The sequence below is a fragment of the Halomonas denitrificans genome, from assembly GCF_003056305.1.
GTDB classification, from domain to species: Bacteria; Pseudomonadota; Gammaproteobacteria; order Pseudomonadales; family Halomonadaceae; genus Halomonas; species Halomonas denitrificans.
Map to the genome: position 1 here is coordinate 1 of NZ_PYVX01000007.1, position 111,612 is coordinate 111,612.

The following is a 111,612-nucleotide window of genomic DNA, read 5'->3' on the forward strand; positions in this document are numbered from 1 at the left end:
GGGCGAGGCGCGACCAGGCGCCGCCGTCGACGGCGGCCCGGGCGGCCGCCACGGCGACCTCGGCATCGGCGGCGTCGCAGCTCGCCACCTCGGCCAGTGTCTCGCCGGTGGCCGGGTTGACGGTGGCAAGGGTCGCACCGCTCTGGGCATCGACGAAGGCGTCGTCGATATAGGCGCGGGTCTCGAGGCCTCGCTCGACGGTCAGCTCGGCGGCCAGCGCCTGCCACTCCTCGCGGGTCGTCGGATGACGATCATGGCTCATGCGCGAATCTCCTCTTCTTGGTCGGCCGCGGTCGGTGCCGCGGCGTCTTGGTCGGTCAGGCGGCGAACGGTCTCGTCCAGGGCCCGGCGCGCCAGGCGCACCAGTTCGTCGATCTCGTCGCGGGTGATCACCAGTGGCGGGGCGATGATCATGGTATCGCCCACCGAGCGCATCACCAGCCCCGTGGCGAAGCAGATGTCGCGGCACAGATTGCCGGCCGACAGGGCCTTGTCGAAGCGCTCGCCGGTGGCCGGGTCGACCAGCTCCAGCGCGCCCATCAGGCCCAGCGAGCGCGCCTCGCCGACCAGGGGATGGTCGTCGAGCTCGGCCCAGCGCTCGGCCAGGTAGGGGCCCAGGTCGTCGCGGACCCGCTCGACGACGCCCTCGGCCTCCAGCAGCTCCAGGTTCCGAAGCGCCACGGCCGCGCAGGTCGGGTGCCCGGAGTAGGTGAAGCCGTGGAAGAACTCGCCCCCCTCCTCGATCAGGGTCTTTGCCACGCGATCGCCCACCAGCACGCCGCCGATCGGCAGGTAACCCGAGGAGAGCCCCTTGGCGATCGGCATCAGGTCCGGCTCGAGGCCGAAGTGCTGGCTGCCGAACCACTCGCCGAGGCGCCCGAAGCCGCAGATCACCTCGTCGGCGACCAGCAGGATGTCGTACTTGGCGAGCACCGCCTTGACCGCCGGCCAGTAGCTCGCCGGCGGCATGATGGCGCCGCCGGCGCCCTGCACGGGCTCGGCGATGAAGGCCGCGACGTTCTCCTCGCCGAGCTCGAGGATCCGCTCCTCCAGCGCCGCGGCGCAGGCGCGCCCGAAGGCCTCCGGCGACTGATCCTGCCCTTCACCGAACCAGTAGGGCTGGCGGATATGCGTGATGCCTGGCACGCAGGGGCCTCCCTGGTCGTGCATCGGCGCCATGCCGCCCAGGCTCATGCCCGCCACGGTGGAGCCGTGATAGCCGTTCTCGCGACCGATGATCCACTGCTTCTCGGGCTTGCCCTTCAGCGCCCAGTAGCGACGCACCATGCGCAGCACGGTGTCGTTGGCCTCGGACCCGGAGCCGGTGAAGAAGACGTGGTTGATATGGTCCGGCGCCAGCGCACAGAGCTTCTCGGCGAGGCGGGCGACCGGCGGGTGGGTCGTCTTGAAGAAGGTGTTGTAGTAGGGCAGCTCGGCCATCTGCTGCGTCGCCGCCTCGACCAGCTCGCGGCGGCCATAGCCGAGGTTCACGCACCACAGGCCGGCCATGCCGTCGAGGATGCGATGGCCCTCGCTGTCATGGATATAGACGCCGTCGGCCCGGGTGATGACGCGACACCCCTCCTCGCCCAGCGCCTGGAAGTCGGTGAAGGGGTGCAGGTGGTGGGCCCGATCCAGGGCCTGACACGCTTGAGTCTGCATGATGCGTCTCCGTTGTCGCGGCCCCTCAGGCCGGCGAGTGCTCGGGGCGGGCCTGGCGCTGCGCACAGGCCCCGGCGAAGGCGGTGAACAGGGCGTCGTAGAGCGGATGCTCACGGGGACGCCACTCGGGGTGCCACTGCACCGCCAGGGTGAAGGCCGGCGCGTCGGTGACCGAGATGGCCTCGATCAGGCCGTCCGGCGCCACGGCCTCGGCGGTGAGGCCCTCGCCGAGTCGCGCGATGCCCTGCTGGTGCAGGGAGTTCACCCGGGCGTGCCGCTCGGGATAGAGCGCCGCGAGGCGCCCGCCCGGGAGGATCTCCAGGTCGTGGCAGGGGGCGTACTGGGTCTCGCGGTCGCCGTCCGGCTCGCGGTGGTCGAGCCTGCCCGGCACCTTCTGCACCGCCTGGTGGAGGCTGCCGCCGAAGGCCACGTTGAGCTCCTGGAAGCCGCGGCAGATGCCCAGCAGCGGCAGCCTCAGGTCCAGTGCCACCGGCACCCAGGCCAGGGCCGCGGCATCGCGGCTCCGATCGTCGCGGGTGTTCTCCGGCTCGCGCTCGGCGCCGTAGCGCTGCGGGACCACGTTGGTGTAGCTGCCGGTCAGCACCAGGCCATCCAGGCGCGCCAGCAGGGGCTTGATGTCCGCCCCCTCGACGGTCTCCCAGACCGGCAGCACTACCGGTTCGAGACCATACTCCCGCAGGGCGGTGAGATACTTGTCGGTCACCATGTGCGCGGGGTGGCCCTCCACCTCGCGGCGACAGGCGATCACCCCCACCAGGGGTCGAGTCGGCATGGCAGCCTCCTTGAAAGCGTCAGCGTCAGGGTTGTTATGCTTTGCTCAACATAGCGCGGTTGATTAATCTTGCCAACCCGCGCGACGCCATTCGCGAGAGAGACAAACGCAATAGCTTGATTATACTGAACAACTTACAGAAAAGCCGATCATGGTGTTATCGGAAATACCGCATCAGACGTAAATTATTTGACAACACCGGACGGTTCGGCCAAAGATGACCACAACGCCAACATCCAAGAAAACAGGTGTCATCATGCCGCCCCTTCCCGTCGACGAAGCCCGTGACTTCCTGGATCGTCACCCCGACATTGCCAGCATCGACCTGCTGATCAGCGACCTCAACGGCGTGCAGCGCGGCAAGCGCATCCCGCGCGAGAACCTGGAGAAGGCCTATCGCGACGGCATCAACCTGCCCGCCTCGGTGTTCGCCCTGGACATCCTCGGCAACACCATCGAGGAGACCGGACTGGGGCTCGTAAGCGGCGACGCCGACAGGGTCTGCCGCCCGGTGCCGGGCACCCTGATGCCGAGCCCCTGGCTGCGCGACGGCCGCCAGGCCCAGCTGCTGATGACCATGACCGAGGCCGACGGCGGCCCCTACTTCGCCGACCCCCGCCAGGTGCTGACCCGGGTGCTCGAGCGCTTCGGCCGGGCGGGTCTGACGCCGGTGGTCGCGGTGGAGATGGAGTTCTACCTGGTCGACCGAGCGCGCAACGCCCTGGGCATGATCCAGCCGCCCTGCTCGCCGGCCAGCGGCGAGCGCGCCACCCACAGCCAACTCTACTCGATCAGCGAGCTCGACGAATACGCCGACTTCCTCGAGGAGATCCAGGAAGCGGCGCGCCTTCAGGCCCTGCCGCTGGATACCGCCCTCAAGGAGTGCGCCCCGGGGCAGTTCGAGATCAACCTGATTCACTGCGACGACGCCCTGGCGGCCTGCGACAGCGCCGTGCTGCTCAAGCGGCTGATCAAGGGCGTGGCGATCAAGCACGGCTTCGAGGCCACCTTCATGGCCAAGCCCTACGGCGGGGAAGCCGGCAGCGGCACCCACGTGCACATCAGCCTGCTCGACGAGGCGGGCCGCAACGTCTTCGCGGCCGAGGACCAGGACCCGCTGGGCACGCCCCGCCTCCGTGAGGCCGTGGCCGGACTGCTGGACCTGATGCCGGCCTCCATGGCGCTGTTCGCCCCCAACCTCAATGCCTTCCGCCGCTTCCAGCCGGGCCTCTACGTGCCCATGGCCCCGACCTGGGGCTACGACAACCGCTCGGTGGCGGTGCGCATCCCGTCGGGCCCCAACGCGGCGCGACGCCTCGAGCACCGGGTGGCCGGTGCCGACGCCAACCCCTACCTGCTGATGGCGACGCTGCTGGCGGCCATCGACCATGGCCTGCAGCACCGGCTCACGCCGCCGCCGGCGATCGAGGGCAATGCCTACGACCAGGTGGCGCCCAGCCTGACCAACAGCTGGAGCCAGGCGCTGGACCTGCTGGAAGGCAGCGAGGTGCTGGCCGAGGCCCTCGGACGCGACTTCCTCCACGTCTTCCTGGCCAACCGCCGAGCCGAACGCGACCAGGCCATGCAGGCGGTCAGCAAGCTGGAGTACGACTGGTACCTGCGCCACGTCTGATCCCGGCGCGGCCTATCGGCCCCGACACTTTCCCCGAGCACTCCCATGACCGATGACCCCGGCGCCCCCGCCGGCGGTCGTCCGGGCCGCCCCGTGTCGGTCCGGTGACACCCCTCACCCTCAAAGCCACCAACCCAACGCCAACAAGGGAGCCCTGCAATGACAATCACAACCCCCCTTGCCCCGGCCCATGCCGACCCAACCACTCTCCCCGATACGCCCGGCGCCGCACCGCTGCGCGAAGGGGGTCGGCCATGAGCCAGTCCACCCACCCCTTCGCCCCCTCGCTGCCCGCGCGACGCGGCACGGGCCGCACCCTGACGCTGATGCTCGCCGTGCTCGCCACGGTGGTCGGCCTGACGCTGACCCACCGGTCCGGCACGGACTTCGGCTGGATCAGCCTGGTGCCCTCGCTGATCGTGCTGGTGGTGGCCATCGCCACCCACCGCACCCTCGAGGCCCTGGCGATCGGCGCGATCTCCGGGCTGATCCTGCTCCAGCCGGAGGACTTCGTCGGCGAACTGGCCGATATCTCGCTCTCGGTGATGATGGACGAGACCATCGCCTGGCTGATCCTGGTCTGCGGCCTGATGGGCGGCTTCATCGCCATGCTCGAGAAGTCGGGCTGCACCCTGAGCTTCAGCCACTTCATGACCCGGCTGGTGAAGACCCGCCGCCAGTCGCTGCTGAGCACCGCGGCGCTGGGCGTGCTGATCTTCATCGACGACTACCTCAACGCCCTGGCCACCTCGGCGGCGATGAAACGCCTCACCGACCGCTTCGGCGTCTCCCGCGAGAAGCTCGCCTACATCGTCGACTCCACCGCGGCGCCGATCTGCATCCTGGTGCCGCTCTCCACCTGGGCGGTCTACTTCGCCGAGCTGCTCGAGACCAATGGCGCGACCGAGAGCGCGGGCATGTGGCTCTACATCCAGTCGATCCCCTTCATGCTCTACGGCTGGGTGGCCATGGGCCTGGTGCTGCTGGTGGCGATCGGCATCATGCCCGACATCGGACCGATGAAGGCCGCCGAGGCGCGCGCCAAGGGCGGCCAGCCGATCCCCGACGACGCGCCCGATGTCGCCCTCGGCGAGGACGACGTGCCCCGTACCCGTCCGTGGGTCGGCGTGATCAACTTCCTGGCGCCGATGGCGGTGCTGATCGGCGCCAGCGCCTGGTTCGAGATCGACCTGCTCAAGGGGGTGATCGTGGCGATCATGTTCACCATCCTGCTCTACCTGATCCAGCGCCTGGCCACCTTCGCCACGCTGATGGACGCCATCATGGACGGCTTTCGCACCATGATGCTGCCGCTGGCCATCGTCGCGGTGGGCTTCGTGCTGCGCGAGATCAACGACCAGCTGGGCATGACCGCCTTCATGATCGACGCCCTGACGCCCCACCTGACGGTCGCCCTGCTGCCGGCCATCGTGTTCCTCTCCATGGCCGTGGTGGTCTTCGCCACCGGCTCCTCCTGGGGGGTGTTCGTGATCTCGATCCCCATCGTGGTGCCTATCGCCCAGAGCATGGGCGCCCCGATGCCGCTGGTGGTCGGCGCGCTGCTCTCCGCCTCGAGCTTCGGCAGCCACGCCTGCTTCTTCTCCGACTCCTCGGTGCTCTCCTCCCAGGGCAGCGGCTGCCAGCCGATGCAGCACGCCCTCACCCAGTTCCCCTACGCGCTGATCGGGGCCGGCGTCACCGCGCTGGGCTTCCTGGCGCTGGGCTTCCTGTTGACCTGAAACGGCTCGGGCGTATCGCGCCCCCTGAACGACCGCGCCCCGGCCAGAGATGGCCGGGGCGCGGTCGTTGGCCACTCCTGTCGTGGGTGATGCGCGTGAAGCGTTCGGGCTTGCTGCACCACGTCTAGACTGGAAAGCCCTCATTACCATGACCGCAGAAGGAGCTTCCAGATGCCCTCACAAAACCACGTGCTAGGCGGCAGAGCTATTCGAGGAGGCGCATTCCCTGCTCGATATCGGCGGCAATGGCGTTGCAGAAACCCTCCCGGTCTCCTCGGAACAGCGCCTGGGTCACGTCACGATGATGGTCATCGGCGATGCTTGATGCGCCCCAGCGAGAACCGATCTGTCGCATGCTGGGCCCGTACTGCAGCCAGAGGAGTTCGACCAGAGGCAGCAACACCCGCGAGTGGCTGCGTCGATAGATCAGGAAGTGGAAACGATGGTTACCCCGCATGTAAGCCTGCATGTCCCCCTCTGCGATGGCCATATTGATCCGCGCATCGATATCCTCGAGGGCCGACAGATCATCGCCGGTCAGCCGGGGGAAGGCCTGACGGGAGACTTCGGTCTCTAGACTCTTGCGCGCAAACAGCACCTCGTGAAAGCGTTCACGACTCAGCTCGGGGACACGGATCTTGCGGCTGTCGGAGAACACCAGCGCCCCCTCCGTCACCAGCCAGCGCACGGCCTCACGGGCGGGCATTGCACTGGTACCGTACTCGGTGGCGATACGGCGGATCGAGATCAGGTCTCCCGGCGCAAAATCTCCTTCGCAGAGCCTCGTCCTTAGCGCTCGATGCAGTCGGGTGGCGGCGGTATCCGGCGAGAATCCTTCGCCCTGTTTCGGTTGCTCCATCGGTTTGCCATGTCGTCGTCATACACCCCACCAGCATACCCCAAACAGACGCCGCCGCGGTTCCATCGGTCACCGGCTTGCCTCCACCGCAAGGCCTTGCTAGTGTGATCACAGACATGTGATCACACTTTACAGCGAGCACTATCATGGCCTCATCGCGCCCTCCTTCCTACTACGCCGCATCCATCATCGAGGAATCCGACTACCCCGTCCTGGAGGGCGACCACCGCGTCGACGTCGCCATCGTGGGAGGTGGCTTCACGGGCGTGGCCACGGCCGTCGAGTTGAGCGAGCGGGGCTATCGGGTGGCGTTGATCGAGGCGAACAAGATCGGTTGGGGAGCCAGTGGACGCAACGGCGGACAGGTCACCGGCAGCCTCTCCGGCGAGGATGCCATGCGCCGCCAGATGCGTCGCACCCTGGGCGATGACGCCGCCGACTTTGTCTGGGACCTCCGCTGGCGAGGCCAGCGCATCATCCGCGAACGCGTCGAGAAATACGCCATTCCTTGTGACCTCAAGCACGGCCATCTCCAGGCGGCCTACAAGCCAAGCCATCTGACAGCGCTTAGACAGGACTATGCGGCCTCCCAGGACCACTGGATCGGGGAACATGTCCACTGGCTGGACAAGGCAGCGGTCGAAGACGTGCTCGGCACGCGGCTCTACCATGGCGCGATTCGCAACGACTACAACATGCACCTCCATCCGCTGAACCTTTGCCTGGGCGAGGCCCGAGCAGCGGCAAGCCTGGGGGCCAAGATTTTCGAAGCGTCACCGGTAAGGGAGATCGTGCATGGCGAATCCCCGGCCGTCATCGGCGAACACGGCCGCGTTCAGGCCGATAGCGTGATCCTGGCCGGCAACGCCTACCACCGCCTCGAGCACCAGCGGCTTGGCGGCAAGCTCTTCCCCGCCTCACTCGGCATCGTCACTACCGCCCCGCTGGATGAGGCCACCGCCAACGCCATCAACCCCCAGGACCTGGCCGTCTACGATACCCGCTTCGTGCTGGACTATTACCGCCTCACCGCCGACCGGCGGCTGCTCTTCGGTGGCGGTGCCAACTACTCGGGACAAACGTCAGACGACATCGCCGCCGAACTGCGCCCGCGGCTGGAGCACACTTTCCCGCAGCTCGAGGGCGTGGCGCTCGACTTCCAGTGGCAGGGACTCGCCGGGATCGTGATCAACCGCGTACCGATGCTCGGCAAGCTCTCTCCCCACGTCTACTACGCCCAAGGCTACTCCGGACATGGCATCGCCACCTCGCACCTCGTCGGCGAGATCCTCGCCGAGGCGGTCGACGGCAGCATGCGGGCATTTGATGCCTTCGCCAATGTCCGTCACTGGCGAGTGCCTCTCAGCGACCGTCTCGGCAATACCCTGCTGGCGGCCGGCATGTGGTACTACCAACTGCTGGAGCGCCTGCGCTGACCGCCACCACCACCCTCAACACAATGACAACATCGAGGAGGTCTCCATGGAAGTGAACGACGAGGTGATCAAGCAGGGCGCTCGCCCCTGGCACCGCGGGATGGTCATGATATTGCTGGCTGGCGCCTTGGCGGCGATCGTCAGCGCCAGCGGTGTCGAATCCATCGACGGGCCACTGATCCTGATCCCGACAGGACTCGTTCTGCTGCTCGCACTATGGTCCAGGCGCGCGCTGGAACCGCTGGTGTTCGGTGCCTTCGCCGGCACCCTGATGATGGATCCCACGAATGCGCTGAGCAGCCTCTCCGGGAGCCTGATGGACGTGATGACCGACGAGGATGTCGCCTGGGTCATCATGGTGTGCGGCCTGATGGGCAGCATCATCGCCCTGCTGCTGAAATCGGGCTCGTCCCAGGCCTTCGCCCGAGCCATGATGCGCTATACCACCGACAAGCCCCGCGCCCTGATGGGCTGCTGGTGCATGGGGATCGTGCTGTTCGTCGACGACTACCTCAACTCGCTGGCCGTGGGCACCTCGATGCGCAGGATCACGGACCACTTCAAGACATCCCGCGAGATGCTGGCCTACGTCATCGACTCCACGGCGGCACCGATCAGCGTCCTGATCCCCATTTCCACCTGGGCCGTCTTCTTTGGCGCTCTCATCGAGAAGAACGGCGTCGCCGCGGATGGTCAGGGCGTGATGACCTACATCCAGGCCATTCCCTTCATGTTCTACCCATGGATTGCCGTGGCCATGGTGCCGCTGGTCATCTACGGGAAGCTCCCGCTGATCGGGCCGATGAAAAACGCGGAACGTCGCGCCGAACAACAGGGTCAATGCGTGCCCCCGGGGGCCGAGCATATCGACGAGGACATTGCCCACCTCGAGGCGGATGCCAAGCACAAGGGCAGCGTCTGGTCCTTCCTGCTTCCCATGGCCTCGCTGGCCTTCTTCACCTGGTGGTTCGACCTGGATTTCCTGATGGGCATCTTCGTCACGCTGGCCGGGATGATCGTTTCCTTCATCGCCCTGAAGAAGCTGTCCGCCAACGAGACGTTCGACAATATCCTCGAGGGCTTCAAGTCGATGATCGATGCCCTGGCCGTCCTGGTAGCGGCCTTCCTGTTCAATGAGGTCAACACGGCGCTGGGCCTCAACGAATACATCATCACCACGGTAGAACCGCTGATCTCCGCCGAGCTGTTGCCCTTCATCATCTTCAGCATCATGGGCTTCGTGTCCTTCGCTACCGGCTCGAACTGGGGCGTGTTCGTGATCATCCTGCCCATCGTCGCCACCCTGGGACACAACCTGGGGGCCGACATGACGCTGGTGATCGGCGCCACCCTGTCGGCCAGCACCTTCGGCAGCCATGCCTGCTTCTATTCGGATGCCACGGTACTGACTTCCCAGGCCAGCGGCTGCACCCCCTTCCAGCACGCCTTCACACAGCTGCCCTATGCGGCACTGGCGGGCATCCTGGCCGCCGGCGCCTACCTGGCCCTGGGGTATCTGTGAACGAGGAGACCTCGCCTTGAACGACGTTCCCCTAAGCAACTTCTGGTCCGACAGCGCTCCCGACGACTCCGACCCACGCCCCGCCCTGACCGGGCACCACGAGGCCGATGTGGCGATCATCGGCGCAGGCTTCACCGGGCTGTGGACCGCCTACTACCTGAAGAGCCTGTCGCCCGGCCTGACCATCCGGGTGCTCGAGGGTGAGCGCGTCGGTCACGGCGCATCCGGCCGCAACGGCGGCTGGGTGATCGGCAGCCTCGCCGGCTTGTCGCGGCTCGTCGAGGGCCTTTCTCGCGATGAGCGAAGGGCCTGCTGTCGGATACTGGCCGACAACGTGGATGCCATCGGCGCCACACTGGCCAAGGAGAACATCGAGGCACAGTTCCACAAGGGAGGCGCCATCTATGCAGCGGCCCGATACCCGGGCCAGGAAGCGATCCAGCGAGCCTATCTCGAGCATCTCCATGCACTCGGCCACCCCGAGGAGGCATGCTACTGGCTGGACGCCGCCGAACTCGCGGAGAAGGCACGCTTCCGCAATGCGCGCGGCGGCGTATTCCAGCGAGACTGCGCGACGGTGCACCCCCTCAGGCTGCTACGAGGATTGGCCCGCACGCTCGAGACCATGGGGGTGACCATTCATGAGCGGAGTCGCGTTCGGTCCCGCCACCCCCGAGGGGTAACGACGGACTCGGGCCACCTTCGCACCGAGCTCACGGTCAGCGCCACCGAGGGCTATTGCGCGGGGCTCCCGGAGATGCGGCGCTACGTGCTCCCCGTCCAGAGCCTGGTGGTCGCCACCGAGCCACTGTCGGCATCCTGCTGGGCCGACATCGGCATGGCCGGCCGACCGGCCTTCGCCGATGCCAGCCGCCTGGTCAACTACGGACACCGCACTGCCGACGATCGCCTGCTGTTCGGCGCCAGAGGCAGCTACCGGCTTGGCGGCCGCCCCATGATGAACCAGGCGATTCCGGCGAGTGCCGTGACATGGCGTCGTGACCTCCTCACGGACCTGTTTCCGGCCCTCGGGGAGGTCAGGATCACCCATGGCTGGGGAGGATCGCTGGGCCTGTCACGCCGCTTTCGTCCCCATGCGCTCCTGGACCGCGCCAGCGGCCTGGCCACTGCCGGTGGCTATGCCGGCGAAGGGGTCGCCGCCTCCCACCTCTTCGCGCGCACGCTCGCCGACATGATCCTGGAACGCGATACCGACCTGACGCGAATGCCTTGGGCGATGGATGAGACCCACCCTTCGCGTGGCTTGAGGCGCTGGGAACCCGAGCCCTGCCGCTGGCTGGCCGCACAGCTGATCGGCCTGAGCTATGCGGGCGAGGAGGCGCTGATGCAGCGTGACCGCTCGCTGGGCATCGTCCGGCCCACCCTGACGAGGCTGAACGATACCTTCGCGTCGGTCATCGAGTGAGCGCATTGTAGCGTCGTGCAAGTGACCTCAACTGTCCGCGGCCACGGTCTGCTGCCACTGGGGCCGCCCCTCCTCGAGCAGCACCCGGTCGCCCTGGGGCCGATGGTCCAGGCGCGTGGTCTGGACCACCTCGCCGTGACGCCAGGTCACCTCGTAGCCCGTGGTCTCCTGACTGGTATCGACCACCGTCTCGCACTGGCGCTGGGTGGTGGTGGTCGTCTGGCCGGCCTCGACGCGACGCTGCACCTCGCGGCCCGCCAGACCGCCGCCGATGGCGCCCGCCACGGTGGCGATCTTCTTGCCGCTGCCGCCGCCCACCTGGTTGCCCAGCAGGCCGCCGACGATGGCGCCGGCCGCCGTGCCGACGACGCTGTGCGGGTCGCGGGTCGGCGCCTGCTGCTGCACCACCACGTCGCGACACACCTCCCGCGGGGTCTCCACGGTGCGGGTCAGGGTCTCGACGTTGGTGATCTGGGCGTACTCGGGCCCGCGCTGCGCGTCCTGGACCTGCCAGGCCCCGAGGGCGATGCCGCCCAGCCCCAGCACGGCCAGGGTGGAACCCACCACGATCGACTTGCTCATCTTTCACCTCCTGGAGGACGCGGCTGCGCCTCATGACGGTCACGGTCACCGGGAGATGCGTGACGAAAAAAAGGGTGCGATGGCGAGGGACGCCTCCTGCGCCCCTCGCGGATCGCCCCCAGTATAGGGTGCCGGCTCGCCGGACATCAGCACCGCCCCGCAGGTTTCACAATCCCTGACTCGCTGTCGGCAGACGACGACAGCCGGGCGCCACCACCCGGCCGGCGTCGCGCGGCACGATCGGATCAGCCCTTGGGGATGTCCTTGCGCGGATCGTGGAACGGCTTGGGCACCACCACCGCCTCCTGCATGCCGGTATTGGCCTCGATGCGCAGCGGCGTGCCGAGCTCGGCATGGGAGATCGGCACCATGGCATAGCCGATGTTGCGCTCCTGGCGCGGCGAGCGGGTGGCCGAGGTCACCTTGCCGATCAGCGCCCCGCTGCTGTCGTGGACGGGGAAGACGTCGATCATCGAGCCGTCGGTGAAGTAGCCGATGCTCGGGCCGTCGATCTCCACGCCCACCAGCTTGCGCGAGACGCCCTCGGCCTTGATGCGCTCCAGGGCGGCGCGCCCGACGAAGTCGTCGTCGCCGCGCAGGTCGACCATCCAGTCGTAGCCCATGCCCACCTCGAAGGGATTGGTGTCGTACCAGATGTCGCAACCGAAGGCGAGGATGCCGCCCTCGATGCGGCGGATGTGGCAGGGGCCGATCACCTGCATGCCGTGGGGCCGCCCCGCCTCGAAGACCCGCTGCCAGAGGGCCTCGCCGTAGCGGGTCGCCTCGCGCAGGTAGATCTCGTAGCCGATCTCGCCGGAGTAGCCGGTCCGCGAGATCACCACCGACATGCCGTCGAGCTCCGCCTCCATGAGGTGGTAGTAGGGGATCTCCAGCACCCGCTCGCCGAACAGGTCCACCATCACCGGCTTGGCGTTGGGTCCCTGGACCTGCACCGGCGCCACGTCGATCTCGCGGATGGTGACGTCCAGGCCGGCGTGGTAGGCGAGGCCCTGGCACCACAGCAGCACGTCGCTGTCGGCCAGCGACAGCCAGAAGCGGTTCTCCTCGATGCGCAGCAGCACCGGGTCGTTGATGATGCCGCCGTCGTCCGCGGTGACGAAGACGTACTTGCACTGGCCGACCTGGCAGTGGCGCATGTCCCGCGGCACCAGTCGCTGGGTGAAGGTGAAGGCGTCGGGGCCTGAGATCTCGATCTGGCGCTCCACGCCCACGTCCCAGAGGGTGACGCCCTGCACCAGCGCCCAGTACTCGTCGACGGGGTCGGTGTAGAGGCGCGGATGGTAGTGGTGGTTGTAGACGCTGTACTTGCGCACCCCGTGGCGCCGCGAGGCGTAGAAGAACGGCGACTTGCGGATCCGCGGATAGAGCAGGATCTCCGGTGCCGTCTGGGTGTGGTCGATGCGTTCGATGACCTGGGACATGATCGTCTCTCCTGTGCTGATGCGAGGCCCTGCCAAGCGGCCTCGAGGCGGATGCCGAAAGGCCGTTCATGCCCTCGAAGCTAGTCCCCCGCGCCTGCGCCCACGGCACCAGCGGCGACCGCCACTTTGGTCCCAGCGACACCGCACGCCGCTTTCCCGGCGCCGGCCGCCGCGGGACGCCGACGACGGCCGCCGCGGGACGCCGACGACGGTCGCCGCGGGACAAGAACCGGTCGGCCAGAGCAAACGGGCGCCGGCGGCCTGGCTTATGGTGAAGCCAGAAGCGTCGAGCCCATCGGCATCGGAGAGCGGCCATGACAACACTACCCAAGCACGCAGACGCGGTGATCATCGGCCAGGGCGGCATCGTCGGCGCCTCGGTGGCCCACCACCTGATCGAACTGGGCTGGACGAACCTGGTGGGGCTCGAGAAATCCGCCATCCCCTCGGACATCGGCTCGACCTCCCACGCATCCGACTTCTGCTACATGACCGCCCACGACAAGATGTCGTGCTACACCACTACCTACAGTCGGGAGTTCTACGAGCGCCGGGGGCACTACCAGCGGATCGGGGGGCTCGAGATCGCCCGGGTCGGCGACGAGGCGCGCCTGGCGGAGCTCAAGCGCAAGGTCACCTCGGGCAAGGCTTTCGGCACCAACGCGCGGCTCATCGGCCCGGACGAGGCCGTCGAGCGCTTCCCGCTGCTCGAGCGCTCGCTGGTGCTGGGCGGCCTCTGGGACCCGGACGCCGGGCTGGTGGTGCCCCGCTCGCAGCGGGTCGCCGGCGAGCTGATCGAGGAGGCGGTGGCCTCGGGCCACCTCCGGGCCTTCGCCGACACCCCGGCCATCGACATCGACGTCGAGGACGGCCGGGTGCGCGGCGTGATGACCGCCCGCGGCTACATCGCCACCCCGGTGGTGATCGTCACCTCGGGGATCTGGGGACCGATCCCCGCGGCCATGGCCGGCGTCAGCCTGCCGCTGATGCCGGTGGAACACCCGCTGATGTTCTTCGGCCCCTTCGATGCCTTCGCCGGCACCGGGCTCGAGATCGGCTATCCGCTGCTGCGCGATCAGGGCAACTCGGCCTACCTGCGCGACACGGGCGATCCCCGGAGCACCGAGGGCGGCCAGATCGAGTGGGGCTACTACGAGGCCCACTCGCCGCGCCTGGTCGCCCCCACCGACATCCTCGAGCGCGAGCAGGCCAGGCTCTCCCCCTCCATGCGCGACCTGGAGATCGACCAGGTGATGGCGGCCTTCGAGCGGGCCGTCGAGCTGACCCCGGTGCTCGGCGAGCTGGGCTGGGACGAGAAGCACTCCTTCAACGGCCTGCTCTCGGTGACCACGGACGGCGGCTCGCTGGTCGGCGAGGCGCCGGAGACCCGCGGCCTGTGGCTGTGCGAGGCGGTCTGGGTCAAGGACGGCCCCGGCATGGGCAAGGTGCTGGCCGACTGGCTGACCCATGGCCGACCGACCCTCGACCCCCACGGCATCGACATCGCGCGCTTCTACCCGGTGCAGAAGACCCCGCACCACGTCGTCGGGCGCTGCCGGGAGATCGCCATGAAGATCTACGACCCGCCGGTGCATCCCCGGGAGCCCTTCGCGAGCGGCCGCAACCTGCGCCGCAGCCCCTTCTGGCCCCGGGAGGAGGCCCTCGGCGGCCACTTCATGGAGGTGGTGGGCTGGGAGCGGGCCCACGGCTATGCCGCCAACGAGGCGCTGCTGGAGCGCTACGGCGACCGCGTGCCGGAGCGGCCCGACGAGTGGGACGCCCGCCACTTCTGGCGCGTCTCAAACGCCGAGCATCTCGCCCTGAGCGAGGGCGTGGGCATGATCAACCTCTCCCACTTCGCCATCTTCGATATCGACGGCCCCGATGCCGAGGCGCTGCTGGAGTACCTCTCGGTGGCGCGGGTGGGCGGCGAGACGCCGCTCGGCAAGGGGATCTACACCCACTTCCTCGACGCGGCCGGCGGCGTGCACTCGGACCTGACCATCGTGCGCCTCGCGCCGGACCGCTTCCGGGTGATGTGCGGCGGCGACACCGGCCATCGCGACCTCATGTGGATGACCCGGATGGCCGATGAGCGCCGGCTGACGCGCCTGCACGTCGAGGATCGCACCGACAGTCTGGCCACCCTGGGGCTCTGGGGCCCCGAGGCGCGGCGCACCCTGCAGGCACTGGCCGACGAGCCGGCGGCGCTGGAGGACGAGGCCTTCCCCTTCGCCACGGCCCGGGAGATCCGGGTGCGGGGGATACCGATCTGGGCCTTTCGCATCTCCTACGTCGGCGAGCTGGGCTGGGAGCTCTACCTGCCGTTCAGCTACGGGCTGACCCTCTGGGACCTGCTCTTCGAGCAGGGCGTGACGCCGGTGGGCATCGAGACCTACGCCAACAGCCGGCGCCTGGAAAAGAGCCTGAGGCTGCAGAACGTCGACCTGCTGACCGAGTACAACCTCCTCGAGGCGGGCCTGGCGCGCCCCAGGGTCAAGCCGCTGGAGTTCCACGGCAAGGCCGCCTACCTGGCCCAGCGCGAGCGCCATCAGCAGCCGGCCTACCTCTGCACCCTGACCATGTCGGCGCACCACGACGCCCGGGGCGTGGCCCGCTACCCGGTGGGCCACTCGCCGATCCTCGACCCACAGAGCGGCGAGGTGCTGGTGGACGCCCTGGGGCGGCGCTCCTACGTGACGAGCATCGCCTACGGCCCGTCGGTTCAGAAGATCATCGCCCTGGGCTACCTGCCGGTCTCCCACGCCCGAGTGGGCCAGGCGCTGACCATGGAGTACTTCGGCGAGCACTATCCACTGACTGTCGAGGCGGTGGGCTATCGCGCCCTCTACGACCCTGACAACCTGCGCCCCCGAGGCTGACGCGACCCGGCCGGGGGAGCGACGCTCCCCCGGCCATGCCCCGCCCTTTCGAGACGCTTAGACCCGACGGGCCATCACAGCTCCTCGACCCGCGGCGCGTCCGGACGCTCCTCGCCCGGTACCAGGCCACCCTCGCGATCGCTGCGCCGCAAGCGCTCCCGGCTCGGGGAGTGGCCGAAGCGGTCGTGATAGCACTTGGTGAAGTGCGGCGGCGAGATGAAGCCGCAGGCCAGGGCCACGTCGGTGATCGGCATGTGGGTCTGGCGCAGCAGCAGCCGCGCGCGCACGAGACGCAGCTCCATGTAGTACTTCAGCGGCGGACAGCCCACGTAGCGCTGGAAGAGCCGCTCCACCTGGCGACGCGAGAGGTTGGCATAGCGGGCCAGCTCGTCCAGGGAGAGCGGCTCCTGAAGGTTGGCCTCCATCAGCGTCGCCAGCTCCTCGAGCTTGGGATGGGTACGACCGAGGCGCACCCGCAGCGGCGTCCGCTGGCGATCGCCCACCTCGCGGATCCGCTCGTGGATGAATTCCTCGGCGATCGCCTCGGCCAGCGCCAGGCCCTGCTGCCGGCCGATCAGGGTCAGCATCATGTCCAGGGGCGCGATGCCCCCGGAGCAGGTGTAGCGGTCGCGGTCGATGACGAAGAGCTGCGGGGTGAAGGTCACCGCGGGAAACAGCAGCGCCTCGTGGATGCTCGAGATATGCTCCCAGTGCAGGGTGCAGCTGTAGCCGTCGAGGACTCCGGCCTGGGCGAGCACGTAGCCGCCGGTGCAGACCCCGCCCAGCGGGATGCGCCGCCGGGCCAGCCGGCGCAGCCAGGCGAGGGTGTCGCGGTCGCAGCAGTCCTGGACGTCGACGCCGGCGCACACCAGCACCAGGTCCAGCGACAGCCCGTCCTCCATGGCGCAGTCCACCGCCATGTCGAGGCCGCTGCTGCTGCGCACGGGACGACCATCGGGACTCACCAGATGCCAGGTATAGAGCCGCCGGTCGGCGAGGTGGTTGGCCATGCGCAGCGGCTCCAGCGCCGAGGAGAAGGCCAGCAGGGAGAACCCCGGCAGCAGGACGAAGCCGAAGTCGTGGTGCTCCTCGTTCGGGGCATGCCGGTTCGGGGAATGCAGGGATTCCATCGCGCGCCCTCCTCACCGTGGTCGCCTACCTCGACTCTAGTCAGAGACTCGTCCGCGCAACAGCGTCGCGACCGTCGCCTCGACGACTCGCCCTTTGCTCGCGGCGGCGCGCCCCACCCGACGAGGCCCGCCGTTCGGCCTCGACATGTCGCTGCGACCAAGCCCGCCGGCGCCGACGGGCAAGTCCCTGGCCAGGCGGACACGAATACTGAGATTATGGACGTTGGACGCCCTCGACGTCCCGGCGGATGATCCAGGAGACGTGGCGATGACGAGCCAACCGCACGACCTCGACCGGGCGCAGGCCCGGATGCCCGACAACCTCACGATCGCCCGCGAGGCGCGGCTCTGGCCCATCGAGGAGATCGCCCACCGCCTCGGCGTGCCCGGCGAGGCGGTGGAGCCCTACGGGCGGGGCATCGCCAAGCTGGACCTCGCCGCCGCCGACGCCCTGGCCCAGCGCCCCCGGGCGCGCTACGTGGTGGTCTCGGCGATCACCCCCACGCCGCTGGGCGAGGGCAAGACCACCACCGCCATCGGCCTCGTCCAGGGCCTCCAGCAGCTCGGCCACGCCGCCACCGTCACCCTGCGCCAGCCCTCCCTGGGGCCGACGCTCGGGATCAAGGGCGGCGCCGCCGGCGGGGGCTACAGCCAGGTGTTGCCCATGGAGCGCATCAACCTGCACCTGACCGGCGACATCCATGCGGTCTCCGCCGCCCACAACCTGCTGGCGGCGATGATCGACAACCACCTCTTCCATCGCCTGGGCCGCGACCTGGACCCGCAGACGATCACCTGGCCGCGGGTGATGGACATCAACGACCGCGCGCTGCGCCATGTCGTCACGGGACTCGGCCCGCCCGCCGACGGCCTCCCCCGCCAGGGCGGCTTCGAGATCACCGCGGCCTCCGAGGTGATGGCGATCCTCGCCCTCGCGACCTCGCTTGCCGACCTGCGCCGCCGCCTGGGGCGCATCCGGATCGGCACCACCCACGACGGCGAGCCGGTCACCGCCGAGGAGATCGGCGCGGCGGGGGCCATGGCCGTGCTGCTCAAGGAGGCGATCAAGCCCAACCTGCTGCAGACCCTCGAGCACGCGCCGGCGCTGATCCATGCGGGCCCGTTCGGCAACATCGCCCACGGCAACTCCTCGATCGTCGCCGACCGCATCGGCCTGCACGGCGGCGACTACCTGGTCACCGAGGCGGGCTTCGGGGCCGACATGGGGGCGGAGCGCTTCTTCAACATCAAGTGCCGCGCCTCGGGGATGACGCCGGACGCGGCGGTGCTGGTGGTGACGGTGCGCGCCCTGAAGTTCCACTCCGGGCGCTACGCCGTGGCGCCCGGCCGGCCGCTGCCCGCGGCGATGCTGGCGGAGAGCCCCGAGGACGTGCGCGCGGGCGGCGCCAACCTGGTCAAGCAGATCGACAACCTGCGCGCCCACGGCGTCACCCCGGTGGTGGCGATCAACGCCTTCCCCGCCGACCATGCCAGCGAGCACGCCGCGATCCGCGACATCGCCGAGGCCGCCGGGGTGCGGGCCGCGGTCTCGACCCACGTGCGCGACGGCGGCCTCGGCGCGCTGGAGCTGGCCCAGGCCGTGGCCGAGGCCGCCGAACAGGGCAGCGACTTCCACCTGCTCTACCCCGACGAGCTGCCCCTGGACGCCAAGATCGAGCGCATCGCCACCCGCCTCTACGGCGCCGCCGACGTCGCCTTCAGTCCCGAGGCCCGGCGTCAGCTCGAGCGCTACCAGCAGCAGGGCCAGGGCCACCTGCCGGTGTGCATCGCCAAGACCCACCTCTCGCTGTCGTCGGACCCGACCCTGCGCGGCGCCCCCAGCGGCTGGACCCTGCCGGTGCGCGAGGTGCGCCTCTCCGCCGGGGCGGGCTTCGTCTACGCGCTGTGCGGCGACATCCGCACCATGCCGGGGCTCGGCCGCGACCCGGCCGCCGCGCACCTCGACATCGACGACCACGGCGAGATCACCGGGCTGTTCTGAGCGGGCATTCCGGGGCCTGCGTGGACATCACGGGGCCTGATCTGAGCGGGCGTTACAAGGCGAGCAGCGGGAGGCGGACGCCCGCCTCCCGTGGATCACAGGCAGCGCTGGAACAGCGTCCGCAGGTCCTCGACGGTCAGCGGCACCGGGTTGCCGCCGCAGCTCGGGTCCCGGATGGCCATCTCGGCCAGCTCGTCGATGCGCTCGGGGGTAGCGCCGAGCTCGGAGAGGGTGCGCGGGATGCCCATGCGGTCGTTGAGCTCCTGCACGAAGGCCCGGAAACCGTCGAAACCGCCCTCGATGCCGAGGTAGGCGGCCGCGCTGTCGAAGCGCTCGCGGATCGCCTCGGCGTTGAAGTCGAGCACCGCGGGCATGCAGATCGCGTTGGTGGTGCCGTGATGGGCGTTGAAGACTGCGCCGATGGGGTGGCTCATCGCATGGATGGCGCCGAGCCCCTTCTGGAAGGCGGTGGAGCCCATCATCGCCGCGCTCATCATGTGCGCCCGGGCCTCGAGGTCGGTGCCGTCGGCGTAGGCGCGGGGCAGGTACTCCTTGACCAGCCGCATGCCCTCCAGGGCGATGCCCTGGCTCATCGGATGGTAGTGCGGGCTCGAGAAGGCCTCCACGCAGTGGGCGAAGGCGTCGAGCCCGGTGCCGGCGGTGATCGCCCGGGGCATGCCCACCGTCAGCTCGGGGTCGCAGAGCACCACCCGGGGCAGCACCCTGGGGTGGAAGATGATCTTCTTCTCGTGGGTCTCGGCGTTGGTGATGACGCTGGCCCGCCCCACCTCCGAGCCGGTCCCTGCGGTGGTGGGCACCGCGACGATGGGAGCGATCGCCTCGGCATCGGCCCGGGTCCACCAGTCGCCGATGTCCTCGAAGTCCCATACCGGGCGCGTCTGGCCCGACATGAAGGCCACCATCTTGCCGAGATCCAGCCCCGAGCCGCCGCCGAAGGCGATGACTCCGTCGTGGCCGCCCGCCCGGAAGGCCGCAACGCCCGCCGCCAGGTTGCGCTCGTTGGGGTTGGGATCGACCTCGGCGAAGAGCGCGCGGCCCAGGCCCGCGGCCTCGAGGACGTCCAGCGCGGCGGCGGTGATCGGCAGGTCGGCAAGCCCGCGGTCGGTCACCAGCAGCGGCCGCGCCATGCCCGCCTCGGCGCAGGCGTCGGGCAGCTCCCTGAGGCGCCCCGCGCCGAAGCGGATGGCGGTGGGATAGGTCCAGTTGCCGGTCAGCGTCATGTCGTCACCCTCTTCAGCTGGTTGTTGTCTTCAATCTGTTGTCGTTTTCTTCAGGTAGTAGGACTTGGGCCGCGTGAGGTTGTGGTAGCCGATCACCGAGAGGCTGCCGCCGCGCCCCGTCTGCTTGCAGCCGGTCCAGCACAGGCCCGGGTCGAGGTAGTCGGCGCGGTTCATGAAGACGGTGCCGGTCTCGACCCGGTCGCCGACGCGCTGGGCGCGATCGAGATCGGCGGTCCAGAGGCTCGCCGTCAGGCCGAAGGGGCTGTCGTTCATCAGCCGGATCGCCTCCTCGTCGCCGCTCACCCGCATGATGCCGACCACCGGACCGAAGCTCTCGTCGCGCATCACGCGCATGTCGTGGGTCACCTCGGTGAGGATCTGCGGGGTCAGGTAGGCGCCCCCGTCGTCGGCGGGCTTGCGGGCGATATGGGCCCTCGCCCCGTCGGCCAGGGCCTCGTCGATCTGGGCGCGCACCTCCCGGGCGAAGCGGACGTTGGCCATCGGCCCGATGTCCGTGCCGGGGTCCAGCGGGTCGCCCAGGGTGTAGGCCTCGACCACCGCCACGGCCCACTCGACGAAGGCGTCGTAGAGGGACTCGTGGACGTAGATGCGCTCGATCCCGCAGCAGCACTGCCCGGAGTTGAACATCGCGGCGTCGACCAGGGTCGCGACGGCGGCCTCGAGGTCGGCATCCTCCATGACGTAGCCCGGGTCCTTGCCGCCGAGCTCCAGGCCGAGGCCGGTGAAGGTGCCGGCCGCCGCCCGTTCCATGGCGCGCCCGCCGCCCACCGAGCCGGTGAAGTTGACGAAGTCGAAGGCGCGCTCGGCGATCAGGGCGGAGGTGGTGTCGTGGTCGAGGAAGACGTTCTGGAACACCGCCTCGGGCACGCCGACGGAGTGGAAGGCCCGCGCCATGCGCTCGCCGACCAGCAGGGTCTGGGTGGCGTGCTTGAGCAGCACGCTGTTGCCGGCGATCAGCGCCGGGGCCACGCAGTTGATGGCCGTCATGTAGGGGTAGTTCCAGGGCGCCACCACCAGCACCACGCCGTGGGGCACGCGCTTGATGTAGCGCTTGACGGTGGCGTCCTCGCCCACCGCGATATCGGCCAGCGCCTCCTCGGCGATGGCCGCCATGTGGCCGCCGCGCTCCTCGACACCGCCGAACTCGCCGCCGTAGCGCACCGGGCGGCCCATCATCCGCGCCAGCTCCGGCACCACCTCGTCGTTCATCGCCCCGAGCGCGGCGATGCCGGCGCGCACCAGCTCGATGCGCTCCGCGAGGGGCCGGTCGGCCCAGTCATGCTGCGCCGCGCGGGCCCGGTCGGCGGCCTCTCGGGCGGCCTCGGTCGAGAGCGCGTCGCGCTCGGCAAACACCGACCCGTCGATCGGCGAGATACATCTCAGCGTATGACCCATGGTCCTCTCCTGTTGGTGCCCGCTCGCCGCCGGCGTCATGAGCGCTCGAAGCCGCGCGCCACCTCGTAGTCGGTGACCACGCGGGCGAAGTCCTCGAGCTCCACCTCGGCGGCCCGGGCGTAGTGGTCGATCACCGCGTCGCCCATGGCCTCGCGCAGCATGGTCGACCCGGCGAGGGCCTCCCGGGCATCGCGCAGGCTCTGCGGGATCAGCCCCGACTCCCCCTCGTAGGTATCGCCCTCGGCGGGCGGCGGCAGCACCAGCCGCTCCTCGATGCCCTTGATGCCGGCGGCCAGCTGCCCGGCGATGGCCAGGTAGGGGTTCAGGTCCGAGCCGCCGATGCGGCACTCGATGCGCACCGCCTGGGTACCCTCGGCGCAGAGGCGAAAGCCCGCGGTGCGGTTGTCCACCGACCAGACCGTTCGCGTGGGCGCGAAGGAGCCCTTCTGGAAGCGCTTGTAGCTGTTGACGTAGGGGGCGAGGAAGTAGGTGAAGTCGGGCGCGTACTTCAGAAGCCCGGCCAGGTAGTGCTGCATCAGCGGCGACATGCCCCGCGCCTCGCTGTCGTCGAAGAAGGCGGGGACGCCCTGCTGCCACAGCGACTGATGGATGTGGGTGGAGCTGCCGGAGTGGTCGTGGTGCCACTTCGGCATGAAGGTCACCGCCCGCCCCTGCTGCCAGGCGATCTCCTTGGTCGCGTGCTTGGCGATGGTGTGGTAGTCCGCGGTGTCCAGCGCCCCGGCGTAGCGGATGTTGAGCTCCTCCTGCCCCGACCCCGCCTCCCCCTTGGTGCCCTCCACGGGGATCCCCGCCGCATGCAGGTGATTGCGCAGCGGGCGCAGCACGTGCTCCTCCTTGGTGGTCTGGAAGAGGTGGTAGTCCTCGTTGTAGCCGCTGATCGGCTGCAGGTCGCGAAACCCCTCCTTGCGGAGCTCGTCGAGGGGCTTCTCGAACAGGAAGAACTCCAGCTCGGTGGCCATGATCGCCTCGAAGCCCAGTCGCTCGAGGCGCACCAGCTGGCGCTTCAAGATGGCCCGCGGCGCATGGGCCACCGGCTCATGGGTGTGATGGTCCAACACGTCGCAGAGCGTCATGACCGTGCCCTCGAGCCAGGGCACGGGCCGCAGCGTGGCCAGGTCCGGCTTCATGATGTAGTCGCCGTAGCCCGCCCGCCAGGAGGTGCTGGCGTAGCCGTCGGGCGTTTCCATCTCGAGGTCGGTGGCCAGCAGGTAGTTGCAGCAGTGCGTCTCCTCCCAGCCATGCTCCACGAAGTGACGGGCGTGGAGCCGCTTGCCCATCAGCCGTCCCTGCATGTCGACGATGCACACCAGCACCGTGTCCACTTCACCGCTGTCCACCTGAGCCCTCAGGGCCTCGAGAGCCGCGAGGGCCTCCCTCGTCAGCGCGTTGGTCATATCTCGGCTTCCTCACTCGGTCGCAATGACGGGGCATGGGGCCCCTACTCCGGCGCCGTGCCCCGGCGGGTGCCGGGGCACGGGGCGACTCAGGCCTCGCCGTAGCGGTAGGGGCGGCCGGCCTTGCGCATGTCGGCGTTGTACTGCTTGAAGATCTCGACCACCCGCGCCTTGGTCTCGGACTGGGCGGCGATCTCGTCCCAGAACACCTGGGCGGCCTCCTCCACCCGGTCCCACTCGGCATCGGGGATGGTGGTCAGCTCGAGCTTCTCGCCGTGCACGCGCAGCCGCGCCTCGCCGCCCCAGTACCAGTGCTGGCGGTAGTAGTGGGACTGCTCGCAGCACACCTCGAAGAGCAGTTTGAGATCCTCCGGGAGCTCGTTCCAGCGCTCCATGTTGACGAAGAAGTGGCCGATCCAGGCGCCCGAGATGTTGTTGGTGAGGAAGTAGTTGGTGACGTCGGCCCAGCCCACCGTGTAGTCCTCGGTGATGCCCGACCAGGCGATGCCGTCGAGCTCGCCGGTCTGCACGGCCACCTCGATGTCCTCCCAGGGCAGGGTCACCGGCACCACGCCGAACTGCGACAGGAAGCGCCCCGCGGTGGGGAAGGTGAAGATGCGCTTGCCCTCCAGGTCCTGGAGGCTTCGGATCGGCTCCTTGGTGACGAAGTGGCAGGGATCCCAGGCCCCGGCGCTGACGTGCTTGACCCCGACCCTGGCGTACTCCTCCTCCCAGATCTCCTTGAGCCCGTACTGGTGAAAGAGCACCGGCACGTCGAGGCTGTAGCGCGAGCCGAAGGGGAAGTAGCCGCCGAAGACGGTGACCTCGGTGGGCGAGGCCATGGAGTCGTCGTCGGACTGAACGGCATCGATGGTGCCGCGCTGCATCGCCCGGAAGAGCTCGCCGGTGGGCACCAGCTGATCGGCATAGTAGAGCTCGATCTGCATGCGGTCCCCGGCGATGCGGTTGAACAGGTCGATGGCCGGCTTGGCGACGTGTTCGGCCAGGGCCGCGCCGGCGTAGGTCTGCATGCGCCACTTGATGGTGGGCTCGGACGACGACTGGGCCATGACCCGGGAGGCCAGCGGCGCGATGGCGGCACCGGCCGCGGCGTTGATCAGAAACTTGCGTCTTGTTGTCATTGTGTCGCTCTCCTGGTGGTGATACCGGATGGTGCGTGGTGGCGGCCCCTGGCGAGGCTCTCGTTGTTGTGGCTGGCGTCGGTGTCGGCGGCCGTCGACGGCCCGGCCCCCTTCCCCATATCAGTGCCCATAAATGTAGCCCGGAAGCCAGAGCGCGATCTGCGGAAAGAGCATCACCAGGCTCAGGGCGAGGGTCATCACCAGCACGAAGGGCAGGATCGACCGGTAGATGTCGCGCAGCCCAATCTGGGGCGGCGCCATGGCGCGCATCAGGAAGAGGTTGTAACCGAACGGCGGCGTCATGTAGGCGATCTGGGTGGTGATGGTGTAGAGCACGCCGTACCAGATCAGGTCGAAGCCCAGCGCCTCGACCAGCGGCACGTAGAGCGGCGCCACGATCACCAGCATGGCGGTGTCGTCGAGGAAGGTGCCCATGACGATGAAGCTGAGCTGCATCAGGATCAGGATCATCCAGGGCGAGAGCCCCAGGCGCTCGGTGAACAGGTCCTCGATCGCCTTGACCGCGCCCAGGCCGTCGAAGATGGCGCCGAAGGCGAGCGCCGCCAGGATGATCCACATGAACATGCAGGAGATGGCCAGGGTCTGGCGCACCGAGACCTCGAACACCCGGCGCGTCATGCGCCCCTTGAGGGTGGCGGCCAGCAGCGCGGTGGTCGCGCCGACGGCCGAGCTCTCGACCAGCGAGGTCCAGCCCTTGACGAAGGGGACCATCATCACCGCGAAGATCATCAGCGGCAGCAGCCCCGCCCGCAGCAGGCGCAGCTTCTCGGCCCAGGAGACGTCGCGCTCCTCGACGGGCAGCACGGGCCCCAGGGAGGGCTGCAGGCGACAGCGCACGTAGATGTAGATGATGAAGAGCGTCGCCATCATCAGCCCCGGCAGCACGCCGGCCAGCCACAGCTGCCCCACCGGCTGGCGGGCGATCATGGCGTAGAGCACCAGCACCACCGAGGGCGGCACCAGGATCCCGAGGCTCGACCCCGCCTGGATGACGCCGGTGACCATGATCTTGTCGTAGCCGCGACGCAGCAGCTCGGGCAGGGCGATGGTGGCGCCGATCGCCATGCCGGCCACCGACAGCCCGTTCATCGCCGAGATCAGCACCATCAGCCCGATCGTGCCGATGGCCAAGCCCCCTCGCACCGGCCCCATCCAGACGTGGAACATCCGGTAGAGGTCGTCAGCGATGCGGCTCTCCGAGAGCACGTAGCCCATGAAGATGAACATCGGCAGGGTCAGCAGCGGGTACCACTTCATCAGCTTCATCGCCGAGGAGAAGGGGATGTCGACCCCGCCGGTGCCCCACAGCAGCACCCCCGCCAGGGCGCCGACGAAGCCGATCGCGCCGAACACGCGCTGACCGGTGAACAGCATCAGCATCATCGAGCCGAACATCACGATGGCGATCATCTCGTAAGGCATCAGTCGATCACCCCGCGCAGGCGGCCGATATCCCGGAAGAACTCGGCGAGGGCTTGAAGGATCATCAGGAAGACCCCGAGGCAGAGGATGGTCTTGATCGGCCACAGCCAGGGCCGCCAGGCCGTCGGGCTGCGCTCCAGGAAGCCCAGCGCCTCCCCCGCCGCCGACGGCCCCTGGGTGAAGAAGGTGCCGACGAGGTCGAGGAAGAATCGGAAGGGTTCATCCCCGAAGTAGCCGAGGGAATAGGCCGTGGACACCAGCCCGCCGTAGAGCAGCACGCCGAGGTAGAAGATCAAGAAGCAGACCGTGATGGCGTCGACCCAGGCCTTGGTCCGCGGGCTCCAGTCGCCGTAGAAGAGGTCCATGCGCACGTTGGAGCCCAGCTGGATCGAGTAGGGCCCGCCCAGCACGAAGTAGGCCACCATGACGAACTGCGCGGTCTCCAGGGTCCACATCGAGGGGGTCAGGAACGCCTTGGAGGCCGAGGACCAGAGCAGCACGCCGATCAGCACGAAGATCAGGTACATCGCCATGCGGCCGATGGCGCGGTTCATGGCGTCGATGGCAGTGATGTAGCCGAGGATGAGCTTAGGCATCGGACACATCCTCCCCGAGGCGGAACTCGGTGCCGAGGCTCGCCAGCGCCGGCGCGATCAGCCGATAGAGCTCCCCGGCGAGAGCCCGCTGCGCCTCGGCGGTGGCCAGCAGGTCGTTGCGCACCTCGATCATCACGTTGGCCAGGCCCTGGCCGATGCCGTGCAGCTTGAGGGAGTGGGTGACGCCGTCCTCGGGCCCGTAGGGATCGTTGCGACGAATGCACCGCCGGGGCAGACGGTGGGCCTCGGCCAGCATCGCATCGGCCAGGCGCCGATCGGCATCGTGGAGGATGCCGATCTCGACCTCGCGGCGCTCTCCGTGAAAGCTCGGCGTGAAGCTGTGGATGGTGATCAGCACGCTTGGGAGGGCGCGCGCCCGGCGCTCGGCCAGCACCTCCGTCACGGCCGCGCAGAACGGGCGGTAGACCGCCTCGACCCGGGCTTCGCGCTGCGCCGCGTCGAGGCCGCGATTGCCCGGCACGTCGATCACCTCGACCCGCGCCGGCATGGCGCTTTCCGCTTCGGGGGGCCGGTTGCAGTCGTAGACCAGCCGCGAGATGCGACTCGCGATCAGGGGGGCATCGAGCCGCTCGGAAAGCGACAGGGCCACCCCCCGGGCACCGGGGTCCCAGGCGGCGTGGCTGCGCCGGTGCGCCGGGTCGAGGCCGAGCCCCCGATAGCGGGCGGGAATGTGGTGCGAGGCGTGCTCGCACAGGATGACCACGGGGCCGTGACCGTGCCGGTGACGGATCTCGACGCTTGGGGACGACGCATCGCTTGCGCTTGACATCTGGGCTCCTCCACGCTCCTGTAAAGATATAGACGCGTGAAAGTCAGTGTGTCAATATTTCTTCAGAGCCCGTGTCAACGCTGCTTCGCCACGCGCCGCGGCGCCTGGGAACGGCGACCACGCGGGGCATACCGGGAAGGAAAACGCCGTGACGACCCTCGACTCCGGCGCCACCGTGCGCGCCCTGATCCGCCAGCACTACCCGGACCTGACGCCGTCGGAGCGCAAGTTCGCCGACGCCCTGCTCGACAACTATCCCGCGGCGGGGCTGGCCTCGATCACCATCGTGGCGAGCAACGCCGGGGTCTCCTCCCCCACCGTGGCCCGCATGGTCAAGAAGCTGGGGTTCAAGGGCTATCCGGAGTTTCACAAGGCGCTGCTGGGCGAGCTGGAAGCGAAGGGTGTCGGGCCCACCCAGCGGCGCGACAACTGGTCCGCCGAGGCGCCGGAGACCCACCTGCTGAACCGCTTCACCCAGGCGGTCACCACCAACCTGCAGCTGACCTTCTCGCACATCGAGACGGCGCGCTTCGATGGGGCGGCCCGCCAGCTGGCCGAGGCCGAGCGGCGCCTCTACATCGTCGGCGGACGCATCACCCAGGCGCTGGGCGACTATGCCTTCACACACTTTCAGGCGGTGCGCCCCGGGGTCACCCAGCTGACCTCCTCCTCGGGCACCTGGCCGCACTACGTGCTCGACATGCAGCCGGGGGACACCCTGCTGATCTTCGACATACGGCGCTACGAGACCAACCTGCTGCGCCTGGCGGAGATGGTGAAGCAGCGCGGCGTGGCCATCGTGCTGTTCACCGACCAGTGGGGCTCGCCGATCTCGTCGCTGGCCGACTTCACCTTCCACTGCTGGGTCGAGATTCCCTCGGGCTGGGACTCCAACGTCTCGATCATGATGCTGCTGGAGACCATGATCGCCGCCGTTCAGGAGCAGCGCTGGCCCGAGGCGCGGGAGCGCTACGAGCGCCTGGATGAACTGTTCGACATGACCCACTTCTTCCGCAAGTTCAGCTGAGCGCCTCACGTCGAGCGAGGCGCTCGGGCGGGCCCCGCCTCAGACCCCCAGGCGGTCGCGCACCTGGTAGTACCAGGCGCCGACGGCAGAGAGCGGCACCCGCAGCATCCGCCCGCCGGGGAACGGCAGGTGCGGCAGGCCGGCGAAGGCGTCGAAGCGCGCCTCGCGACCGGTCATCGCCTCGGCGATCAGGCGCCCGGCCAGGTGGGTGCAGGTCACGCCGTGGCCGGAGTAGCCCTGGGCGTAGTAGACGTTGTCGTTGAGCACCCCGAACTGCGGCAGCCGGTTGAGCGTCATCAGGAAGGTGCCGCTCCAGGCGTAGTCGACCCGCACGTCCGCGAGGCCCGGGAAGGTCTTCTCCATCTTGGGCCGGATCACCGCCTCGATGTCGGCCGGGTCCTGGCCGCCGTAGTTGACGCCGCCGCCGTAGATCAGGCGGTTATCGGCGGTCAGCCGGAAGTAGTCGAGCAGGTAGTTGCAGTCCTCCACCGCCAGGTTGTTGGGCAGCAGTGCCCGGGCCCGGTCCTCGCCCAGCGGCTCGGTGGTGATGATCTGGGTGCCGCAGGGCATCGACTTGCCCTCCAGCGCCGGCATGATGCCCTGGTGGTAGGCGTTGCCGGCCATCACCACCCGCTCGGCCCGCACGCATCCTTGAGGCGTGGAGAGACGCACCGGCTGGCCGTGCTCGACGGCCGTCACCGGGGTGTGCTCGTAGATCACGCCGCCCAGGGACTCCACCGCGGCGGCCTGGCCCAGCACCAGGTTGAGCGGATGCAGGTGGCCGCCGGAGTGGTCGACCAGCGCGCCCACGTAGCGATCGGAGGTCACCTCGCGCTTGACCGCCTCCCCCTCCAGCAGCTCGAGCTCACGGTGGCCGTAGCGCTCCCAGAGCGCCTTGTGATCGCGAAGCCCCTTGAACTGCTTCTGGTTGCAGGCGGCGAAGAGGTTGCCGTCGCGCAGGTCGCAGTCGATGCCGTAGCGGGCGATGCGCTCGCGAATGATGCGATTGCCCTCGAAGGCCATGTCGCCCAGCGCCCGGGCGGTCTCGTCGCCGTACTTCGCCTCGATCACGTCCATGTCGCGGCTGTAGCTGTTGACGATCTGGCCGCCGTTGCGCCCGGAGGCGCCGAAGCCGACTCTCGCCGCCTCCAGCACCACCACCCGGTGGCCCTGCTCGGCGAGGTGCAGGGCCGCGGAGATGCCGGTGAAGCCGGCGCCCACCACGCACACGTCGCACGCGATCTCGCCCTCGAGGGACGGGCGCGCCGGGGCGGGGTTGGCCGAGGCGGCGTACCAGGATGCCACGTGCTCGGTAGCGGGTGAGTCGCTCATGAAAGCCTCCAGAGTGGATATTTTATTCAACCATTTTCCCCATGATACGAGGGCTTTCACCGGAAAGGCAACTACCATGGTATCAAATAATCAACACACAAAAACGCCGGGGGAAGCCCCCGGCGTGCTCGGCAACGGCCCCGCGGGCCTCAGCGACTGCGCGCCTCGCTCCACAGCTCCTGGAGCAGCTGCAGCTCCTCGCCGCTCACCGAGGGCGTGAAGCGCAGGCGCGCCCGGTCGGCCTCGTCGGGCATCACCGGCGGCTGGCGCAACGCCGCGTCCACCATCGGCAGCGCGGCCGCGTTGGGCGTGGTGTAGAAGTTGTAGTTGGCGAGCTGCGCGGCCACCTCGGGGCGCAGCAGGTACTCGATGAAGGCCCGGGCGGCCTCGGGGTTGGGCGCACGGGCGGGGATCGCCAGCACGTCGACCCAGCGCTGGGAGCCCTCCTCGGGGATGAAGAAGCCCAGCGAGCCGTAGGTCGCGGGGTCCTCGGCGCGCTTGGCGGCAAGGTCGCCGTTGTAGGCGATGCCGGCCCGGATCACGCCGCTGGCGACCTGCTCGATGGCCGCCGTGGCGCCGACGAAGCCCACGAAGTTGTCACGCTCGCGGGTCTCGATGACCAGCCTCGCCGCCTCCACCCAGGGCGCCTGGCCCACGCAGTCGAACCCGGCGCCCTGGAAGGCGCAGGCGGTGCCGAAGGTGAACTGGGCATCGCCTTGGAGCAGCGCGAAGGGGTAGTCGGCGTTGACCGTCGGGTCATAGAGCAGGCCCCAGCTGGGGTCGGGGTCCGGCCAGGTCTCGGTGTCGTAGACGATGCCGGTCGCGCCCCACAGGTAGGGCACGGTGTAGTCGCCGCCGGGATCGAAGCTCGGCGCGCGAAACTCCTCGAGGATATGGTCGTGGCCGGCCAGGGTCTCGCCGGGTGGGGTCAGCGGCTGGATCAGGCCGGCCTCGATCAGGCGCGGGACGAAGTAGTCGGAGGGCACGATCAGGTCGTACTGGGCGTCGCCTCCCGCGGTCAGCTTGGCGAAGAGCTCGGCGTTGGCATTGTAGTAGTTCTGCACCACCTCGAGCCCCGTCTCCGCCTCGAAGGCCTCGATGATCGCGGGGTCCATGTAGCTGGACCAGTTGAACAGCCTGAGCTTGCCCTCGTCGGCCGCCGCGGCGGCACTCACTGTCAGCAGGCCCAGGCCGGCAAGCGCCACGGCGTATCTGGGTATCGGCATCGTCACTCTCCCTGATGATCTTCCCGGCGCGCCGGGCGGCGCGCCCTCTCGGCCCCGGCCGGGCCGCCCTTGCCTAGACGCGCAGCAGCAGGTGCTCGCGCTCCCAGGAGCTGATGACCTGGAAGTAGGCGCGGTGCTCGGCGCGCTTGACCGCCAGGTAGCTGTTGACGAAGCGCTCGCCGAGGATGTCGGCCAGCGGCTTGCAGTCGTGGAGCAGGTCCAGCGCCGGGCCGATGTCGTCGGGCAGCTTGTTGCCGCCGGACCAGGCGGAGCCGACCATCGGCGGGCGCGGCTCGAGCCGGCCCAGCATGCCGAGGTAACCGCAGGCCAGCGAGGCCGCCATCACCAGGTAGGGATTGGCGTCGGCCCCGGCCAGGCGGTTCTCCACCCGGGTCGCCTCGGGGGAGGAGACCGGCACGCGCAGCCCCACGGTGCGGTTGTCCATGCCCCACTCGACGTTGATCGGCGCCGAGCCACTGGTCTCGGTGCGCATCAGCCGGCGGTAGGAGTTGACGTTGGGCGCCAGCAGCGGCATCACCGAGGGCAGGTAGCGCTGCTGCCCGCCGATGAAGGCGTGGAAGAGGCGGCTGGGCTGGCCCTCCTCGTCGGCGAAGACGTTGTGCCCCTCCTTGCTGTCGAGCAGGCTCTGGTGGATATGCATGGAGCTTCCGGGCTCTCCCGCCATGGGCTTGGCCATGAAGGTAGCGTACATGCCGTGACGCAGCGCCGTCTCGCGCAGGGTGCGCTTGAACATCACCACCTGGTCGGCCAGGGCGAGCGGATCGCCGTGCTGGAAGTTGACCTCCATCTGGCCGGCGCCCTCCTCGTGGATCAGGGTATCCAGGTCCAGGTTCATGGCGTCGCAGTAGTCGTACATCTCCTCGAAGAGCGGATCGAACTCGTTGACCGCGTCGATGGAGAACGACTGGCGGCTGCTCTCCTGGCGTCCGGTGCGGCCGATCGGCGGCTCCAGGGGATAGTCGGAGTCGGTGTTGGTCTTGACCAGGTAGAACTCGACCTCCGGGGCCACCACCGGCGTCCAGCCGCGGGCGGCGTAGAGGTCCAGCACGCGCTTGAGCACGTAGCGCGGCGCCAGCTCCACCGGCTCGCCGGTCAGGTAGAAGCAGTCGTGGATGATCTGCGCGGTGGGGTCCTCGGCCCAGGGCACCGGGTAGATGGCACTCGGGTCGGGCACCAGCTCCATATCGCGCTCGGCGGGGTTCCAGAAGCGGATGTCCTCGTCGTCGGGATAGCCGCCGGTGACCGTCTGGATGAAGATCGAGTCGGGCAGCCGTGGGCGGCCGCCCTTGAGGTACTTGGCGGCGGGCATGATCTTGCCCTTCAGGATGCCCGTCAGGTCGGAGACCAGGCACTCGACCTCGGTGATGCCGTGGTTCTGGAACCAGTCGTTGAGGAGCGGCTGCTCCTGTCGGTTACTCATGGGATCTTCCTTGCTCGGGATGGCGAGCCCCCGGCCCGTTGCCGGGGGCCCTTCGCTCAGCGCGACTGGACCTCGGACCACAGCTGCTGGAAGGTCTGCAGGGCCTCACCCTCGAGGCTCGGGGTGAAGCGCAGTCGCTCCATGTCGGCCTCGCTCGGCTGGACGGGGGGCTTGGTCAGCACCTCGTCGAGGTAGGGCGTGGCGGCGGCATTGGGGCTGGCGTAGTAGTTGTAGTTGGAGAGCTGGGCGCCGATCTCGGCCTCGAGGATGAAGTCGATGAACTTGTGCGCCATGTCCGGATTGGGCGCCTCAGAGGGGATCAGCATCGAGTCGACCCACATCTCGGCGCCCTCGTCGGGAATCATGAAGTCGAGGGTGGCGAAGGAGTCGGGGTCCTCCTCCTTGAAGAACAGGTAGTCGCCGTTGTAGGAGAGCCCCACGTGGGTCACGCCGCGGGCCAGCTGCTGCAGCGCGGGGGTGCCGTCGGTGAAGCCGCTGAAGGTCTCGCGGCCCTTGGTCTCGATGAGCAGCCGGGCGGCCTCCTTCCAGGCGTTCATGTCGGTGCAGTCGTAGCCATGGCCCAGGTAGGCGCAGGCGCCGCCCATGCTGACCTGGCCGTCGCCCATCAGCGCGAAGGGGTGGTCGGGATTCACCTCGGGGTCGAACATCAGCGACCAGCTCTTGGGCGCCTCGGGGAAGGTCTCGGTGTTGTAGACGATCCCGGTGGTGCCCCACTGGTAGGGGGCCGTGTACTCGGCGCCGGGGTCGAAGGCCGGGTCCTGGAACTGCTCCATGACGTTGTCGAGATTCTCAAGCTTCGACTTGTCGAGCTTCTGCACCAGGCCGGTCTGGATCAACCGCGGCACGTAGTAGTTGGAGGGCACGATGATGTCGTACTGGGAGACCCCGCCGGCGTTGAGCTTGGCGAACATCTCGGGCAGCGAGTTGAAGTAGTTCTGCACCACCTCGACATCGTAGCGCGCCTCGAAGGCCTCGATGATCTCGGGGTCCATGTACTCGGTCCAGTTGAACAGGTAGAGCTTGTTCTCCTGGGCCTGGGCGCTGCCGGCGAGCAGCAGGCCGCCCAGGGTCAGCGCCAGGATCTTCTTGTTGTTGGTCATGTCGACTCTCCTCGTTTCCCGCGGGAAGGTGTGCCGGCTCAGGCGGGCCGGCGACGGCTGAACAGTAGGCTCATGATGGCAGCGATGGCCACCGCACCGATCATCAGCGTGGCGATGGCGTTGATCTCGGGGGATACCCCCTTCTTGATGGCGCCCCAGATGTAGATCGGCAGGGTCGCGCTCTCGGGGCCGGCGGTGAAGAAGCTGATCACGAAGTCATCCACCGACAGCGTAAAGGAGAGGAAGAACGCCGAGATCAACGCAGGCTTGATGGTCGGCAGCATGAAGTGGACGACCCGCTTCACCGGCGAGGCATAGAGGTCCTTGGCGGCCTCGAAGAGCGTCGGGTCGAGCCCCACGAAGCGCGAATATACGATCAGCGCGACGAACGGGATCTGGAAGGTCACGTGCGCGATGATCATGGTGCCCAGTCCCGGCTGCAGCAGCCCGGTCAGGCGATGGATCTGCACGAAGAAGGCCATCTCCGAGATGCCGAAGACGATGTCCGGCAGCACGATGGGCAGGTAGATCAGCACGATCAGCCAGCCGAGCTTGCGGTGGCGATGGCGGTACATGCCGTAGCCGATCAGACAGCCGATCCCGAGCGCGATCACCGAGGAGCTGATCGCCAGCACCAGGCTGTTGGCGAAGGCCGAGAGGATCTCCTCGTTGCCCATCAGCTGGTGGTACCAGCGCAGCGAGACGCCGGTGAAGCTGGCCGCACTGTTGGCGGCGTTGAAGGAGAACAGCACCACCACCGCCAGCGGCAGGTAGAGAAACGCCAGGGTGGCCCACCAGAAGGCGGTCAGGCCGCGATGCAGGGTCCGCTTTCTCATATCACTACCTCCTCGCCGCCACCCAGGCGCTTGCCGATGCGACGCATGGCGAACAGCCCGATGAAGGTGGCGATCAGCATCAGGATCGCGCCGGCCGCGCCGAGCGGCCAGTTGGCGCCGCCGGCGAACTGCGTGGCCACCAGGTTACCGAGCATCATGCCCTTGCCCCCGCCCAGCAGCTCGGGGATCACGTACATGCCGAAGGCGGGGATCGCCACCAGCACGATGCCGGCCAGAAGTCCCGGCAGGGTCTGGGGGAAGACCGCATGCCAGAAGGCGCGCACCGGCGAGGCGAAGAGGTCCTGGGCGGCCTCCACCTGGGCGGTATCGAGCTTCTCGAAGGCGGCGTAGAGCGGCAGCACCATGAAGGGCAGGAAGTTGTAGACCAGGCCCAGGGTGACCGCGAAGCTCGAGGGGTAGAGCCCCATGTTGGGGGCGATCAGGCCCAGGCTCTCGGCGAGGCCGGAGAGCGGCGTGCCGGGGGCCAGCAGGTTCATCCAGCCGAAGGTGCGGATCACCTGGTTGGTCCAGCTCGGCACCACCACCAGCAGCAGCATGATCGGCCGCCACTTCTCGCGGCAGGTGGTGATGTAGTAGGCGATCGGATAGGCCACCAGCACCACCAGGCCCGTGGAGACGGCGGTCTGCCACAGCGAGCGCAGCAGGGTATAGAGGTTGCCCGGGCTCCAGCCCAAAAAGCCGAAGCCCGCCAGGCGCTCGAACGACTCCAGCGACAGCGGCATCTGCGGCAGGCCGTAGGGGCCGTTGGTCATGAAGGCCACGCCCATCAGGTAGGCGCCGGGCAGCACCAGGAAGATCACGATCCAGACCGCCCCGGGGGCCACGGTAAACAGCAGGTGGCGCGCCTCGCGCACCATGGCGCGGCTGCGGGCGGACGGCATTACACCGGTATAGGCCATGCTCGTCTCCTCATTCGCTCAGGGTGACCAGGTCGTCCGGCGCCACCGTGACGGTGACCCGGTCGCCCACCTCGGGCAGATGCCGGCCGCGGTTGTTGAGGGTCGCCTGCAGGGTGGTGTCGCCGATCTCCAGCCGATACTCGGCGTGGCTGCCGCGGTAGAGCCGCTCGGCGACCACGGCGGGCAGGTGGTTGTCGCCCGCCACCTCGCCGGGCAGCAGGTCGAGGGTCTCGGGGCGGATCAGCAGGAGATCGCCCTCCCCCGCCTCCTCGGCGGCGAGTTCGCCGAGCGCGGTGGTGAGCCGGCCGCCCTGCCGGGCGGTGACCGGGTAGAGGTTGTCGTGGCCCATGAAGCGCGCCACGAAGGCGTTGACCGGGCGCTCGTAGACCTCCCGGGGCGGCCCGACCTGCTGGATCACGCCGCCGTTGAGCACGGCGATGCGATCCGACATCACCATCGCCTCCTGCTGGTCGTGGGTGACGAAGACGAAGGTCATGCCGAGGCGCTTCTGGACGCGCAACAGCTCCACCTGCAGCTGGCTCCTGAGCCCCGCGTCGAGCGCCGAGAGCGGCTCGTCGAGCAGCAGCACGTCGGGCTCGCAGACCAGGGCGCGGGCCAGGGCGATGCGCTGGCGCTGACCGCCGGAGAGCTGGTCCACCCGCCGGTCGACGAGATCGCCGAGCTTGATGAAGTCGGCGATCTCGTCGACCTTGGCATTGCGCGCCGCGGCGGCCATGCCGCGCATCTTCAGCCCGAAGGCCAGGTTCTCGCGCACCGAGAGGTGCGGGAAGAGCGCGTAGGACTGGAAGACGGTATTGACGCTGCGCCGGTGAGGCGGCACCTCAGTGATGTCCCGGCCGCCGATCGCCAGGCGGCCGTCGTCGGCCTCCTCGAGGCCGGCAAGGATGCGCAGCAGGGTGGTCTTGCCGCAGCCCGAGGGGCCGAGCAGGGTGAAGAACTCGCCGGCCTCGATGGTCAGGTCGACGCCGTCCAGCGCCACGGTGGTGCGCCCGAAGCGCTTGTGCAGGCCCTGCATCTCGATGGCCGACGCCTGGCGCGCCGCCTCGCCCTCGGCCGTCGCCCCTGACGGGCGGGGATGGGAGGCGGCGACGGCGTCCGCCGTGATGGTCTCGTTCATGGGGTGCCCTCTCGGTTCTCGTTGGCCCGGTTACAGCCGGTCCCGCAGTTGATAGTAGTGGGTGGCCAGCACCAGCAGCGGCTTGCGCAGCAGGCGGCCACCGGGAAAGCGGCGATGGGGCATGGCCGCGAAGACGTCGAAGCGCTCGCGCTGCCCGGCGATGGCATCGGCCAGCAGCTGGCCGGCGAGCCCCGCCAGCGCCATGCCGTGGCCGGAGTAGCCCTGGGCGTAGTAGACGTTGCGGCCCAGCCGGCCGAAGTCCGGCGCCCGGTCCAGGGTGATCGCCACGTCGCCGCCCCAGCGATACTCGATGGGCACGCCCTCGAGCACCGGGAAGATACGCGCGATCTTGTCGTCCATGCGCGCCTCGAGGTTGCGTGGCTCGCGGCCGTCGTAGCTGACCTCGCCACCGAAGATCAGGCGGCGATCGGCGGAGAGCCGGTAGTAGTCGAGCACGAAGTTGGCGTCCGACAGGGCGTCGTTCTTCGGCAGCACCTGGGCCGCCTGGGCCTCGCTGAGCGGCGCGGTGGCGATCATGTAGTTGGCGGCGCGCATGATGCGCCCGGAGAGCTCCGGCACCAGGCCCGCCTGGTAGGCGTTGGTGCCGAGCACCACGCTGTCGGCGACCACCCGCCCCTGGGCGGTGATCACCGTGGCCGGCTCGCCGCGGCGAAGCTCGACGACGGCGCTGTGCTCGTGGATGGACACGCCGGCACGGCGCGCCGCCCGGGCCAGGCCCAGGGTGTAGTTGAGGGGATGGAGGTGGCCGCCCTCGGCATCGAAGAGCGCCGCCGGGTAGGCGTCGCTCACCACGTGCTGCCGCAGGGCGTTGCCCTCGAGCAGGGTGAGGGCCGAGTAGTCGTAGTCGCGGGCCATGCGCTCGCCGAAGGCCTCGAGCTCGCGCACGTGACGTGGCTTCACCGCGGCGTGCAGGTAGCCCCAGGCGAGCTCGCAGGGAATGTCGTGTCGCTCGATCAGGGAGGCCGTGAGGCGCACCGCCTCGCGGCTCATCTCCCAGATCTCCCGGGCACGGGCCCGGCCCAGCGCCTTCTCGACGGTAGCGATGTCGGTGCCGAGGCCCGGCAGGATCTGGCCGCCGCTGCGCCCCGAGGCGCCGTGACCGATCTCGCCGGCCTCGAGCAGCACCACCGAGTAGCCCCGCTCGGCCAGGTGCAGGGCCGCCGAGCAGCCGGTGATGCCGCCGCCGATCACGCAGACATCCGCGCGTTGCTCGCCCTCGAGCGGCGGGCAGTCGCCGAGTTCGACGGCGATGGAGGCGCGATACCAGGACGCCGGATGCTCCGGCCGAGGCGGGATCGTCATACGAGAACCTGTCTGTTGTGCGCGGTGCGCTGATTATTGTTGGTGGGGACGAGCAGGTGAGCTCGACCCGGCAGGCTCAGTGTGGCACCAGCACCACGATGGCTGTCAAGTATTTGGCACCTTGAAAGCGAGGATATTTAACGCAAGACCAACGGGTCGACTCGCAATAAAAATGCAAGAAGCTGTTTTTAAAGGGTATATAGGCAGGATTAGGCGCGGGAGTCGCGGAGGGAAGGCGCGAGGCAGCGCGCGCGTGACGTCAAGTAATCACCATCACTCGGACCCTATCGCCCGCGGCGAGGACCACGGGCGGCGGCGCTCAGCGCCCGGCGCAGACCGGGCAGGCGGGATCGCGCGGCACCCCGAAGTGGCGCCACTGGCCGGTGAGGCCGTCGAAGGTGGAGAGGCCGCGATGGGGGGTGCCGGCACCGCTGACGAGCTTGATCGCCTCCAGCGCCTGGAAGCTGCCGATCAGCCCCACCAGCGGGGCGATCACGCCGTTCTCGGCGCAGCGCAGCTCCTCGTCGCCCTCCTCCCCCGGCGGGTAGAGGCAGGCGTAGCAGGGGCCGTCCGGGTCGCGCGGGTCGAAGACGGCGAGCTGGCCGGAGAAGCGGATCGCCGCCCCCGACACCAGCGGCACGCCGGCCGCCCGGCAGGCGGCGTTGATGGCGTAGCGGCTGGAAAAGCGGTCGGTGCAGTCGAGCACCACGTCCGCCTCGCCGGCCTCCCGGGCGAGGGCCTCGCCCTCCAGGTGGTCGTCGATCGCCCGGACCGTGCAGCCGGGATTGAGCGCGAGCGCCGCCTCGCGGGCCGACTCGGCCTTGTTGCGCCCGATGTCCGCGGTGGCGTGGGCGATCTGGCGCTGCAGGTTGGAGAGCTCCACGTCGTCGGCGTCGGCCAGGGTCAGCCGGCCGAGGCCCGCGGCTGCCAGGTAGAGGGCCACCGGCGAGCCCAGCCCCCCGGCACCGATCACCAGGGCGTGACCGGCCAGCAGGCGCTCCTGGCCGTGGATGTCGACCTGTTCGAGCATGATCTGCCGGCTGTAGCGCAGCAGGGACTGATCATCCATGGCGGGGGTCACTTTTCCTCGAACTCCTCGATATCGGGCACGTGGAGGCTGAAGCTCTCCTTGACCTCCTCCATCACCACGTAGCTCTTGGACTCCTTCACTCCGGGCAGGGTCAGCACCACGTCGCCGAGCAGCTGGCGGTAGGCGGACATCTCCGGAATCCGGCACTTGAGGATGTAGTCGAACTGCCCGGAGACCAGATGGCACTCCTGGATCTGCGGCAGCTTGGCCACGGCGCGGCGAAACTCGTCGAACACCGCCGGCGACTGGGTCTCCAGGCTGATCTCGACGAACACCAGCAGGTTGGCCTTGAGGGCGCGCGGGTCGAGCAGCGCCTTGTAGCCGCGGATGATGCCGGCGCGCTCGAGGCGCTTGACGCGCTCCAGGCAGGGCGTGGTGGAGAGCCCGACCTGGGAGGCCAGGTCGACGTAGGAGATGCGGGCGTTGTCCTGGAGGCAGCGCAGGATCTTGAGGTCGATGCGGTCGAGCGAGCGGGTCTTGGCTTTCATTGTCGTTGGGATGCCGATCTGGAGGAGCTTTCACGCCGTCGCGACAGTACGATCACCTGTAAAACACCCCACCTCGGGGGCCTCGATGGGCGTCACGCATGCAAAGGCGACGAGTCGTGGCGTTTTTTTCTGTTAAGAGATGTACCACATCACGGCCGTTCGCCTCCAGTCCCCCCATCAACTCGCCGCCCCAGGCTGACCCGCGGCTGGCCGCCCAGGTCGACGCGGCTCGCCACCTCGGCGTAGCCCGCGGCCTCGAGCACCGCGCACACCGCCTCGGCCTGCGCGAAGCCGTGCTCGAGCATCAGCCAGCCGCCGGGGCGCAGGTGGCGGCCGGCCTCATGCACCAGGTGGCGCAGGTCGGCGAGGCCGTCGTCGGCCGCCACCAGGGCGCTGCGCGGCTCGAAGCGCACGTCGCCCCGGGCCAGGTGCGGGTCGTCCGCGGCGATGTAGGGCGGGTTGGAGACGATCAGGTCGAAGCGCTCGTTGTCGGTCGCCAGGGCGGCGAACCAGTCGCTCTCGGCGAAGGCGGCGTTGGCGATGCCGAGCCGCTCGGCGTTGCGGCGCGCCAGCGCCACGGCCTCGGGGCGGATATCGACCCCGAGCACCGACCAGCCGGGCCGCTCGCTGGCAAACGCCAGGGCGATGGCGCCGGTGCCGGTGCCCAGATCCAGCAGGCGCCCGTCGGGGCGCGTGGCGCGGGCCAGGGCCGCCTCGACCAGGCACTCGGTATCGGGCCGGGGGATCAGCGTATGCGGCGAGGTGGCAAGCGCCAGCCCCCAGAACTCCCGCTCGCCGGTCAGGTAGGCGATCGGCTGGCCCTGGGCGCGGGCCGCCACCAGCGCCTCGAAGCGCGCCCGCGCGACGGTGGGTGCCTCGCGATCGCCCCAGGTGTAGAGCCAGGTGCGATCCACCCCCAGCGCGTGGCAGAGCAGCACCTCGGCATCCAACCGCGGGCTCGGCGAGCCGGCGGCGGCGAGCCGGGCGGCGGCGCGGGCCAGCAGGTGATCGAGGCTCATCCGGCGTCCTGCTGCAGGGCCGCCAGCTGCTCGGCCTGGTACTCATGGATCAGCGGCTCGACCACGTCGTCGAGCTGCTCGCCGCTGACCACCTCGTTGAGCTTGTAGAGCGTCAGGTTGATGCGGTGATCGGTGACCCGCCCCTGGGGGAAGTTGTAGGTGCGGATGCGCTCGCTGCGATCGCCGGAGCCGACCAGGGAGCGCCGCGCATCGGCCTGCTGCTGGCGCTGGCTGGCCACCGCCGACTGCTTGAGACGCGCCGCCAGCAGCGACATCGCCTTGGCGCGGTTCTTGTGCTGGCTGCGCTCCTCCTGGCACTCCACCACCACGCCGCTGGGCAGGTGGGTGATGCGGATCGCGGAGTCGGTGGTGTTGACGTGCTGGCCGCCGGCGCCGCTGGAGCGGAAAGTATCGACCCGCAGGTCGCCAGGGTCGATGTCGATGTCGCCGACCTCGTCGGCCTCGGGCATCACCGCCACGGTGCAGGCCGAGGTGTGGATGCGGCCCTGGGACTCGGTGGCCGGCACGCGCTGCACCCGGTGGGCGCCGGACTCGAACTTGAGGCGCGCGTAGACGCCCTCGCCCTTGACCCGGGAGATGATCTCCTTGTAGCCGCCCTGCTCGCCGTGGCTGGCACTGACCACCTCGACCTTCCAGCCGTGCTGCTCGGCGTAGCGGGAGTACATGCGGAACAGGTCACCGGCGAACAGCGCCGCCTCGTCGCCGCCGGTGCCGGCGCGGATCTCGAGGAAGACGTTGCGGCGATCGTCGGGGTCCTTGGGCACCAGCAGCTGCTTGAGCCGCACCTCGAGGGCCTCGAGCCGCTCGCGCCCCTCGTCGCGCTCGAGCTCGGCCAGCTCGCGCATCTCGGCGTCGGCATCGCCCAAGAGCTGCTCGGCGGAGGCGATGTCGGCCTCCACGCCGAGATACTCGCCCCAGGCCTCGACCAGGGGTTCGAGCTCGGCGTATTCCCGCGAGTAGTCGCGAAAGCGGGTCTGGTCGCTGATCACCTCGGGCTCGGCCAGCAGGGCGGCAAGCTCCTCGAAGCGCTCGATGAAGGCATCGAGGCGCTGGCGCAGGGTGGCTTTCATCGGCGCATCCTATCGGGAGTGGTCGGTGGATTCATCCAGCAGCAGGGTCGAGGCGGCCTGGAGCAGGTCGTGCTGCTCCTCGGAGGCCGCGTCGCGCATCGCCACGGTGGGGCGATGCAGCAGGCGGTTGGTGAGCTGGTGGGCCAGCCGGCGGATCACCGCCTCGGGGTCCTCGCCGCGGGCCAGGCGCGCCAGCGCCTGCCGCTCGGAGAGCTCGCGAAGGACCTGGCCGCGGGCGCGCACGTCGCGGATCAGCTCGCCGCCGCTGCGGATCCGCCGCTCGTGCTGCCAGTTGCCCACGCCGTGCTCGATCAGCGACTCGGCCTGGTCGGCCGCCACCTGGCGATGGCGGCGATTCTCCTCGATCACCTCCTGCAGGTCATCGACGGTATAGAGGAAGACGTCGGCGAGCTCCCCCACCTCGGGTTCGATGTCCCGGGGCACGGCGATGTCGACCATGAAGACGGGGCGGTGGCGGCGCTTCTTCAGCGCCCGCTCGACCATGCCCTTGCCGAGGATCGGCAGCGGCGCGGCGGTGGAGGAGATCACGATGTCGGCCTCGACCAGGGCGTCGGGGATCGCATCGAGGGTGATCGCCTGGCCGCCCAGCGGACCGGAGACCACCTCGGCCCGCTCGCGGGTGCGGTTGGCCACGGTGAGCTGGCGCACCCCGGCCTCGTGGAGGTGGCGCGCCACCAGCTCGATGGTCTCGCCGGCGCCGATCAGCAGCGCCCGGGAGCGGCTGAAGTCGCCGAAGATGCGGCTGGCCAGGTTGACCGCCGCATAGGCCACCGACACCGGGTTGCGGCCGATGCCGGTCTCGGTGCGCACCTGCTTGGCCACGGCGAAGGTGTTCTGGAACAGGCACTCGAGCTCGCCGCCGAGGCTGCGCGCCTGGCGGGCCGACTGGTAGGCATCCTTCAACTGGCCGAGAATCTGGGGCTCGCCGAGCACCATGGAGTCGAGCCCCACGGCCACGCGCATCAGGTGGCGCGCCGCCTCGTTCTCGCGATAGTGATAGGCGCAGCGGGCGAGGTCCTCGACCTTCAGGCCGTGGAAGCGGCCCAGCCAGTCGAGGATCTCGCCCTCGCCGCCGGATCCGGTAGCGCAGTAGAGTTCGGTGCGGTTGCAGGTGGAGAGCACCGCCGCCTCGTGCACCTCCGGCAGGGCACGCAGCTCGGCCAGCGCCGACTCCAGCTGGGTGGGCGAGAAGGCGACCTGCTCGCGCACCTCGATGCTGGCGGTCCGGTGATTGATTCCCAGGGCAAGAAGCGTCATGCGTTCGGCATCTTCGCGAGTCGTGGTTCCGGCAAGGGCGACATGGTGATATCCGGCGGCGCGGACCGCCCATCCTCGAAGCGCCGCATTCTAGCACAGGCCTGCCGCCGGAGGCGCCCCGACATGCCGTGACGGGGATCACGCTTTGCCCGACGGGGTCGAGCCGTTATGCTGGCGGCTCGGCCTCCAGCACGAGACGCGCATGCCCCGCGGACCCCACCCCCGACTCTCTCGCCACGCGCCCCTGGCTCCCCTGGCGCTGGCCCTCCTGCTCGCCGGCTGCCAGGGGCTGCCGGGGGCCTCGTCGGCCGCCGAACCCGCGCGCGATCCGCTGGCCGGGGCGCCGCCGATCACCCGGGGCCTGGACGCCACGGGCCTCGCCGGCCTGCTCGAGGCGGAGCTGGCCGGCCAGCGCAGCGACTATACCCGTGCCGCGCGGGGCTTCCTCGAGGCCGCCGAGCGCTACGACTCCGTCGCCCTCGCCGAGCGCGCCACCCTGGCCGCCCGCTTCAGCGAGGATCCCGCACTGCTCGAGGAGGCGGCGCAGCGCTGGCAGGGCCTGGCGCCCGGCAGCGACGCCCCGTCGCGGCTGCTGGCGAGCCTCGCCCTGCAGCGCGGCGACTGGGCGGCCGCCCTGGGCCACCGCCTGGATGCGATCGAACAGGCCGCCGGCGACCAGGACGCGAGCCAGGCGCTGCTCGGGCTCGCGGAGGGCGCGCTGGACGCCGGAGCCGAACCGGCCCCGCTGCTCGATCGCCTGCGCACCCACCTGGCGCGCACCCCGGCCTCGGCAGCGAGCCGCGTCGACGCCGAGCTCGCCACCGCCCTGCTGGAGGCCGCCGCGGGACAGCCGGCGGCGGCCGAGGGCCGCCTGGCACGGCTCGCCCGGCAGGCCCCCGAGCGACCGGAGCTGTGGCACCTGCGGGCCCGCCTGGCGCTGGAGGCCGAGGCCCCCGCCGCGGCGCGCGACTACGCCCGCCGCGGCCTTGCGGTGTCGCCCGGCGACCCGCGGCTGATGCTGCTGCTGGCCCGCACCGAGCTCGCGCTGGGCAGCGTCGCGGCCGCCGAGGAGGCCATCGAGGCGCTGCTCGCCGAGCACGGCGACGATCCCGCGCTGCGCCTGGGGCTGGCGCGGCTGTTCCTCGAGCACGATCACCTGGCGCCGGCGCGCCGGCTGCTGCTGCCACTGGCCGGCGACGATGACGCCCCGCCGCTGGCCTTCCTGCTGCTCGGCGCCATCGCCGAGGAGCGCGGCGAGGTCGGCAACGCCCTCCTCTATTACCGCCAGGTGCCGGAGGGCGAGCAGTTCCTGCCGGCGCGAGTGAACGCGGCCAGGATGCTCATGGAGGCCGACCGCCGGCTCGACGCCCGCACCTTCCTGCGCCTGGAGCGCCTGCGCCACGCGCCCTACGAGAGTGAGCTGGTCGCCGTGGAGGTCGAGCTGCTCGACGAGGCGGGCCTGAATGATCAGGCCGACGCCCTGCTCGACAGCGAGCTCGCGCGGCGCCCGGACGACGAGCAGCTGCGCTACCAGCGCGCCATGCGCGCCTTCGCCGAGGGCGACCTGGCGGCCATGGAGGCCGACCTGCGCCACCTCATCGAGCACGACCCGGACAACGCCACCGCCCTCAATGCCCTGGGCTACACCCTCGCCGATGCCGACATCGAGGGGCGCCTGGACGAGGCGCTCGCGCTGATCGAGCGCGCCCACGCCCTCGCGCCGGACAACCCGGCCATCCTCGACAGCCTCGGCTGGGTCCACTATCGCCGCGGCGAGCCCGCCCGCGCCCTGCCCTGGCTCCGGCGCGCCTGGGCGGCGATGCCCGACCAGGAGATCGCCGCCCACCTGATCGAGGTGCTCTGGGCACTGGGCGAGAAGGCGGAGGCCCGCGCCCTGCTCGATGAGGCCCGGGCGCGCTTCGAGACGCGCCCGCTGATCGACGAGCTGCTGCGGCGCCGCCCCGAGCTGCTCGAGACGGGCGCGGCGAGCTCGCCCTGATGACCGCCGCGCGCCTCACGGCGCCAGCCGCCACATAACCTGACGCCACGCCCTCTCACCGAACGCACATCACGGAACGCCCCATGACGCACCTCCCGCGACTGCTGCTCCTCCTGCTCGCCCTCGCCCTGCTGGCCGGCTGCGCCGGCCGGGCGCCCGCCCCCGACGGCGAGCGCGCCGCCGGCCAGTGGGAGGCGCAACGAGAGCGCCTCAAGGAGCTCGACACCTGGCTGCTAGCCGGCAAGGTCGGCCTGCGCACCCCCGAGGACTCCACCAGCGCCACCCTGGACTGGAGCCAGCACCCCTACTATTACCGCCTGCTGATCAGCGGTCCCTTCGGCAGCGGTCGCAGCACCCTGGAGGGGCGCCAGGGGCGCTTCTCGCTGACCACTGCCGAGGGGCGCTTCGAGGCCGAGACGCCGGAGGCACTGATGACCCAGCAGCTGGGCTGGTCGCTGCCGGTCAGCGCCCTCGCCGACTGGGTCCGCGGCCTCCCCGCCCCGCAGAGCCCCCATCGGCTGGAGCGCGACGCCCTGGGCTTCCCCCAGCGGCTCGAGCAGGACGGCTGGGAGATCGCCTATCGCGACTGGACCCGCGCCGACGGCCTCTGGCTGCCCCGCAAGATGGTGATGACCTACGGCACGCTGCGCGCAACCCTGGTGGTCACCGACTGGCGCCCCACCCTCGAGGAGTGACACCATGTCCCGCACCGCTCCCCTCGCTGTGCCCGACTCTGCACCCGGTTCTGCCCCCCGGGCCGAGTCGCTGGTGCTGCCCGCGCCGGCCAAGCTGAACCGCCTGCTGCACATCACCGGTCGCCGGCCGGACGGCTACCACGAGCTGCAGACGCTGTTCCAGTTCCTCGACGTCGGCGACACCCTCACCCTGCGCCCCCGCGCGGATGGCGAACTGCGCCTGACGCCGCGCCTCGACGGCGTCGCCGAGGCGGACAACCTGATCCTGCGCGCCGCGCGCCTGCTGCAGGCCGAGAGCGGCCGTCGCCTGGGCGCCGACATCCACCTCGACAAGCGCCTGCCCATGGGCGGGGGGCTCGGCGGCGGCAGCTCGGATGCCGCCACCGCCCTGCTCGGCCTCGACGCCCTCTGGGGGCTCGGCATGCCACTGGCCGAACTCGCCCGCCTCGGCCTTCGCCTCGGCGCCGACGTCCCGGTGTTCGTGCACGGCCACGCCGCCTGGGCCGAGGGCATCGGTGAGCGCCTGACGCCGGTGACCCTCGACACCCCCTGGTTCCTGATCATCCACCCCGGCGTGGCGGTCTCCACGCCGGCGGTCTTCGGGGCGCCCGAATTGACACGCCATACCCCCCCGATTACCATGGCGCGCGCACTGCAGGGGGGAGCGGCGAGCTGGCGCAACGACTGCCAGGAGACCGTCCGGAGACACTATCCCGAAGTGGCGCGCGCACTCGACTGGCTGGCCCAGCGGGCACCGACCATGCTGACCGGCACCGGCGCCTGTCTCTTTGCCCGTCTCGAGACCGAGTCACAGGCCGAGCGTCTCCTGGCCGAGGTTCCCGAGAGTTGGCACGCCTTCACGGCGCGCGGCCTGAACCGCTCACCTCTTCATGCTGCGCTGGGTCGATGAGCCTCGCCGCCCGCGGCGACGAGACAGCACGACAACCCGGTACGGCACTGATTCCTGGGGCATAGCCAAGTGGTAAGGCAGCGGTTTTTGGTATCGCCATGCGCAGGTTCGAATCCTGCTGCCCCAGCCATTCCGACCGGAATCCCCGTCGACCCCAACCCCTGAAGACCCAACACAGCAAAGGTGGCTGCGCGTGTCAAAATTGATGGTTTTCGCCGGGAACGCCAATCCCGATCTTGCCCGTAAAGTCGCCGAGAGCCTGGATACCCGCCTGGGCAACGCCACGGTGGGGCAGTTCAGCGACGGTGAAGTCGCGGTCGAGATCAACGAGAACGTGCGCGGCAAGGACGTCTTCGTCCTGCAGCCCACCTGTGCACCGACCAACGACAACCTGATGGAACTGATCCTGATGGTGGACGCGCTGCGCCGCGCCTCCGCCACCCGGATCACCGCCGTGGTCCCCTACTTCGGCTACGCCCGTCAGGACCGCCGCGTGCGCTCCGCCCGCGTGCCGATCTCCGCCAAGATCGTCGCCGACATGATGGTCAAGGCCGGCGTCGACCGGGTCATGACCATGGACCTGCACGCCGATCAGATCCAGGGCTTCTTCGACGTGCCGGTGGACAACGTCTACGGCTCGCCGATCCTGCTCGACGACATCGAGCGCCAGAACTACGACGACCTCGTCGTGGTCTCCCCGGACGTCGGCGGCGTGGTCCGCGCCCGCGCCATCGCCAAGCAGCTCAATGCCGACCTGGCGATCATCGACAAGCGTCGCCCGTCGGCCAACCAGGCCCAGGTGATGCACATCATCGGCGAGATCGAGAACCGCACCTGCGTGGTGGTGGACGACATGATCGATACCGCCGGCACCCTGTGCAAGGCCGGCGAGGCCCTCAAGGAGCGCGGCGCCCGCCGCGTGGTGGCCTACGCCACCCACCCGATCCTGTCCGGCCCCGCCGTCGACAACATCACGGGCTCGGTGCTCGACGAGGTGGTGGTGGCCGACACCATCCCCCTCGGCGATGCCGCCCGTCGCAGCGGCAACATCCGCCAGCTCAGCGTGGCCGGGCTGATCGCCGAGGCGATCCGCCGGGTCAGCAACGAGGAATCCGTCAGCGCCATGTTCCACTGAGGCCGCGCCGCCGAGCAGCGCTCGGCGGACGGCCCGGTGAAACGAGGCGTCGGAGCAGCGCCCCACGGGGCTCCCGGAAACGCCGCGGTCTGGTCGCGGGCCACGGCGCTTTCCTTACCTTCAGAAAGAGGCAATTTCATGTCCGATTACACACTCAATGCCAGCGTTCGCAACGACCTGGGGAAAGGTGCGAGCCGCCGCCTGCGTCGTGCCAACGCACAGGTGCCGGCCATCATCTATGGTGGTGAGCAGGCGCCGCAGCCGATCGCCGTCGACAAGACCAGCTTCTACAAGGCGCTGGAAGACGAGGCGTTCTTCTCCTCCGTCATCAACCTGTCCGTGGACGGCCAGGCCCAGCAGGTCGTGGTGCGTGACCTTCAGCGTCACCCCTTCAAGCCGCTGGTGACCCACGCCGACTTCCTGCGCGTCGATGCGACCCACGAGCTGACCCTGAACGTGCCGCTGCACGTGGTCGGCGAGGACGCCTGCGCGGCGATCAAGGACCAGGACGGCGAACTGCACCAGCTCGCCTCCGAGGTCGAGATCAGCTGCCTGCCGAAGGACCTGCCGGAGTACCTGGAAATCGACATCAGCGCGGTCGAGATGGGTACTACCCTGCACCTGTCCGACCTCACCGTCCCGGCCGGCGTGACCCTGGTCGCCCTGACCCACGGTGAGGACCACGACAACGCCATCCTGAGCGTCACCAAGGCCAAGGTCCGTGGTAGCGAAGCAGAAGAAGGCGAAGAAGAAGCCGGTGGCGAAGAAGCCGCAGGCGAGGGCGACGCCGAGTAATCGGTCGCGCCCGGCGGGCATGTCGGAGCCTCGACGTGCCCGCTTCGTCGTCAGGAATCAAGCGCCCCGGCGCTTGATTTTTTTTGCCATCACGCCGCACGCGAGGAGACCGGCATGAGCCAGTTGAAAGCGATCATCGGTCTGGGCAATCCCGGCGCCGACTACGAGGCCACCCGCCACAACGCCGGCGCCTGGCTGGTGCACGCCGTGGCGAGGGCGGCGGGCGGGGAGCTGCGAGCCGAGCGCAAGTTCCTGGGCCGCCATGCGCGGGTCCGGTTAGACGGCCGGGAGCTGCACCTGCTCGAGCCCACCACCTTCATGAACCGCAGCGGCGGCGCCGTGGCGGCGCTCGCCCAGTTCTTCAAGCTCGCCCCCGGCGAGCTGCTGGTCGCCCACGACGAGCTCGACATGCCTCCGGGCACGGCGCGCTACAAGACCGGCGGCGGCCACGGCGGGCACAACGGCCTGCGCGACATCATCCGCGCCCTGGGCAACGACAAGTCGTTTCACCGCCTGCGCATCGGCATCGGCCACCCGGGCGACGCCCGCCAGGTGACGAACTACGTGCTGGGTCGTCCCGGCAAGGCCGAGCGTGGCGCCATCGACGCCGCCATCGACGAGTGCCTGGCCACCCTGCCCCAGGCCATCGACGGCGACTGGGCGAAGGCCATGAACCGGCTGCACAGCTTCAAGGGCTGAGCCGCCCGACAGGCGCGACCGCTCATCCTAGCGCATCGCTTACGGCGCGCCGCCCTTTTCGCGTAGAATGCCGGCCATTCTCCATTCCCGAATTCGCTTTCCAGGATGCTCCCATGGGTTTCAACTGCGGTATCGTCGGCCTGCCCAACGTCGGCAAGTCCACCCTCTTCAATGCCCTGACCAAGTCGGGCATCGACGCCGAGAACTTCCCCTTCTGCACCATCGAGCCCAATGTCGGCATCGTGCCGATGCCGGACCCGCGCCTCGACAAGCTGGCCGAGATCGTCAAGCCCCAGAAGGTGCTGCCCACCACCATGGAGTTCGTCGACATCGCGGGCCTGGTGGCCGGCGCCTCCAAGGGCGAGGGCCTGGGCAACAAGTTCCTCGCCAACATCCGCGAGACCGACGCCATCGCCCACGTGGTGCGCTGCTTCGATAACGACAACGTCATCCACGTGGCGAATCAGGTCGATCCCGAGGCGGACATCGAGATCATCAACATGGAGCTGGCACTGGCCGATCTGGATACCGTCGAGCGCGCCATCCAGCGCCTGGTGCGCGTGGCCAAGGGCGGCGACAAGGAGGCGATCGCCACCAAGGCGATCCTCGAGCGCATCCAGCCCCACCTGGCCGAGGGCCAGCCGCTGCGCAGCTTCGGCCTCGACGACGACGAGAAGCAGCAGCTCAAGAGCTTCGGCTTCCTGACGCTGAAGCCCACCATGTACATCGCCAACGTCAACGACGACGGCTTCGAGGACAACCCCTATCTCGACAAGGTGCGCGAGATCGCCGCCGCCGAGGAGGCCGTGGTGGTGCCGGTGTGCAACCAGATCGAGGCCGAGATCGCCGAGCTCGAGGACGAGGAGCGCGCCATGTTCCTCGACGAGCTGGGCATGGAAGAGCCTGGGCTCGACCGGGTGATCCGCGCCGGCTACGCGCTGCTGGGCCTGCAGACCTACTTCACCGCCGGAGTGAAGGAGGTCCGCGCCTGGACGGTCAAGGTCGGCGCCACCGCCCCGGAGGCGGCCGGCGTGATCCACACCGACTTCCAGAAGGGCTTCATCCGCGCCGAGGTCATCGCCTACGACGACTTCGTCGCCCTGGGCGGCGAACAGGGCGCCAAGGACGCCGGCAAGTGGCGCCTGGAGGGCAAGGAGTACATCGTCAAGGATGGCGACGTGATCCACTTCCGCTTCAACGTCTGAGCCGCCGAAGCGCCCCGAAGGCGCTCATGGGGCCGCCGGGGCTTGACGGGGACGAGCCACAAGCGTAGACTTCGCCCCCGTTGTTCGGCTACGTAGCTCAGCTGGTTAGAGCACATCACTCATAATGATGGGGTCCCCTGTTCGAATCAGGGCGTAGCCACCAGACACCGAAAAGCCCGCCTGGCTCGCCAGGCGGGCTTTTTTCGTTGGGCGCGTGCGACGCCGCGAGGGCCGGCGGGACCGTGACCCCGCCGGCCCTCGTCGCTCAGGGCAGCTCGGCGCGATTGACGAAGGCGGTCAGCGCCCGCACCAGATACTCCACGTCCCGGGCGCCCGCGGTCTCGCGAATCGAGTGCATCGCCCACTGGGGCGCACCGACGTCCAGGGTCGGCACCCCGAGCTCGGTGGCGGTGATCGGGCCGATGGTGCTGCCGCACCCCATGTCGGCCCGGGTCACGAAGGTCTGCACCGGCACCTCGGCCTCACGGCACAGGTCCCGGAACAGCGCCGCGGTGGCGCTGTTGGTGGCGTAGCGCTGGCTGGCGTTGACCTTGATCACCGGCCCGCCGTTGAGGGCCGGGCCGTGGGCGGCGTCGTGCTTGTCCTGGAAGTTGGGATGCAGGGCGTGGGCGTTGTCGCAGGAGATCAGCCGCGAGGCCTGGATCAGGCGGATGAAGCCCTCCTCCCCCGCCTCGCCGAGCTGGGCGTTGACCCGGCGCAGCACGTCGCCGAGGAAGGGCCCCTGGGCGCCGCAGGCGCTGGCGCTGCCCACCTCCTCGTGGTCGTTGGCCACCAGCACCGCGCCCTGACGGCCGTCGCTCTCGAGCAGCGCCTCCAGGCCGGCGAAGCAGGAGAGCAGGTTGTCGAGGCGGGCGCTCGCGACCAGCTCGCCCTCGACGCCGACCCGCGCCGGGGCCTGCATGTCGCGAAACGCCAGCTCGAAGTCGAGCACCTCGACCTCGCTCAGGCCGTGCTGCTCCTCGAGCCACTGACCGAGCAGCCGTTCGAGATCGGGGCGGCCGCCACCCTGCAGCAGCACCGGGGCCATCTCGGTCTGTGCATTCATGGCACGACCGTTGTTGGCCTCGCGATCCAGATGGATGGCGAGGCTCGGGATGATCGCCACCGCGCGCTCGACGTCGAGCAGCACGCCCTCGATGCGGCCATCGGCGTGGCGCACGTGCACCCGACCGGCGAGTCCCAGGTCGCGATCGAACCAGGGCGCCAGCAGCGCCCCGCCGTAGACCTCGACCCCCAGCTGCAGCCAGCCCGCCGCCGACTGAGCGGCATTGGGCTTGAGACGCAGCCCGGGGCTGTCGGTATGCGCGCCGATCAGGCGCAGGGCGTCGAGACGCTCGCGGGGCAGCTGCAGGGCGACGATCGAGGAGTCGTTGCGGGTCACGTAGACCCGCTCTCCGGGCGTGAGTCGCCAGGTCGCGGTCTCGTCGAGACGCCGGAAACCGGCGGCCTCGAGCCGCGCGGCCATGTTGGCCGTGGCGTGCCAGGGCGTGGGAGATCGATGCAGGAAGTCGAGCAGGCGCTCGAGGCGGGCATCCTCGGACATGGAATTCCTCTATCGCGGGGCGTTTCGGGGGTCTTGACGACACGGCCAAGCTGCTACAATGGCACGTCTGTCCATGCAACTCGACGGCCGGGTCGAGGTCTGGATGAAGAGTGAGTGTACACGAATCGGGGAGTGCTTCATCGATGAGCCTGTTAGTCACCCTTGGGCGGGCCGCGGTGCTGGGCCTGTTGCTGGCCACGCCGCCGGCCCTGGCCAGCCTCGAGCCGAGCGATGAGCAGCGCCAGGCGGCCACCGAAGTGGCGGAATCGCTGCGCTACGGCCACTACGCCGACGTGAGCCTCGACGACGCCTGGTCGCAGCGCGCCTTCGAGCGCCTGCTGGACATCCTCGATGGCCAGCGCGCCTACCTGCTGGACCGCGACGTGGCCGCCTTCAGCGACCTGCGCACCGGCATGGACGAGGCGCTCCTCGATGCCGAACTGGCGCGCCCCTTCGCCCTCTACCAGCGCTATCACGAGCGCGCCGAGGCGCGCCTCGAGTGGCTGCTGGCGCGGCTCGACGAGGGCCTCGACTTCCGCTTCGACAGCGACCAGCGCCTGGAACTGGAGCGCGAGGACAGCCCCTGGGCCGCCAACGAGAAGGCGCTGGACGAGCTGTGGATGAAGCGGCTCAACAACGCCGCCCTCAGCCTGACCATCAGCGACCAGGACCCCGAGCAGGTGGAAAGCACCCTGCGCCAGCGCTACGAGGGGCAGCTCTCGCGCCTGCGCCAGACCAACGCGGCCGATGTCTTCGGGCTCTTCATGGCCGCGGTGACCGGCAGCGTCGACCCGCACAGCGAATACCTCTCGCCGCGCCAGGGCGAATCCTTCGACATCCAGATGCGCCTCTCCCTGGAGGGCATCGGCGCCCTGCTGCAGGCCGACGGCGAGTTCGTCAAGGTCTCGAGCCTGGTGGCCGGCGGCCCGGCCGAGCGTGACGGTGCCCTCAAGCCCGCCGACCGCATCATCGGCGTGGGCCAGGAGGATGGCGAGATCGTCAACGTGGTGGGCATGCGCCTCGACGACGTGGTCGACCTGATCCGCGGCCCCAAGGGCTCGGTGGTGCGCCTCGACGTGGTGCCCGCCCAGGCCATCGACATGAGCCGCTCCACGGTGATCGACATCACTCGTGACACCGTGGACCTCGAGGACCAGGCCGCCCAGGGCGAGGTGATCGAGGTCGAGCGCGAGGACGGCATGCACCGCCTCGGGGTGATCGAGATACCGACCTTCTACGTCGACTTCGACGCCTGGCAGGCCGGCGAGGAGGACTTCCGCAGCACCACCCGCGACGTGGCCCGCGAGGTCGAGCGCCTCCAGGCCGAGGGCGTCGAGGGGATCGTGCTCGACCTGCGCAACAACGGCGGCGGCGCCCTGCAGGAGGCCAACTCGCTGATCGGGCTCTTCATCGATCGCGGCCCCACCGTGCAGGTCCGCGACGCCCGCGGGCGCATCAGCCTCTACGGCGACACCGAGAGCGGCGCCCTCTACGACGGCCCCCTGGCCGTGCTGGTCAACCGCCTCTCGGCCTCGGCCTCGGAGATCTTCGCCGGCGCCATCCAGGACTACGGCCGCGGCCTGGTGGTCGGCACCGACACCTTCGGCAAGGGCACGGTACAGACCCTCAACGAGCTGAGCCACGGCGAGATCAAGCTGACCCGCGCCAAGTTCTATCGCATCTCCGGCGAGAGCACCCAGCACCGCGGCGTGGAGCCGGACATCGACTTCCCGAGCCTGATCGACCCCGAGCTGATCGGCGAGAGCAGCCTCGACAACGCCCTGCCCTGGGACACGGTGCGCGAGGTGCAGTACCGCACCTACGGCGAGCCGCGCCGCTACCTGGAGACCCTGCGCGCCCGCCACCTCGAGCGCGCCGAGCAGCAGCCGAACTTCCACTACCTCGAGCGGCGCTCCGAGCTCGCCCGCCAGCTGCGCGAGCAGCACACCAGCGTCAGCCTCAACCGCGAGCAGCGCCAGCGTGAGGTCGAGGCGCAGGAAGCGGAGCAGCTGGCCCTCGAGAACGAGCGCCGCCGCGCCCTGGGCCTGGAGCCGCTGGAGCACTGGACCGACGCCCGCGACGAGGACGAGACCGCGAGCGAGGACGCCGACGATGCGCCGATCGACCGCGCCCAGATCCTCGAGACCGCCCAGATCCTGCTGGACTATCGCCAGCTGGAGGACGGCTGGCACTACGCGGAACTCAACTGATCACTGACGGATGCGCGGCGAGACATCGCCGCCCATGACGACGACGCCGGCCCGAGAGGCCGGCCGTCTTGCCATCCAGGGCATGTCCTGCCCGGCGCTCGCGACGGCGCCATGCCGGCAAGAAAACAGGCAGGCTCAGGAGCACCCTCGGCACGGACCGGGCGGCGCAGACGCACCACGACACGAGCGACCGCGAGCGAAGGACGCAGCGACGGCGAGAAGATCGAAAACGATAAGGTCAGGAAAGCAGAGAGACGTCTAGGCGAAGGTGGGGCGACGCCAGACAACATTGGCTCCCCGAACAGGACTCGAACCTGTGACCCAATGATTAACAGTCATTTGCTCTACCAACTGAGCTATCGGGGAACGATGCGGATGTTGCGAAGGGATGCGGCAGGCAGCTAGGAGCGGTTGGCTCCCCGAACAGGACTCGAACCTGTGACCCAATGATTAACAGTCATTTGCTCTACCAACTGAGCTATCGGGGAATGACCGCTTGCCACATGGTGTTCGTCGCCGCGCGTCGCGAGACACGCCGAGCGAAGTTGGCTCCCCGAGCAGGACTCGAACCTGCGACCCAATGATTAACAGTCATTTGCTCTACCAACTGAGCTATCGGGGAATGACCTCGAACACGGGGCGTAGTATACGGATCGGGCTCGCAAGGTCAAGTCGTGAATGGCATCTCGGTGTCCACGAGGACCGGCGGGCGCCCAACGAAAAACGCTCGCCGGGCCGAGGCCCGACGAGCGTTTCTGCATGTCCTGGTGGCTACGCCCTGATTCGAACAGGGGACCCCATCATTATGAGTGATGTGCTCTAACCAGCTGAGCTACGTAGCCTTTTCAAAAGGTTGCCCGGCCAGGGCCGGGCAACGGGGATGAATTATGCACGCGGGCCGGCGTCATGGCAAGCCCGCTTGAGCACTCAGCTCTCGATATCGAGCGCGTCCTTCACCGCCGGCAGGCCCGGCTCGCCGTCGCGGGTCGTGACGCCCTCGAGCCAGGTCTCGAGCACCGCGGGGTTGGCCTGCAGGTAGGCGCGGGCCGCATCGCGGGGATCCTCCCCCTCGTCCATGATCTCGCCCATCAGCTGGTTCTCCATGGTGAGGGTGAAGCTGAGGTTCTCGAGCAGCGCGCCGACGTTGCTGCACTCCTCGACGAAGCCGCCCCGGGTGTTGGTATACACCGTGGCGCCGCCCAGGTTCGGCCCGAAGTAGTCATCGGCCCCCGAGAGGTAGGCCATGTCGTAGTTGGTGTTCATGGGATGCGGCTCCCAGCCGAGGAACACCATCCAGGTCTCGTCGGGGGTGCGGGCGCTCAGCTCGGCCAGCATGCCGGCCTCGCTGGAGTCGACCAGCGACCAGTCGCCGAGGCCGTAGGCGTCGTCGTCGATCATGCCCTGGATCAGCTGGTTGCCGTCGTTGCCGGCCTCGATGCCGTGGATGTTGCTGTCGAACTTCTCGGCATGCTCGGCGAGGTCGGTCACCGAGGTGACGCCGGCGTCGTGCACGTACTGCGGCACCGCCAGGGTGTACTTGGCGCCCTCGAGGTTGGCGCCCAGGCGATCGACGCTGCCATCCTCGACGTAGGGGTCGCTGATCGAGGCCATGGAGGGCATCCAGTTGCCCAGGAAGACGTCGAAGTCGTCGTTCTTCATGCCGGAGTAGGCGATCGGCACCGAGACGGTGTCGATGCGGGTCTCGTAGCCCAGCGCCTCGAGCACCTCGGTGGTCAGGGCGGTGGTGGCGGTGATGTCGGTCCAGCCGACCTCGGCGAAGCGCACCGTCTCACAGCTCTCGGCCTCGGCGGCCTGCAGCGGGGCCACGGCGAAACCGAGGGCGGCGGCGCCGACACCGAGGGCGGTTTTGCGATTCAGGAGGGTCATGGTCATGGGAGCGTTCCTCTTGTTGGACATCAAGTATAGCCACGGCGGCAGCGCCGCCGAGCCATGGAGAGTCAAACCGGACCTTTATTGATTGAACGTTCAATAAAGAAATGGCAAGCTACATGGTAACCACGCCGAGTGCGTTGGGTGCAAGAACACATTGCAAGATCAATTCACGGGAGAGGAGCCACAACGGTGCCCAAGGTCGGAATGGAACCCATCCGCCGCCAGCAGCTGATCAAGGCGACCATGGCGGCCATCGACGAGGTCGGCCTGGCCGACGCGACGGTGATGCGTATCGCCCGCCACGCGGGGGTCTCCGCCGGCATCATCAGCCACTACTTCGGCGGCAAGGACGGTCTGCTGGAGGCCACCATGCGCCAGATCCTGAGCGATCTGGGCGAGGCGGTGGCCGCCCGGCGCCGCGCGCTCGCCACCTCGAGCCCGCGGGCCCACCTCGGCGCGATCATCGACGGCAACTTCGATGGCAGCCAGATCACCGGGCCGGTGGCCAAGACCTGGCTGGCCTTCTGGGCCAGCAGCATGCACCGGCCGACGCTGGCGCGCCTGCAGCGCGTCAACGACCGGCGCCTGTACGCCAATCTCTGCCACCAGTTCCGCCGGCTGATGTCCCGACACGAGGCACGCGCCTGCGCCCGGGCCCTGGCCGCGCTGATCGACGGCCTGTGGCTGCGCGGCGCGCTGACGCCCGATGGCTTGGACAGCGCCGAGGCGCGGCGCCTGGCCCACGACTATCTCGACCGGCTGCTCGATACCCACGACACCCTCTCCCCTGCCTAAACGGAGGCCAGCATGGCATCTTCCGCCCCCCAGACTCTCTACATCGACGGCCGCCACGCGGCCGCCACCTCGGGCGAGACCTTCCCCGTGGTCAACCCCTTCGACGGCTCGCTGCTCGCCGAGGTGCCCCAGGCCGCCGAGGCCGACGTGGACGCCGCCGTGGCCGCGGCGCGACGGGGCCAGCGGGCCTGGGGCGCGATGAGCGGCATGGAGCGCGGCCGCATCCTGCAGCGCGCCGTGGCGTTATTGCGAGAGCGCAACGACGAGATCGCCGAGCTCGAGACCCGCAACACCGGCAAGCCGATCAGCGAGACCGCCGCGGTGGATGTGGTCACCGGCGCCGACGTGCTGGAGTACTACGCCGGCCTGGCCCCGGCCCTCGAGGGCGCCCAGATCCCGCTGCGCGAGGATTCCTTCGTCTACACTCGCCGCGAGCCGCTGGGCGTGATCGGCGCCATCGGTGCCTGGAACTACCCGATCCAGATCGCCTGCTGGAAGAGCGCCCCGGCGCTCGCCGCCGGCAACGCCGTGGTCTTCAAGCCCAGCGAAGTCACCCCGCTGACCACCATGCTCCTGGCCGAGATCTTCACCGAGGCCGGCCTGCCCGACGGCGTCTTCAACGTCGTCCAGGGCGATGCCCGGGTCGGGGAGCTGCTCACCGGCCACCGCGGCATCGACAAGATCTCGTTCACCGGCGAGGCGGGCACCGGTCGCAAGGTGATGGCGGCGGCCGGCGGCTCGACGCTAAAGGACGTGACCATGGAGCTCGGCGGCAAGTCGCCGCTGATCGTCTTCGCCGATGCCGACCTGGACCGCGCCGCCGACGCCGCGATGATGGCCAACTTCTACTCCAGCGGGCAGATCTGCACCAATGGCACCCGGGTCTTCGTCGATTGCAGCGTCAAGGCGGACTTCGAGGCGAAGCTCGTCGAGCGGGTGGCGCGCATCCGCGCCGGCGATCCCATGGACCCGTACGTCAACTTCGGCCCGCTGGTGAGCTTCGAGCACCAGGAGAAGGTGCTCGCCTACATCGCGCTGGGCCAGCAGGAAGGCGCCCGCGTGCTGGCCGGCGGCGAGGCCTGGGATCAGGGCGATTATGCCAAGGGCGCCTGGGCCGCCCCGACCATCTTCACCGACTGCACGGATGAGATGCGCATCGTGCGAGAGGAGATCTTCGGCCCGGTGATGTCCGTGCTCGCCTTCGACGACGAGGAGGAGGTGATCCGCCGCGCCAACGACACCGAATACGGCCTGGCCGCCGGCCTCTTCACCGAGGGGCTCAACCGCGCCCACCGCGTGATCCGGCAACTGGAAGCCGGCATCTGCTGGATCAACACCTGGGGCGAGTCCCCCGCCGAGATGCCGGTGGGCGGCTACAAGCAGTCCGGCGTGGGTCGCGAGAACGGCATCGAGACCCTGGCCCACTACACCCAGACCAAGTCAGTGCAGGTCGAGATGGGGCCCTTCGAGTCGGTGTTCTAGGACGGCATGAACCCCGGGAAAGTGAGGCGCTTTCCCGGGGACGGCTCTGCGAGGAGGCGCTGTAAACCCGTCCTTGGGCGCTACCGACGCCATCCCTGGCGTAGGGCCTCCTCTTCGAGCCGTCTCCGGCGCGCCTCACGCCAAGCATCGGAGACGCCCCTCCGAGCTCCTTCCAAGATCATGTCCGGAGCACATGGCCCGCCGCGCTCCTGACCGATGAGCGGGCCGTGTACCGCTCGCCACAATACCCTTTTGACTGTTTCAGGGAGGCTCCATGTCACCGTCCCGCGAATTCGACTACGTCATCATCGGCGCCGGCTCCGCCGGCAACGTGCTGGCCACCCGCCTGACCGAGGACCCCGACGTCAGCGTGCTGCTGCTCGAGGCCGGCGGCCCCGACCACCGCTTCGACTTCCGCACCCAGATGCCGGCGGCCCTGGCCTACCCGCTGCAGGGCAAGCGCTACAACTGGGCCTTCGAGACCGACCCCGAGCCCCACATGGACGGCCGACGCATGGAGTGCGGCCGCGGCAAGGGCCTGGGCGGCTCCTCGCTGATCAACGGCATGTGCTACATCCGCGGCAACGCCCTGGACTACGACGGCTGGGCAAAGCAGCCGGGGCTCGAGGACTGGACCTACGCCGACTGCCTGCCCTACTTCAAGAAGGCCGAGACCCGCGACATCGGGCCCAACGCCTACCACGGCGGCGACGGCCCGGTCAGCGTCACGACGCCGAAGGACGGCAACAACCCGCTCTACCACGCCTTCATCGAGGCGGGCCAGCAGGCCGGCTACCCGGCCACCGAGGACGTCAACGGCTACCAGCAGGAGGGCTTCGGCCCCATGGACCGCTTCGTCACCCCCAACGGGCGACGCGCCTCCACCGCCCGGGGCTACCTCGACCAGGCCAAGGGCCGGGCGAACCTGACCATCGAGACCCGCGCCATCACCGACGTCATCACCTTCGAGGGCACGCGCGCCACCGGCGTGCGCTACGCGCGTCACGGCAAGCCCCAGGAGGTCAAGGCGCGCCGCGAGGTGCTGCTATGCGCCGGCGCCATCGCCTCGCCGCAGATCCTGCAGCGCTCCGGCGTGGGCCCCAAAGAGGTGCTCGACGAGTTCGGCATCGAGGCGGTCAAGGTCAACGAGAACGTCGGCGCGCACCTGCAGGATCACCTGGAGATGTACATCCAGTACGAGTGCACCCAGCCGATCTCGCTCTACCCAGCGCTGAAGTGGTACAACCAGCCGAAGATCGGCGCCGAGTGGCTCTTCCTCGGCACCGGCGTGGGCGCCAGCAACCAGTTCGAGGCGGCGGGCTTCATCCGCTCGAGCGACGAGGAGGCCTGGCCCAACCTGCAGTACCACTTCCTGCCCATCGCCATCAGCTACAATGGCAAGAGCGCGGTGCAGGCCCACGGCTTCCAGGCCCACGTGGGCTCTATGCGCTCGGAGAGCCGCGGCCGGGTGCGCCTGACCTCCCGCGACCCCGAGGCCGCGCCCTCGATCCTGTTCAACTACATGTCCACCGACAAGGACTGGCAGGAGTTCCGCGACGCCATCCGCCTGACCCGCGAGATCATCGCCCAGCCCGCCTTCGACGCCTATCGCGGCCGGGAGATCTCCCCGGGGCCGGAGGTGCAGACCGACGCCGAGCTCGACGCCTTCGTCAGGGCCCATGCCGAGACCGCCTATCACCCCTGCGGCAGCTGCCGCATGGGCGAGGGGGAGGACGCCGTGGTCGACGGCGCCGGCCGGGTCCACGGCCTGGAGGGCCTGCGGGTGGTCGACGCCTCGCTCTTCCCGGTGATCCCCACCGGCAACCTCAACGCGCCGACGATCATGCTGGCCGAGAAAATGGCGGACAAGATCCGCGGCCGCGAGCCGCTGCCGAGAAGCGATGCCCCCTACTACGTGGCGGGCGACGCCCCCGCCCAACGGGAGCCGCAGCGCCGCCTGGCCTGATCGACCCGCCCGGCAACCTCATGCCGCCCCGCCTTCGTGCGGGGCGGCTTGCGTTGAACGGCCGGCAATCGAGGGTGAATGGAGGCAGGTCGAAGGAAAACCACATCGAGGGGATTGGCTGTGGGGCGCGGGATGCGCTAGGCTGATGGCATTCAAACAAGTGTTCGAATCCCTCGGAGCCCACCATGCTGACCCTGATCCTGCTCGTGCTGGCCGTCATCGGCCTGCTCATCGTGATGCGCCGGGAGGCCGGCGCCCTGCCCGCCCTGGCCGTGACCGCGGGGCTCGGCCTCGTCGGCCTGGTGGCCGGCGCGTCGATTCTCGGCGTGCTGCTGCTCGTCGCCACCGCGGGCATCGCCGCCTGCGGCCTGCCCGCCTTGCGCACCCGCTGGCTGACACCCCGGCTCTTCGCGATGTTCAAGAAGGTCGCCCCCCGGGTCTCGGACACCGAGCGTACCGCGCTGGAGGCCGGCAGCGTGGCCTGGGACGGCGAGCTCTTCACCGGTCGCCCCGACTGGAACAAGCTGCTCGACTATCGCGACGAGGGGCTCTCCGATGAGGAGCGCGCCTTCCTCGATCACCAGTGCGGCGTGGCCGCCGGCATGTGCAACGCCTGGGAGATCGCCCGGGAACGCGCCGACCTGCCCCAGGAGCTCTGGGACTACCTGAAGCAGGAAGGCTTCTTCGGCATGATCATCCCCAAGGCCTACGGCGGCCTGGGCTTCTCGGCCAAGGCCCAGTCCCTGGCGCTGCAGAAGCTCTCGATCAGCGAGACCCTGATGGTCACCGTGGGCGTGCCCAACTCCCTGGGACCGGGCGAGCTGCTGCTCAAGTACGGCACCGAGCATCAGAAGGACCACTACCTGCCGCGCCTGGCCGACGGCCGCGAGATCCCCTGCTTCGGCCTGACCGGCCCGCGGGCCGGCAGCGACGCCACGGCCATTCCCGACACCGGGGTGGTGTGCAAGCAGCTGGTCGACGGCGAGGAGGTCCTCGGCCTCAGGCTGAACTTCGAGAAGCGCTGGATCACCCTGGCGCCCATCGCCAGCGTCGTGGGCCTGGCCTTCCGGCTCTTCGATCCCGACCACCTGCTGGGCGACGAGGAGGATCGCGGCATCACCCTGGCGCTGATTCCCCGTGAGACCGACGGCATGGAGATCGGGCGTCGCCACCACCCCATCGGAAGCCCCTTCCTGAACGGCCCGATCAAGGGCCACGACGTCTTCGTACCGCTCGATACCATCATCGGCGGGCCGGAGATGATCGGCCAGGGCTGGCGGATGCTGGTCGAGTGCCTCTCCATCGGCCGCTGCATCACCCTGCCCTCCGGTGCCACGGGCACCGCCGGCTACGCCCTGGGCTGGAGCGGCGGCTTCGCCCGGATCCGCCGCCAGTTCAACGTGCCGGTGGCCGAGATGGAGGGCGTCCAGGAGCCCCTGGCACGCATGGCCGCGCTGGCCTACGTCTCCCGGGCCGCGGTCTACCAGACCGCCAACACCATCGACCACGGCGAGAAGCCGGCGGTGCCCTCGGCGATCCTCAAGAGCCAGCTCACCGAGTTCCAGCGGGTGATCCTTGGCGACGCCATGGACATCCACGGCGGCAAGGCGGTGACCCTGGGGCCGCGCAACTACCTCGGCATCGGCTACAGCGCCAACCCGGTGGCGATCACCGTCGAGGGCGCCAACATCATGACCCGCAACCTGATGATCTTCGGCCAGGGTGCCATCCGCTGCCACCCCTTCGTGCTCGAGGAGCTGGCCGCCAAGGACGCCGACGACCTCGCGGCTTTCGACCGGGCCTTCTTCGGCCATGCCGGGCTGATCTTCGGCAACGCCGCCCGCGCCCTCACCCAGGGCCTGGGGCTCGGCCGGCCGAGCGTGCCCTTCGACGAGATCGCCGCCCCCTACGCCCGGGACATCGCGCGACTCTCCGCCGGCTTCGGTCTCTGCGCCGACGCCGCCATGGCGAGCCTCGGCTCGCAGCTCAAGCAGCGCGAGATGCTCTCGGCACGCCTCGGCGACGTGCTCTCCAACCTCTACCTCGCCTCGATGACGCTCAAGCAGTGGCACGAGGGTCACAAGGTCGAGGGCGAGGCGGCCCTGCTGCACTACGGCTGCCGCTTCCTGCTGGGCCGCGCCGAGCAGGCCCTGGACGAGCTCTTCGACAACCTGCCAAGCCGCGCCCTGGGTCGCGCGCTGCGCGTCATCGTGATGCCCACGGGCCGGCGCTGGAAGCGCCCCGAGGATGCGCTGACCCGCGAGATCGCCCAGGCCGTCTCCCGGGACACCGCCCTGCGCCACTTCCTGCTCGACGCCACCTGGCAGGAGAACGACGGCAGCCGGGACAACCCGCTGGCCCGCTACAACGCCCTGCTGGCTAGCCAGGAGCGCGCCGAGGCGCTCTATCGCCGGGTCAACAAGGCCTACGCCAAGGGCGAGCTGCCGGCCGATGCGCTGCATCCGGAAGAGCGGGTCGAGGCGGCCCTGGCGAAGGGGCTGATCGACGAGGAGGACGCCACCTTCATGCAGGAGCGCGAGGCCGCGGTACTGGAGCTGCTCACCGTCGACGACTTCGCCTACGACGCCTTCGTCACCGACAAGACCAAGGTACTGCGCCACCAGCCGGCCTGAGGTTCCACTCCCCCAGGACGACGCCCCGGCCAGCCGCCGGGGCGTCTTTATATTCCCTCATTGATGTTTCCCCGGAGCGCCGCGGCAGGTCATCGAGAGGGCGCTGCGAATCCCTCCCTGTACGCTACCGCTGCCCAGCTTCGCTCTCGCATTCTGCTCCGCTTGAAGGGCCGGTGCTGGCCATCCCTGGCCAGCCCGTTCGCAGCAATCCTCCTCTCCCATGGCATAGGCCCCTCTCTCTGACCTGCCCCGTCGCCCCTATCCCTCGGCGAATCGCTACAGCGGCCAGACGATCAGGATCATCGGGATCGCCACCGCCATCACCACCAGTGTCAGCGGCAGCCCCAGCCGCCAGTAGTCGCCGAAGCGGTAGCCGCCCGGGCCCATCACCAGGGTGTTGGACTGGTGGCCGATGGGCGTGAGGAAGGCGCAGGAGGCGCTGATCGCCACTACCATCAGGAAGGGATCCAGGGAGACACCGAAGCCCTCGGCGAGGCTCGCCGCGATGGGCGCCATCAACAGTGCCGCCGCGGCGTTGTTGATCACGTTGGAGAGCAGCGTGCAGAGCAGGAACAGCCCCACCAGGGTGGCCACCATCGGCCACTCGCGCCCCAGGGCCAGCAGGGTCTCGGCGATCAGGGCGGCCCCGCCGCTGGTCTCCAGCGCCTGGCCCACCGGGATCATCGCCCCCAGCAGCACGATCACCGGGCCGTCGATGGCCTGGTAGGCCTCGCGCAGCGACAGCACGCCCACCAGCAGCGACACCAGTGCGGCGCCAGTCAGGGCCACCGCCGAGGGCACGAGGTCCAGCACCATGGCGATCACCGCCACCGCGAAGATGGCCACCGAGACCGCCAGCAGGCGCGGCTGGCCCAGGGTCAGGTTGCGGCTGGCCAGCGGCAGGCAGCCCAGGGTGGTGAGACTCTCGCCGATCTCGCCCTCCCCGCCCTGCAGCAGCAGCACGTCGCCGGCCCGGAAGCGGATATCGCGCAGGCGCTGGTTGAGGCGGCCGCCGTCCCGGGCCACCGCCACCAGGTGCAGGCCGAACTGGTTGTGCAGGCGCAGCTGGGTGACGGTGCGGTGGATCATCATGGAGTCGTTGCGCACCACCGCCTCGACCAGCTGGAGGCCCTCGGTATCCACTGCCGTGCGCTTCGACTCCTCCTCCTCGCCCGACGTCTCCCCGGCCGGCTCGGCCTCCCGGGGCTCGTCCGGCGCCTCGCCCTCCTGCGCCTCGTCGTCCGAGGGCGGCTCCGGGCCGACCACCAGGCCCGCCTTGTCCTCGATCAGCTTCATCTCCTCGGGGCCGGCCTCCACCAGCAGGATATCGCCCTCGTCCAGGGTACCGTGGAAGGCGTGGCCGGCATGGCGCTTGTCGCCGCGCACTACCGCCAGCACCGGGATAGTCTCCTCCAGGGCCTGGTGCAGGTCGCGCAGCGACCAGCCCACCGCCTTGCCCTCCTCGGGCACGCGCAGTTCGACCAGGTAGTGGGCGGTATCGAACATCTCCTCCCGGGAGGCCTTGCCGGCCCGCTGGGGCACCAGGCGCCAGCCCAGCAGCACGATGAAGGCCAGGCCAACCAGCGCCACGCTGGCGCCCACGGGGAAGAAGGAGAACATGCCGAAGCTCTCCCCGGTCGCCTCGGCGCGATAGCTGGAGATGATGATGTTGGGCGGGGTGCCGATCAGGGTGGTGAGGCCGCCGAGCAGCGAGCCGAAGGCCAGCGGCATCAGCAACAGCGAGGGCGGGCTGTCGTGCTCCCGGGCCAGGCGGATCGCCACCGGCAGCATCAGCGCCAGGGCGCCGACGTTGTTCATCACTCCGGAGAGCACCAGCACGGTGCCGGAGAGCACCAGCATCTGCAGGATCAGGCGGTCGCCGACCCGGAGGGCCTGCTCGGCGATCAGGTCGACGAGCCCGGAACGCTCGAAGCCGCGGCTGAGCACCAGTACCGCAGCGACGGTGATCACGGCGGGGTGGCCGAAGCCGTAGAAGGCCTCGTCCGTCGGCACCAGGCCCAGCAGCACGGTGGCCAGCAGCGCGGCGAGCGCCACCAGGTCGTAGCGGAAGCGGCCCCACACGAAGGCCGCGAGCGTCGCGCCGAGGATCAGGAACACCTGGCTGCTGTCGCTCATCGCCGATCACCTCCCTGTGCCGTCAGAATACCTTCAGCACAACAGCCACGGCCGAGAAATGCCAGCTTTTCCCGCCACGCCAAGACGCGATGGTCGTGGCGCGGCCGAGCGTCGTGAGCTGGGGCGCGAGAGGAGGGTTCGGCGGCTCACTTGCTGGCCATCCTCTCCAGCATGGCGTGGACGGCGTCCAGGTGCTCCGGCTCGTTGTGGCACATGCCCTGGAAGCTCGCGCAGAGGTCGAGGAAGTCGGGCAGCGACATGCGATCGGCCCGCTTCATCAGGCGCTTGGTCAGGCGGGTGGCCCTGGGGGGCTGGGCGGCGATCTGCCCGGCGAGTTCCCGGACCCGCTCCATCAGCGCCTCGGGTTCGGTCACCTCCAGCACGATACCGTAGTCGCGGGCCTGCTCGGCGTCGATCACCCGCCCGGTGAGCGTCAGCTCGAAGGCGCGCTGGTAGCCGATCAGCCGCTGCAGGAACCAGGCGCCGCCGTCGCCGGGAATGATCCCCAGGTTGAGGAAGGTCTCGCCGAACCTGGCCGCGCGGGACGCGAGGCGCAGGTCCGCCATGTTGGCCAGGTCGAAGCCGGCGCCGATCGCCGGGCCGTTGACCGCGGCGATGACCGGCACCTCCACGCCCTCGAGGGCGAGCGGCAGGCGCTGGATGCCCCGGCGGTAGCGGTCGGCCACCTCGGCGACGCTGCCTTCGAAGTCGCCGCCGCGGCGGGCCATGTCCTTGACGTTGCCCCCGGCAGAGAAGGCGCTGCCCGCCCCGGTGATCACCAGCACCGAGACGGCGTCGCAGCCGTTCACCCAGTCGGCCACGGCGAGGATGTCGTCGACCAGGGCGGTGCCTGTCAGGGCGTTGCGGACGTCGTGGCGGTCCAGGATCAGGGTGGCCACCCGCCCCTCCAGGGCGAGGCGGGCGTCGGTCAGGGTCGGCAGGGTCGTGCTCATCGGTCGGGGCCTCGTGCTCTGAATCGGTAGCGCTCAAGGATGACGCCCCCGAGGCCCTCGATCCAGACCAACCGGCGATCCCCCTGCCCGACCGCCCCGCTCACGGCTCGGCGAAGGGCAGCGGCTCGCTGCCCCGGCGCACCTCGAAGACGTTGAGGGTCATGGCCACGAACGCGTAATAGCCGAAGACGCCCACCAGCTCGACCACCGCCGGCTCGCCGAAGGCCGCCACCGCCTCGGCGTAGAGCGCCTCGTCGACGCGCCGGGTGGTGTAGAGCGTCTTGCCGAGCCGATAGACCAGCGCCTCGTCGTCGCGCTCGAAGGCGGGCTCGCGGCCGGCCTGCAGGGCCTCGATCACCGCCTCGCCGAGCCCGGCGTCGCGAGCGATGGGCGCGTGGATCTGCCACTCGGCCTGGGACTGCCACCAGGCCGCGGTGAAGAGGATCGCAAGCTCCGTGAGCCGCAGCTCCAGGCGGGTGCCGTAGCGGCAGAAGGCGCCGAGGCGCTGGGCGTGGTCGGCCAGCTCCGGGCTGTGGATCCAGGCCAGGAAGGGGCCGTCCAGGTTGCCCCGGGGGCCGCTCAGGATGGCGTCCAGCACGCGTCGCTGCTCGGGCGCCATGGTGGCCTCGTCCAGGGGAGAGAGGCGGGAGTCGATCGACATCGGGCGAGGCTCCGTTACGAGTGGGTGAGGACGCGCGCAAGGGCGGCGTCGAGCTTGTCGACGATCTCGTCCAGCTGGGCGTCATCGAGGATGAAGGGCGGGGCCAGCAGGATGTGGTCGCCGCGGCGACCGTCCAGGGTGCCGCCCATCGGGTAGCACATCAGGCCCTCGTCCATGGCGGCACGCTTGACCGCCGCATGCAGCTTGCGCGCGGGGTCGAAGGGCGTCTTGGTGTCGCGCTCGGCGACCAGCTCGAGCCCGCGGAAGAGCCCCCGGCCGCGAATGTCGCCGACGCGGGGATGGTCGCCGAAGCGCGCCTCGAGGCGCTGCTGGAGCCCCTCGCCCAGGCGCACGACCCGATCCAGCAGCCCGCGCTCCTCGATGGCGCGCTGCACGGCCAGGGCGGCGGCGCAGGCGGTAGCGTGGCCGATGTAGGTGTGGCCGTGCTGGAAGAAGCCCGAGCCTTCGGCGATCGCCGCACGGATCCGCTCACTGACCAGGGTCGCGCCGATCGGCTGGTAGCCGGCCCCGAGGCCCTTGGCGATGGTCACCAGGTCGGCGGTCACGCCCTCCTGCTCGGCGGCGAAGAGGGTGCCGGTGCGGCCCATGCCGCACATCACCTCGTCGAGGATCAGCAGGATACCGTGGCGATCGCAGATCTCGCGCACCCGCCTGAAGTAGCCCGGCACCGCGGGCACCGCGCCGAGGGTCGCGCCGACCACCGGCTCGGCGACGAAGGCCATCACGTTCTCCGGCCCCAGGCTCTGGATCTCGGCCTCGAGCTCCGCGGCCAGGCGCTCGCCGTAGGCCTCCGGGGTCTCGCCGGGGGCCTGGTCGCGATAGGCGTAGCAGGGGCTGACGTGGCTCACCTCGACCAGCAGCGGCTCGAACTGCTGCCGGCGCCAGGCGTTGCCGCCGGTGGCGAGCGCCCCGAGGGTGTTGCCGTGATAGCTCTGGCGCCGGGCGATCAGGTGCTTGCGCTGGGGCTCGCCGCGCTCGATGAAGTACTGGCGGGCGAGCTTGAGGGCCGCCTCCACCGCCTCGGAGCCGCCGGAGACGAAGTATACCGAGGAGAGGCCCGCCGGCGCCCGCTCGACCAGGAAGTCGGCCAGCGCCTCCATCGGCTCGGTGGTGAAGAAGGAGCTGTGGGCATAGGCGAGCCGGCCGACCTGGTCACGCACCGCCTCGATCACCTCGGCATCGCTGTGGCCCAGGCAGGAGACCGCGGCCCCGCCGCAGGCGTCCAGGTAGCGCTTGCCCTGGGCATCGATCAGGTAGGGCCCGTCGCCACCAACGGCGGTCGGGTAGGCGAGCTTCAGGTGGCGGTGGAAGACGTGGCTCATGCGATCCTCTCGTAGGAGATGCAAATTCAAGAGCCATTCTGATAAAGCGGAAATATATTTGCAAATAGATTCGACCCCATCCTGACGCCGGGAACGACGAAGGCTACAATGCGCGCCTCGATCCCTGCAGGCCGATGCCCCTCATGAGCTCCTCCACGCCCCCACGACCGGACACCCTCGGCGACCTCGAGCGCCTGCTCGCCACCCTCGAGCAGGGCGAAGGCGCGGTACGGCTCGGCAAGCGCTCGCGCCGGGTGCTCTCGGCGATGGTCACCGCGCCCCAGCAGGCCGCGGTCTCGTCGATCAGCGAACTGGCGGAGCGCCTGGGCGTCAGCCCCTCGACCCTGTCGCGGCTGGCCCAGCGGCTGGGCTTCGACGGCTTCGCCGGCCTGCAGGCGGTGTTTCGCCGCCACGTCACCGAGGGCAAGAGCTTCTACAGCGATCAGGTCTCGCGCCTGCTGGACAGCGACGGGGACGACGACGCCCTCGCCCGGCTGGCCCGGCTGGGCCGCCAGGAGAGCGCCAACATCGGCGACACGGTGGCGGGGATCGATGGGGAGGCCTTCACCGAGGCGGCGCGGCTCTTGGTGGAGGCGAAGCGGGTGAGGGTCCACGGCATGCGCCAGTTCGCCTCGCTGGCCTCCTTCCTGGCCTATGGCCTGGGCATGCTGCGCACCGATGCGGCGCCGCTGGACGCCGTCCGCCACGGGGTGGCGGACGCCCTGGCCCAGCTCGAGGCGGGGGACGTGCTGGTGGTGGCGAGCTGCTTTCCCTACACCCCCAGCGTGCTGGCGACGGCCGAGGTCGCGGCGCGCCAGGGCATCCGCGTCATCGCCCTGACCGACTCCCGGGGCTCGCCGCTCGCCCGGGTGGCGCACCACGCCTTCCCGGTCCCCGACCACAGCCTCTTCTTCAGCAACAGCATGTGCGCCTTCATGCTGCTGGCCGAGGGACTGCTCTGCGAGGCGGCGAACCGGCTCGGCGACGAGGGGCTCGCCGCGCTCAGGCGGCGCGAGCAGCTGATCGGCGAGCTCAACGAGTCGCTCTAGGCGCCGCCCGCGCCTCGACAGGGATCAGGGGAGCAGGATGGTCGAGCCGGTGGTCTGGCGGGCGGCCAGGGCCGCCTGGGCATCGCCCGCCTCGGCCAGCGGGTAGCGGTGAGAGATATCGACCGTCACCCGGCCGCTCTCGAGCATCGCGAAGAGCTCGCCGGCCATCGCCTCCAGCCGCTCGCGGGTGTCGGCGTAGCCGTTGAGGCTCGGGCGCGTGACGTAAAGCGACCCCTTCTGATTGAGGATGCCGATGTTCACCCCCTCCACCGGGCCGGAGGCGTTGCCGAAGCTGACCATCAGGCCGCGCTTCTTCAGGCAGTCAAGCGACGTCTCCCAGGTGTCCTTGCCCACCGAGTCGTAGACCACGTCGCACATCGCGCCGCCGGTCAGCTCGCGCACCCGCTCGACCACATCCTCCCGGGTGTAGTCGATGGTCGCCCAGGCGCCGTTCCGGGTGGCCAGCGCGGCCTTCTCCGGGGAGCTGACGGTACCGATGAGCTTCACGCCGAGCGCCTTCGCCCACTGGCAGGCGATCGAACCGACCCCGCCGGCGGCGGCGTGCCAGAGGATGGTCTCGCCGCCCTGGAGGGGGTAGGTCTGGCGCAGCAGGTACTGCACCGTGAGGCCCTTGAGCATGGCGGCCGCGGCGGTCTCGACGTCGATCGCCTCGGGCAGCGCCACCACCTTGTCGGCGGGCAGCACGTGCTGCTCGGCGTAGGCGCCGAGCGGTCCCTGGGCGTAGGCCACCCGGTCGCCCACCGCCAGGTGGGTGACGCCCTCGCCGACCGCCTCGACCACGCCGGCCCCCTCGGTGCCGAGCCCCGAGGGCAGGCCGGGCGCCGGATAGAGGCCGGTGCGGAAGTAGATGTCGATGAAGTTGAGGCCGACCGCCTGGTTGCGCACGCGCACCTCACCGGCGGCCGGCGCGGCCGGTTCGGCCTCGACGAGTTCGAGCACCTCGGGGCCGCCGGTGCGGGCAAACTGGATACGCTGGGGCATGGGGGTTGTCCTTGTGACGTTGACGGATGGCCCATCAGTCAAGCGTCCGGACACCCCCGGGGTCAAGAAGGGTTTATTAGAGCGTCGCGGGGAAGGACTCCAGGCCGCGAACGAAGCGCGCCTTGTAGTCGTCGAAGAGCGTGCGGTCGCGCTTGAACGACTGGATCACCGAGGCCTCGTCGAAGCTCAGCGCCCGGGGCAGCTCGGCCACGCTGGTGGCGGGATGCTTGGGGCCGAGGCCGATGCGCACGCCGGCCTTGCCGTCGAGCCAGCGGGTGATGCCCGCCTCGCGGAAGCGCGCCTCCTGCTCGGGGCCCACGGCATCGACGCGCAGCGGCGCCTTGAGGGCCAGCTCGGCGACCAGCCGCTCGGCGGGCCGGGTCACGCTCTCGCCGTCGAGCTCGGCCAGCAGCATCACCGTCATGCTGCTGCCGACCTCGTCGAGCACCAGCAGCGCCAGCGCCACCGGGCGCGACGCGTCATCCACCAGCGCCAGCACCCGCGCCGCCTCCTGCTTGACCAGCACCCCCAGGGTGCCGGCGAAGGTCGCCAGCGGCGTGAGCCCGGCGTCCTGGCCGTAGGCCTCGGCGCACAGCCGCGCCAGGCAGGCATCGCGCTGCTGGGGATTCTTGATGTGCACGACTCTCATCTCGGTGTCCTCGCATCGTCGTATGTCCGGCGCCAGCGCCAGGATCGAAAGCGCGCAGCCTACCACATCCTGGCCCGATCGCGCCGCGCCCGACGTCCGGCGCGGGGGCGTTTCCCGTCGCCGGTGGATGGCGCTAGGCTGTCCCTTCCGACCCGCCGACCAGGAAGTCTCCCATGCCCGACGCCGCGCTCGCCCTGCCCCGCCTGATCGCCCATCGCGGGCTCTCCGCCCGCGCCCCGGAGAACACCCTGGCCGCGGTGCGCGCCGCCCATGCCGTGGGCGTGACTTGGGTCGAGCTCGACGTCCAGCTGCTCGGCGACGGCACCCCGGTGATCTGGCACGACGCCGGCCTTCGGCGCTGCTCCGATCGCCGCGGCCGGCTGGCCGACCTGGACCTCGCCGCGGCGCGTCGCCTGGATGCCGGCGGCTGGTTCGGCGAGGCCTTCCGGGGCGAGCCCATGGCCACCCTGGAGGCGATGCTGGCGCTGCTCGACGCGCTCGACATGGGGGTCAACCTGGAGCTCAAGGTCAATCGCGGCCGCGATCCCCGGGCGCTGGTCGAGGCCGCGGTGCCCGCCGTGATGGCGGCGCTGCCGCCGTCGCGCCGGCTGCTCTCCTCCTTCAACGACGCGGCCCTCGCCCATGCCCGCACCCTGGCCGGGCCCGAGGCGCTGTCGCTGGGGGTACTGGTCGAGGGGGTCGGCCGCGACTGGCGGCGGCGCTGCGAGGCGGTGACGGCCTGCAGCGTGCATGCCGACTGGAAGCGCCTCAAGGCGGCCCGGGCCCGGGAGGTGAGCGAGGCCGGCTATCGGCTGCTCTGCTACACCGCCAACGACCCGGCCGCCTTCGCCCCGCGCTGGGAGTGGGGGGTCGAGGCGGTGATCAGCGACGACCCGACCCGCTTCATGCCGTAACGACGAAGCCTCAGGCGCGTTCGGCCACGCCCGCCATCACCAGCGGGTAGTCGCGGGGGGCGAAACGCAGGGTGACCAGCAGCATCGCCGCGACGCCCAGCGCCAGCAGCACCCAGGCGGCCAGGAAGCCGCCGGTCGCCTCGCGCAGGGCGCCGCTGATCCAGGGCGAGAGCGCATTGAGCATGAAGCCGAAGCCCTGCATGAAAGCGGCCAGGCGGCCCGCGGCGCGGGGATCGGGCAGGTGGTCCAGGGCCAGGATCAGCCCCAGGGAGAAGCAGGCGCCCAGGCCGAAGCCGGCGATGGCCACCCAGACGAGCGCCCCCTGGCCGGGCAGCAGGATCAGCCCCAGATAGCCGGTAAGCTGGGCCAGCAGGCTTACGGCCAGCAGCCAGCGGCGATCCGCGTGGGACTGGCGCTGCGCCAGGGCCGGCATCGACAGCGCGGCGAGCACCTGGAAGATGGTCATCCAGGCCAGCAGCAGCCCGCTGGACGAGGCGCTCCAGCCGAGTTCCCGGTAGTAGACCGGCAGCCAGGTGACCACGCTCGAGTAGCCGGCGTTGATCACCCCGAAGTAGAGCGCCAGCAGCCAGGCGCGGGGCAGCCGCCAGGGCCGCGGGCCGGCCAGGGCCACCCAGGCGGGCTCCGGCGCCCGGGGGCGCCGGGAGAGCCACACCCAGGCCAGCAGGGTGATCAGCGCCGGCACCCACCACAGGCCCACGCCCAGCTGCCAGCCGCCGAGGCGTGCCAGCCAGGGGCTCGCCCAGGCGGCCAGGCCGCCGCCGGACATCAGCGCCGCGGAGTAGACGCCCATGGCGAGCGGCATGCGCCGCCCGAAGCGCCGCTTGGCGAGCCCCGGCACCAGCGCCTGGATCAGCGCGATGCCGGCGCCGCCCAGCAGCGCCGTGGCCAGCAGGGTCGCGCCGCTGCCGTCGACCTGGCGCAGGGCACAGGCGACCGCGATGGCCACCAGGGCCAGACTGATGCCGCGCTGCTCGCCCAGCCAGGCCTGAAGGCGGCCGCTGGCCAGCGCCACGGCCCCCATGCAGAGGAACGGCAAGGTGGTCAGCCAGGCGAGCACCGTGTAGCTGAGCCCGGTGGCCACGCGGATCTCCTCCATCAGCGGGCTCGCGGCGGCCAGCAGCGGGCGCAGGTTCAGGCCCAGGGCCACCAGCAGCGCCAGTCCGCCGATGAACTGCCAGGTCGTGGAATCCTGCCGGGAAGTGCCGCTCCGTGCCGTCATTGCCGCCTCGCGTGGTCACATTGTGAGGCAACTATTGTATATAAAACTAACGATAATGGGATACAGAGGCGTCGCCCTGCACCAGGGCCGCGATGGCGGCCATGTCCAGGCTCGCCTCCAGGCCGTCGGCCAGGCGGTCGAGCTCCCGCTCGCGGTGGGCGGCGAAGTCCACGGCGGCCTCCCCGGCCTCCGCCGCCAGGCCGAGCCGGGCGAGCAGCGCCGCGCAGGCGCCCGCCTCGTCGAAGAGGCCGTGCAGGTAGGTGCCGAGCACCTGGCCGTCCTCGCTCACCGCGCCGTCCGGGCGGCCGTCGAGCGTCATCAGCGGCCGCGCCAGGGCCGGGCCTTTGCTGACGCCGTGGTGGATCTCGTAGCCGCTCACCGGCGCGCCCTCCCCGGCCGGAGTGTCCGAGAGGGTGCCGGCGACGTTGCGCAGCTGCTTGCCCGCCACCATGCGGGTGCGCATCGCCAGAAGCCCCAGCCCCGGCTCGCTGCCGGCCGGCCCCTCGAGGCCCTCGGGGTCGTCGATCGCCTCGCCGAGCATCTGGAAGCCGCCGCAGATGCCGAGCACCCGGCCGCCGTAGCGCAGGTGGCGGCGGATCGCCGCCTCCCAGCCCTGGGCGCGCAGCCAGGCGAGGTCGCTCGCCGTCGCCTTGCTGCCGGGCAACAGGATGACGTCGGCGGGCGGGATCGGCCGGTCGGGACCGACCAGGGTCAGCTCGACCCGCGGGTGCAGGCGCAGCGGGTCCAGGTCGGTGTGGTTGCTGATGCGCGGCAGCGCCGGCACCACGACGCGCAGGTCGGGCGCCGCCACCTCGCGACCGGCGAGGCCGACGCCATCCTCGGCGTCGAGCAGCAGGCCCTGGAGGTAGGGCAGCACGCCGTGCACCGGCTTGCCGGTGTGCGCCCTGAGCCAGTCGAGGCCGGGCTCGAGCAGGGCGATATCGCCGCGGAAGCGGTTGATGACGAAGCCCCGAGTGCGCGCCTGCTCGGTCTCTGAAAGTAGCGCGAGCGTGCCCACCAGCTGGGCGAACACGCCGCCGCGGTCGATGTCGCCGACCAGCAGCACCGGGCAGTCGATGGCCTCGGCGAAGCCCATGTTGGCGATGTCGCCCTCGCGCAGGTTGACCTCGGCGGGGCTCCCCGCCCCCTCGGCGATGATCACGTCGAAGCGGCTCGACAGCCGCTCCCAGGCCGCCAGCACGCGCTCCCGCGCTCGGCGCTTGAAGGCGTGGTAGTCGATCGCGTCCATGTGGCCGTAGACCTGGCCGTCGAGGATCACCTGGGCGCCCCGGTCGCTCTCGGGCTTGAGCAGCACCGGGTTCATGTCGGCGTGGGGCGCGATGCCCGCGGCCACGGCCTGCAGCGCCGTGGAGCGGCCGATCTCGCCGCCCTCCGGGGTCACGGCGCTGTTGAGCGCCATGTTCTGGGGTTTGAAGGGGGCCACCGAGAAGCCGCGCCGGACGAGCGCCCGGCAGAGGCCCGCGACCACGGTGCTCTTGCCGGCATCGGAGGTGGTGCCCTGAATCATCAGCGTCGGCATGCAGGCGTCCTCACTGTCGGGGGGGCCAGGGCGTCGACGGCGCGCGTGAGCGCCGCGTCCGCCGGCAGGGTCCGCCAGCCGTTGCCGTGCACCCGGTCGGACAGCGGCAGGCGCTGTCGCCAACCGGCCCGGGCGAGCTCCGGCGCCTCGAGGAAGTCGTCGACGTAGCCCAGGCACAGGTAGGCGAGCGGATAAACATGCTCCGGCAGGCCCAGCACCTCGGCGAGCTCCTGCTGGTCGAGGATGCTGACCCAGCCCACGCCGATCCCCTCGGCGCGGGCCGCCAGCCACAGGTTCTGGACCGCCAGGCAGGTGCTGAAGAGGTCCATCTCGACGATGCTCTGGCGGCCCAGCACGTGCTCGCCGCCCCGCTCCCGGTCGCAGGTGATGCAGAGGTTCATCGGGCTCTCGAGGATGCCCTCGAGCTTGAGGCGCCGATAAAGCGCGCCGCGCTCGCCGGCGTGGGCCTCGGCCGCCTTCGCGTTCTCGCGCTCGAAGATGGCGTGGACGCGGCTTCGCACCGCGCGGTCGTCGATCAGCAGGAAGTCCCAGGGCTGCATGAAGCCCACCGAGGGAGCATGGTGGGCGGCCTCGAGGAGCCGCGCCAGTACCTCGGGCGGAATCGGCTCCGGGCGGAACTGGGCGCGCACGTCGCGGCGCTCGAAGATGGCCCGGTAGAGGCCCTCGCGCTGCACCTCGGGGAAGGCGTGATCGGGTCGCCCGCTGGGATCTGCCATGCGGCGGTCTCCTGGAAATCGTGATGGTGGGATGGGCCTTGAAGAGGATCGGGACCGGCCGATGAGCGCCGGGGACAAGACGAAGCGAGGGTTCTACGCCAGGGATGGCGTCGGTAGCGCCCAGGGAGGGGTTCACAGCGCCCTCGCGGCGGCTTGGCGCCGGAGAAGCTCATCGTCTTCACAAACACCTTGAACGCCCTTCTTAGAGTTCCACCCCCTTCTGGGCCTTGATCCCCTGATCCTTGAAGGCGTGCTTAACCACCTTCATCTCGGTCACCGTGTCGGCCATCTCGATCAGCGCCTCCGGCGCGTGGCGACCGGTGACCACCGCGTGCTGCATGGGCGGGCGCGCCTGCAGGTCGTCGAGCACGGCGTCGAGGGCCAGGTAGCCGTGGCGCAGGGCGATATTGAGCTCGTCGAGCAGCACCAGCGCGTAGTCAGGATCGGCGAGCATGCGCCGGGCCTCGGCCCAGGCCGCCTCGGCGGCGCGCACGTCGCGCTGGCGGTCCTGGGTGTCCCAGGTGTAGCCCTCGCCCATGACGTGGTAGTCCACCCCCGGCAGGTCGCGGAAGAAGGCCTCCTCGCCGGTGCTGAAGGCGCCCTTGATGAACTGCACCACGCCCACCTTCATGCCGTGGCCCAGGGCGCGGGCGACCATGCCGAAGCCGGAGCTGCTCTTGCCCTTGCCGGGGCCGGTGAGCACCAGCAGCACGCCCTGCTCCTTGTCGGCGGCAGCAATCCGCTCGTTCATGATCTTCTGCTTGGCGGCCATGCGCTCGGCGTGGCGCTGGGGATCGATGGAGGGTCGGCTCATGTTGAGACTCCTGTAAGTAAGAGGGAATGGGGGAGGCGCCTCGGCGTCGCTCGCCTCAACGCCTGGGCACGAAGACCGGCGCGCCGTCCACCCAGGCGGTGGTCAGGGGCTGGCCATAGAGGCGTTCCAGGGCCGCGGGTGCCAGCATCGCCTCCGCGGAGCCCCAGCACGCCTCGCCGTCGGGATAGAGCAGCAGCAGGTGGCTGCACCAGCGCGCCGCCAGGTTGAGGTCGTGCAGGCACATCATCACCGCGCCGCCCGCCTCGGCCTGTTCCGCGAGCAGGCCCATGACCGCCACCTGGTGGTGGAGGTCGAGGTGGTTGGTGGGCTCGTCGGCGAGCCAGACCGCCGGCGCCTGGGTCAGCACCGTGGCCAGGCTGACGCGCTGGCGCTCGCCGCCGGAGAGCGTCGCGAGCTCCCGCTCGGCCAGGTGCGACAGGTCCAGGCGCGCCAGCGCCGCCTCGGCGCGGGCGTGGTCCTCGGGCCCCTCCTGCTGCCAGGGCGACAGGAAGGGATGGCGGCCGATCAGCGCGGTCTCCCGCACCGTGGCCGGAAAGTCGTCGTGGCGCTCCTGGAACACCACCCCCAGCCGCCGGGCCAGCTCACGGCGGCGCCAGCCGGACAGCGCCCGCCCCTCGAGGTGGACCTCCCCCGAGCGCGGCGGCCTGAGCCCGGCCAGGGTATGCAGCAGGGTGGTCTTGCCCGCGCCGTTCGGGCCCAGCACTCCCCAGCGCTCGCCGGGGGCCAGCCGCAGGTCGAGCGGCCGGCCGTCCGCGCGACCGGGGACGTCGATCAGCAGCCGATGCGTCGCCAGGGCCTCCATCAGCGACTCCGGTAGAGCAGGTAGAGGAAGCTCGGCACCCCGAGCAGTGCCGTGATCACCCCCACCGGGAGCTGCTGGGGAGCGATCAGGGTGCGCGCCAGGGTGTCGGCGAGGGTCAGCAGGATGCCGCCGGCCAGCAGGCTCGCCGGCAGCAAGCGGCGCTGATCATTGCCCAGTCGCAGGCGCAGCATGTGCGGCACCATCAGCCCCACGAAACCGATGCTGCCCGCGGTGGTCACCGCCACGGCGGTGAGCAGGCTGGCCAGCAGGTAGAGGGTCCACTCCAGCGGGCGCACCGAAACGCCAAGCGCCGCGGCCTGCAGCCCGCCGCGGGCCAGCACGTTGAGGGTGCGACCGAGCGGCAGCACGACGACCAGGGCCAGCGCGGCTACCGCCAGCACCGGCCAGGGCGAGCCCGCGTAGGCGAGATCGCCCATCAGCCAGTAGAGCATGCCGGGCAGCCGCTCCACCGGGCTCACCGCCAGCAGGAAGGTGATCACGGCCCCCCAGCCGGCGGCCATCACCACCCCGGTGAGCAGCAGGCGGGTCGGCGTCCAGCTGCCGGTACCGTGGGCCAGCCCGAAGACAATCAGCGTCGAGGTGAGCGCCCCGGCGAAGGCCGCCCCGCCGACCAGGGCGGCGCCGAGCCCCGTCAGCATGGCGACGAGTGCCGCCACCGAGGCCCCGCCGGAGAGCCCCAGCACGTAGGGGTCGGCCAGCGGGTTGCGCAGCAGCACCTGCATCAGCGCCCCGGCGAGCGCCAGCAGCGCGCCGGTGCCGAAGGCGGCGAGCGAGCGCGGCAGGCGCAGCTCGAGCACCAGGGTCTGGTGGAGCGCCTCGCCCTCCCCGAGCAGCACTCGCATCAGCTCACCCGGGGCGATGGCGACGCTGCCCAGCGCCAGCGACAGGGCCAGCGACAGCAGCGCGGCCAGCGCCAGCCAGGCGAGCGGCGCGGGGCGCGCCAGCAAGGCTCTAGCGCCGCTCACGGGCGGTCTCCAGCCGGGCACAGAGCGCCCGGGTGCCCTCGAGCAGGCGCGGCGTGGCGCGCTGCACCAGGTCCGGGTCGATGAAGAAGAGGTTGTCGCGGCGCACCGCGGTCATCTCCGGGTAGTCCCGCCAGGCCTCGAGCCAGGTGGAATCGGGCTCGCCCATGCCGCCGGTGAGGATCGCCTCCGGGTCCCGGGCCAGCACCGCCTCGACGCCGATGCGCGGCACCAGCGGCGCCTCGTCGGCGAAGAGGTTCTCGCCGCCGCACAGCGCCAGCGCCTGGCTGATCCAGTGCTCGCCGTTGACGGTCATCAGCGGCTGCTCCCAGACCTGGTAGAAGACCGGCACCGGGGCGGCCTCGGCGTGCTGCCCGCGCAGCGCCGCCACCTCCTCGCGAAACTCCCGGGCGGCCTCCTGCGCCACCACCACGCTGCCGGCCAGCGCGCCGAAACGCTCGAGGCTTCTCGCGATGCCGGCGAAGTCGTTGACGTCGGAGAGGAAGACGGGAAGGCCGAGTCCCGGCAGCCGATCGACCTGCTCGCGGGGATTGCCGCCGGCCCAGGCCACCACCAGGTCAGGCTCGAGGGCCAGCAGCGCCTCCAGGTCGAGGCGGTCGTAGCTGCCCACCCGGGGCAGCCGCGCCGCCTCGGCCGGATAGTCGCTGAAGCTGACCGCCCCGACCACCCGCTCGCCGGCGCCGGCGGCGTAGAGCAGCTCGGTGACGCCCGGCGAGAGCGCGACGATGCGCCGCGCCGGGGCGTCCAGGCAGACCTCACGCCCGGCATCGTCGGCGACGCAGACCTCGGCGGCCACCGGGTCGGGCAGGCCGACCAGGAGCCATGGCAGCAGGGTCGCCAGCGTGACGAGCCGCGCGCGAGAGACCATCACTGACCGAAGTTCACGCTGAGGAAGGCCATGCGGCCGGCATTGAGGTAGTCGCGGCCGTCGAAATACTCGGTCGTTGCATACTCCTTGTCGAAGACGTTATCGACGCTCAGCCGCGCCGACCAGAGCGGGGCGAACTGCCAGCCTGCACGCAGATCGACCTGGCCGAACCCACTGAGAGGCTCTTGGTTGGCCGCGTCATTGAAGCGATCGTCCTGGGCGATGAACGAGCCACCCAGCGACCAGTCGCCCAGTTCGCGATCGAGGTCCAGGCGCAGGCTCTGGCTGGCGCGGCGCGGGAGTCGATTGCCGGTCTCGCGATCCTCGGTGTCGATCAGAGTCAGGGCCGCCTGCAGCGTCCACTGCTCCACGTCGATTCCCGAGGCCAGTTCCACGCCGCGAATGCGCGCCTCGTCGATGTTCTCGTTCTGGCTGCCCGTCGAGGCGATGAAGTCGTCGACCCGCGTCTCGTAGGCCGCCAGGTCCCAGAAGAACCGCGCGTACTGGCCGCGCATGCCCAGCTCGACCGTCGCCGAGGTCTCGGCCTCGAGGTCGGGGTTGCCGGCGAAGTATCCGAGGTCCGGGTAGTAGAGCTCGTTGAAGGTCGGGGCACGATAGGCGGTGCCGTAGCTGGCCCGCAGGGTGTGACGATCGTCGAGGGCATAACCCAGCGCCAGGTGACCGGTGAGCTCCTCGCCGAAGGCCTCGTTGTCATCGTGGCGCAGCCCGGCCTGCAGTGACACCGGAGAGAAATCCATCAGCGCCTGGGCGAAGACGGCCACGTTGTCGCGGCTCTCCTCGGCGTAGGTGCCGGAGCCGCTGTCGCTGCCGGCGATGTCGTCCTCCTGGTATTCGGCGCCAGCCACCAGCTCGTGGGGGCCAAACCAGACGGTGTTCTCCCAGCGCAGGGTCTGGGTCGTGGTATCGAAGAGGCTGTCGTAGGCCGCGGTCTCCGTCCTGTCCCGGGCCTCGCTGAGCGTCAGGCGGCTCTTCCAGGCGTCGGTCACCGGCAGCTCGCCGTAGAGGCCGGCGACCTGCTGGACGAAATCGGTATCCCCGCCGACGAACTCGGTGTTGCCCCGGGCACGCAGGGCCAGCACGCCCACCTCGGCGCCGTTGTCGAAGCCGTGGGCGAGGCGCACCAGGCCGGTGGTGTTGTCGTAGCCCTTGTCGCCCTCGCCCTCGATGATCTCGTAGCCGTCGGTCTCCAGGCGGCTGGCGGCGAGATGGTAGCGAGTCCCTCCTTCGCTGCCGGAGAGCGAGGCGCTGGCGCGCCGGGTATCGAAGCTGCCGCCACCCAGCGAGATGCGCGGCGAGGGCTCCCCCTCCCCTTGTGGAGTGAACAGCTGCACCACGCCGCCCACGGCATCGGCGCCGTAGAGGCTGCCCCGCGGGCCGCGCACGACCTCGACCCGCCCGAACTGGCGCGGGTCGAGGAACTGCCAGGCGGGACCACCTGCGGTGGCGGAGCGCAGGCGAATGCCGTCGATCATCAGCAGCGTGGACTTGCTGCTGGTGCCCCGCACGTAGACGCTGCTGGTCTTGCCGAAGTCGCCGTTGGACGAGACGTCGACGCCGGGCTGGCCGCGCAGCAGGTCGATGATATCGGTGGGGTCCTGGCGACGCAGCGCGGCCTCGTCGATCACGGTGACCGAGGCCAGCGTCTCGTCGGCGGTGCGCGGTGCGCGGGTGGCGGTGACCGTCAGCGGATTGAGGGTCTCGGCGACGACCTCGTCGGAGGTGGAGGTCGAGGTGCCCTGGGCCTGGACGGCCAGCGGCAGCGCGGCCAGGGCGAAGGCCGCCAGGCCACGGGAGGCGTGAGTGGTGTTCATGTGGGTCCCTTGCCGCCGTGCTCACCCGCACGGCGCCTTGCGTTTTTTTCTGGTGGGCCGGCGGTGGGGAGCGAGGCCGCGGGTGCCCGCGGCCTGGTGCCGGAGACCCGCCTCGTGATCGCCCGCCGCGATCCGGCATGTGCTCTCAGGCCGGTCTCCGGGCTGACGAACGAAGGGCCTGGCCGAGCCAGAGCACCTTCCGATCCACCGCCTTCCCATGCCGCGGGGGCACAGTGGCCTACCAGTGACGGTAGTGGCGGACCTCGATTCGATCACCGTTGCGGGGGCAGCGTCGGACTCGCCGCGAGGGCGCACCGACTTCCCGTTTATCCGGCGAAGCGTTCTCCGCCGGCACCTGAGAGTGCGGCTAAGCTAGCAACCGGCCCCGGGGGCGTCAACGCGAATCGCCGGCGTCGTTGACGCGGCTCATGCCCGAAGCAGACGACGTTCAGGCGGCGATCAAGAAAAGGAGAGGCAGCGGGCCAGGCCGTGGCGCACGTACCACACCTCGTCGGCGCGCGCCGCCGCGTCCTGGCCCAGCCAGCCGGCGAGGTCGCGCAGGCGCCGCTCCGCCGGGTCGAGCGGCACGATGCCGCGGCCCACCTCAGCAAGGATTAGCACGACCTCGCCCTGCTCCCGGCGTTCGGCCTCGACCATCGCCTCGAGCTCGGCGACGAGCCGGGCGCGCAGCCGGTCGTCGTCGGGCTCGTCGACCAGGGCCGCGGTGAGGCCGTCGAGCCAGCCGGTGATCACCAGGCACTGCCCCGGGGCGAGCCGTGAGCGCCAGCCATCGGGGAAGGCGCCCTCGCCCGCCCGCCACCAGGTCGCCGCGGGGAAGCGGTTCGCTACGAGGTCACGCTTGCCGGCGCAGGCACCGCCGATGAACAGCCGCATTGCCATCCCTCCTCGCCGTGGGTGAAGACGAACCGCCGGCCCTGGGCCTGGCCCACCACGCCGGCCCAGAAGTCGGCACCCTCCAGGCGCCGCGAGAGCTCGCGGATGGCGCCGCCGTGACTGACCGCCAGCACCCGCCGATGGCCGTGGGCGCGGGCCTCGGCCAGCACCTCGTCGAGCCAGTCGGAGAGCCGTGCCCAGAGGTCGTCGGCGGATTCGCCGCCGGGCGTCGCCCGCATGCCGCGGCTGTCGACCCAGGCCCGATAGTCCGGGTCGTCCTTGAGCGCCTCCCAGGTGCATCCCTCGTAGTCGCCGAAGTCCAGCTCGCGCAGGCGACGATCGAAGCGCGGTGCCTCGGGATGGCTCGCCCAGGTACTGCCTTCCCGGATATGGGCGAGGGTCTGGCGACAGCGGGTGAGATCGCTCGCGTGGACGGCATCGAAGCCGCTCTCGGCCAGCGCCTCGCGCAGCCGGTCCAGATCGGGCAGCGCCTCGGGCAGCAGCAGCGGGATGTCGCGCTGGCCCTGGTAGCGGCGTTCCTGGTTCCAACTCGTCAGGCCGTGGCGAACGACCACCAGCTCCAGGCGATCAGCAGCAGCCATAGTTCTCCTCCTTCGATGGCGGCCCCGACGATATCGCCGTTGATGCCGCCGAAGGCCCGGCGCATCGCCAGGCCGTAGCCGATGATAAAGGCGCTGAGCCCGGCCGCCAGCCAGGCGCCGCCGGGCCAAGAAAGTGCGAGCGCCAGCGGCACCCCGGCGGCCAGCGCCAGGTCGCCACGGGTCAGGCTCTGCTGCCAGGCGTGGGCCATCCCCTCGGGGCGGGCCGCCGGCACCGTGACCAGCAGACCGACGCCGCCGAGCCGCCCCAGGGCGAGCAGCACCACCAGCCCCCAGGGACTCGCGCCGGCCTCGAGCAGCGCCCACAGCAGGGCGAGCTTCCAGGCCAGCAGGAAGACCAGGGCGAGGATCCCGAAGCTGCCTACCTGGGGATCCTTCATGATCTCGAAGCGCTTCTCCAGCAGGGCGTTGCTGCCCAGGGCGTCGGCCAGGTCCATCACACCGTCGAGGTGCAGGCCGCCGGTCAGCGCCACCCACAGGCTGAGCAGCACCAGGGCCAGCAGCGGCGTGGGGAGCAGCGGCTCCAGCAGCGTGCCCGCCGCGGCCACCAGGGACCCGAGCAGCGCGCCGACCAGCGGATAGGCCCGGGCCGCCCAGCGTCGGGTGGCCGGCGTCCAGGGGCAGGCCAGCGGCACCGGCAGCCGGGAGAGGAACTGGATCGCCAGCAGCATGCCGAAGGCGGCGCTTTTCATGAACGTGCTCCTGTCACTCTCTTGCCCTTCCACTCGATGGCCTGGCCGGCCACCACCTCGACCACCCGGTCCGCCTCGGCGGCCAGGTCGCGGTGCAGCCGCTGCAGGAAGGCCAGGTAGCGCCACACCATGACGTCGCGGGGCGGCAGGTCCTCGTTGAGGTCATTGGAGACCACCACCAGGGCGATGCCGCGGCGGCGGGCCGCGGCGATCAGCCGCCCGAGCATGGCACGGCCGGCGGCCTCGTCACGCCCGGCCTCGAACAGCCACTGGCCGGCCCACAGGGTCAGGCAGTCGAGCAGCACGCTGCTGCCCGCCGCCAGACCGTCCAGGGCATCGGCGATCTCCAGCGGCGCCTCGCGAGTCAACCAGCCCTCGCCGCGCTCGCGGCGATGCCGGGCGACCCGGGCCGCCATCTCCTCATCGCCGACCCGCGCCGTGGCGAGATAGACGAGCATGGCGCCCTCCCGCCCCTGACAGTGCTCGAGGGCCAGGGCCTCGGCCGCCGCGCTCTTGCCCGAGCGCGCCCCGCCGGCGACGAAGGCGATCATGGGCGCCTCCAGGCCGCCAGGGCCTCGAGCAGGCGGGCGTTGTCCGGCCCCTGGCGCAGGGCGAAGCGCAGCCAGCGGCCGTCGAGGCCGGGGAAGTTGTGGGTGTGGCGCGCCAGCAGGCCGCGGCGCAGCAGGAAGGCGAACAGCGCCTCGGCCTCGTCGGCGTCGTGGCCGCCGCGCAGCAGCAGGAAGTTGGCGGCGGTCGGCGCCACCGCATGGCCCAGCGCGCGCACCCGCGACGGCAGGTCGCGCTGGGCGGCCAGCCACGCCCGGGTGCGCGCGAGGTAGTCGGCGTCGGCGAGCAGCGGCGCCACGAGCTCAAGGGCCAGGGCGTTGACGCTCCAGGGCAGCTGGCGGGCGGCGAGGTGCGCCACCGTCTCGGGCTCGCCCAGCAGGTAGCCGAGCCGCAGCCCTGGCAGGGCGTAGAGCTTGGTCAGCGAGCGCAGCAGCAGCAGGTTCGTCGACTCAGCCAGCAAGGGCGTCAGTCGCTCGTCGTTCTCGGTGAACTCGACGAAGGCCTCGTCCACCACCAGGGTAGTGCCTGTCTCGTCGCACCGGGCCAGCAGGCGCTCGATGGCCTCCCGGGGGATCAGGGTGCCGGTGGGGTTGTTGGGGCGGCAGAGGAAGAGCACCTCGGCCTTCGTCATGGCCCGCTCGGCGGCGTCGAGGTCGAGGTCGAAGGCCTCACCGCCGAGTGCCAGGGAGGCGACGCTAAGGCCGTAGTGGTCGCAGGCCTGGGCGTATTCGCTGAAGGTGGGCTGCACGATCAGCGCGTGGCCGCCAGCGTACAGGCCCGCGGCGAGATAGATCGCCTCGGCGCCGCCGGACGTCACCAGCACCCGCTCGGGGGCGACGCCCTCGTGCTCGGCGATGGCGCGACGGGCCCGGTCGTCGCCAGGGTCCGGGTAGCGGCTCAGGCAGTCGGCGGCGCCGGCCAACCAGCCGTCGAGCCAGGGCGGCGGCCCCAGGGGATTGAGGTTGGCGCTGAAGTCGACCAGCGGCTGGTCCGCCGGCAGGCCGTAACGCGCGAGCAGCGGCGCGGCGCGCCCGCCGTGACCCGGCCAGCTCGATTCGCTACTCACACTCATAAGAGAAGCTCTCGGACCAGGATCGGCAGGCCCATCAGCAGCAGGAAGGCCAGCCAGCCGCCGTGCATGTGGCGGATGGCGCGACCGATGTGGTCGACGCTCAGGGGCTCGAGGGCCGTGCCGAGGGTGGCGCGGTGCGAGGGGCGCCCGGCGTAGTGGTTGAGGCCGCCGAGGCGCACCCCCAACAGGTTCGCCACCATGGCCTCCGGCCAGCCGGCATTGGGGCTCGGGTGGCGGGGCGCCTCGCGGCGGGTGGCGGCGAGCGCCCCGCCCCGGCGGCTGCCGGGGATCGCCCAGGCGGAAAGCCACAGCGCCAGCGCGGTGAGCCGGGCCGGCAGCCAGTTGACGACATCGTCGAAGCGCGCCGCGGCGCGGCCGAAGTCCCTATAGCGGGGGCTTTGATAGCCGACCATGGAGTCCAGGGTGTTGGCCGCCTTGTAGGCCAGCGCCAGGGGCGCGCCGCCGAGCAGCGCCCAGAAGAGCGGCGCGGTGATGCCGTCCACGGTGTTCTCGGCCACGGTCTCCACCGCGCCCCGGGCGAGCTCCCCCTCGTCCAGCGCCTCGGTGTCGCGCCCGACGATCATCGAGAGCGCCTGGCGTGCCGGGACCAGCTCGCCGCTGGCCAGCAGCAGGGCCACCGCCCGGCCGGCCTCGGCGAGCCCACGGGCGGCCAGGGTGGTGACGAGCAGGCCGAGTTCGGCGGCGAGCGAAAGCCAGGGACTGATCCAGGCGAGCATCGCCAGCACGCCCCAGGCGAGCGCCCAGCTGCCGCCCACCACCAGAACCACCAGCCAGCGACCGCGGCGACGGCGCGCGGCGGCGGGCCCGTGATTCCAGGTCCGCTCGAGCCGGGTGATCGCCCTGCCCATGCCCACCACCGGGTGAGGCAGCCAGGGCGGATCGCCGAGCGCCAGGTCGAGCAGCATGGCGACGGCGACCAGGCCCAGCAGCGCAAGCGACAGGGGCTCGACGAGCGGGCTCATCGCGCCTCCTCCGTCATCGCCAGGGAGGCCGTCACGGCGCGGAACACGGCGTCGCCGATGGCACGGCCCAGCCGCGTGCCCGAGCCCGCATAGGGGGTGGGGTCGCCGCGCTGGGTGGCGGCGATGGCCAGGCAGTCGGTGGAGGTGCCGGTGGCCGGGGTGCCGCTGTGCGGGTCGCGCACGCCCCGGGCCCCCAGGGCCCGCACCTTGGCCTCGGTGACCGACTGGGCGGCGTTGACCAGGGCACCGTCGTCGAGGTGGCCGTCGATGAAGAGCGTCAGGTTGATCGTGCCGACCACCACACGCGGATCGCCCGGGACCGGCGCGGTGATGTCCACGGCGTTGCCGACCCCGGCGGTCACCGCGGCCAGCACCGCGCGCGCACCGGCCTCGGCCGACGCCAGGGCGAGGTGGGCCGGCGAGACCGCGGTCATCATCGCCACGCTCTGCTCGGCGTCGAGGCCGCGCCGGGCGAGCCAGTCGACCAGATCGGCACGGGGCGCCCGCCCGGCGTAGCCCTTGTCGACGTGGAAGTTGCAGAAGTGTCGCGACCAGCCGAGCCCCGCGCCCACCAGAGCGCTGCTCAGGGTGCGCAGGGGCGTGGCATGGGCGAGGTGCACGGCGTGCTCGTCCACCGCAAGCGTCAGGCCCTGGCCGAAGGCCAGGTCGCGAACGCCGGGAGGCCCGAGCGGCGAGGCCGCGAGGGTCACGGCGTCGCTCCGTCGTCGATGCCGGCGTCGGCGAAGGTCGCCATCTCGGCGAGCATCGCCGTGGCCGCCTCCAGCAGCGGGAAGGCCAGCGCGGCCCCGCTGCCCTCGCCGAGGCGAAGCTCGAGGTCGAGCAGCGCCTCGGCATCGAGCGCCTCCAGGGCCAGGCGGTGGCCGGGCTCGTGGGAGCGGTGGCCGAAGATCAGGTAGGGGCGCAGGGCGGGCTCGAGCCGGCAGGCGACCAGCGCGGCCACCGTGGCGATGAAGCCGTCCACCAGCAGCGGCAGGCGGTGTGCCGCCCCCTCCAGGTAGGCGCCGGCCATGGCGGCGATCTCCAGCCCGCCGAGCGCGGCGAGGGTCGCCAGCGGATCGTCGGGATCCGGCGCCCGGGCGACGAGGGCCGCCTCGATGACCGCCCGCTTGTGGTCCAGGGCCGCGCCCGCCACGCCGGTGCCCGCCCCGACCAGCGCACTCACCGGGGCGCCGGTGAGCGCGGCCAGCAGGGCGCTGCTCGCCGTGGTGTTGGCGATGCCCATCTCGCCGACGATCAGGCAGCGACAGCCGGCCGCGACGGCGCGACGGGCGGCGCGACGGCCCACCGCGAGGGCCTCCCGCGCCTCGTCGCGACTCATGGCGGCCTCGCGGGCCAGGTTGGCGGTGCCGGGCCGCACCCGGTCATGCACGACGCCGTGGTCGGGCAGCTCGCCGACCACGCCCACGTCGACCACCTCGAGGCGTGCGCCGATGCGCCGCGAGAAGACGTTGATCGCCGCGCCGCCGGCGACGAAGTTGGCCACCATCTGCGCGGTGACGGCCTGGGGAAAGGCCGAGACGCCCTCCTCGGCCACGCCGTGATCGGCGGCGAAGACCACCACCCCGGGCGGCGTCACGTCCGGGAAGTCCTCGCCGGCCAGCCCGGCCAGGGTCACCGCCAGCGCCTCGAGGCGCCCGAGGCTGCCGGGCGGCTTGGTGAGGGTATCGAGGTAGCGGCCGACCCGGTCGGCACAGGCCGCGTCAGGGGCGGCGATCGACGGCGCGGGATCATTCACGGAAGCGCTCTCCAGGCAGCGTGGTCAGGCGCCACATGCTACCAGAGCCGCGCGCCTCGCACCGCCGTCACCCCGTGCGGGAGTGCTACGCTTGGGGGTGGCAGCACAATCACAACAAGGCCCGGCCGGCGCCCGTCGGCCGCTCGCCGGGCATGCCAGGAGTGTCGTCATGACCAGACAGCCCCCCGATACCCGGACACGCGGCATCCATGAGCTCTACGCCGAGGACCCCGAGGCCGCGGACCGACAGCTCTGGGACCGCGAGGTCGACCCCGTCACCCGTCGCGGCTTTCTCAAGCGCTCGAGCCTGCTCGCCATGGCCGCGGCGGTGGGGGGCTCGATCCCCTTCGCCGATCGCATGCCCGGCGGCCTGATTCCCGCCGCCCTGGCCCAGAGCGAGGAACCCTTCACCCTGAAGGGCAAGGAGGGGCTGACTGTCCTCAACGACCGACCCATCAACGCCGAGACGCCGCCCCATCTGCTCGACGACGACATCACCCCCGGACGGGTGATGTTCGTGCGCAACAACGGCATCCCGCCGGCCCTGGAGAGCATCGACGTCGGCGCCTGGCAGCTGGAGATCGGCGGCGAGTCCTGCGAGACCCCGCAGAGCTTCTCCATCGCCGAGCTGAAGGAGAGGTTCAAGCACCATACCTACCAGCTCCAGGTGGAGTGCGGCGGCAACGGCCGCAGCGAGTACGTGCCCTCGGCCAGCGGCAACCAGTGGACCACCGGCGCGGTGGCCTGCCCGACCTTCACCGGGGCGCGCCTGCGCGACGTGCTCGAGGCCTGCGGCATCAAGGACGACGCCGTCTACATCGGCTACTACGGCGCCGATGCCCATGCCAGCGGCGATCCCGACAAGGATCCGATCTCCCGCGGGGTGCCCATGGAGAAGGCCCTGGAGGACGAGTCGCTGATCGCCTGGGCGATGAACGGCGAGGACATCCCCTACCTCAATGGCCACCCGCTGCGCGTGGTGTGTGGCGGCTGGCCGGGGTCGGTGTCTGGCAAGTGGCTGCAGCGCATCGTGATCCGCAACCAGAAGCATGACGGCACCAAGATGGCGCCCCCCTCCTACAGCGTGCCCAAGCACCCGGTGGCGCCGGGCAGCAACGTGCCCAAGGAGGACTTCGTCACCATCCAGTCGATGCCGGTCAAGTCGCTGGTGACCTATCCCCGCTCCGGGATCGATCACGCCCTCGGCGAGGCCCTGCGGGTGCGCGGGCACGCCTGGGCCGGCGACCTCGCGGTCAAGGAGGTGCACGTCTCCATCGATTTCGGGGCGACCTGGCAGAAGGCCGAGCTGAAGGATCCGCCCAACCGGCTGGCCTGGCAGCGCTGGACCACCCAGGTGGAGTTTCCCGAGCCCGGCTACTACGAGGTCTGGGCCAAGGCCACCGACGAGAACGGCCGCGCCCAGCCGATGGTGGTGCCGGGCTGGAACCCCAAGGGATACCTCAACAACGCCTGCCATCGCATCGCGGTCCAGGTGGCCTAGGAGGCAGCCATGAAACGCTTCGACGTGCTGGCCATGCCCGTCCGGGGGATCCTTGTGGGGATCGCCCTGGCCGGACTGCCGCTGGCGGCCACGGCCCAGGAGGGGGAGGCCCCGCCCAAGGATCCGGAGACCGGCCTGATCAAGGCGGAGGGCTGGGAGACGGTGCGCAGCAACTGCACGGCCTGCCACTCGGCCAAGCTGGTGACCCAGAACAGCGGCTCGCGCAACCACTGGCAGTACCTGATCCGCTGGATGCAGGAGACCCAGGGGCTCTGGGAGTTCGATGCCGAGACCGAGTCGACCATCCTCGACTACCTGGCGGAGCACTACGGGCCCAAGGAGGGCGCGCGTCGCCCGCCGATCCCCCGCGCGCTGATGCCGGACAACCCCTACTCGGCGATGGCCGAGTCGGGCTGACCCGACGCCTGCTCAAAAATGACGGGCCCCTCGCGAGGGGCCCGTTCTCTTTTCGAGCGATGGCGATCGGGCCTCAGGGCACCAGCACCGCCGCCCCGGAGAGGCGCCCCTCGCGCAGGTCATCGAGCGCCTGGTTGGCCTCTTCCAGCGGATAGGCGCGTGTCTCGGTGCGAATCGGCACCCCGGGGGCGAGGGCCAGGAACTCCTCGCCGTCGCGGCGGGTGAGGTTGGCCACCGAGCTCAGGCTGCGCTCCTCCCACAGCAGGCGGTAGGGAAAGGAGGGGATGTCGGACATGTGGATGCCCCCGGACACCACCGCGCCGCCCGGGCGCACCGCGGCCAGCGCCGTGGGGATGAGGTCGCCCACCGGGGCGAAGAGCAGCGCGGCGTCCAGGGGCTCGGGCGGGGCCTCGTCGCTGCCGCCGGCCCAGACGGCGCCGAGCCGACGCGCGAAGGCCTGGGCCTCGGTATCGCCGGGCCGGGTGAAGGCGTAGACCGCCTGTCCCCGGGCGACGGCGAGCTGGGCGAGGATATGCGCCGCGGCGCCGAAGCCGTAGAGGCCGAGCCGTCGGTTCGCCTCGCCGCCGGCCAGCCGCCAGGTGCGATAGCCGATCAGTCCGGCGCAGAGCAGCGGCGCGGCGGCCCGGGCATCCTCGGCCGGCAGGGGAAAGCAGTAGCGGGCGTCGGCCACGCAGTACTCCGCGTAGCCGCCGTCCCGGGTGTAGCCGGTGAACTCGGCGCGTTCGCAGAGGTTCTCGCGGCCGGCGCGACAGGGCTCGCATTCGCCGCAGGTCCAGCCCAGCCAGGGCACGCCGACCCGCTGCCCGATCGCCGGGTCGGTGACGCCCTCCCCTTGCGCGGCCACCTCGCCGACGATCTCATGGCCAGGGATCAGCGGCAGCCGCGGCCTGGCGAGCTCGCCGTCGAGCACGTGAAGGTCGGTGCGACAGACCCCGCAGGCCAGCACCCTGACCCGCACCTCGCCGGGGCCCGGCTCGGGCAGCGGCAGGCGCTCCAGTTGCAGCGGCCGGCCGGCGGCGTGCAGCCGCATGGCACGCATCTCGCTCATCGGGCACTCCTCCTCGGGCGAAGGGATGGCGCAGGGATTCGCTGCCCGCAGGATAGCCCAGGGTTCAGGCGGCGACCCGGACCTCGTAGCCGGTGAACTTGCGCAGGTTGATCACGCCGCTGTCGAGGATCAGGTACTGCCCCTTGATGCCCAGCAGGGTGCCGTCGACGCGAGGGTTCTTGTCGAGGTTGTGGGAGACCACCTTGGTGGGGAACTCGAGCACCGGGTACTCGAAGCTCAGCGGTGCGGCATCGAGGACGCGGATGGCGTCGGCGCCGAAGCGCTCGCGCAGGTTGTCGAGGCCGCTGCCCAGGCGCTCGAGCAGCCGATCGCGCTCGGCGGCGAGATCGAGCAACTCGGTAGTGCCCTTGAGCATGGCCCGCCAGTTGGTGCGATCCGAGACCTGCTCCTTGAACAGCACCTCGACGAAGCCGGACTGCTGGCGGGTGTCGACCTCGAGGATCGGCAGCGCCTGCACCGCGCCCTGGTCGAGCCAGCGGGTCGGCATCTGGCTGGCCCGGGTGATGCCGACCTTGAGCCCCGAGGCGTTGGCCAGGTAGACCACGTGGGGCTGGAAGCAGTGGCGTTCGGCCCAGTCCGGCTCCCGGCAGGTACCCTCGAAGAAGTGGCAGAGCTCCGGCTTCATGATGCAGGTATCGCACTGGGCGAGCTTCTTGAAGCAGGGGTAGCAGTGGCCCTGGGCGAAGCTCTTCTTGGTGGCCCGGCCGCAGTGGGTGCAGGCGATGGCGCCGGTCCACTCGAGGCTCAGGGGCTTGCCGAGGCAGGCGTTGAGGTCGAGGCGGGCATCGCCGGCGCGCAGCACGTAGCGAGCCGGCGAGCCGGGCTCGATGGCCATCTTGGTCAGGCAGCCCTGCTGCACGGCGGCGGTATCGATCGACTCAGTCACGGCCGACGTCCCGGCCGAGGCCGGCCAGTTCCGGGGGCACGTCGGCGCCGCTGCTGGCGCTGCCGCAGGTGCGGCGCTGCAGGTAGCCGACCCGCTGCTCCTCGGGCACCTGGTTCTCCACCTCGTAGCGCATCACTGCCTCCAGGCAGAGCTCGGTCTGCTCGGCGGTGAGCATCCGGCCATCGGGCCACTTGCGCAGCGAGACGGCCTGCTTGAGGCTCGCGTAGATGGAGGGGGTCATCTGCTGGATCATGCGGTCGAAGGTCATTTCGCTCATGACGGACTCTCTCGGGATGGGGCCTCAGGATGGGCGGCGGGCACGGCCGGAATGATACCAGCCCAGCGCCAGCCCCACGACCAGCCCGCCCAGGTGCGCCTCGTTGGCCACGTTGCCGAAGCCGACCAGAGCGGCCATGTCGGTCATGGCGAAGACCAGCCAGCCGAGCATGAAGACCACCAGCATCTGGGGCACGAAGAAGCCGCTGCGCGGCGCACGCCGGGACATCAGCCAGACATAGCCGAGCAGCGCGAAGTCGACGCCGGACATGCCGCCGAACAGCACGGTGCCGGCGGCGTACTGGGCCAGGTTGGCGCCGATGCCGGCGACCAGCAGCAGCGTCAGCATCCGCCGGCTGCCCTGCAGCGCCTCGACCTGGCGGCCGAAGTACCAGAGCCAGAGCATGTTGAAGATCAGGTGCATCCAGCCGAAGTGCAGGAAGGCCGGCGACAGCAGCCGCCACACCTGCCCCGAGGCGAGGGCCTCGCCGAGGTCGCCGAAGGCCAGCCCGCCCTTGACCACGATCACCGGCACGATGGTCAGCGCCGCGACCACGCGATCGTCCAGCAGCCCCATCAGGGCGAAGACCGCCAGGCAGAGCGCCAGGGCGATGGAGGTCACCGGCACCTGGCGAAACGGCGCCAGCCACTGCTCCGCTCCCGCCCGTCCGGCCCGCGGCGCCTCGGGCATCAGCGGCTCGCCCCGCCGCCAGCGCTCGATCAACCCGAGCATCGCCTCGTGCTGGGCGGGGTCGACCAGCCACAGCACCTGCCCCTCGCCCTCCTCGGTGATCCGGTGCCCGATGCGGTGGGCCCACAGGGCACGGCGCAGCGCACGGGTGTCGACATCGTGGGGCAGCAGGATTACCCGGTACATGGTCTCTCCAACGTCGGTGTCGTCAGCGGGGCTCGTCCCAGGCGGTGGGCGGCCGGCCGTGACGGCGCCGACCGGCCGGGCAAAGAAAAAGTCCGGCGGAGGGGGCCGCCGGACAAGAGCAAGGGATCATTCAAGGGAACACCTACTCTGATAGCGTCGGTCAACAGGAGTTCATCCCATTGACACGTTTTTCGCGTAAAGAATTGTATCAATCGAAGTCGATCTCCCAGGGCTGGGGCCGCGCCTCCTCCTCGCGGGGCACGCGGATCCACACGAAGTGGTTGGCGTCGAGGCGCGCCTCGCCGCTCCAGCGGTAGGCCACCAGGCGGCCGAACTTGACGGCGCTATAGTCCAGGCAGGCGATGTTGGCCGCCGGCAGGGCCGGTATCCCCTCGCACCAGTAGTGGCCGATGAACAGCGGCGGCTCGTCGGGACCATAGTAGCTGAGCCGCGCGCGCTCCTCCTCGGTGAGCGCGCGCCGCTCCAGGTCGCCCGGCAGGTTGTCGGGCTGGAACACCACGTCGCCCCAGGTGCGCGGGTGGTGCGCCCAGAAGTGGGCGCGGAAGCTGCGCCGGGTGAAGCCGTCTCCCGAGTGGATCGCCACGCCCTCGGGCAGCGGCACGTGGGTGCCGCGGGTCAGGCGATCGAGGATCCGGAACTCCCGGGTCCCGGGCACCACCGAGGCGGCCAGGAAGTCCTCGTCGATGCACCCGTCCGGATGGTCGCGGCGCAGGTCGTCGATCAGCGCCGGGTCCCAGCAGGCGTGCACCACCCGCAGGCCGTCGAGCTCGAGGAACAGCGGAATGTCCATGAACCAGGCCAGCGCCTCCTCCCACTCCTGGGGGTGGTCGCGATACTGCTCCAGGGTCTCCTGGATGATGCGGTTGTGGCGCGGCGTGTGCTCGCGCAGCCAGTCGCGGCCCATGCCGGCCGGCGCGCGGTGGCAGTAGGCCAGGGCGTTGTACTCGTGGTTGCCCATGACGATATGCGCCTCCCCCGCCTCGACCATGCGCCGGGCGATGGTGACGGCCAGGCGGATGCGCGGCCCCCGGTCGATCAGGTCACCGAGGAAGATCACCTTGCGGCGCGGATGGCGGTAGACCCCGCCGCGCTGGTGGTAGCCGAGGCGCTCGAGCAGCGCGCCCAGGGTCGCCCCGCAGCCGTGCACGTCGCCGATCAGGTCGTAGCCTTCGAGAGTGCCTTGCATGCTCACCTCAGTCGCCCAGGCGATTGCTCCAGCCCAGCTTGCTGCGCAGGACCTCGAAGAAGTTGTGCCCCAGCGGATGGACCAGCTGGACCCGCCGAGGCTTGCGGCGGATCACCAGCACGTCGTCGGGCTTGGCCACCGCGCGCGTCTGGCCGTCGCAGCTGATGTGCGGATAGGTCTGGTTGGTCTCGCCGATATGGATGCGGATCTCGCTGGCGGCGTCGATGACGATGGGCCGGCTCGACAGGGTGTGCGGGAACATCGGCACCAGGGTGATGACGTCGAGCTTGGGGTGCATGATCGGCCCGCCACCGGAGAGCGCGTAAGCCGTGGAGCCGGTGGGCGTGGCGATGATCAGGCCGTCGCTGCGCTGGCTGTAGACGAACTGGCCGTCGAGGAAGAGCTCGAACTCGATCATGCGCACCGCCTTGCCCGGGTGCAGCACCACCTCGTTCAGGGCATCGCCGTTGCCGACCTGCACGCCGTCACGGTAGAGCTCGGCATCGAGCAGGAAGCGCTCCTCCAGCTCGTAGCGCCCGGCGAGCACCTCGCCGACCCGCGCCTCCAGCTCGTCCGGGGAGATGTCGGTGAGAAAGCCCAGTCGGCCACGGTTGACGCCCAGCACCAGGGTGCCGCTGTGGCAGAGGGTGCGCGCAGCGCCCAGCAGGCTGCCGTCGCCGCCGACCACGATCACCAGGTCGCAGAGCTCCCCCAGCAGCCGACGGCTGGCCTCGGGATGGCCATGCTCGAGCAGCACCGTGGCGGTCCGATCCTCGATGATGACGTGGTAGCCACCCTCCTCGAGGAAGCGGATCAGCCGCTTGAGGGTATCGACCACCTTGGCGCTGCCCAGACGACCGATCAGACCGATGTTCTTGAAGGTTGTCATGCACGGGCCTCTCGCTTCGCGGCCGGCCATTATGGCGATTGGCCACGAGGCGAGCAAACGCCCTCAGGCGGCGCTCAGGCGCCGGCGCTTGAGCCACCACTCGTTGAGCCACAGCGAGCCGACGATGATCGCCCCGCCCACGCCCAGGCGCACGAGGTCGGCGTCGCGGTTCCAGATCAGCAGGTTGACCAGCAGCCCCGCCGGGATCAGCAGATTGTTCATGACGGCGAGCGCCCCGGCATCGACGCGGGTCGCGCCGAGGTTCCACAGGAAATAGCCGAGCCCCGAGGCCGCAAGGCCCAGCCACAGCAGCACGCCCCACTGCATCCCGGTGGTGGGCAGGCCCTCGGCATTGCCCAGCAGCGCGAAGGCCGGCACGGCCACCGCCAGGGCGCCGAGGTAGAACCAGGCGAAGACGCTGTGGCGCGGCAGCGAATCCGGCAGGCCCGCCGACAGCCGGCGATAGCCCACCTGACCGAGGGCGAAGCAGAGGTTGGCGCCCTGCACGACCAGAAAGCCGGACCAGAAGCCGCTGTCGAGGCCCTGATAGCGGATCACCGCCGCGCCCAGCACCGCCAGCGACGCGGTCAGCAGGTAGAAGGGGGTGAAGCGGCCGAACAGGGCATCGTCGAGCAGCGCGATATAGAGCGGCGTGAAGATGGTGAAGAGCAGCACCTCCGGCACCGAGAGCAGCAGGAAGGACTGGTAGAAGAAGATGTACATCACGCCGAGCTGCACCGCCCCCAGCCCCATCAACGCTAGGCGCTGGCCGCCGCGCAGGAGCGAGGGGCGCAGGAACGGCAGGAAGACCAGCGTCGCCAGGCCGATACGCATCAGCACGGAGAAGTAGCTGTCCACCTGGCCGGCCAGGTAGACGCCGATCAGCGAGAACGAGAATGCCCAGAGGACGGTGACGCCGACGAGAAGGCCCAAGGTAAACCCCCGATACATGAGTGGTTGACGGCGATTATACCCACCCCGGCCGCAGAACCAAGGCCCCGGCGCCCCGCGCCATCAGGGCGACGAGCGACGCAGCCACCATAGCGCATAGGCGGCCCCGGGCAGCCAGCCGAGCAGGCTCAGCGCCAGGCCGATCACCACCCGCGTCGCCCCGCCGTGCGCAAGCCCGACGGCCAGGGGCGGCAGCAGCACCGCCAGGGCGTAGAGGGCCATCCGGGGCGCTGGCGCGGGCGGCACCGCCTGGTCCTGGTGCACCGATGCTGACTCGGACGGCGCCTGGGCCGCGGACGAAGCGGGGGCTCGCGCCTCGCGCGTCCCCGGCGCCTCTGGCTCCCGAGCAGTGTCAGTCGCCGGCGTCTCGTCGGCCTTGACCCGCTCACCGGCGGCCGGCGTGAAGTGGCCGACGCTCGCCTCGTGCTCGAGGGCGCGACGGTGGGCCTCGTGATCGATCTTCTGCTCCAGCGTCTCGGCACCCTCGGCCAGGGTCTCGTGATAGCGCTCCCAGTCCTCCCAGTCGAAGGGCGTGCCGGCGCGGGGCCGATGCTCCCCTGCCTCTATGGCACGCGACCAGGCCTTCTCCTCCAGGGTGTTGGGGCGCTCCTGGTCACGCCCCGTGTCGAGCCCCTTGCGGGCCATGTACTCCCGAGCATCCATGATGCGGCTCCCTCGGTCGGTCCACGCCGGCGATGCCGACGGTTGATGTGCGTGAGTGTGACATATTGGAGCCGGCAAGCGTTGCCGGGTTCCTGATCGCGACCGGGCGCGGCGCCAGCGTTAACAGGCCCCTTCGCCTCGGCAAGGAGGCGTCGACTATGCTGGGAGCGAGACGAGGCAGCGCCGCGATGCCCCGGACATCGCACGGGAGCCGCGGCGCCCGCCAGGTCATCCCTGCCCGGCACAAGGAGCTATGCCATGCCCAACAAGGCCCCCACCATCGTGCGAGAGATCATGTCCCGCGACTGCTACCGGGTCACCGGCCAGACCTCGGTGGCCACCCTGGCCGAGGGCCTCGCGCTGCACCGCCTGCCCGGCGTGCCCGTGGTCGACGAGCGGGACCACCTGATCGGCTTCATCTCGGAGCAGGACGTGATGGGCAAGGTGCTGGAGAGCTCCTATCTCGGCGACGAGCCGCCGCTGGTCCGGGAGATGATGCGCAACGAGGTGCTGTCGGTGCCGCCCACCAAGAGCATCACCGACCTGGCCCAGGAGATGCTGGGCGCCAAGCCCAAGGTCTATCCGGTGGTCGAGCAGGGCCGACTGGTGGGGATCGTCACCCGTCGCGACGTGCTGAGCGCCCTGATCCGCATGCGTCACTCCTGAGCCTCGACCCGACGCGACAGGACACCCGGCCCCGCGCCGGGTGTCTGCATGCTCGCGCCAGCCCGCGATGACGCGACGCCACGGCGAGCCGCGGCGGCAATCCTGCCCCCATGGGCGACGCCCATAAAGAAAGGCCGCCCCATGAGGCATGGGGCGGCAAGGATCGAAAGTGCAAGCTGAGGCAACAGTGTTAGCGACTGCTATCGCGTTGTTGCCTACGCCACTTCTGACAGCGGTACGGAGAAAAGTTCGCCAAGGCGCCAAAAAATATCGCCCAGGTGTGCTCGGGGCATCGCGACGCCCCGGCGAGGCACCGCGAAACAGCCACTTAGCGCGGATTCGACAAAAAAGGCCGCGGCTCCCTTGCAAAGGCTAACCACTTGGTTTTACTATCCAAATCCCTTCGCGGGTGTAGCTCAATGGTAGAGCAGAAGCTTCCCAAGCTTAAGACGAGGGTTCGATTCCCTTCACCCGCTCCACGCCTTGGCGTGCCGCCTCAGCCTTCGATCTCGTCCGCCTTTAGGATCCGCCGCACCCGCCGCTGAGCGATCGGTACCCGCTCGCCTGCACGGAGCCGCGAAACATGTCCCTTTTCCTGCTGGTCCTCACCGTCTGCCTGGTCATCTTCGGTGGCATGATCGCCCTGATGATGCTCTCCGGCACGCCGCGCTATCGCACCGAGCCCGAGCAGCTGATGGCGCTGTTCGACAAGGCGCTGTCCAGCAGCGTCAGCGAGACCGAGTGGGACACCATCATCGGCTACCCGATCCGTCACGACGACTACCTGGAGGGGATTCGCCGCCGGGCCCAACGCCTGATGGAGGAGCACGGACGGCATGGCCGCGTCGCGCGCGGCAAGCCGCTGCTCGACGACGAGGGCCGGGAGGAACTGGCGGCCCTGCGTGACCATCTGGCGGCCCATACCGCCCTGCGTCGCCGCGAGGATTGACGCCGAGCGTTGAAGGCTCGCCTGGTAAACTGTGATGTCATGTCACTGACACGCCCAGCCGGAGGCTCTTCATGACCAGTGCCATCCGCCAGATTCCCCTCGACACCGCGATTCACCACCACGCCCACGACTTCCATCAGATCGTGATCGGCCTGCGTGGCGAGGCGGAGTTCGAGATCGAGGGGCTGGGGGGCGCCATCTCGGCCTTCTCCGGCTGCATCGTGCCGGCCAACCACCTGCACTACTACGCCGGCAACGGCGACAACCGCCAGCTGATCCTCGACCTGCCCCACGACGCCTTCGCCGTGACGGGTCACCAGCGCGACCTGATCCGGCTGTTCGATGCGCCGCGCTTCTTCTCCCTCGATATCGCGCTGCGCCACTACCTGGACTTCCTGCTCCAGGAGCTGGACCTGCTGGCCCCCGAGGGCCGCCTGGATCCCCTGCATGGCGAACGGCTGGCCGGCACCCTGCTCGGCTCCCTGCATGCGCGGCTGGCCGATGAGCCGGCCACGCCCGCCCGCCGTCTCGACCTGGCAGCCCTCGATCGCTTCATCGACCACCACCTGGGCGAGCGGCTGCGCGTCGCCGACCTGGCCGCCCAGGCCTGCCTGAGCGAGGCGCACTTCAGCGAACGTTTCCGCCAGGCCACGGGGATCTCGCCGTGGCAGTACGTGATGCGCCGTCGGCTGGAGAGCGCCCGACACCTGGTGCAGCAGAGCCGGCTGCCGCTCTCCGAGATCGCCGCGCGCACGGGCTTCACCAGCCAGAGCGCCCTGTCGCGGGCCTGCCGGCAGGCCTTCGGGCGGCCACCGAGCCAGCTGCGTCGCGACGCCAGGGGCCAGCTGGCCTCGCCGCCCGCCTCTTCGGCACGGCGTGCAACGGCCCAGGCTCTTAGACGAAAGTAGAAAATTCAACCGTTTCACGGCCAAAAACCGTGAAACCGTTAAATACTACCGGGAATTCGCCAAGCAGGACGGCACGCGCGCTCCTACCCTCAACGCATCTACCCGCGCCCGCCTGCGACACCCCGCGGCGGCCGGGCATCGCCCTCTGACGACGGCTAACACTCTGGGGAGTTAGATGCTAAACGCCAACAACATGCTGGCCGGCGAGACCTGGCAGCAGGATCTCGACACCCTCTTTGCCCGTATCAGCGATCACTATGCGATCGACGAGGAAGCCTTCGTGGGCGAACTGGTCGACCTGCTGTCCGCCGACGAGGCCGATTTCCAGCGCACCGCCCGTCAGGCGGCCGAGCTGGTGCGGGAAGTGCGCGAGATGGATACCGCCGTCGATTCCATCGACGAGCTGCTGCAGCAGTACAGCCTGGACACCCACGAGGGACTGATGCTGATGTGCCTGGCCGAGGCGATGCTGCGCATCCCCGACAAGGCCACCGCCGATGCCCTGATCGAGGACAAGCTCGGCCCGTCGGACTGGAAGTCGTACCTGGGCCAGAGCGAATCCTGGTTCGTCAACGCCTCGACCTGGGGCCTGCTGATGACCGGCCGCGTCATCAACCTGGACAAGCCGAAGGACGGCAAGCCCGCCCACTTCATCAACAAGCTCGTCAACCGCATGGGCGAGCCGGTGATCCGCCGCGCCATGGTCGAGGCGATGAAGATCATGGGCAAGCAGTTCGTGCTGGGCCGCGACATCGAGGAGGCGCTCAAGCGCTCCAAGCCGCTGTTCGACAAGGGCTACACCTACTCCTACGACATGCTCGGCGAGGCCGCCCGCACCCGGGCCGACGCCAGGCGCTATTTCGAGTCCTACGCCGCGGCCATCGAGAGCGTCGGCAAGACCAGCAAGGCCCTCTCGGCCAGCACGCCCGCGCCGTCGATCTCCATCAAGCTCTCGGCCCTGCACCCCCGCTACGAGTTCGGCCGCCGCGAGCAGGTCCTAGAGGAGCTGGTCGCCACGGTCCGCGAGCTGGCCGCCATGGCCCGTGAGCGCGACGTCGCCATGACCATCGACGCCGAGGAGGTCGATCGCCTGGAGCTGTCGCTGGAGGTCTTCCGCGCGGTCTATGAGAGCGACACCTGCCGCGGCTGGGGACACTTCGGCCTGGTCGTGCAGGCCTACGCCAAGCGCGCCCTGCCGGTGCTGCACTACCTCAACCGCCTGGCCGATCGCCAGGGCGACGAGATCCCTATGCGCCTGGTCAAGGGCGCCTACTGGGACACCGAGATCAAGGAGTCCCAGCAGATCGGCGCCGACGGCTACCCGGTCTACACCCGCAAGGCCAACACCGACGTCGCCTACCTGGCGTGCGTGACCTTCCTGCTCTCGGACAACACCCGCGGGCGCATCTTCCCGCAGTTCGCGACCCACAACGCGCACACCATCAGCACCATCCTGGAGCTCGCCAACGAGGCCAAGCGCCCGTTCGAGTTCCAGCGCCTGCACGGCATGGGCGAGGCGCTCTACGACGCCGCCCTCAAGCGCGCGCCGAAGGGCACCTACTGCCGCATCTATGCGCCGGTGGGCGCCCACAAGGACCTGCTGCCCTACCTGGTCCGCCGGCTGCTCGAGAACGGCGCCAACTCCTCCTTCGTGCACCAGCTGGTCGACCCGCGGGTGCCGGTGGAGTCGCTGTGCGTGCATCCGGTCGAGACGCTCAAGCAGTACCGGACCTATGCCAATAACCGGATCCCGCTGCCCAAGGACATCTACGGCCCGGCGCGGCGCAACTCCCGTGGCGTCAACCTGAACATCAACAGCCAGTACCGGCCGCTGATGGACGAGATGGCGACCTTCATGGAGAAGGAGTACCACGCGCGGCCGCTGCTGGCCTTCGACGTCGCCGAGGACGCCAGCGCCCGCCACGACGTGCTCTGTCCCTTCGACCGCCGAGTCCGGGTCGGCAGCGTGCAGTGGACCTCCAGCGACCAGGCCGCCAGGGCCGTGGACGCCGCCTGGGCGGCCTTCCCGCGCTGGGACGCCACGCCGGTGGCCGAACGCGCCGCCATCGTCAGCCGCCTGGGCGACCTGATGGAGGAGAACCTCGCCGAGCTGATGACGCTCTGCTCCCGCGAGGGCGGCAAGCTGCTGACCGACGGGGTCGACGAGATCCGCGAGGCGGTGGACTTCTGCCGCTACTATGCGGTGCGCGCCCGGGAGCTGTTCGGCAGCACGACCCGCCTGCCGGGGCCCACCGGCGAGTCCAACGAGCTGATGATGGGCGGCAAGGGCGTGTTCGCGGCGATCAGCCCCTGGAACTTCCCGATCGCGATCTTCTGCGGCCAGGTCGTGGCCGCGGCCGTCGCCGGCAACCCGGTGCTGGCCAAGCCCGCCGAGCAGACCTCGCTGGCCGCCAACCGCATCATCGAGCTGCTCTACGAGGCCGGCATGCCCCGCGACGTGGTGCAGCTGCTGCCCGGCGACGGCCCCACCGTGGGCAGCGTGCTGAGCGGCGACCCGCGCATCACCGGCGTGGTCTTCACCGGCGGCACCGACACCGCCCAGATCATCAACCGTGCCCTGGCGGCCCGCGAGAACGCCCCGCTGCCGACGCTGATCGCCGAGACCGGCGGCATGAATGCCATGATCGTCGACTCCACCGCCCTGCCCGAGCAGGTGGTGGCCGACGTCATCCAGTCGGCCTTCCAGAGCGCCGGCCAGCGCTGCTCGGCCCTGCGCGTGCTCTACGTCCAGGAGGACGTGGCCGACCGGGTCATCGAGATCCTCAAGGGCGCCATGGATGAGCTGCACGTGGGCGACCCGCGCCACCTGGGCACCGACGTGGGACCGGTGATCGACGAGGAGGCACGCCGGGGCCTGATGAAGCACATCGAGACGCTCAAGGGTGAGGGCCGCCTGGTCGCCGAGACGCGACTCGATCCGACTCACACCGCCCACGGCACCTTCGTCGCGCCGGTGGCGTTCGAGATCGATGGCATCGAGGCCCTGGAGCGCGAGCAGTTCGGCCCCATCCTGCACATCGTGCGCTACCGGGCCAGCGAGATCGATCGCGTGATCGACTCCATCAATGGCCGGGGGTATGGTCTGACCTTCGGCGTGCACAGCCGCAATCAGACCTTCGCCGACGCGATCGCGCAGAAGATCCGTGCCGGCAACGTCTACATCAACCGAAACATCATCGGTGCGGTCGTGGGCGTACAGCCCTTCGGCGGTCAAGGGCTCTCGGGTACCGGCCCCAAGGCCGGCGGCCCGCACTACCTGCTGCGTTTCGCCACCGAGAAGACCGTGACGGAGAACACGGCTGCCCTGGGTGGCAACGCGTCGCTGCTGGCGCTAGGCGACGAGTGATCCCCGCTCGTCATCACAACAAGACGGAAGGAACCCCTGATGATCGAAAACAATGCCGCAACCGGCTTCATCTCCGCGTCCTGCCCGATCGCGATGCTCGCCATCGACGCGACGGCCTGAAGGCGCACTAACAACATGTCGGCGCTACATCCGACCCAATAATTTGGAGAACTTCTTATGGCTATTGGCGTATGGATCAGTCTATTTGCCTACTTTGTGCTCATGATCGCCATCGGCTTTTATGCCATGCGCAAGTCCACGTCCACGTCCGAGGATTACATGCTGGGCGGCCGGGGCCTCAGCCCCCAGGTCGCCGCCCTCTCGGCCGGCGCGTCGGACATGAGTGGCTGGCTGCTGCTGGGCTTGCCCGGGGCCATGTTCGTCTCCGGCCTCGGTTCGGCCTGGATCGGTATCGGCCTGCTGGTGGGGGCGTTCTTCAACTGGACGCTGGTCGCACCGCGTCTTCGCGAACAGACGCTGCACTACAATGACGCGATCACCATCCCGGAATTCCTGGGGAACCGCTTCCCGACTCAGGCCATTCCGCTGAGAACGGTCTCCGCCATCGTCATCGTGGTCTTCTTCGCGGTCTACACCGCCTCGGGCCTGGTGGCAGGCGGCAAGCTGTTCGAAAGCGCCTTCGCCGGCGTGATCAACATCGGCGGTATGAGCGACTACGCCGCCGGCGTGGCCATCACCCTGGTCGTGGTGCTTGCCTATACGGTGGTCGGTGGTTTCCTGGCCGTGAGCATGACGGACTTCGTGCAGGGCTGCATCATGATGCTGGCACTGGTGATCATGCCGGCGGTGGTGCTGTTCGGTGAGGGGGGTGGCGGTTTCGCCCAGGCGTCCCAGACCCTGAACGAGGTCGATCCCACGCTGCTCTCCTGGACGGAAGGGCTGACCATCATCGGCTGGCTGTCGGCGGTTACCTGGGGGCTCGGCTACTTCGGCCAGCCGCACATCATCGTGCGCTTCATGGCCATCCGCAGCCAGAAGGACGTACCGATTGCCCGCAACATCGGCATGAGCTGGATGCTCATCTCCCTGATCGGCGCGATCTCCCTGGGCATCTTCGGCCGCGCCTATGCGGTGCGCAACGGCATGAACGTGGAAGACCCGGAAACGATCTTCATCATCCTCGCAGACCTGCTGTTCCATCCGCTGGTCACCGGCTTCCTCTACGCGGCGCTGCTGGCGGCGATCATGAGTACCATTTCCAGCCAGCTCCTGGTGTCGTCCTCCTCGCTGACCGAGGACTTCTACCGCCTCTTCCTGCGCAAGGAAGCGAAAGAGAAGGAGGTCGTCGCCATCGGCCGGGTATGTGTCGTTCTGGTGGGCGTGGTGGCCGCCGTCATCGCCTCGGACCCCAACTCCAAGGTGCTGGGGCTGGTCAGTAACGCCTGGGCCGGGTTCGGGTCGGCCTTCGGCCCGCTGATCATCCTCTCGCTGATGTGGCCGCGCACCAACGGTGCCGGTGCCCTCGCCGGCATGATCGTCGGGGCCCTCACCGTCATGCTCTGGATCAACCTGGGCTGGAACGCCTCGTTCATGGGCGGTCCCGGCGTCTACGAGATCATCCCCGGCTTCATCGCGGCCTTCATCGCCATCATGGTGGTGAGCAGCGTGACCGCCGATGCCGGTGAATATCGGGAAATCACCCGTTAACAGGCACGCGCCTGATGCTTGAAGCGGTAAAAAGGGCTCCTTCGGGAGCCCTTTTCCGTTGGTGCGCGTTGGTGCGACGGGTCGCCTGGCGCCACACCGCCTTCGGGCGGCTCGCTTCGTCTCGACTCAGCGCCACACCTCGAGACACACGACCACGCCCGCCACTCCCCACAGGGCCCAGCGACTCAGGGGCGCGCCCGACAGGCGCCAGAGTCGGCCCTGCCCCACCTCGAGCGCCAGCGGCCGCAGGAAGGCCGCGCCCAGCGCCCAGGCGCTGACCAGCATCAGCGGCAGGCGCCATGCCATCGGCAGCGAGAGGAAGAGCTCGGGACGCAGCAACAGCCAGACCGCCACCCCCGCCGCCAGCAGCAGCGTCGGCAGCGGACGGCCGAGGCGGCCGCGCCCGACACCCCCGGGGGAAAAGAGAGTTCGACCAGCCATGAGCGGCTCCGGTGGCAACGTTTCCCTTGAGTGAAGCCGAATTTCGTCGGGCTTTCGAGGCGCCGTGCTGGAAATGTCAAAAAGTTGTACAAGAGCTATAAATCACGACTATGATGGCATCATGACCCGACGGAAAGATGCCTGAAACACCCATCTGGCCCTTGAATAAATGTGACAAGACATTAACAGAGCGCCTTCATCAGGCTCAGTAGATCCCTTTTCCGATGGTTCACCCGTACGCTCGATGAGACGAGGACCCTGCCCATGACAGCCAGACATCGGATTGCCGTGGCCGCTCTCGCTGCGGTCGGCCTCGCCGCCTCCCAGATCGCCATGGCCTGCCAGGGCGGCGAGCTCTTCGCCCTAGGCGGCACCGCCCGGGCCGGGCTCAGCGACGACGGCATCACCCTCGACAGGATCACGGAGCTCCAAGTCCCGGATGCACACCACATGACTCGCGGCGTGGGTCACCGGTTCGGCGACCTAGGTAGCGCCGGGCTGCCTTACCGCCACTTCTCCGAGCAAGCGCTCGAGGAGCTGGAGACCGAGGACTCCCCCGGGATCGCAGCCCTCGACCCGCACCCCCTCGGCGGCAGCACCTCCTTCCACTTCTGACCGACTTCTACGTGCCAGGCAGCCATGACGGAATGCCCGCCCTGGCCCGGCTCCCGGGGTAAGCGTGGCTTTACCTTCAAGACCGTGGCGTCCTATCCTTGCGCTGGATCAATATTCGCGAAAAACGACACCGATAGACTGTCGGCATGATCCGGCGCGGCAAGGCCGCCGCCCTCTCGTCAATCAGGAGATGACCCATGCGCAAGAACGCCCTTCCCTCCCTGCTCGTGGCCGGCATCGCCGCCGCCGCCTTCACCACCAGCACCCAGGCCTTCGCCTACGGCGCCGGGGACTTCTTCACCCGCGTGGGCGTCGCCAAGGTCGAGCCCAAGAGCGATAACGGCACTATCGCGAACGGCACCCTAGACGTTGACGTTCAGGATGACAGCGCCTTCGCCTTTACCCTGGGCTATCGCTTCACCGACAAGCTGGGCGTCGAGCTGCTGGCCGCCGAGCCCTTCGATCACGGCATCACCCTGGATGCCGGCGGCGGCACCGAGATCGGTGCGTCAACCGACCACCTGCCGCCGACCCTGACCGTGCAGTACTACCCGCTGGGCGGCACCGACGCCCGCGTGCAGCCCTATGCCGGCATCGGCATCAACTACACCACGTTCTCCGATGAAGAGATCGATGGTGGCGGCGACCTGGAGCTGGACGACTCCTGGGGCGCGGCCGGTCAGGTGGGCGTCGACCTGCTGATCGACGACAACTGGGCCCTCAACGCCGCCGCCTGGTACCTGGACATCGATACCGATGTGAAACTCGGCCCGGACGACCTCGGTGAGGTCGAAATCGACCCCGTGGTGGTGATGGCCGGCGTCAGCTACCGCTTCTGATCGCCCCGCCCGAGACGACAAGGCCCGCCGGTTGGCGGGCCTTGTTGCGTCTGGGCCAGGTGAGACGGGCGCAGTGAATCGCTAGCGCGGGGTGTCGCGCGAGAGCCCGAGGGCGGCCAGGGTCGTCGCATCGAGCCCTGCCACCGCCTCCACCGCGGCGAGGCGGGCATGATAGCCGGGCGACAGGAAGGGCTGCCCCGCCAGCAGGTGATCGAGGTACTCCCGGGCTGGGCGCAACGCTGCGGCGGTGGTGCCCGGCGCGGCGATATAGACCCAGGCCTCGATCGCGCCCTCGCGGGTCACGATCGGCAGGCGCTGCCGCTCGTAGTCGTGGGGATAGCCCTCGAAGGGATCCATGTCGTGGATCTGGTCGGGGTGCTCGAGCTCGAACAGCGCGCCCTCCACCCGCTCGCCGGCCGACGCCGCCACGTTGGCATGGGCGATGCCCGCCACCTTCGAGGCCTTGTCGAAGCGCAGGCCGTGGTCGTGCAGCACGCCGGCCAGCGCCCGGCGGGTGCGCCCGATGCGGGCGGCGACCCGGGCTGCGTTCATGTTGCTGCCATAGGCGAAATAGAAGGGCATCGGGCGGCCTCAGTTCTCGGTAACCAGGCGGTCGATCTCCTCGACCACGCGGCACATCAGCAGCCGGTCGCTGGCACGCGTGCCCTCCTGCTTGAGCCAGGCCTCCACCGCCGGTGCCACGTCGCACTGGGCCGGCATCGGCGCGCGTGTCTCGACCAGCACCTCCAGGCGCACGATGAAGACGAAACGCAGCCACTGGGGCAGCGTCATGGTATCGATACAGAACGGCTGCACGCTGTGGAAGGCGGGCGCCTCGGGACGCTCCATGCGCCACAGGCTGGCGGCCTTCATGGTGGCCTCGAGCTCGCGCAGGGCGGCGCCGAGTTCGTCGTGAACGGTCATGGTCAATCTCCCGGTACGTTTGGGGCCATTATCCCCGCTCGCCCCCGTGGCTGGCCACCCCGGCGGGTTGTCCACCGCTCGAAAGGCGCCCCGCGATGGTGTTGTGCACAATGCACAGATATCCTGAACGGCCCTGTGGATAAACACTGGAAAGGTGTCGCCCGGCCAGGCTTCATGCACCCCGGCGCCTCTTGATCAGGAATTGACCAGCGCGGCGAGCGCACGGCGACGCCCAGGGCGGCTGACAGCGTCCCGGCGCCGCGGTAGAGTGCACGGTTCGTGACCCGGAGACAGCATGCAAGCGATCAACAGCCTTCACGACTTCTTTCAGCGCAGCGGCGCCGAGGTGCGGCTCTATCACCTGGGGCGGCGCGTCGAGCCCTGCCCGCTCGAGACCCTGGCCGCCTTCGAGGCCGGCGAGCTGGCCTGGCCGGCGCCGTGGCAGGGCAGCGCCCGCCTGGCCATGGTCTTTCGCCTGGGCGAGATGGACGACCCGCTGATCTGGTTCCTGGCCCTGCCACTGGACGAGCAGGGTCACCTGGATCCGGCCCCGCGCGACGCCTTCGTGCAGCGCCTGCTGGAGACCCTGGGCCGCAGCGTGCAGGGCCTGGGCCGGGCCGAGGGCGAGCAGATCGACAACCTGATGAAGGACAATCCGCTGGCCTTCACACCCTCGCTGCCCTTCCGGGCCGTGCTGCATGCGCGCGCCACCCGGGATGCCGGCCTGCCGGCCAGCGAGCACCTGGAGCCCGCCGAGGCCTACCTGACCGGGCAGCAGGCGATCGACTGGCGCGCCCTGGGACTGCAGGGCCTAGCCGACGCCGCGGTGCGCCTGGATGCCACCACGAGCCGGGCCGTCGCCGCCCGTCTCGACGCCCTCCCCGGCGAGGTGCTGACCTCGCTGTGCTACTGTCTGGAGCACGTGGCCATCGACGATGAACTCGCCCAGGCGCTGCGCCAGCGGGGCGAGGCCGCCGGCGCCGACGGCGATATCGAGACCTTCTGCGCCTGCGTGCGCGCCGTGGGCGGCGCCTCGACCGAACAGGCGGGCGCCTGGTTCGATGCCCTGCTCGAGGATCCGGACGCCTGCGGCCCCGACCTGCTGGCGGCCATGGCCGGCCGCGGCTGGCACCACCTGGAGGATGCCGAGCGCCTGCCCCGCTTTCTCACGCGTCTGGCCGAGGCACCCGGCACCGACTTCATGGCGGTGGCCCGCGACCTGGCCCTGATCCCGCGGCTGCGCCTGCCGCTGCTAATGACGCTGCGCGAGGCCGAGGCGGATTCCGCCATTGGCCGGCGCCTGGCAGACCTGACACGCTGAGCGCAGCGACCTGGGAGCGAGACGATGAAAGAACTGCCCTATACGCCCAAGGCGGTGATCGGTCGCCGCGAGATGGTGACCCTGCCGGAGCTGCACCTGACGCTGTGCGCCAAGGCCGACACCGGCGCCCGGACCTCGGCGCTGCACGCCGAGGACATCGAGTCCTACGAAGAGGATGGCCATCTCTGGGTCGGTTTCACCACGCGCAGCGGCGGCCCGGGCACGCCGGCCCACGTGCACCGCATGCACTTGCACGACCGGCGCCGGGTGACCAGCTCCAACGGCCAGGCCGAGTGGCGCTTCGTGATCCGCACGACCATGCAGCTGGGCACCCTCGCCTTCCCGGTGGAGCTCAGCCTGACCGACCGCCGCGACATGCGCCACCCCATGCTGCTGGGGCGACGCGCGCTGCGTCGCCTTCTGGTCGCCCCCGGTGTCGCCTTCCTCCACGGCGAGCCCTGAACGCCCTGGCCTCGCTGTCCCGTACCGCCCACGCCACCGCCCCGACACGGAGTCCCGCTGAATGCATATCGCGCTGCTGTCCCGCAATCGCAACCTCTACTCCACGCGGCGCCTGATCGAGGCCGCCGAGCAGCGCGGCCACACGGCGCGCGTGGTCGACACCCTGCGCTGCTACATGAGCATCGCCTCGCACCACCCCTCGATCCACTACAAGGGCGAGGAGCTCGAGCCGTTCGACGCGGTGATCCCGCGCATCGGCTCCTCGGTCACCTTCTACGGCTGCGCGGTGCTGCGCCAGTTCGAGATGATGGGCACCTACGTGCTCAACGACAACGTCTCCATCACGCGCTCGCGGGACAAGCTGCGCTCGCTGCAGCTGCTGTCGCGCAAGGGGCTGGGGCTGCCGATCACCGGCTTCGCGCACTCCCCGGACGACATCCCCGACCTGATCACCATGGTCAGGAACGCACCGCTGGTCATCAAGCTGCTGGAAGGCACCCAGGGCATCGGGGTGGTGCTGGCCGAGACCAACCAGGCCGCCGAGAGCGTGATCCAGGCCTTCATGGGCATGAAGGCCAACATCATGGTGCAGGAGTACATCAAGGAGGCGAAGGGCGCGGATATCCGCTGCTTCGTGATCGGTGACAAGGTGGTGGCCTCGATGAAGCGCCAGGCCGCCGAGGGCGAGTTCCGTTCCAACCTGCACCGCGGCGGCAGCGCCAGCACCATCCGCATCACCCCGGAGGAGCGCTCCACGGCCATTCGCGCGGCCAAGGCGATGGGGCTCAGGGTGGCCGGCGTCGACCTGCTGCGCTCCAACCACGGCCCGGTGATCATGGAGGTCAACTCCTCGCCCGGGCTGCAGGGCATCGAGAAGGCCACCGGCAAGGACATCGCCGGGCTGATCATCGAGCACCTGGAGCGCAACGCCGCCCCGCGGCGCAAGGTGCCGCCTCGTCCGAAAGGATGAGGCCTGCGTCCAAAGGCTAACGGCGAACCCGCGATTTATTGATCCGCGGGGGTGGCAAATGCACGACGACAGCCCCACAATCTGCGTCACCGGAGGAGGTGACCGCTCATGTTTCTCGACAATCGCCAGGTGGCGATGGACAGTGCCCTCGAGGCGATGGCCGACAGCATCGATTATTTCCAGGACAATCTCGAGCGCCTGCATCCGGCGCTGCGCGATAGCCTGAAGCCCCACTACGAGGCGCGCAGCCGATCGATGCAGAAGCTGCAGGAGCTGTCGCGCAAGCACCTCAACCTGCTGCCCCGCGACGCCGATGTCGAACGCGATGATTACATGTGGCTGTGGAGCCGCCTGAAGAGCTTCGTCGGCAACGAGAGTCTGGTGGTCATCGGCGAGCTCCTCGAACAGGAGCGGGTACTGATGCAGGCCCTCTCCACGCTCTTCACCCACCCCCTGCCGGAGCCGCTCGAGCCGGTCATCGAGGAGTGCTGGAAGGGCTGTCGGTCGCTGATTCGCGAGCTGTATCGCCTGCAGAAGAAGCGCCAGAAACGCTGAACATCCCCGGCGGCAGCAGCAGCCGTTCGCGCTCCGCCGGCGTGATGTCCAGCGGCTCGAGCGGGCCCAGGAAGTGCGGCTCGCGCCCCCACAGGTAGAGATCCCCCAGGGTGGCCACCCGCGCCACCCACTCGCGCAGCTTGAGCCGCCAGAGCCCCGCCTCCGCGCGCTCCGGCGCCGCACAGCCGCGCACCTCCAGGCCCAGCGCCTCGCCGATGAACAGCGCCCGCGGCAGATGCCAGTCCTGGGTGATCAGCAGCGCGCGCTTCACGCCGAACACGTCCCGCGCCCGCGCCAGGGTGTCGAAGGTGCTAAAGCCGGCGTAGTCCAGGGTCATGTCCACGTCGCGCACGTCGCGGCCGCGCAGGTCGCGCCACATGGTCACCGGCTCGTTGTAGTAGCGGGTGCTGTTGTCGCCCGAGATCAGCAGGTGATCGACCCGGCCCTGGTGGATCAGCCGGGCGGCGGCCTCCATGCGCCCCTCGAAGTGGGGGTTACGGCTGCCGCTGCGCGTCCAGTGGGAGGTGCCGAAGACGATGCCCACCGGCTCGCGGACGCACTGCGCGGAGACCGGCTCGATGCGCCCCACGGTGCGCCCCAGGACGTAGGCGTTGGCGAGCACGAACAGCAGCAACGCCAGGAGCGCGAGCGCTCCCAGCGTCATCAGTACTCCCTTGCAGACCGTCCAGAGTGACAGGCGCATGGATCTCCCCGGCGCAACCGCTAGAACATGCCCAGTTCCAGCTTCGCTTCGTCGCTCATCATCTCACGACTCCAGGGGGGATCGAACACGATCTCGGTATGCACCTTGCTGATCTGCGGGGCGCCGAGGATCTTGTTGCGGGCGTCGGCGGCGATCACGTCGCCCATGCCGCAGCCCGGGGCGGTCAGGGTCATGCGGATGGTGACGATGCGCTCGCCGCTGATCAGCCGCTCGATGCGACAGCCGTAGACCAGGCCCAGGTCGACGATGTTGACCGGGATCTCGGGGTCGAAGCAGGTGCGCAGCTGGTCCCAGACGAACTGCTCGATCTCCTCCTCCGAGGCCGACTCGGGCAGCGTCGGGCGCGGCAGCGCCTCCAGGCCCAGGGCATCCAGGTTGGCGCCCTCGATCAGGTAGAGGCGCCCCTCGAACCCCACGCTGACCGTGCTGCCCTTGGCCTGCATCACGCTGACGATGCTGTCCTCGGCCAGGGTCACGGTCTTGCCGAAGGGGATGGAGATCGCCGCCACGTCACGCTGCAGGGGCAGCTCCTGGCCCTTGTGCAGGGTGGCTATCTGCTCGATATCGCTCATGTCGCTCCTTGATAGGCCTCAGCGCAGCATGCCGACGACGCGGTCGAGCCCCTCGATGAAGACGTCGATCTCCTCGGGGGTGTTGTAGGCGGCGAAGGAGGCGCGGCAGGTCGCGTCCACGCCGAACCAGGACAGCAGCGGCTGGGCGCAGTGGTGGCCGGTACGGATCGCCACGCCGAGCTGATCGATCAGCAGGCCGATGTCCTGGGAGTGGGCGCCGTCGACCACGAAGGAGAGCACGCCGGCCTTCTCCGGCGCGGTGCCCAGGATGCGCAGCCCCTCGATGCCGGCCACGCCCTCGGTGGCGTGCTCGAGCAGCCGCGCCTCCCAGGCGCCGATCAGCGGCAGGCCGATGTCGCCGACCCACTGGAGGGCCCGCCCCAGGGCAATCACCTCGGCGATGGCCGGGGTGCCCGCCTCGAACTTGTGCGGGATGTCGGCGAAGGTGGTCGGCGCCTCGAGGGAGACCGTCTTGATCATCTCGCCGCCGCCCTGCCAGGGCGGCATCGCCTCGAGCAGTTCGGCGCGACCGTAGAGCACGCCGACGCCGGTGGGCCCGTAGACCTTGTGGCCGGAGAAGGCGTAGAAGTCGGCGCCGATGGCCTGGACGTCGATGGCCTGGTGGGGCGCGGCCTGGGCGCCGTCGACCAGGATGCGGGCGCCGTGCTCATGGGCCACGCGGGCCATCTCGGCCACCGGGTTGACGGTGCCGAAGGCGTTGGAGATGTGGTTCACCGCAACCAGCTTGGTGCGCTCGGTGAACAGATCGCGGTAGGCCGCGAGGTCCAGCGCGCCACGCTCATCGACCGGGATCACCTTGATGGTGAAGCCGAGCTCGCCGGCCAGCAGCTGCCAGGGCACGATGTTGGAGTGGTGCTCGAGACGCGAGATCAGCACCTCGTCGCCGGCCTTGAGGTTGGCCCGCCCCCAGCTGTTCGCCACCAGGTTGATCGCCTCGGTGGTGCCGCGGGTGAAGACGATCTCGCGGTGGTCGGCGGCGTTCAAAAAGGCGCGCACCGTCTCGCGCGTGCCCTCGAAGGCCGCGGTGGCCTCGTCGGCCAGGGTATGCAGGCCGCGGTGGATGTTGGCGTTGTACCGACCGTAGTAGTCGTCGAACACCTCGATCACCTGGCGCGGCGTCTGGCTGGTCGCGGCATTGTCCAGGTAGACGAGCGGCTTGCCGTGGACCTCCCGATCGAGGATCGGGAAGTCGCGGCGCAGCTTCGCCACGTCCAGCGTCAGGTCGCTGAAATCGGCCATCGC

Annotated in this window: 100 protein-coding genes, 7 tRNA genes and 1 riboswitch; of the genes, 38 read left to right on the forward strand and 69 right to left on the reverse strand. The window is 69.8% G+C overall.

Annotated features, from left to right (window positions below):
* The 3 genes from C9F13_RS15125 to C9F13_RS15135 form a co-directional block, all read right to left on the reverse strand.
* The coding region (locus C9F13_RS15125) for an aldehyde dehydrogenase family protein (protein WP_114446920.1) at positions 1 to 262 on the reverse strand (262 nt) is incomplete at its 3' end.
* Entirely contained in the window at positions 259 to 1,662 is a 1,404-nt protein-coding gene (locus C9F13_RS15130; protein ID WP_108447092.1) for an aspartate aminotransferase family protein, read from the reverse strand. The genes C9F13_RS15125 and C9F13_RS15130, both read right to left, overlap by 4 nt.
* Positions 1,663 to 1,687: 25 nt before the next feature.
* Complete coding sequence (locus C9F13_RS15135; protein ID WP_108447093.1) at positions 1,688 to 2,455, reverse strand: gamma-glutamyl-gamma-aminobutyrate hydrolase family protein; 768 nt, start codon at positions 2,453 to 2,455, stop codon at positions 1,688 to 1,690.
* A 256-nt stretch (positions 2,456 to 2,711) separates the two neighbouring features.
* On the opposite strand from C9F13_RS15135, the gene C9F13_RS15140 reads away from it, so the two are divergent.
* Both C9F13_RS15140 and C9F13_RS15145 read left to right on the forward strand, forming a co-directional pair.
* Positions 2,712 to 4,088, forward strand: a complete 1,377-nt coding sequence (locus C9F13_RS15140) for a glutamine synthetase family protein (protein WP_108447094.1) — start codon at positions 2,712 to 2,714, stop codon at positions 4,086 to 4,088.
* Between the two features lie 254 nt (positions 4,089 to 4,342).
* Positions 4,343 to 5,827 carry a Na+/H+ antiporter NhaC family protein gene (locus tag C9F13_RS15145; protein ID WP_108447095.1) on the forward strand — a complete coding sequence of 495 codons (1,485 nt, stop codon included), beginning with the start codon at positions 4,343 to 4,345 and terminating at the stop codon, positions 5,825 to 5,827.
* 205 nt (positions 5,828 to 6,032) lie between these two features.
* On the opposite strand, the gene C9F13_RS15150 is transcribed toward C9F13_RS15145, so the two are convergent.
* On the reverse strand, positions 6,033 to 6,686 hold the full coding sequence (locus C9F13_RS15150) for a GntR family transcriptional regulator (RefSeq protein ID WP_108447096.1): 654 nt from the start codon (positions 6,684 to 6,686) through the stop codon (positions 6,033 to 6,035).
* A gap of 146 nt (positions 6,687 to 6,832) precedes the next feature.
* Between C9F13_RS15150 and C9F13_RS15155 the strand changes: the two genes are divergently transcribed.
* Genes C9F13_RS15155 through C9F13_RS15165 form a run of 3 tightly spaced genes read left to right on the forward strand, consistent with a single transcriptional unit; the run spans position 6,833 to position 11,070 of the window.
* Positions 6,833 to 8,122, forward strand: a complete 1,290-nt coding sequence (locus C9F13_RS15155; protein WP_108447097.1) for an NAD(P)/FAD-dependent oxidoreductase — start codon at positions 6,833 to 6,835, stop codon at positions 8,120 to 8,122.
* A 46-nt stretch (positions 8,123 to 8,168) separates the two neighbouring features.
* A complete protein-coding gene (locus tag C9F13_RS15160; protein ID WP_245888801.1) occupies positions 8,169 to 9,644 on the forward strand; it encodes a Na+/H+ antiporter NhaC family protein in 1,476 nt (491 codons plus the stop codon).
* Between the two features lie 16 nt (positions 9,645 to 9,660).
* Entirely contained in the window at positions 9,661 to 11,070 is a 1,410-nt protein-coding gene (locus C9F13_RS15165) for an NAD(P)/FAD-dependent oxidoreductase (protein WP_108447098.1), read from the forward strand.
* 27 nt (positions 11,071 to 11,097) lie between these two features.
* On the opposite strand, the gene C9F13_RS15170 is transcribed toward C9F13_RS15165, so the two are convergent.
* Both C9F13_RS15170 and C9F13_RS15175 read right to left on the reverse strand, forming a co-directional pair.
* On the reverse strand, positions 11,098 to 11,652 hold the full coding sequence (locus tag C9F13_RS15170) for a glycine zipper 2TM domain-containing protein (protein WP_108447099.1): 555 nt from the start codon (positions 11,650 to 11,652) through the stop codon (positions 11,098 to 11,100).
* A gap of 245 nt (positions 11,653 to 11,897) precedes the next feature.
* Positions 11,898 to 13,094, reverse strand: coding sequence for a glycine cleavage T C-terminal barrel domain-containing protein (locus tag C9F13_RS15175; RefSeq protein WP_108447100.1), 1,197 nt, complete (start codon positions 13,092 to 13,094; stop codon positions 11,898 to 11,900).
* Positions 13,095 to 13,408: 314 nt separating this feature from the next.
* Here C9F13_RS15175 and C9F13_RS15180 point away from each other — a divergent pair, with 314 nt between their 5' ends.
* Positions 13,409 to 15,976 carry a GcvT family protein gene (locus C9F13_RS15180; RefSeq protein WP_108447101.1) on the forward strand — a complete coding sequence of 856 codons (2,568 nt, stop codon included), beginning with the start codon at positions 13,409 to 13,411 and terminating at the stop codon, positions 15,974 to 15,976.
* 74 nt (positions 15,977 to 16,050) lie between these two features.
* On the opposite strand, the gene C9F13_RS15185 is transcribed toward C9F13_RS15180, so the two are convergent.
* The gene (locus C9F13_RS15185) at positions 16,051 to 17,106 is read right to left on the reverse strand and encodes a GlxA family transcriptional regulator (protein WP_108447102.1); all 1,056 of its coding nucleotides are present in this window, start codon (positions 17,104 to 17,106) and stop codon (positions 16,051 to 16,053) included.
* 268 nt (positions 17,107 to 17,374) lie between these two features.
* Here C9F13_RS15185 and C9F13_RS15190 point away from each other — a divergent pair, with 268 nt between their 5' ends.
* Positions 17,375 to 19,108 (forward strand): formate--tetrahydrofolate ligase, encoded by a 1,734-nt coding sequence (locus C9F13_RS15190; protein ID WP_245888802.1) that lies wholly within the window; start codon positions 17,375 to 17,377, stop codon positions 19,106 to 19,108.
* A 95-nt stretch (positions 19,109 to 19,203) separates the two neighbouring features.
* Here C9F13_RS15190 and C9F13_RS15195 read toward each other — a convergent pair whose 3' ends face one another.
* The 7 genes from C9F13_RS15195 to C9F13_RS15225 form a co-directional block, all read right to left on the reverse strand.
* A complete protein-coding gene (locus C9F13_RS15195) occupies positions 19,204 to 20,349 on the reverse strand; it encodes an iron-containing alcohol dehydrogenase (RefSeq protein ID WP_108447103.1) in 1,146 nt (381 codons plus the stop codon).
* A gap of 30 nt (positions 20,350 to 20,379) precedes the next feature.
* Positions 20,380 to 21,765 (reverse strand): aldehyde dehydrogenase family protein, encoded by a 1,386-nt coding sequence (locus C9F13_RS15200; protein ID WP_108447104.1) that lies wholly within the window; start codon positions 21,763 to 21,765, stop codon positions 20,380 to 20,382.
* A 35-nt stretch (positions 21,766 to 21,800) separates the two neighbouring features.
* Complete coding sequence (locus C9F13_RS15205) at positions 21,801 to 23,180, reverse strand: glutamine synthetase family protein (protein ID WP_108447105.1); 1,380 nt, start codon at positions 23,178 to 23,180, stop codon at positions 21,801 to 21,803.
* Positions 23,181 to 23,269: 89 nt separating this feature from the next.
* Positions 23,270 to 24,322, reverse strand: a complete 1,053-nt coding sequence (locus C9F13_RS15210) for a TRAP transporter substrate-binding protein (RefSeq protein WP_108447106.1) — start codon at positions 24,320 to 24,322, stop codon at positions 23,270 to 23,272.
* Positions 24,323 to 24,442: 120 nt separating this feature from the next.
* A complete protein-coding gene (locus tag C9F13_RS15215) occupies positions 24,443 to 25,765 on the reverse strand; it encodes a TRAP transporter large permease (RefSeq protein ID WP_108447107.1) in 1,323 nt (440 codons plus the stop codon).
* Positions 25,765 to 26,361: a TRAP transporter small permease subunit gene (locus C9F13_RS15220; protein WP_108447108.1), complete on the reverse strand. Its 597-nt coding sequence runs from the start codon at positions 26,359 to 26,361 to the stop codon at positions 25,765 to 25,767. The genes C9F13_RS15215 and C9F13_RS15220 overlap by 1 nt, the downstream gene beginning before the upstream one ends.
* The gene (locus tag C9F13_RS15225) at positions 26,354 to 27,151 is read right to left on the reverse strand and encodes an N-formylglutamate amidohydrolase (RefSeq protein ID WP_108447109.1); all 798 of its coding nucleotides are present in this window, start codon (positions 27,149 to 27,151) and stop codon (positions 26,354 to 26,356) included. The genes C9F13_RS15220 and C9F13_RS15225 overlap by 8 nt, the downstream gene beginning before the upstream one ends.
* 148 nt (positions 27,152 to 27,299) lie before the next feature.
* Between C9F13_RS15225 and C9F13_RS15230 the strand changes: the two genes are divergently transcribed.
* Positions 27,300 to 28,178, forward strand: coding sequence for a MurR/RpiR family transcriptional regulator (locus C9F13_RS15230; protein WP_108447110.1), 879 nt, complete (start codon positions 27,300 to 27,302; stop codon positions 28,176 to 28,178).
* Between the two features lie 39 nt (positions 28,179 to 28,217).
* On the opposite strand, the gene C9F13_RS15235 is transcribed toward C9F13_RS15230, so the two are convergent.
* The 13 genes from C9F13_RS15235 to hemA form a co-directional block, all read right to left on the reverse strand.
* Positions 28,218 to 29,510 carry an NAD(P)/FAD-dependent oxidoreductase gene (locus tag C9F13_RS15235; protein WP_108447111.1) on the reverse strand — a complete coding sequence of 431 codons (1,293 nt, stop codon included), beginning with the start codon at positions 29,508 to 29,510 and terminating at the stop codon, positions 28,218 to 28,220.
* A 149-nt stretch (positions 29,511 to 29,659) separates the two neighbouring features.
* A complete protein-coding gene (locus C9F13_RS15240; protein WP_108447112.1) occupies positions 29,660 to 30,736 on the reverse strand; it encodes an ABC transporter substrate-binding protein in 1,077 nt (358 codons plus the stop codon).
* Between the two features lie 73 nt (positions 30,737 to 30,809).
* The gene (locus C9F13_RS15245; protein ID WP_108447113.1) at positions 30,810 to 32,177 is read right to left on the reverse strand and encodes a glutamine synthetase family protein; all 1,368 of its coding nucleotides are present in this window, start codon (positions 32,175 to 32,177) and stop codon (positions 30,810 to 30,812) included.
* A gap of 56 nt (positions 32,178 to 32,233) precedes the next feature.
* Complete coding sequence (locus C9F13_RS15250) at positions 32,234 to 33,298, reverse strand: ABC transporter substrate-binding protein (RefSeq protein ID WP_108447114.1); 1,065 nt, start codon at positions 33,296 to 33,298, stop codon at positions 32,234 to 32,236.
* A gap of 38 nt (positions 33,299 to 33,336) precedes the next feature.
* A complete protein-coding gene (locus C9F13_RS15255) occupies positions 33,337 to 34,134 on the reverse strand; it encodes an ABC transporter permease (protein WP_108447115.1) in 798 nt (265 codons plus the stop codon).
* Complete coding sequence (locus tag C9F13_RS15260; RefSeq protein WP_108447116.1) at positions 34,131 to 35,054, reverse strand: ABC transporter permease; 924 nt, start codon at positions 35,052 to 35,054, stop codon at positions 34,131 to 34,133. The genes C9F13_RS15255 and C9F13_RS15260 overlap by 4 nt, the downstream gene beginning before the upstream one ends.
* 10 nt (positions 35,055 to 35,064) lie before the next feature.
* Positions 35,065 to 36,192, reverse strand: a complete 1,128-nt coding sequence (locus tag C9F13_RS15265; RefSeq protein WP_108447117.1) for an ABC transporter ATP-binding protein — start codon at positions 36,190 to 36,192, stop codon at positions 35,065 to 35,067.
* Positions 36,193 to 36,222: 30 nt separating this feature from the next.
* On the reverse strand, positions 36,223 to 37,515 hold the full coding sequence (locus C9F13_RS15270) for an NAD(P)/FAD-dependent oxidoreductase (protein ID WP_108447118.1): 1,293 nt from the start codon (positions 37,513 to 37,515) through the stop codon (positions 36,223 to 36,225).
* 319 nt (positions 37,516 to 37,834) lie between these two features.
* On the reverse strand, positions 37,835 to 38,584 hold the full coding sequence (locus tag C9F13_RS15275) for a HesA/MoeB/ThiF family protein (protein ID WP_108447119.1): 750 nt from the start codon (positions 38,582 to 38,584) through the stop codon (positions 37,835 to 37,837).
* A gap of 8 nt (positions 38,585 to 38,592) precedes the next feature.
* Positions 38,593 to 39,093 carry an Lrp/AsnC ligand binding domain-containing protein gene (locus C9F13_RS15280; protein ID WP_089845959.1) on the reverse strand — a complete coding sequence of 167 codons (501 nt, stop codon included), beginning with the start codon at positions 39,091 to 39,093 and terminating at the stop codon, positions 38,593 to 38,595.
* Between the two features lie 149 nt (positions 39,094 to 39,242).
* The gene (prmC, locus tag C9F13_RS15285; RefSeq protein ID WP_108447120.1) at positions 39,243 to 40,112 is read right to left on the reverse strand and encodes a peptide chain release factor N(5)-glutamine methyltransferase; all 870 of its coding nucleotides are present in this window, start codon (positions 40,110 to 40,112) and stop codon (positions 39,243 to 39,245) included.
* Positions 40,109 to 41,203, reverse strand: a complete 1,095-nt coding sequence (prfA, locus tag C9F13_RS15290; RefSeq protein WP_108447121.1) for a peptide chain release factor 1 — start codon at positions 41,201 to 41,203, stop codon at positions 40,109 to 40,111. Before prfA ends, prmC begins: the two co-directional genes overlap by 4 nt.
* A 9-nt stretch (positions 41,204 to 41,212) precedes the next feature.
* The gene (hemA, locus tag C9F13_RS15295; protein WP_108447122.1) at positions 41,213 to 42,481 is read right to left on the reverse strand and encodes a glutamyl-tRNA reductase; all 1,269 of its coding nucleotides are present in this window, start codon (positions 42,479 to 42,481) and stop codon (positions 41,213 to 41,215) included.
* Between the two features lie 202 nt (positions 42,482 to 42,683).
* Between hemA and C9F13_RS15300 the strand changes: the two genes are divergently transcribed.
* The 9 genes from C9F13_RS15300 to C9F13_RS15340 all read left to right on the forward strand — a co-directional run bounded on the left by C9F13_RS15300 (position 42,684) and on the right by C9F13_RS15340 (position 50,082).
* Complete coding sequence (locus C9F13_RS15300; RefSeq protein WP_108447123.1) at positions 42,684 to 44,480, forward strand: tetratricopeptide repeat protein; 1,797 nt, start codon at positions 42,684 to 42,686, stop codon at positions 44,478 to 44,480.
* An 83-nt stretch (positions 44,481 to 44,563) separates the two neighbouring features.
* Positions 44,564 to 45,175 (forward strand): lipoprotein insertase outer membrane protein LolB, encoded by a 612-nt coding sequence (lolB, locus tag C9F13_RS15305; protein WP_108447124.1) that lies wholly within the window; start codon positions 44,564 to 44,566, stop codon positions 45,173 to 45,175.
* A gap of 4 nt (positions 45,176 to 45,179) precedes the next feature.
* Positions 45,180 to 46,085 carry a 4-(cytidine 5'-diphospho)-2-C-methyl-D-erythritol kinase gene (gene ispE / locus C9F13_RS15310; RefSeq protein WP_108447125.1) on the forward strand — a complete coding sequence of 302 codons (906 nt, stop codon included), beginning with the start codon at positions 45,180 to 45,182 and terminating at the stop codon, positions 46,083 to 46,085.
* Positions 46,086 to 46,140: 55 nt separating this feature from the next.
* Positions 46,141 to 46,215 (forward strand) — tRNA-Gln (locus tag C9F13_RS15315).
* Between the two features lie 63 nt (positions 46,216 to 46,278).
* Complete coding sequence (locus C9F13_RS15320) at positions 46,279 to 47,220, forward strand: ribose-phosphate pyrophosphokinase (RefSeq protein ID WP_211310980.1); 942 nt, start codon at positions 46,279 to 46,281, stop codon at positions 47,218 to 47,220.
* 138 nt (positions 47,221 to 47,358) lie between these two features.
* Entirely contained in the window at positions 47,359 to 48,015 is a 657-nt protein-coding gene (locus tag C9F13_RS15325) for a 50S ribosomal protein L25/general stress protein Ctc (RefSeq protein WP_108447127.1), read from the forward strand.
* Positions 48,016 to 48,129: 114 nt separating this feature from the next.
* A complete protein-coding gene (pth, locus tag C9F13_RS15330) occupies positions 48,130 to 48,714 on the forward strand; it encodes an aminoacyl-tRNA hydrolase (RefSeq protein ID WP_108447128.1) in 585 nt (194 codons plus the stop codon).
* A gap of 113 nt (positions 48,715 to 48,827) precedes the next feature.
* Complete coding sequence (ychF, locus tag C9F13_RS15335) at positions 48,828 to 49,919, forward strand: redox-regulated ATPase YchF (RefSeq protein WP_108447129.1); 1,092 nt, start codon at positions 48,828 to 48,830, stop codon at positions 49,917 to 49,919.
* 86 nt (positions 49,920 to 50,005) lie between these two features.
* A tRNA-Met gene (locus C9F13_RS15340) sits at positions 50,006 to 50,082 on the forward strand.
* A 102-nt stretch (positions 50,083 to 50,184) separates the two neighbouring features.
* Here the strand turns inward: C9F13_RS15340 and C9F13_RS15345 are convergent.
* Positions 50,185 to 51,483 (reverse strand): M18 family aminopeptidase, encoded by a 1,299-nt coding sequence (locus C9F13_RS15345; protein ID WP_108447130.1) that lies wholly within the window; start codon positions 51,481 to 51,483, stop codon positions 50,185 to 50,187.
* A gap of 143 nt (positions 51,484 to 51,626) precedes the next feature.
* Between C9F13_RS15345 and C9F13_RS15350 the strand changes: the two genes are divergently transcribed.
* The gene (locus tag C9F13_RS15350) at positions 51,627 to 53,693 is read left to right on the forward strand and encodes a carboxy terminal-processing peptidase (RefSeq protein WP_108447131.1); all 2,067 of its coding nucleotides are present in this window, start codon (positions 51,627 to 51,629) and stop codon (positions 53,691 to 53,693) included.
* A 290-nt stretch (positions 53,694 to 53,983) separates the two neighbouring features.
* Here the strand turns inward: C9F13_RS15350 and C9F13_RS15355 are convergent.
* The 5 genes from C9F13_RS15355 to C9F13_RS15375 form a co-directional block, all read right to left on the reverse strand.
* Positions 53,984 to 54,059 (reverse strand) — tRNA-Asn (locus tag C9F13_RS15355).
* A gap of 46 nt (positions 54,060 to 54,105) precedes the next feature.
* Positions 54,106 to 54,181: transfer RNA gene (locus tag C9F13_RS15360), tRNA-Asn, on the reverse strand.
* A gap of 58 nt (positions 54,182 to 54,239) precedes the next feature.
* Positions 54,240 to 54,315: transfer RNA gene (locus C9F13_RS15365), tRNA-Asn, on the reverse strand.
* Between the two features lie 143 nt (positions 54,316 to 54,458).
* Positions 54,459 to 54,535, reverse strand: a tRNA-Met gene (locus C9F13_RS15370).
* A gap of 85 nt (positions 54,536 to 54,620) precedes the next feature.
* Entirely contained in the window at positions 54,621 to 55,586 is a 966-nt protein-coding gene (locus tag C9F13_RS15375) for a choline ABC transporter substrate-binding protein (RefSeq protein WP_245888803.1), read from the reverse strand.
* A 189-nt stretch (positions 55,587 to 55,775) separates the two neighbouring features.
* On the opposite strand from C9F13_RS15375, the gene betI reads away from it, so the two are divergent.
* The 4 genes from betI to C9F13_RS15395 all read left to right on the forward strand — a co-directional run bounded on the left by betI (position 55,776) and on the right by C9F13_RS15395 (position 62,462).
* Positions 55,776 to 56,381, forward strand: a complete 606-nt coding sequence (gene betI / locus C9F13_RS15380; protein WP_211310981.1) for a transcriptional regulator BetI — start codon at positions 55,776 to 55,778, stop codon at positions 56,379 to 56,381.
* A 12-nt stretch (positions 56,382 to 56,393) separates the two neighbouring features.
* The gene (gene betB, locus C9F13_RS15385; RefSeq protein WP_108447133.1) at positions 56,394 to 57,863 is read left to right on the forward strand and encodes a betaine-aldehyde dehydrogenase; all 1,470 of its coding nucleotides are present in this window, start codon (positions 56,394 to 56,396) and stop codon (positions 57,861 to 57,863) included.
* A gap of 274 nt (positions 57,864 to 58,137) precedes the next feature.
* Positions 58,138 to 59,829, forward strand: a complete 1,692-nt coding sequence (betA, locus tag C9F13_RS15390; protein ID WP_108447134.1) for a choline dehydrogenase — start codon at positions 58,138 to 58,140, stop codon at positions 59,827 to 59,829.
* Between the two features lie 185 nt (positions 59,830 to 60,014).
* The gene (locus C9F13_RS15395) at positions 60,015 to 62,462 is read left to right on the forward strand and encodes an acyl-CoA dehydrogenase (RefSeq protein ID WP_108447135.1); all 2,448 of its coding nucleotides are present in this window, start codon (positions 60,015 to 60,017) and stop codon (positions 62,460 to 62,462) included.
* Positions 62,463 to 62,738: 276 nt separating this feature from the next.
* Here C9F13_RS15395 and C9F13_RS15400 read toward each other — a convergent pair whose 3' ends face one another.
* The 4 genes from C9F13_RS15400 to C9F13_RS15415 form a co-directional block, all read right to left on the reverse strand.
* On the reverse strand, positions 62,739 to 64,598 hold the full coding sequence (locus tag C9F13_RS15400) for an SLC13 family permease (RefSeq protein WP_108447136.1): 1,860 nt from the start codon (positions 64,596 to 64,598) through the stop codon (positions 62,739 to 62,741).
* Between the two features lie 146 nt (positions 64,599 to 64,744).
* Positions 64,745 to 65,551, reverse strand: a complete 807-nt coding sequence (locus C9F13_RS15405) for an enoyl-CoA hydratase-related protein (protein ID WP_108447137.1) — start codon at positions 65,549 to 65,551, stop codon at positions 64,745 to 64,747.
* Between the two features lie 100 nt (positions 65,552 to 65,651).
* Entirely contained in the window at positions 65,652 to 66,212 is a 561-nt protein-coding gene (locus C9F13_RS15410) for a carboxymuconolactone decarboxylase family protein (protein ID WP_108447138.1), read from the reverse strand.
* A 14-nt stretch (positions 66,213 to 66,226) separates the two neighbouring features.
* Positions 66,227 to 67,555, reverse strand: a complete 1,329-nt coding sequence (locus C9F13_RS15415) for an aspartate aminotransferase family protein (RefSeq protein ID WP_108447139.1) — start codon at positions 67,553 to 67,555, stop codon at positions 66,227 to 66,229.
* A gap of 143 nt (positions 67,556 to 67,698) precedes the next feature.
* On the opposite strand from C9F13_RS15415, the gene C9F13_RS15420 reads away from it, so the two are divergent.
* On the forward strand, positions 67,699 to 68,604 hold the full coding sequence (locus C9F13_RS15420; RefSeq protein ID WP_108447233.1) for a MurR/RpiR family transcriptional regulator: 906 nt from the start codon (positions 67,699 to 67,701) through the stop codon (positions 68,602 to 68,604).
* Between the two features lie 24 nt (positions 68,605 to 68,628).
* Here the strand turns inward: C9F13_RS15420 and C9F13_RS15425 are convergent, their stop codons facing one another.
* Positions 68,629 to 69,606 carry an NADPH:quinone reductase gene (locus tag C9F13_RS15425; protein WP_108447140.1) on the reverse strand — a complete coding sequence of 326 codons (978 nt, stop codon included), beginning with the start codon at positions 69,604 to 69,606 and terminating at the stop codon, positions 68,629 to 68,631.
* Positions 69,607 to 69,682: 76 nt separating this feature from the next.
* Positions 69,683 to 70,255, reverse strand: a complete 573-nt coding sequence (locus C9F13_RS15430; protein WP_108447141.1) for a hypothetical protein — start codon at positions 70,253 to 70,255, stop codon at positions 69,683 to 69,685.
* 173 nt (positions 70,256 to 70,428) lie between these two features.
* Between C9F13_RS15430 and C9F13_RS15435 the strand changes: the two genes are divergently transcribed.
* The gene (locus tag C9F13_RS15435) at positions 70,429 to 71,169 is read left to right on the forward strand and encodes a glycerophosphodiester phosphodiesterase family protein (RefSeq protein ID WP_108447142.1); all 741 of its coding nucleotides are present in this window, start codon (positions 70,429 to 70,431) and stop codon (positions 71,167 to 71,169) included.
* Between the two features lie 10 nt (positions 71,170 to 71,179).
* Here C9F13_RS15435 and C9F13_RS15440 read toward each other — a convergent pair whose 3' ends face one another.
* The 16 genes from C9F13_RS15440 to cobT form a co-directional block, all read right to left on the reverse strand.
* Positions 71,180 to 72,409 (reverse strand): CynX/NimT family MFS transporter, encoded by a 1,230-nt coding sequence (locus C9F13_RS15440; RefSeq protein WP_108447143.1) that lies wholly within the window; start codon positions 72,407 to 72,409, stop codon positions 71,180 to 71,182.
* A gap of 46 nt (positions 72,410 to 72,455) precedes the next feature.
* Positions 72,456 to 73,949: a cobyric acid synthase gene (locus C9F13_RS15445; protein WP_108447144.1), complete on the reverse strand. Its 1,494-nt coding sequence runs from the start codon at positions 73,947 to 73,949 to the stop codon at positions 72,456 to 72,458.
* Positions 73,937 to 74,686, reverse strand: a complete 750-nt coding sequence (gene bluB, locus C9F13_RS15450) for a 5,6-dimethylbenzimidazole synthase (RefSeq protein ID WP_245888804.1) — start codon at positions 74,684 to 74,686, stop codon at positions 73,937 to 73,939. The genes C9F13_RS15445 and bluB overlap by 13 nt, the downstream gene beginning before the upstream one ends.
* A gap of 202 nt (positions 74,687 to 74,888) precedes the next feature.
* Positions 74,889 to 75,500 carry a cob(I)yrinic acid a,c-diamide adenosyltransferase gene (cobO, locus tag C9F13_RS15455; RefSeq protein WP_108447145.1) on the reverse strand — a complete coding sequence of 204 codons (612 nt, stop codon included), beginning with the start codon at positions 75,498 to 75,500 and terminating at the stop codon, positions 74,889 to 74,891.
* 55 nt (positions 75,501 to 75,555) lie between these two features.
* Positions 75,556 to 76,323, reverse strand: coding sequence for an ABC transporter ATP-binding protein (locus C9F13_RS15460; RefSeq protein ID WP_108447146.1), 768 nt, complete (start codon positions 76,321 to 76,323; stop codon positions 75,556 to 75,558).
* On the reverse strand, positions 76,323 to 77,309 hold the full coding sequence (locus tag C9F13_RS15465) for a FecCD family ABC transporter permease (RefSeq protein WP_245888805.1): 987 nt from the start codon (positions 77,307 to 77,309) through the stop codon (positions 76,323 to 76,325). The genes C9F13_RS15460 and C9F13_RS15465 overlap by 1 nt, the downstream gene beginning before the upstream one ends.
* Complete coding sequence (locus C9F13_RS15470) at positions 77,296 to 78,195, reverse strand: cobalamin-binding protein (RefSeq protein ID WP_108447147.1); 900 nt, start codon at positions 78,193 to 78,195, stop codon at positions 77,296 to 77,298. The genes C9F13_RS15465 and C9F13_RS15470 overlap by 14 nt, the downstream gene beginning before the upstream one ends.
* The gene (locus tag C9F13_RS15475) at positions 78,195 to 80,027 is read right to left on the reverse strand and encodes a TonB-dependent receptor domain-containing protein (RefSeq protein ID WP_108447148.1); all 1,833 of its coding nucleotides are present in this window, start codon (positions 80,025 to 80,027) and stop codon (positions 78,195 to 78,197) included. Before C9F13_RS15475 ends, C9F13_RS15470 begins: the two co-directional genes overlap by 1 nt.
* Positions 80,028 to 80,158: 131 nt before the next feature.
* A riboswitch (cobalamin riboswitch) is annotated at positions 80,159 to 80,401 on the reverse strand.
* A gap of 85 nt (positions 80,402 to 80,486) precedes the next feature.
* Positions 80,487 to 80,921 carry a bifunctional adenosylcobinamide kinase/adenosylcobinamide-phosphate guanylyltransferase gene (locus C9F13_RS15480; protein WP_108447149.1) on the reverse strand — a complete coding sequence of 145 codons (435 nt, stop codon included), beginning with the start codon at positions 80,919 to 80,921 and terminating at the stop codon, positions 80,487 to 80,489.
* A complete protein-coding gene (locus C9F13_RS15485; protein ID WP_108447150.1) occupies positions 80,873 to 81,523 on the reverse strand; it encodes a histidine phosphatase family protein in 651 nt (216 codons plus the stop codon). Before C9F13_RS15485 ends, C9F13_RS15480 begins: the two co-directional genes overlap by 49 nt.
* Positions 81,475 to 82,233 (reverse strand): adenosylcobinamide-GDP ribazoletransferase, encoded by a 759-nt coding sequence (gene cobS / locus C9F13_RS15490; RefSeq protein WP_108447151.1) that lies wholly within the window; start codon positions 82,231 to 82,233, stop codon positions 81,475 to 81,477. The genes C9F13_RS15485 and cobS overlap by 49 nt, the downstream gene beginning before the upstream one ends.
* Positions 82,230 to 82,784, reverse strand: a complete 555-nt coding sequence (locus C9F13_RS15495) for a bifunctional adenosylcobinamide kinase/adenosylcobinamide-phosphate guanylyltransferase (protein WP_108447152.1) — start codon at positions 82,782 to 82,784, stop codon at positions 82,230 to 82,232. Before C9F13_RS15495 ends, cobS begins: the two co-directional genes overlap by 4 nt.
* Positions 82,781 to 83,872, reverse strand: a complete 1,092-nt coding sequence (gene cobD, locus C9F13_RS15500) for a threonine-phosphate decarboxylase CobD (protein ID WP_108447153.1) — start codon at positions 83,870 to 83,872, stop codon at positions 82,781 to 82,783. The genes C9F13_RS15495 and cobD overlap by 4 nt, the downstream gene beginning before the upstream one ends.
* Entirely contained in the window at positions 83,869 to 84,855 is a 987-nt protein-coding gene (gene cbiB / locus C9F13_RS15505; RefSeq protein ID WP_108447154.1) for an adenosylcobinamide-phosphate synthase CbiB, read from the reverse strand. The genes cobD and cbiB overlap by 4 nt, the downstream gene beginning before the upstream one ends.
* Complete coding sequence (locus C9F13_RS15510) at positions 84,852 to 85,565, reverse strand: adenosylcobinamide amidohydrolase (RefSeq protein ID WP_245888806.1); 714 nt, start codon at positions 85,563 to 85,565, stop codon at positions 84,852 to 84,854. Before C9F13_RS15510 ends, cbiB begins: the two co-directional genes overlap by 4 nt.
* Complete coding sequence (cobT, locus tag C9F13_RS15515) at positions 85,562 to 86,611, reverse strand: nicotinate-nucleotide--dimethylbenzimidazole phosphoribosyltransferase (RefSeq protein WP_108447155.1); 1,050 nt, start codon at positions 86,609 to 86,611, stop codon at positions 85,562 to 85,564. Before cobT ends, C9F13_RS15510 begins: the two co-directional genes overlap by 4 nt.
* 169 nt (positions 86,612 to 86,780) lie before the next feature.
* Between cobT and C9F13_RS15520 the strand changes: the two genes are divergently transcribed.
* A complete protein-coding gene (locus C9F13_RS15520) occupies positions 86,781 to 88,112 on the forward strand; it encodes a sulfite oxidase (protein ID WP_108447156.1) in 1,332 nt (443 codons plus the stop codon).
* Between the two features lie 9 nt (positions 88,113 to 88,121).
* Positions 88,122 to 88,529 (forward strand): hypothetical protein, encoded by a 408-nt coding sequence (locus C9F13_RS15525; RefSeq protein WP_108447157.1) that lies wholly within the window; start codon positions 88,122 to 88,124, stop codon positions 88,527 to 88,529.
* A gap of 73 nt (positions 88,530 to 88,602) precedes the next feature.
* Here the strand turns inward: C9F13_RS15525 and C9F13_RS15530 are convergent, their stop codons facing one another.
* From C9F13_RS15530 to C9F13_RS15565, 8 genes are all read right to left on the reverse strand, one after another.
* Positions 88,603 to 89,598: a zinc-dependent alcohol dehydrogenase family protein gene (locus C9F13_RS15530; protein WP_108447158.1), complete on the reverse strand. Its 996-nt coding sequence runs from the start codon at positions 89,596 to 89,598 to the stop codon at positions 88,603 to 88,605.
* A gap of 64 nt (positions 89,599 to 89,662) precedes the next feature.
* The gene (locus C9F13_RS15535; RefSeq protein ID WP_108447236.1) at positions 89,663 to 90,454 is read right to left on the reverse strand and encodes a DUF2797 domain-containing protein; all 792 of its coding nucleotides are present in this window, start codon (positions 90,452 to 90,454) and stop codon (positions 89,663 to 89,665) included.
* 43 nt (positions 90,455 to 90,497) lie between these two features.
* On the reverse strand, positions 90,498 to 90,782 hold the full coding sequence (locus C9F13_RS15540; RefSeq protein ID WP_108447159.1) for a YeaC family protein: 285 nt from the start codon (positions 90,780 to 90,782) through the stop codon (positions 90,498 to 90,500).
* A gap of 24 nt (positions 90,783 to 90,806) precedes the next feature.
* Positions 90,807 to 91,658: a rhomboid family intramembrane serine protease gene (locus tag C9F13_RS15545; RefSeq protein WP_108447160.1), complete on the reverse strand. Its 852-nt coding sequence runs from the start codon at positions 91,656 to 91,658 to the stop codon at positions 90,807 to 90,809.
* Between the two features lie 208 nt (positions 91,659 to 91,866).
* Positions 91,867 to 92,865: a metallophosphoesterase gene (locus C9F13_RS15550; RefSeq protein ID WP_108447161.1), complete on the reverse strand. Its 999-nt coding sequence runs from the start codon at positions 92,863 to 92,865 to the stop codon at positions 91,867 to 91,869.
* 7 nt (positions 92,866 to 92,872) lie between these two features.
* Positions 92,873 to 93,754: an NAD(+) kinase gene (locus C9F13_RS15555; protein ID WP_108447162.1), complete on the reverse strand. Its 882-nt coding sequence runs from the start codon at positions 93,752 to 93,754 to the stop codon at positions 92,873 to 92,875.
* A 63-nt stretch (positions 93,755 to 93,817) separates the two neighbouring features.
* Positions 93,818 to 94,687, reverse strand: a complete 870-nt coding sequence (locus C9F13_RS15560; RefSeq protein WP_108447163.1) for an EamA family transporter — start codon at positions 94,685 to 94,687, stop codon at positions 93,818 to 93,820.
* A gap of 81 nt (positions 94,688 to 94,768) precedes the next feature.
* Entirely contained in the window at positions 94,769 to 95,368 is a 600-nt protein-coding gene (locus tag C9F13_RS15565) for a YqaE/Pmp3 family membrane protein (protein ID WP_108447164.1), read from the reverse strand.
* A 258-nt stretch (positions 95,369 to 95,626) separates the two neighbouring features.
* Between C9F13_RS15565 and C9F13_RS15570 the strand changes: the two genes are divergently transcribed.
* The 6 genes from C9F13_RS15570 to putP all read left to right on the forward strand — a co-directional run bounded on the left by C9F13_RS15570 (position 95,627) and on the right by putP (position 102,926).
* The gene (locus C9F13_RS15570) at positions 95,627 to 96,034 is read left to right on the forward strand and encodes a CBS domain-containing protein (RefSeq protein ID WP_108447165.1); all 408 of its coding nucleotides are present in this window, start codon (positions 95,627 to 95,629) and stop codon (positions 96,032 to 96,034) included.
* Positions 96,035 to 96,439: 405 nt separating this feature from the next.
* Positions 96,440 to 96,513 (forward strand) — tRNA-Gly (locus tag C9F13_RS15575).
* A 104-nt stretch (positions 96,514 to 96,617) separates the two neighbouring features.
* On the forward strand, positions 96,618 to 96,983 hold the full coding sequence (locus tag C9F13_RS15580) for a hypothetical protein (protein ID WP_108447166.1): 366 nt from the start codon (positions 96,618 to 96,620) through the stop codon (positions 96,981 to 96,983).
* Positions 96,984 to 97,054: 71 nt separating this feature from the next.
* Positions 97,055 to 97,891 (forward strand): AraC family transcriptional regulator, encoded by an 837-nt coding sequence (locus tag C9F13_RS15585; protein WP_108447167.1) that lies wholly within the window; start codon positions 97,055 to 97,057, stop codon positions 97,889 to 97,891.
* 175 nt (positions 97,892 to 98,066) lie between these two features.
* Positions 98,067 to 101,258: a bifunctional proline dehydrogenase/L-glutamate gamma-semialdehyde dehydrogenase PutA gene (putA, locus tag C9F13_RS15590; protein ID WP_108447168.1), complete on the forward strand. Its 3,192-nt coding sequence runs from the start codon at positions 98,067 to 98,069 to the stop codon at positions 101,256 to 101,258.
* Between the two features lie 177 nt (positions 101,259 to 101,435).
* Positions 101,436 to 102,926: a sodium/proline symporter PutP gene (gene putP, locus C9F13_RS15595; RefSeq protein ID WP_108447169.1), complete on the forward strand. Its 1,491-nt coding sequence runs from the start codon at positions 101,436 to 101,438 to the stop codon at positions 102,924 to 102,926.
* Positions 102,927 to 103,052: 126 nt separating this feature from the next.
* Here putP and C9F13_RS15600 read toward each other — a convergent pair whose 3' ends face one another.
* The gene (locus C9F13_RS15600; protein ID WP_108447170.1) at positions 103,053 to 103,367 is read right to left on the reverse strand and encodes a hypothetical protein; all 315 of its coding nucleotides are present in this window, start codon (positions 103,365 to 103,367) and stop codon (positions 103,053 to 103,055) included.
* Between the two features lie 264 nt (positions 103,368 to 103,631).
* On the opposite strand from C9F13_RS15600, the gene C9F13_RS15605 reads away from it, so the two are divergent.
* Positions 103,632 to 103,982, forward strand: a complete 351-nt coding sequence (locus tag C9F13_RS15605; protein ID WP_108447171.1) for a hypothetical protein — start codon at positions 103,632 to 103,634, stop codon at positions 103,980 to 103,982.
* Between the two features lie 197 nt (positions 103,983 to 104,179).
* Positions 104,180 to 104,821, forward strand: a complete 642-nt coding sequence (locus tag C9F13_RS15610; RefSeq protein WP_108447172.1) for an OmpW/AlkL family protein — start codon at positions 104,180 to 104,182, stop codon at positions 104,819 to 104,821.
* A gap of 81 nt (positions 104,822 to 104,902) precedes the next feature.
* On the opposite strand, the gene C9F13_RS15615 is transcribed toward C9F13_RS15610, so the two are convergent.
* Positions 104,903 to 105,403 carry a gamma-glutamylcyclotransferase family protein gene (locus tag C9F13_RS15615; RefSeq protein ID WP_108447173.1) on the reverse strand — a complete coding sequence of 167 codons (501 nt, stop codon included), beginning with the start codon at positions 105,401 to 105,403 and terminating at the stop codon, positions 104,903 to 104,905.
* Between the two features lie 9 nt (positions 105,404 to 105,412).
* On the reverse strand, positions 105,413 to 105,745 hold the full coding sequence (locus C9F13_RS15620) for a YqcC family protein (RefSeq protein WP_108447174.1): 333 nt from the start codon (positions 105,743 to 105,745) through the stop codon (positions 105,413 to 105,415).
* Positions 105,746 to 106,040: 295 nt separating this feature from the next.
* On the opposite strand from C9F13_RS15620, the gene C9F13_RS15625 reads away from it, so the two are divergent.
* The 4 genes from C9F13_RS15625 to C9F13_RS15640 all read left to right on the forward strand — a co-directional run bounded on the left by C9F13_RS15625 (position 106,041) and on the right by C9F13_RS15640 (position 109,053).
* A complete protein-coding gene (locus C9F13_RS15625; protein ID WP_108447175.1) occupies positions 106,041 to 107,066 on the forward strand; it encodes a DUF3549 family protein in 1,026 nt (341 codons plus the stop codon).
* A 24-nt stretch (positions 107,067 to 107,090) separates the two neighbouring features.
* Entirely contained in the window at positions 107,091 to 107,528 is a 438-nt protein-coding gene (locus C9F13_RS15630) for an ATP-dependent zinc protease family protein (RefSeq protein ID WP_108447176.1), read from the forward strand.
* 61 nt (positions 107,529 to 107,589) lie between these two features.
* The gene (gene rimK / locus C9F13_RS15635) at positions 107,590 to 108,498 is read left to right on the forward strand and encodes a 30S ribosomal protein S6--L-glutamate ligase (protein ID WP_108447177.1); all 909 of its coding nucleotides are present in this window, start codon (positions 107,590 to 107,592) and stop codon (positions 108,496 to 108,498) included.
* Positions 108,499 to 108,606: 108 nt separating this feature from the next.
* On the forward strand, positions 108,607 to 109,053 hold the full coding sequence (locus C9F13_RS15640; RefSeq protein ID WP_108447178.1) for a hypothetical protein: 447 nt from the start codon (positions 108,607 to 108,609) through the stop codon (positions 109,051 to 109,053).
* Here C9F13_RS15640 and C9F13_RS15645 read toward each other — a convergent pair.
* The 3 genes from C9F13_RS15645 to C9F13_RS15655 are packed head-to-tail and all read right to left on the reverse strand — an operon-like array spanning position 108,974 to position 111,609.
* The gene (locus C9F13_RS15645) at positions 108,974 to 109,756 is read right to left on the reverse strand and encodes a SanA/YdcF family protein (RefSeq protein ID WP_108447179.1); all 783 of its coding nucleotides are present in this window, start codon (positions 109,754 to 109,756) and stop codon (positions 108,974 to 108,976) included. The genes C9F13_RS15640 and C9F13_RS15645 overlap by 80 nt on opposite strands.
* 20 nt (positions 109,757 to 109,776) lie before the next feature.
* Positions 109,777 to 110,349 carry a putative Fe-S cluster assembly protein SufT gene (gene sufT, locus C9F13_RS15650; protein WP_108447180.1) on the reverse strand — a complete coding sequence of 191 codons (573 nt, stop codon included), beginning with the start codon at positions 110,347 to 110,349 and terminating at the stop codon, positions 109,777 to 109,779.
* A gap of 18 nt (positions 110,350 to 110,367) precedes the next feature.
* Positions 110,368 to 111,609 (reverse strand): aminotransferase class V-fold PLP-dependent enzyme, encoded by a 1,242-nt coding sequence (locus tag C9F13_RS15655; protein WP_108447181.1) that lies wholly within the window; start codon positions 111,607 to 111,609, stop codon positions 110,368 to 110,370.
* Positions 111,610 to 111,612: the final 3 nt, after the last annotated feature.

Bases quoted from the DNA above. Each gene is read 5' to 3' on its own strand.
- pth (WP_108447128.1), top strand. From the start codon at position 48,130: ATGAGCCAGTTGAAAGCGATCATCGGTCTGGGCAATCCCGGCGCCGAC.
- C9F13_RS15440 (WP_108447143.1), bottom strand. From the start codon at position 72,409: ATGACGGCACGGAGCGGCACTTCCCGGCAGGATTCCACGACCTGGCAG.
- hemA (WP_108447122.1), bottom strand. From the start codon at position 42,481: ATGACGCTTCTTGCCCTGGGAATCAATCACCGGACCGCCAGCATCGAG.
- C9F13_RS15580 (WP_108447166.1), top strand. From the start codon at position 96,618: ATGTCCCTTTTCCTGCTGGTCCTCACCGTCTGCCTGGTCATCTTCGGT.
- C9F13_RS15655 (WP_108447181.1), bottom strand. From the start codon at position 111,609: ATGGCCGATTTCAGCGACCTGACGCTGGACGTGGCGAAGCTGCGCCGC.
- C9F13_RS15610 (WP_108447172.1), top strand. From the start codon at position 104,180: ATGCGCAAGAACGCCCTTCCCTCCCTGCTCGTGGCCGGCATCGCCGCC.
- C9F13_RS15155 (WP_108447097.1), top strand. From the start codon at position 6,833: ATGGCCTCATCGCGCCCTCCTTCCTACTACGCCGCATCCATCATCGAG.
- prfA (WP_108447121.1), bottom strand. From the start codon at position 41,203: ATGAAAGCCACCCTGCGCCAGCGCCTCGATGCCTTCATCGAGCGCTTC.
- C9F13_RS15615 (WP_108447173.1), bottom strand. From the start codon at position 105,403: ATGCCCTTCTATTTCGCCTATGGCAGCAACATGAACGCAGCCCGGGTC.
- C9F13_RS15280 (WP_089845959.1), bottom strand. From the start codon at position 39,093: ATGAAAGCCAAGACCCGCTCGCTCGACCGCATCGACCTCAAGATCCTG.
- C9F13_RS15200 (WP_108447104.1), bottom strand. From the start codon at position 21,765: ATGGGTCATACGCTGAGATGTATCTCGCCGATCGACGGGTCGGTGTTT.
- C9F13_RS15300 (WP_108447123.1), top strand. From the start codon at position 42,684: ATGCCCCGCGGACCCCACCCCCGACTCTCTCGCCACGCGCCCCTGGCT.
- C9F13_RS15570 (WP_108447165.1), top strand. From the start codon at position 95,627: ATGCCCAACAAGGCCCCCACCATCGTGCGAGAGATCATGTCCCGCGAC.
- C9F13_RS15410 (WP_108447138.1), bottom strand. From the start codon at position 66,212: ATGTCGATCGACTCCCGCCTCTCTCCCCTGGACGAGGCCACCATGGCG.
- putA (WP_108447168.1), top strand. From the start codon at position 98,067: ATGCTAAACGCCAACAACATGCTGGCCGGCGAGACCTGGCAGCAGGAT.
- C9F13_RS15620 (WP_108447174.1), bottom strand. From the start codon at position 105,745: ATGACCGTTCACGACGAACTCGGCGCCGCCCTGCGCGAGCTCGAGGCC.
- C9F13_RS15345 (WP_108447130.1), bottom strand. From the start codon at position 51,483: ATGTCCGAGGATGCCCGCCTCGAGCGCCTGCTCGACTTCCTGCATCGA.
- C9F13_RS15520 (WP_108447156.1), top strand. From the start codon at position 86,781: ATGACCAGACAGCCCCCCGATACCCGGACACGCGGCATCCATGAGCTC.
- C9F13_RS15210 (WP_108447106.1), bottom strand. From the start codon at position 24,322: ATGACAACAAGACGCAAGTTTCTGATCAACGCCGCGGCCGGTGCCGCC.
- C9F13_RS15545 (WP_108447160.1), bottom strand. From the start codon at position 91,658: ATGTACCGGGTAATCCTGCTGCCCCACGATGTCGACACCCGTGCGCTG.
- C9F13_RS15485 (WP_108447150.1), bottom strand. From the start codon at position 81,523: ATGGCTGCTGCTGATCGCCTGGAGCTGGTGGTCGTTCGCCACGGCCTG.
- C9F13_RS15495 (WP_108447152.1), bottom strand. From the start codon at position 82,784: ATGATCGCCTTCGTCGCCGGCGGGGCGCGCTCGGGCAAGAGCGCGGCG.
- C9F13_RS15195 (WP_108447103.1), bottom strand. From the start codon at position 20,349: ATGACGCTGACCGGCAACTGGACCTATCCCACCGCCATCCGCTTCGGC.
- C9F13_RS15425 (WP_108447140.1), bottom strand. From the start codon at position 69,606: ATGCCCCAGCGTATCCAGTTTGCCCGCACCGGCGGCCCCGAGGTGCTC.
- C9F13_RS15470 (WP_108447147.1), bottom strand. From the start codon at position 78,195: ATGGTCTCTCGCGCGCGGCTCGTCACGCTGGCGACCCTGCTGCCATGG.
- sufT (WP_108447180.1), bottom strand. From the start codon at position 110,349: ATGAGCGATATCGAGCAGATAGCCACCCTGCACAAGGGCCAGGAGCTG.
- C9F13_RS15605 (WP_108447171.1), top strand. From the start codon at position 103,632: ATGACAGCCAGACATCGGATTGCCGTGGCCGCTCTCGCTGCGGTCGGC.
- C9F13_RS15160 (WP_245888801.1), top strand. From the start codon at position 8,169: ATGGAAGTGAACGACGAGGTGATCAAGCAGGGCGCTCGCCCCTGGCAC.
- C9F13_RS15525 (WP_108447157.1), top strand. From the start codon at position 88,122: ATGAAACGCTTCGACGTGCTGGCCATGCCCGTCCGGGGGATCCTTGTG.
- C9F13_RS15375 (WP_245888803.1), bottom strand. From the start codon at position 55,586: ATGACCATGACCCTCCTGAATCGCAAAACCGCCCTCGGTGTCGGCGCC.
- bluB (WP_245888804.1), bottom strand. From the start codon at position 74,686: ATGGCAGATCCCAGCGGGCGACCCGATCACGCCTTCCCCGAGGTGCAG.
- C9F13_RS15395 (WP_108447135.1), top strand. From the start codon at position 60,015: ATGCTGACCCTGATCCTGCTCGTGCTGGCCGTCATCGGCCTGCTCATC.
- C9F13_RS15325 (WP_108447127.1), top strand. From the start codon at position 47,359: ATGTCCGATTACACACTCAATGCCAGCGTTCGCAACGACCTGGGGAAA.
- C9F13_RS15625 (WP_108447175.1), top strand. From the start codon at position 106,041: ATGCAAGCGATCAACAGCCTTCACGACTTCTTTCAGCGCAGCGGCGCC.
- C9F13_RS15150 (WP_108447096.1), bottom strand. From the start codon at position 6,686: ATGGAGCAACCGAAACAGGGCGAAGGATTCTCGCCGGATACCGCCGCC.
- betB (WP_108447133.1), top strand. From the start codon at position 56,394: ATGGCATCTTCCGCCCCCCAGACTCTCTACATCGACGGCCGCCACGCG.
- C9F13_RS15480 (WP_108447149.1), bottom strand. From the start codon at position 80,921: ATGCGGCTGTTCATCGGCGGTGCCTGCGCCGGCAAGCGTGACCTCGTA.
- C9F13_RS15435 (WP_108447142.1), top strand. From the start codon at position 70,429: ATGCCCGACGCCGCGCTCGCCCTGCCCCGCCTGATCGCCCATCGCGGG.
- C9F13_RS15275 (WP_108447119.1), bottom strand. From the start codon at position 38,584: ATGGATGATCAGTCCCTGCTGCGCTACAGCCGGCAGATCATGCTCGAA.
- C9F13_RS15175 (WP_108447100.1), bottom strand. From the start codon at position 13,094: ATGTCCCAGGTCATCGAACGCATCGACCACACCCAGACGGCACCGGAG.
- cobS (WP_108447151.1), bottom strand. From the start codon at position 82,233: ATGAAAAGCGCCGCCTTCGGCATGCTGCTGGCGATCCAGTTCCTCTCC.
- C9F13_RS15260 (WP_108447116.1), bottom strand. From the start codon at position 35,054: ATGGCCTATACCGGTGTAATGCCGTCCGCCCGCAGCCGCGCCATGGTG.
- C9F13_RS15135 (WP_108447093.1), bottom strand. From the start codon at position 2,455: ATGCCGACTCGACCCCTGGTGGGGGTGATCGCCTGTCGCCGCGAGGTG.
- C9F13_RS15185 (WP_108447102.1), bottom strand. From the start codon at position 17,106: ATGGAATCCCTGCATTCCCCGAACCGGCATGCCCCGAACGAGGAGCAC.
- C9F13_RS15630 (WP_108447176.1), top strand. From the start codon at position 107,091: ATGAAAGAACTGCCCTATACGCCCAAGGCGGTGATCGGTCGCCGCGAG.
- C9F13_RS15540 (WP_108447159.1), bottom strand. From the start codon at position 90,782: ATGAGCGAAATGACCTTCGACCGCATGATCCAGCAGATGACCCCCTCC.
- rimK (WP_108447177.1), top strand. From the start codon at position 107,590: ATGCATATCGCGCTGCTGTCCCGCAATCGCAACCTCTACTCCACGCGG.
- C9F13_RS15585 (WP_108447167.1), top strand. From the start codon at position 97,055: ATGACCAGTGCCATCCGCCAGATTCCCCTCGACACCGCGATTCACCAC.
- ychF (WP_108447129.1), top strand. From the start codon at position 48,828: ATGGGTTTCAACTGCGGTATCGTCGGCCTGCCCAACGTCGGCAAGTCC.
- cobO (WP_108447145.1), bottom strand. From the start codon at position 75,500: ATGAGCCGACCCTCCATCGATCCCCAGCGCCACGCCGAGCGCATGGCC.
- C9F13_RS15190 (WP_245888802.1), top strand. From the start codon at position 17,375: ATGACGAGCCAACCGCACGACCTCGACCGGGCGCAGGCCCGGATGCCC.
- C9F13_RS15250 (WP_108447114.1), bottom strand. From the start codon at position 33,298: ATGACCAACAACAAGAAGATCCTGGCGCTGACCCTGGGCGGCCTGCTG.
- C9F13_RS15475 (WP_108447148.1), bottom strand. From the start codon at position 80,027: ATGAACACCACTCACGCCTCCCGTGGCCTGGCGGCCTTCGCCCTGGCC.
- C9F13_RS15400 (WP_108447136.1), bottom strand. From the start codon at position 64,598: ATGAGCGACAGCAGCCAGGTGTTCCTGATCCTCGGCGCGACGCTCGCG.
- lolB (WP_108447124.1), top strand. From the start codon at position 44,564: ATGACGCACCTCCCGCGACTGCTGCTCCTCCTGCTCGCCCTCGCCCTG.
- C9F13_RS15170 (WP_108447099.1), bottom strand. From the start codon at position 11,652: ATGAGCAAGTCGATCGTGGTGGGTTCCACCCTGGCCGTGCTGGGGCTG.
- C9F13_RS15255 (WP_108447115.1), bottom strand. From the start codon at position 34,134: ATGAGAAAGCGGACCCTGCATCGCGGCCTGACCGCCTTCTGGTGGGCC.
- C9F13_RS15565 (WP_108447164.1), bottom strand. From the start codon at position 95,368: ATGGATGCTCGGGAGTACATGGCCCGCAAGGGGCTCGACACGGGGCGT.
- C9F13_RS15350 (WP_108447131.1), top strand. From the start codon at position 51,627: ATGAGCCTGTTAGTCACCCTTGGGCGGGCCGCGGTGCTGGGCCTGTTG.
- prmC (WP_108447120.1), bottom strand. From the start codon at position 40,112: ATGAGCCTCGATCACCTGCTGGCCCGCGCCGCCGCCCGGCTCGCCGCC.
- C9F13_RS15530 (WP_108447158.1), bottom strand. From the start codon at position 89,598: ATGAGCGAGATGCGTGCCATGCGGCTGCACGCCGCCGGCCGGCCGCTG.
- C9F13_RS15460 (WP_108447146.1), bottom strand. From the start codon at position 76,323: ATGGAGGCCCTGGCGACGCATCGGCTGCTGATCGACGTCCCCGGTCGC.
- C9F13_RS15405 (WP_108447137.1), bottom strand. From the start codon at position 65,551: ATGAGCACGACCCTGCCGACCCTGACCGACGCCCGCCTCGCCCTGGAG.
- C9F13_RS15180 (WP_108447101.1), top strand. From the start codon at position 13,409: ATGACAACACTACCCAAGCACGCAGACGCGGTGATCATCGGCCAGGGC.
- C9F13_RS15645 (WP_108447179.1), bottom strand. From the start codon at position 109,756: ATGCGCCTGTCACTCTGGACGGTCTGCAAGGGAGTACTGATGACGCTG.
- C9F13_RS15555 (WP_108447162.1), bottom strand. From the start codon at position 93,754: ATGACAACCTTCAAGAACATCGGTCTGATCGGTCGTCTGGGCAGCGCC.
- C9F13_RS15205 (WP_108447105.1), bottom strand. From the start codon at position 23,180: ATGACCAACGCGCTGACGAGGGAGGCCCTCGCGGCTCTCGAGGCCCTG.
- C9F13_RS15600 (WP_108447170.1), bottom strand. From the start codon at position 103,367: ATGGCTGGTCGAACTCTCTTTTCCCCCGGGGGTGTCGGGCGCGGCCGC.
- cobD (WP_108447153.1), bottom strand. From the start codon at position 83,872: ATGAGTGTGAGTAGCGAATCGAGCTGGCCGGGTCACGGCGGGCGCGCC.
- putP (WP_108447169.1), top strand. From the start codon at position 101,436: ATGGCTATTGGCGTATGGATCAGTCTATTTGCCTACTTTGTGCTCATG.
- C9F13_RS15415 (WP_108447139.1), bottom strand. From the start codon at position 67,555: ATGAGCCACGTCTTCCACCGCCACCTGAAGCTCGCCTACCCGACCGCC.
- C9F13_RS15145 (WP_108447095.1), top strand. From the start codon at position 4,343: ATGAGCCAGTCCACCCACCCCTTCGCCCCCTCGCTGCCCGCGCGACGC.
- C9F13_RS15535 (WP_108447236.1), bottom strand. From the start codon at position 90,454: ATGGCCATCGAGCCCGGCTCGCCGGCTCGCTACGTGCTGCGCGCCGGC.
- C9F13_RS15235 (WP_108447111.1), bottom strand. From the start codon at position 29,510: ATGAGCGACTCACCCGCTACCGAGCACGTGGCATCCTGGTACGCCGCC.
- cbiB (WP_108447154.1), bottom strand. From the start codon at position 84,855: ATGAGCCCGCTCGTCGAGCCCCTGTCGCTTGCGCTGCTGGGCCTGGTC.
- C9F13_RS15430 (WP_108447141.1), bottom strand. From the start codon at position 70,255: ATGAGAGTCGTGCACATCAAGAATCCCCAGCAGCGCGATGCCTGCCTG.
- C9F13_RS15550 (WP_108447161.1), bottom strand. From the start codon at position 92,865: ATGCAAGGCACTCTCGAAGGCTACGACCTGATCGGCGACGTGCACGGC.
- ispE (WP_108447125.1), top strand. From the start codon at position 45,180: ATGTCCCGCACCGCTCCCCTCGCTGTGCCCGACTCTGCACCCGGTTCT.
- C9F13_RS15270 (WP_108447118.1), bottom strand. From the start codon at position 37,515: ATGACGATCCCGCCTCGGCCGGAGCATCCGGCGTCCTGGTATCGCGCC.
- C9F13_RS15215 (WP_108447107.1), bottom strand. From the start codon at position 25,765: ATGCCTTACGAGATGATCGCCATCGTGATGTTCGGCTCGATGATGCTG.
- C9F13_RS15640 (WP_108447178.1), top strand. From the start codon at position 108,607: ATGTTTCTCGACAATCGCCAGGTGGCGATGGACAGTGCCCTCGAGGCG.
- C9F13_RS15225 (WP_108447109.1), bottom strand. From the start codon at position 27,151: ATGTCAAGCGCAAGCGATGCGTCGTCCCCAAGCGTCGAGATCCGTCAC.
- C9F13_RS15140 (WP_108447094.1), top strand. From the start codon at position 2,712: ATGCCGCCCCTTCCCGTCGACGAAGCCCGTGACTTCCTGGATCGTCAC.
- C9F13_RS15445 (WP_108447144.1), bottom strand. From the start codon at position 73,949: ATGCCGACGCTGATGATTCAGGGCACCACCTCCGATGCCGGCAAGAGC.
- C9F13_RS15265 (WP_108447117.1), bottom strand. From the start codon at position 36,192: ATGAACGAGACCATCACGGCGGACGCCGTCGCCGCCTCCCATCCCCGC.
- C9F13_RS15130 (WP_108447092.1), bottom strand. From the start codon at position 1,662: ATGCAGACTCAAGCGTGTCAGGCCCTGGATCGGGCCCACCACCTGCAC.
- betA (WP_108447134.1), top strand. From the start codon at position 58,138: ATGTCACCGTCCCGCGAATTCGACTACGTCATCATCGGCGCCGGCTCC.
- C9F13_RS15245 (WP_108447113.1), bottom strand. From the start codon at position 32,177: ATGAGTAACCGACAGGAGCAGCCGCTCCTCAACGACTGGTTCCAGAAC.
- C9F13_RS15220 (WP_108447108.1), bottom strand. From the start codon at position 26,361: ATGCCTAAGCTCATCCTCGGCTACATCACTGCCATCGACGCCATGAAC.
- C9F13_RS15420 (WP_108447233.1), top strand. From the start codon at position 67,699: ATGAGCTCCTCCACGCCCCCACGACCGGACACCCTCGGCGACCTCGAG.
- C9F13_RS15240 (WP_108447112.1), bottom strand. From the start codon at position 30,736: ATGCCGATACCCAGATACGCCGTGGCGCTTGCCGGCCTGGGCCTGCTG.